This is a genomic window from Luteibacter sp. CQ10, from assembly GCF_040900725.1.
Taxonomy (GTDB): Bacteria; Pseudomonadota; Gammaproteobacteria; order Xanthomonadales; family Rhodanobacteraceae; genus Luteibacter.
Window position 1 is genome coordinate 1643487 of the sequence record NZ_JAEUYM010000001.1, and the last position, 109991, is coordinate 1753477.

Annotated in this window: 116 protein-coding genes and 3 pseudogenes (2 of these 119 cut by a window edge); 49 read left to right on the forward strand and 70 right to left on the reverse strand. The window is 65.8% G+C overall.

What is annotated here, in order from left to right; translation table 11 throughout:
* The 3 genes from JNG39_RS07120 to JNG39_RS07130 all read right to left on the reverse strand — a co-directional run.
* Positions 1 to 98: the start of an ABC transporter ATP-binding protein gene (locus tag JNG39_RS07120; protein WP_368310456.1), read on the reverse strand. Its footprint begins 652 nt before the window's first position; only the first 98 of its 750 coding nucleotides appear in the window; its start codon is at positions 96 to 98; its stop codon lies off the left edge, out of view.
* A 16-nt stretch (positions 99 to 114) separates the two neighbouring features.
* Positions 115 to 1365, reverse strand: coding sequence for an efflux RND transporter periplasmic adaptor subunit (locus JNG39_RS07125; RefSeq protein ID WP_368310457.1), 1251 nt, complete (start codon positions 1363 to 1365; stop codon positions 115 to 117).
* 219 nt (positions 1366 to 1584) lie between these two features.
* Positions 1585 to 3069, reverse strand: a complete 1485-nt coding sequence (locus JNG39_RS07130; protein ID WP_368310458.1) for an MDR family MFS transporter — start codon at positions 3067 to 3069, stop codon at positions 1585 to 1587.
* Between the two features lie 115 nt (positions 3070 to 3184).
* Between JNG39_RS07130 and JNG39_RS07135 the strand changes: the two genes are divergently transcribed.
* Both JNG39_RS07135 and JNG39_RS07140 read left to right on the forward strand, forming a co-directional pair.
* On the forward strand, positions 3185 to 3844 hold the full coding sequence (locus JNG39_RS07135) for a TetR/AcrR family transcriptional regulator (RefSeq protein WP_368310459.1): 660 nt from the start codon (positions 3185 to 3187) through the stop codon (positions 3842 to 3844).
* 30 nt (positions 3845 to 3874) lie between these two features.
* Positions 3875 to 4546, forward strand: coding sequence for an HAD-IA family hydrolase (locus tag JNG39_RS07140; protein ID WP_368310460.1), 672 nt, complete (start codon positions 3875 to 3877; stop codon positions 4544 to 4546).
* Between the two features lie 56 nt (positions 4547 to 4602).
* On the opposite strand, the gene JNG39_RS07145 is transcribed toward JNG39_RS07140, so the two are convergent.
* From JNG39_RS07145 to JNG39_RS07175, 7 genes are all read right to left on the reverse strand, one after another.
* Positions 4603 to 5964 carry a serine hydrolase domain-containing protein gene (locus tag JNG39_RS07145; RefSeq protein ID WP_368310461.1) on the reverse strand — a complete coding sequence of 454 codons (1362 nt, stop codon included), beginning with the start codon at positions 5962 to 5964 and terminating at the stop codon, positions 4603 to 4605.
* Positions 5965 to 6151: 187 nt separating this feature from the next.
* Positions 6152 to 6916: a LytR/AlgR family response regulator transcription factor gene (locus JNG39_RS07150; protein WP_368310462.1), complete on the reverse strand. Its 765-nt coding sequence runs from the start codon at positions 6914 to 6916 to the stop codon at positions 6152 to 6154.
* Entirely contained in the window at positions 6913 to 7992 is a 1080-nt protein-coding gene (locus tag JNG39_RS07155) for a sensor histidine kinase (RefSeq protein WP_368310463.1), read from the reverse strand. The genes JNG39_RS07150 and JNG39_RS07155 overlap by 4 nt, the downstream gene beginning before the upstream one ends.
* Positions 7993 to 8063: 71 nt before the next feature.
* Complete coding sequence (gene msrA, locus JNG39_RS07160) at positions 8064 to 8564, reverse strand: peptide-methionine (S)-S-oxide reductase MsrA (RefSeq protein ID WP_368310464.1); 501 nt, start codon at positions 8562 to 8564, stop codon at positions 8064 to 8066.
* Complete coding sequence (gene msrB / locus JNG39_RS07165; protein WP_368310465.1) at positions 8561 to 9010, reverse strand: peptide-methionine (R)-S-oxide reductase MsrB; 450 nt, start codon at positions 9008 to 9010, stop codon at positions 8561 to 8563. The genes msrA and msrB overlap by 4 nt, the downstream gene beginning before the upstream one ends.
* A gap of 65 nt (positions 9011 to 9075) precedes the next feature.
* Positions 9076 to 10413 (reverse strand): sensor histidine kinase, encoded by a 1338-nt coding sequence (locus JNG39_RS07170; protein ID WP_368310466.1) that lies wholly within the window; start codon positions 10411 to 10413, stop codon positions 9076 to 9078.
* Positions 10400 to 11086 (reverse strand): response regulator transcription factor, encoded by a 687-nt coding sequence (locus JNG39_RS07175; protein WP_368310467.1) that lies wholly within the window; start codon positions 11084 to 11086, stop codon positions 10400 to 10402. Before JNG39_RS07175 ends, JNG39_RS07170 begins: the two co-directional genes overlap by 14 nt.
* A gap of 142 nt (positions 11087 to 11228) precedes the next feature.
* On the opposite strand from JNG39_RS07175, the gene JNG39_RS07180 reads away from it, so the two are divergent.
* Together JNG39_RS07180 and JNG39_RS07185 are read left to right on the forward strand one after the other, a co-directional pair.
* Positions 11229 to 11999, forward strand: coding sequence for a MipA/OmpV family protein (locus tag JNG39_RS07180; RefSeq protein WP_368310468.1), 771 nt, complete (start codon positions 11229 to 11231; stop codon positions 11997 to 11999).
* A gap of 2 nt (positions 12000 to 12001) precedes the next feature.
* The gene (locus JNG39_RS07185) at positions 12002 to 12256 is read left to right on the forward strand and encodes a hypothetical protein (protein WP_368310469.1); all 255 of its coding nucleotides are present in this window, start codon (positions 12002 to 12004) and stop codon (positions 12254 to 12256) included.
* A 6-nt stretch (positions 12257 to 12262) separates the two neighbouring features.
* On the opposite strand, the gene zwf is transcribed toward JNG39_RS07185, so the two are convergent.
* Positions 12263 to 13741 carry a glucose-6-phosphate dehydrogenase gene (gene zwf / locus JNG39_RS07190; protein WP_368310470.1) on the reverse strand — a complete coding sequence of 493 codons (1479 nt, stop codon included), beginning with the start codon at positions 13739 to 13741 and terminating at the stop codon, positions 12263 to 12265.
* Positions 13742 to 13982: 241 nt separating this feature from the next.
* Between zwf and JNG39_RS07195 the strand changes: the two genes are divergently transcribed.
* On the forward strand, positions 13983 to 14741 hold the full coding sequence (locus JNG39_RS07195; protein WP_368310471.1) for a glucose 1-dehydrogenase: 759 nt from the start codon (positions 13983 to 13985) through the stop codon (positions 14739 to 14741).
* A 41-nt stretch (positions 14742 to 14782) separates the two neighbouring features.
* On the opposite strand, the gene yjjX is transcribed toward JNG39_RS07195, so the two are convergent.
* From yjjX to JNG39_RS07210, 3 genes are all read right to left on the reverse strand, one after another.
* On the reverse strand, positions 14783 to 15343 hold the full coding sequence (gene yjjX, locus JNG39_RS07200) for an inosine/xanthosine triphosphatase (protein WP_368310472.1): 561 nt from the start codon (positions 15341 to 15343) through the stop codon (positions 14783 to 14785).
* A gap of 120 nt (positions 15344 to 15463) precedes the next feature.
* The gene (pgm, locus tag JNG39_RS07205; protein ID WP_368310473.1) at positions 15464 to 17104 is read right to left on the reverse strand and encodes a phosphoglucomutase (alpha-D-glucose-1,6-bisphosphate-dependent); all 1641 of its coding nucleotides are present in this window, start codon (positions 17102 to 17104) and stop codon (positions 15464 to 15466) included.
* Between the two features lie 138 nt (positions 17105 to 17242).
* Positions 17243 to 17917 (reverse strand): response regulator, encoded by a 675-nt coding sequence (locus tag JNG39_RS07210; RefSeq protein ID WP_368310474.1) that lies wholly within the window; start codon positions 17915 to 17917, stop codon positions 17243 to 17245.
* Positions 17918 to 18010: 93 nt separating this feature from the next.
* Between JNG39_RS07210 and JNG39_RS07215 the strand changes: the two genes are divergently transcribed.
* Both JNG39_RS07215 and JNG39_RS07220 read left to right on the forward strand, forming a co-directional pair.
* A complete protein-coding gene (locus JNG39_RS07215) occupies positions 18011 to 18847 on the forward strand; it encodes a hypothetical protein (RefSeq protein ID WP_368310475.1) in 837 nt (278 codons plus the stop codon).
* A gap of 9 nt (positions 18848 to 18856) precedes the next feature.
* Positions 18857 to 19687 (forward strand): NAD-dependent protein deacetylase, encoded by an 831-nt coding sequence (locus JNG39_RS07220; protein WP_368310476.1) that lies wholly within the window; start codon positions 18857 to 18859, stop codon positions 19685 to 19687.
* Positions 19688 to 19696: 9 nt separating this feature from the next.
* Here the strand turns inward: JNG39_RS07220 and tadA are convergent, their stop codons facing one another.
* From tadA to JNG39_RS07235, 3 genes are read right to left on the reverse strand one after another with little or no spacing between them, the layout of a single operon-like run.
* Positions 19697 to 20164: a tRNA adenosine(34) deaminase TadA gene (tadA, locus tag JNG39_RS07225; protein ID WP_368310477.1), complete on the reverse strand. Its 468-nt coding sequence runs from the start codon at positions 20162 to 20164 to the stop codon at positions 19697 to 19699.
* A complete protein-coding gene (locus tag JNG39_RS07230) occupies positions 20164 to 20751 on the reverse strand; it encodes a DNA-3-methyladenine glycosylase I (RefSeq protein ID WP_368310478.1) in 588 nt (195 codons plus the stop codon). The genes tadA and JNG39_RS07230 overlap by 1 nt, the downstream gene beginning before the upstream one ends.
* Before the next feature lie 53 nt (positions 20752 to 20804).
* A complete protein-coding gene (locus JNG39_RS07235; RefSeq protein ID WP_368310479.1) occupies positions 20805 to 21962 on the reverse strand; it encodes an NADH:flavin oxidoreductase/NADH oxidase in 1158 nt (385 codons plus the stop codon).
* A gap of 195 nt (positions 21963 to 22157) precedes the next feature.
* Here JNG39_RS07235 and mgrA point away from each other — a divergent pair, with 195 nt between their 5' ends.
* Positions 22158 to 23198 carry an L-glyceraldehyde 3-phosphate reductase gene (mgrA, locus tag JNG39_RS07240; protein ID WP_368310480.1) on the forward strand — a complete coding sequence of 347 codons (1041 nt, stop codon included), beginning with the start codon at positions 22158 to 22160 and terminating at the stop codon, positions 23196 to 23198.
* A gap of 89 nt (positions 23199 to 23287) precedes the next feature.
* Here mgrA and yghU read toward each other — a convergent pair whose 3' ends face one another.
* Together yghU and JNG39_RS07250 are read right to left on the reverse strand one after the other, a co-directional pair.
* Positions 23288 to 24151: a glutathione-dependent disulfide-bond oxidoreductase gene (gene yghU / locus JNG39_RS07245; protein WP_368310481.1), complete on the reverse strand. Its 864-nt coding sequence runs from the start codon at positions 24149 to 24151 to the stop codon at positions 23288 to 23290.
* A 59-nt stretch (positions 24152 to 24210) separates the two neighbouring features.
* Entirely contained in the window at positions 24211 to 24876 is a 666-nt protein-coding gene (locus tag JNG39_RS07250; RefSeq protein WP_368310482.1) for an O-methyltransferase, read from the reverse strand.
* Between the two features lie 93 nt (positions 24877 to 24969).
* Between JNG39_RS07250 and JNG39_RS07255 the strand changes: the two genes are divergently transcribed.
* A complete protein-coding gene (locus JNG39_RS07255; protein ID WP_368310483.1) occupies positions 24970 to 25611 on the forward strand; it encodes a TetR family transcriptional regulator in 642 nt (213 codons plus the stop codon).
* A gap of 34 nt (positions 25612 to 25645) precedes the next feature.
* Here the strand turns inward: JNG39_RS07255 and JNG39_RS07260 are convergent, their stop codons facing one another.
* Positions 25646 to 26257 carry a 2'-5' RNA ligase family protein gene (locus tag JNG39_RS07260; RefSeq protein WP_368310484.1) on the reverse strand — a complete coding sequence of 204 codons (612 nt, stop codon included), beginning with the start codon at positions 26255 to 26257 and terminating at the stop codon, positions 25646 to 25648.
* A 139-nt stretch (positions 26258 to 26396) separates the two neighbouring features.
* Between JNG39_RS07260 and JNG39_RS07265 the strand changes: the two genes are divergently transcribed.
* Positions 26397 to 27056, forward strand: a complete 660-nt coding sequence (locus JNG39_RS07265; RefSeq protein ID WP_368310485.1) for a glutathione S-transferase family protein — start codon at positions 26397 to 26399, stop codon at positions 27054 to 27056.
* 42 nt (positions 27057 to 27098) lie between these two features.
* Here JNG39_RS07265 and JNG39_RS07270 read toward each other — a convergent pair whose 3' ends face one another.
* Positions 27099 to 27509 (reverse strand): YciI family protein, encoded by a 411-nt coding sequence (locus JNG39_RS07270; RefSeq protein WP_368310486.1) that lies wholly within the window; start codon positions 27507 to 27509, stop codon positions 27099 to 27101.
* A gap of 216 nt (positions 27510 to 27725) precedes the next feature.
* Here JNG39_RS07270 and JNG39_RS07275 point away from each other — a divergent pair, with 216 nt between their 5' ends.
* On the forward strand, positions 27726 to 28727 hold the full coding sequence (locus JNG39_RS07275; RefSeq protein ID WP_368310818.1) for an MBL fold metallo-hydrolase: 1002 nt from the start codon (positions 27726 to 27728) through the stop codon (positions 28725 to 28727).
* A gap of 7 nt (positions 28728 to 28734) precedes the next feature.
* Here the strand turns inward: JNG39_RS07275 and JNG39_RS07280 are convergent, their stop codons facing one another.
* Together JNG39_RS07280 and JNG39_RS07285 are read right to left on the reverse strand one after the other, a co-directional pair.
* Positions 28735 to 29475: a DUF72 domain-containing protein gene (locus tag JNG39_RS07280; RefSeq protein ID WP_368310819.1), complete on the reverse strand. Its 741-nt coding sequence runs from the start codon at positions 29473 to 29475 to the stop codon at positions 28735 to 28737.
* 90 nt (positions 29476 to 29565) lie between these two features.
* Positions 29566 to 30603 carry an aldo/keto reductase gene (locus tag JNG39_RS07285; RefSeq protein ID WP_368310487.1) on the reverse strand — a complete coding sequence of 346 codons (1038 nt, stop codon included), beginning with the start codon at positions 30601 to 30603 and terminating at the stop codon, positions 29566 to 29568.
* 165 nt (positions 30604 to 30768) lie between these two features.
* Between JNG39_RS07285 and JNG39_RS07290 the strand changes: the two genes are divergently transcribed.
* The gene (locus tag JNG39_RS07290; protein WP_368310488.1) at positions 30769 to 31698 is read left to right on the forward strand and encodes an AraC family transcriptional regulator N-terminal domain-containing protein; all 930 of its coding nucleotides are present in this window, start codon (positions 30769 to 30771) and stop codon (positions 31696 to 31698) included.
* 92 nt (positions 31699 to 31790) lie between these two features.
* Here JNG39_RS07290 and JNG39_RS07295 read toward each other — a convergent pair whose 3' ends face one another.
* The 3 genes from JNG39_RS07295 to JNG39_RS07305 form a co-directional block, all read right to left on the reverse strand.
* Positions 31791 to 32621, reverse strand: a complete 831-nt coding sequence (locus JNG39_RS07295; RefSeq protein WP_368310489.1) for an oxidoreductase — start codon at positions 32619 to 32621, stop codon at positions 31791 to 31793.
* Between the two features lie 204 nt (positions 32622 to 32825).
* A complete protein-coding gene (locus tag JNG39_RS07300; RefSeq protein ID WP_368310490.1) occupies positions 32826 to 33599 on the reverse strand; it encodes an SDR family oxidoreductase in 774 nt (257 codons plus the stop codon).
* 27 nt (positions 33600 to 33626) lie between these two features.
* Positions 33627 to 34763: an alkene reductase gene (locus JNG39_RS07305; protein ID WP_368310491.1), complete on the reverse strand. Its 1137-nt coding sequence runs from the start codon at positions 34761 to 34763 to the stop codon at positions 33627 to 33629.
* Positions 34764 to 34867: 104 nt separating this feature from the next.
* Here JNG39_RS07305 and JNG39_RS07310 point away from each other — a divergent pair, with 104 nt between their 5' ends.
* On the forward strand, positions 34868 to 35812 hold the full coding sequence (locus JNG39_RS07310) for a LysR substrate-binding domain-containing protein (RefSeq protein WP_368310492.1): 945 nt from the start codon (positions 34868 to 34870) through the stop codon (positions 35810 to 35812).
* A 50-nt stretch (positions 35813 to 35862) separates the two neighbouring features.
* Here JNG39_RS07310 and JNG39_RS07315 read toward each other — a convergent pair whose 3' ends face one another.
* Positions 35863 to 36756 carry an SDR family oxidoreductase gene (locus JNG39_RS07315; protein ID WP_368310493.1) on the reverse strand — a complete coding sequence of 298 codons (894 nt, stop codon included), beginning with the start codon at positions 36754 to 36756 and terminating at the stop codon, positions 35863 to 35865.
* Between the two features lie 100 nt (positions 36757 to 36856).
* On the opposite strand from JNG39_RS07315, the gene JNG39_RS07320 reads away from it, so the two are divergent.
* The 5 genes from JNG39_RS07320 to JNG39_RS07340 all read left to right on the forward strand — a co-directional run bounded on the left by JNG39_RS07320 (position 36857) and on the right by JNG39_RS07340 (position 40414).
* Positions 36857 to 37699, forward strand: a complete 843-nt coding sequence (locus JNG39_RS07320) for a helix-turn-helix transcriptional regulator (protein WP_368310494.1) — start codon at positions 36857 to 36859, stop codon at positions 37697 to 37699.
* A 140-nt stretch (positions 37700 to 37839) separates the two neighbouring features.
* A complete protein-coding gene (locus JNG39_RS07325; protein ID WP_368310495.1) occupies positions 37840 to 38292 on the forward strand; it encodes a MarR family winged helix-turn-helix transcriptional regulator in 453 nt (150 codons plus the stop codon).
* 15 nt (positions 38293 to 38307) lie between these two features.
* The gene (locus tag JNG39_RS07330) at positions 38308 to 38871 is read left to right on the forward strand and encodes an isochorismatase family protein (RefSeq protein ID WP_368310496.1); all 564 of its coding nucleotides are present in this window, start codon (positions 38308 to 38310) and stop codon (positions 38869 to 38871) included.
* A 2-nt stretch (positions 38872 to 38873) separates the two neighbouring features.
* A complete protein-coding gene (locus tag JNG39_RS07335) occupies positions 38874 to 39203 on the forward strand; it encodes a hypothetical protein (RefSeq protein WP_368310497.1) in 330 nt (109 codons plus the stop codon).
* Positions 39200 to 40414, forward strand: a complete 1215-nt coding sequence (locus tag JNG39_RS07340; RefSeq protein ID WP_368310498.1) for an MFS transporter — start codon at positions 39200 to 39202, stop codon at positions 40412 to 40414. Before JNG39_RS07335 ends, JNG39_RS07340 begins: the two co-directional genes overlap by 4 nt.
* A gap of 136 nt (positions 40415 to 40550) precedes the next feature.
* Here the strand turns inward: JNG39_RS07340 and JNG39_RS07345 are convergent, their stop codons facing one another.
* Positions 40551 to 41333 carry an SDR family oxidoreductase gene (locus tag JNG39_RS07345; RefSeq protein WP_368310499.1) on the reverse strand — a complete coding sequence of 261 codons (783 nt, stop codon included), beginning with the start codon at positions 41331 to 41333 and terminating at the stop codon, positions 40551 to 40553.
* Positions 41330 to 41656: a nuclear transport factor 2 family protein gene (locus JNG39_RS07350; RefSeq protein ID WP_368310500.1), complete on the reverse strand. Its 327-nt coding sequence runs from the start codon at positions 41654 to 41656 to the stop codon at positions 41330 to 41332. Before JNG39_RS07350 ends, JNG39_RS07345 begins: the two co-directional genes overlap by 4 nt.
* 102 nt (positions 41657 to 41758) lie before the next feature.
* Between JNG39_RS07350 and JNG39_RS07355 the strand changes: the two genes are divergently transcribed.
* Complete coding sequence (locus JNG39_RS07355; RefSeq protein ID WP_368310501.1) at positions 41759 to 42661, forward strand: LysR family transcriptional regulator; 903 nt, start codon at positions 41759 to 41761, stop codon at positions 42659 to 42661.
* 91 nt (positions 42662 to 42752) lie between these two features.
* On the opposite strand, the gene JNG39_RS07360 is transcribed toward JNG39_RS07355, so the two are convergent.
* Positions 42753 to 43736 (reverse strand): MBL fold metallo-hydrolase, encoded by a 984-nt coding sequence (locus JNG39_RS07360; RefSeq protein ID WP_368310502.1) that lies wholly within the window; start codon positions 43734 to 43736, stop codon positions 42753 to 42755.
* A gap of 117 nt (positions 43737 to 43853) precedes the next feature.
* Between JNG39_RS07360 and JNG39_RS07365 the strand changes: the two genes are divergently transcribed.
* Positions 43854 to 44477 (forward strand): TetR/AcrR family transcriptional regulator, encoded by a 624-nt coding sequence (locus tag JNG39_RS07365; RefSeq protein ID WP_368310503.1) that lies wholly within the window; start codon positions 43854 to 43856, stop codon positions 44475 to 44477.
* Positions 44478 to 44662: 185 nt separating this feature from the next.
* On the opposite strand, the gene JNG39_RS07370 is transcribed toward JNG39_RS07365, so the two are convergent.
* Positions 44663 to 45022 carry a hypothetical protein gene (locus tag JNG39_RS07370; RefSeq protein WP_368310504.1) on the reverse strand — a complete coding sequence of 120 codons (360 nt, stop codon included), beginning with the start codon at positions 45020 to 45022 and terminating at the stop codon, positions 44663 to 44665.
* 109 nt (positions 45023 to 45131) lie between these two features.
* Positions 45132 to 46145 (reverse strand): NADP-dependent oxidoreductase, encoded by a 1014-nt coding sequence (locus JNG39_RS07375; protein ID WP_368310505.1) that lies wholly within the window; start codon positions 46143 to 46145, stop codon positions 45132 to 45134.
* Between the two features lie 97 nt (positions 46146 to 46242).
* Here JNG39_RS07375 and JNG39_RS07380 point away from each other — a divergent pair.
* Positions 46243 to 46437, forward strand: a pseudogene (locus JNG39_RS07380) (LysR family transcriptional regulator); the annotation flags it as partial.
* A 39-nt stretch (positions 46438 to 46476) separates the two neighbouring features.
* A complete protein-coding gene (locus tag JNG39_RS07385) occupies positions 46477 to 47145 on the forward strand; it encodes a substrate binding domain-containing protein (RefSeq protein ID WP_368310821.1) in 669 nt (222 codons plus the stop codon).
* A gap of 212 nt (positions 47146 to 47357) precedes the next feature.
* Here JNG39_RS07385 and JNG39_RS07390 read toward each other — a convergent pair.
* Positions 47358 to 47552 (reverse strand): annotated as a pseudogene (locus JNG39_RS07390) (ATPase); the annotation flags it as partial.
* A gap of 355 nt (positions 47553 to 47907) precedes the next feature.
* Between JNG39_RS07390 and JNG39_RS07395 the strand changes: the two are divergent.
* Complete coding sequence (locus JNG39_RS07395) at positions 47908 to 48864, forward strand: hypothetical protein (protein WP_368310506.1); 957 nt, start codon at positions 47908 to 47910, stop codon at positions 48862 to 48864.
* Positions 48865 to 48920: 56 nt separating this feature from the next.
* Here JNG39_RS07395 and JNG39_RS07400 read toward each other — a convergent pair.
* Positions 48921 to 49267: pseudogene (locus JNG39_RS07400) on the reverse strand (hypothetical protein).
* A gap of 427 nt (positions 49268 to 49694) precedes the next feature.
* Positions 49695 to 50495 carry a hypothetical protein gene (locus JNG39_RS07405; RefSeq protein ID WP_368310507.1) on the reverse strand — a complete coding sequence of 267 codons (801 nt, stop codon included), beginning with the start codon at positions 50493 to 50495 and terminating at the stop codon, positions 49695 to 49697.
* Positions 50496 to 50754: 259 nt separating this feature from the next.
* Between JNG39_RS07405 and JNG39_RS07410 the strand changes: the two genes are divergently transcribed.
* Together JNG39_RS07410 and JNG39_RS07415 are read left to right on the forward strand one after the other, a co-directional pair.
* Entirely contained in the window at positions 50755 to 51045 is a 291-nt protein-coding gene (locus JNG39_RS07410) for a helix-turn-helix transcriptional regulator (RefSeq protein ID WP_368310508.1), read from the forward strand.
* Positions 50993 to 51181: a hypothetical protein gene (locus JNG39_RS07415; protein WP_368310833.1), complete on the forward strand. Its 189-nt coding sequence runs from the start codon at positions 50993 to 50995 to the stop codon at positions 51179 to 51181. The genes JNG39_RS07410 and JNG39_RS07415 overlap by 53 nt, the downstream gene beginning before the upstream one ends.
* 5 nt (positions 51182 to 51186) lie before the next feature.
* On the opposite strand, the gene JNG39_RS07420 is transcribed toward JNG39_RS07415, so the two are convergent.
* The 4 genes from JNG39_RS07420 to folD form a co-directional block, all read right to left on the reverse strand.
* Entirely contained in the window at positions 51187 to 51390 is a 204-nt protein-coding gene (locus JNG39_RS07420; RefSeq protein WP_368310509.1) for a helix-turn-helix transcriptional regulator, read from the reverse strand.
* A gap of 306 nt (positions 51391 to 51696) precedes the next feature.
* Positions 51697 to 53253, reverse strand: coding sequence for a glutamine-hydrolyzing GMP synthase (gene guaA / locus JNG39_RS07425; protein ID WP_368310822.1), 1557 nt, complete (start codon positions 53251 to 53253; stop codon positions 51697 to 51699).
* A 94-nt stretch (positions 53254 to 53347) separates the two neighbouring features.
* Positions 53348 to 54805, reverse strand: coding sequence for an IMP dehydrogenase (gene guaB / locus JNG39_RS07430; protein ID WP_368310510.1), 1458 nt, complete (start codon positions 54803 to 54805; stop codon positions 53348 to 53350).
* A 279-nt stretch (positions 54806 to 55084) separates the two neighbouring features.
* Positions 55085 to 55939: a bifunctional methylenetetrahydrofolate dehydrogenase/methenyltetrahydrofolate cyclohydrolase FolD gene (gene folD / locus JNG39_RS07435; RefSeq protein ID WP_368310511.1), complete on the reverse strand. Its 855-nt coding sequence runs from the start codon at positions 55937 to 55939 to the stop codon at positions 55085 to 55087.
* Between the two features lie 219 nt (positions 55940 to 56158).
* On the opposite strand from folD, the gene JNG39_RS07440 reads away from it, so the two are divergent.
* Positions 56159 to 56758: a GNAT family N-acetyltransferase gene (locus JNG39_RS07440; protein WP_368310512.1), complete on the forward strand. Its 600-nt coding sequence runs from the start codon at positions 56159 to 56161 to the stop codon at positions 56756 to 56758.
* Here the strand turns inward: JNG39_RS07440 and moeB are convergent.
* The 8 genes from moeB to ndk all read right to left on the reverse strand — a co-directional run bounded on the left by moeB (position 56719) and on the right by ndk (position 64722).
* Positions 56719 to 57888, reverse strand: coding sequence for a molybdopterin-synthase adenylyltransferase MoeB (gene moeB / locus JNG39_RS07445; protein WP_368310513.1), 1170 nt, complete (start codon positions 57886 to 57888; stop codon positions 56719 to 56721). The two genes, JNG39_RS07440 and moeB, sit on opposite strands and share 40 nt — an antisense overlap.
* 27 nt (positions 57889 to 57915) lie before the next feature.
* Entirely contained in the window at positions 57916 to 59313 is a 1398-nt protein-coding gene (gene der, locus JNG39_RS07450) for a ribosome biogenesis GTPase Der (protein WP_247366687.1), read from the reverse strand.
* 24 nt (positions 59314 to 59337) lie between these two features.
* The gene (gene bamB / locus JNG39_RS07455; protein WP_368310514.1) at positions 59338 to 60534 is read right to left on the reverse strand and encodes an outer membrane protein assembly factor BamB; all 1197 of its coding nucleotides are present in this window, start codon (positions 60532 to 60534) and stop codon (positions 59338 to 59340) included.
* On the reverse strand, positions 60531 to 61181 hold the full coding sequence (locus JNG39_RS07460) for a YfgM family protein (RefSeq protein WP_368310515.1): 651 nt from the start codon (positions 61179 to 61181) through the stop codon (positions 60531 to 60533). The genes bamB and JNG39_RS07460 overlap by 4 nt, the downstream gene beginning before the upstream one ends.
* 146 nt (positions 61182 to 61327) lie before the next feature.
* On the reverse strand, positions 61328 to 62314 hold the full coding sequence (locus tag JNG39_RS07465; RefSeq protein WP_368310516.1) for a helix-turn-helix domain-containing protein: 987 nt from the start codon (positions 62312 to 62314) through the stop codon (positions 61328 to 61330).
* Between the two features lie 89 nt (positions 62315 to 62403).
* A complete protein-coding gene (gene pilW / locus JNG39_RS07470) occupies positions 62404 to 63174 on the reverse strand; it encodes a type IV pilus biogenesis/stability protein PilW (protein WP_368310517.1) in 771 nt (256 codons plus the stop codon).
* Positions 63164 to 64300, reverse strand: coding sequence for a 23S rRNA (adenine(2503)-C(2))-methyltransferase RlmN (gene rlmN / locus JNG39_RS07475; RefSeq protein ID WP_368310824.1), 1137 nt, complete (start codon positions 64298 to 64300; stop codon positions 63164 to 63166). Before rlmN ends, pilW begins: the two co-directional genes overlap by 11 nt.
* On the reverse strand, positions 64297 to 64722 hold the full coding sequence (gene ndk / locus JNG39_RS07480) for a nucleoside-diphosphate kinase (RefSeq protein WP_144908704.1): 426 nt from the start codon (positions 64720 to 64722) through the stop codon (positions 64297 to 64299). Before ndk ends, rlmN begins: the two co-directional genes overlap by 4 nt.
* 253 nt (positions 64723 to 64975) lie before the next feature.
* Between ndk and JNG39_RS07485 the strand changes: the two genes are divergently transcribed.
* The 4 genes from JNG39_RS07485 to JNG39_RS07500 all read left to right on the forward strand — a co-directional run bounded on the left by JNG39_RS07485 (position 64976) and on the right by JNG39_RS07500 (position 70399).
* Positions 64976 to 65641: a TetR/AcrR family transcriptional regulator gene (locus JNG39_RS07485; protein WP_368310518.1), complete on the forward strand. Its 666-nt coding sequence runs from the start codon at positions 64976 to 64978 to the stop codon at positions 65639 to 65641.
* A 33-nt stretch (positions 65642 to 65674) separates the two neighbouring features.
* Entirely contained in the window at positions 65675 to 68041 is a 2367-nt protein-coding gene (locus JNG39_RS07490; protein WP_368310519.1) for a 3-hydroxyacyl-CoA dehydrogenase/enoyl-CoA hydratase family protein, read from the forward strand.
* Positions 68042 to 68092: 51 nt separating this feature from the next.
* Positions 68093 to 69301 carry an acetyl-CoA C-acyltransferase gene (locus tag JNG39_RS07495; RefSeq protein ID WP_368310520.1) on the forward strand — a complete coding sequence of 403 codons (1209 nt, stop codon included), beginning with the start codon at positions 68093 to 68095 and terminating at the stop codon, positions 69299 to 69301.
* Between the two features lie 168 nt (positions 69302 to 69469).
* Complete coding sequence (locus tag JNG39_RS07500; protein ID WP_368310521.1) at positions 69470 to 70399, forward strand: MBL fold metallo-hydrolase; 930 nt, start codon at positions 69470 to 69472, stop codon at positions 70397 to 70399.
* A gap of 37 nt (positions 70400 to 70436) precedes the next feature.
* Here the strand turns inward: JNG39_RS07500 and JNG39_RS07505 are convergent, their stop codons facing one another.
* Complete coding sequence (locus JNG39_RS07505) at positions 70437 to 71633, reverse strand: NAD(P)/FAD-dependent oxidoreductase (protein ID WP_368310522.1); 1197 nt, start codon at positions 71631 to 71633, stop codon at positions 70437 to 70439.
* A gap of 209 nt (positions 71634 to 71842) precedes the next feature.
* On the opposite strand from JNG39_RS07505, the gene JNG39_RS07510 reads away from it, so the two are divergent.
* Positions 71843 to 72364, forward strand: a complete 522-nt coding sequence (locus JNG39_RS07510) for a 3-hydroxyanthranilate 3,4-dioxygenase (RefSeq protein WP_368310523.1) — start codon at positions 71843 to 71845, stop codon at positions 72362 to 72364.
* 61 nt (positions 72365 to 72425) lie between these two features.
* Here JNG39_RS07510 and JNG39_RS07515 read toward each other — a convergent pair whose 3' ends face one another.
* Positions 72426 to 72971 carry an NUDIX hydrolase gene (locus JNG39_RS07515; RefSeq protein WP_368310524.1) on the reverse strand — a complete coding sequence of 182 codons (546 nt, stop codon included), beginning with the start codon at positions 72969 to 72971 and terminating at the stop codon, positions 72426 to 72428.
* Positions 72972 to 73130: 159 nt separating this feature from the next.
* Between JNG39_RS07515 and JNG39_RS07520 the strand changes: the two genes are divergently transcribed.
* From JNG39_RS07520 to JNG39_RS07530, 3 genes are all read left to right on the forward strand, one after another.
* Positions 73131 to 74087 (forward strand): transporter, encoded by a 957-nt coding sequence (locus JNG39_RS07520; RefSeq protein ID WP_368310525.1) that lies wholly within the window; start codon positions 73131 to 73133, stop codon positions 74085 to 74087.
* A gap of 213 nt (positions 74088 to 74300) precedes the next feature.
* On the forward strand, positions 74301 to 75788 hold the full coding sequence (locus tag JNG39_RS07525; protein WP_368310527.1) for an amino acid permease: 1488 nt from the start codon (positions 74301 to 74303) through the stop codon (positions 75786 to 75788).
* Positions 75789 to 75878: 90 nt separating this feature from the next.
* On the forward strand, positions 75879 to 77318 hold the full coding sequence (locus tag JNG39_RS07530) for an amino acid permease (protein WP_368310528.1): 1440 nt from the start codon (positions 75879 to 75881) through the stop codon (positions 77316 to 77318).
* A 383-nt stretch (positions 77319 to 77701) separates the two neighbouring features.
* On the opposite strand, the gene JNG39_RS07535 is transcribed toward JNG39_RS07530, so the two are convergent.
* Positions 77702 to 78034, reverse strand: coding sequence for a high-potential iron-sulfur protein (locus tag JNG39_RS07535; RefSeq protein ID WP_368310529.1), 333 nt, complete (start codon positions 78032 to 78034; stop codon positions 77702 to 77704).
* Positions 78035 to 78167: 133 nt separating this feature from the next.
* Between JNG39_RS07535 and JNG39_RS07540 the strand changes: the two genes are divergently transcribed.
* From JNG39_RS07540 to JNG39_RS07555, 4 genes are read left to right on the forward strand one after another with little or no spacing between them, the layout of a single operon-like run.
* Positions 78168 to 78812: a methylthioribulose 1-phosphate dehydratase gene (locus JNG39_RS07540; protein WP_368310530.1), complete on the forward strand. Its 645-nt coding sequence runs from the start codon at positions 78168 to 78170 to the stop codon at positions 78810 to 78812.
* Positions 78809 to 79378, forward strand: a complete 570-nt coding sequence (locus JNG39_RS07545) for an acireductone dioxygenase (protein WP_368310531.1) — start codon at positions 78809 to 78811, stop codon at positions 79376 to 79378. The genes JNG39_RS07540 and JNG39_RS07545 overlap by 4 nt, the downstream gene beginning before the upstream one ends.
* A 54-nt stretch (positions 79379 to 79432) precedes the next feature.
* A complete protein-coding gene (gene mtnC / locus JNG39_RS07550) occupies positions 79433 to 80116 on the forward strand; it encodes an acireductone synthase (protein WP_368310532.1) in 684 nt (227 codons plus the stop codon).
* On the forward strand, positions 80100 to 81143 hold the full coding sequence (locus JNG39_RS07555) for a C13 family peptidase (RefSeq protein ID WP_368310533.1): 1044 nt from the start codon (positions 80100 to 80102) through the stop codon (positions 81141 to 81143). The genes mtnC and JNG39_RS07555 overlap by 17 nt, the downstream gene beginning before the upstream one ends.
* 77 nt (positions 81144 to 81220) lie before the next feature.
* Here the strand turns inward: JNG39_RS07555 and JNG39_RS07560 are convergent, their stop codons facing one another.
* Genes JNG39_RS07560 through JNG39_RS07570 form a run of 3 tightly spaced genes read right to left on the reverse strand, consistent with a single transcriptional unit; the run spans position 81221 to position 84195 of the window.
* Positions 81221 to 82024: an amidohydrolase gene (locus JNG39_RS07560; RefSeq protein ID WP_368310534.1), complete on the reverse strand. Its 804-nt coding sequence runs from the start codon at positions 82022 to 82024 to the stop codon at positions 81221 to 81223.
* Positions 82012 to 83157: a pyridoxal phosphate-dependent aminotransferase gene (locus tag JNG39_RS07565; RefSeq protein ID WP_368310535.1), complete on the reverse strand. Its 1146-nt coding sequence runs from the start codon at positions 83155 to 83157 to the stop codon at positions 82012 to 82014. Before JNG39_RS07565 ends, JNG39_RS07560 begins: the two co-directional genes overlap by 13 nt.
* 9 nt (positions 83158 to 83166) lie before the next feature.
* On the reverse strand, positions 83167 to 84195 hold the full coding sequence (locus JNG39_RS07570; protein ID WP_368310536.1) for a LysR substrate-binding domain-containing protein: 1029 nt from the start codon (positions 84193 to 84195) through the stop codon (positions 83167 to 83169).
* A 125-nt stretch (positions 84196 to 84320) separates the two neighbouring features.
* On the opposite strand from JNG39_RS07570, the gene JNG39_RS07575 reads away from it, so the two are divergent.
* Complete coding sequence (locus tag JNG39_RS07575; RefSeq protein WP_368310537.1) at positions 84321 to 84896, forward strand: FMN-dependent NADH-azoreductase; 576 nt, start codon at positions 84321 to 84323, stop codon at positions 84894 to 84896.
* 49 nt (positions 84897 to 84945) lie between these two features.
* On the opposite strand, the gene JNG39_RS07580 is transcribed toward JNG39_RS07575, so the two are convergent.
* From JNG39_RS07580 to JNG39_RS07610, 7 genes are all read right to left on the reverse strand, one after another.
* Positions 84946 to 85092, reverse strand: a complete 147-nt coding sequence (locus tag JNG39_RS07580) for a hypothetical protein (RefSeq protein WP_368310538.1) — start codon at positions 85090 to 85092, stop codon at positions 84946 to 84948.
* Between the two features lie 13 nt (positions 85093 to 85105).
* Positions 85106 to 85264, reverse strand: coding sequence for a hypothetical protein (locus JNG39_RS07585; protein WP_186448123.1), 159 nt, complete (start codon positions 85262 to 85264; stop codon positions 85106 to 85108).
* A gap of 53 nt (positions 85265 to 85317) precedes the next feature.
* Positions 85318 to 86100: a ribonuclease H-like domain-containing protein gene (locus JNG39_RS07590; protein ID WP_368310539.1), complete on the reverse strand. Its 783-nt coding sequence runs from the start codon at positions 86098 to 86100 to the stop codon at positions 85318 to 85320.
* A 167-nt stretch (positions 86101 to 86267) separates the two neighbouring features.
* Entirely contained in the window at positions 86268 to 88685 is a 2418-nt protein-coding gene (locus JNG39_RS07595; protein ID WP_368310540.1) for a DEAD/DEAH box helicase, read from the reverse strand.
* Positions 88686 to 88751: 66 nt separating this feature from the next.
* Positions 88752 to 88976 carry a hypothetical protein gene (locus JNG39_RS07600; RefSeq protein WP_368310541.1) on the reverse strand — a complete coding sequence of 75 codons (225 nt, stop codon included), beginning with the start codon at positions 88974 to 88976 and terminating at the stop codon, positions 88752 to 88754.
* Positions 88977 to 89073: 97 nt separating this feature from the next.
* A complete protein-coding gene (locus tag JNG39_RS07605; RefSeq protein ID WP_368310542.1) occupies positions 89074 to 89313 on the reverse strand; it encodes a hypothetical protein in 240 nt (79 codons plus the stop codon).
* Positions 89314 to 89390: 77 nt separating this feature from the next.
* Positions 89391 to 89795, reverse strand: coding sequence for a hypothetical protein (locus JNG39_RS07610; RefSeq protein ID WP_368310543.1), 405 nt, complete (start codon positions 89793 to 89795; stop codon positions 89391 to 89393).
* A gap of 130 nt (positions 89796 to 89925) precedes the next feature.
* On the opposite strand from JNG39_RS07610, the gene JNG39_RS07615 reads away from it, so the two are divergent.
* Both JNG39_RS07615 and JNG39_RS07620 read left to right on the forward strand, forming a co-directional pair.
* The gene (locus JNG39_RS07615) at positions 89926 to 90330 is read left to right on the forward strand and encodes a hypothetical protein (RefSeq protein WP_368310544.1); all 405 of its coding nucleotides are present in this window, start codon (positions 89926 to 89928) and stop codon (positions 90328 to 90330) included.
* A 36-nt stretch (positions 90331 to 90366) separates the two neighbouring features.
* Entirely contained in the window at positions 90367 to 90753 is a 387-nt protein-coding gene (locus JNG39_RS07620; RefSeq protein ID WP_368310545.1) for a hypothetical protein, read from the forward strand.
* Positions 90754 to 90813: 60 nt separating this feature from the next.
* On the opposite strand, the gene JNG39_RS07625 is transcribed toward JNG39_RS07620, so the two are convergent.
* Positions 90814 to 91152 (reverse strand): hypothetical protein, encoded by a 339-nt coding sequence (locus JNG39_RS07625; RefSeq protein ID WP_368310546.1) that lies wholly within the window; start codon positions 91150 to 91152, stop codon positions 90814 to 90816.
* 55 nt (positions 91153 to 91207) lie between these two features.
* A complete protein-coding gene (locus JNG39_RS07630) occupies positions 91208 to 91930 on the reverse strand; it encodes a murein L,D-transpeptidase catalytic domain family protein (protein ID WP_368310547.1) in 723 nt (240 codons plus the stop codon).
* Between the two features lie 135 nt (positions 91931 to 92065).
* Between JNG39_RS07630 and JNG39_RS07635 the strand changes: the two genes are divergently transcribed.
* The 5 genes from JNG39_RS07635 to JNG39_RS07655 all read left to right on the forward strand — a co-directional run bounded on the left by JNG39_RS07635 (position 92066) and on the right by JNG39_RS07655 (position 96902).
* Entirely contained in the window at positions 92066 to 93799 is a 1734-nt protein-coding gene (locus JNG39_RS07635; protein WP_368310548.1) for a murein L,D-transpeptidase, read from the forward strand.
* Positions 93800 to 93891: 92 nt separating this feature from the next.
* Positions 93892 to 94623 carry a 2OG-Fe dioxygenase family protein gene (locus JNG39_RS07640; protein ID WP_368310549.1) on the forward strand — a complete coding sequence of 244 codons (732 nt, stop codon included), beginning with the start codon at positions 93892 to 93894 and terminating at the stop codon, positions 94621 to 94623.
* Positions 94624 to 94709: 86 nt separating this feature from the next.
* A complete protein-coding gene (locus tag JNG39_RS07645; RefSeq protein ID WP_368310550.1) occupies positions 94710 to 95072 on the forward strand; it encodes a 2-hydroxyacyl-CoA dehydratase in 363 nt (120 codons plus the stop codon).
* A gap of 176 nt (positions 95073 to 95248) precedes the next feature.
* Positions 95249 to 96058, forward strand: a complete 810-nt coding sequence (locus tag JNG39_RS07650; protein ID WP_368310551.1) for a CHAD domain-containing protein — start codon at positions 95249 to 95251, stop codon at positions 96056 to 96058.
* A gap of 109 nt (positions 96059 to 96167) precedes the next feature.
* Complete coding sequence (locus JNG39_RS07655; RefSeq protein ID WP_368310552.1) at positions 96168 to 96902, forward strand: DUF1080 domain-containing protein; 735 nt, start codon at positions 96168 to 96170, stop codon at positions 96900 to 96902.
* A 39-nt stretch (positions 96903 to 96941) separates the two neighbouring features.
* Here the strand turns inward: JNG39_RS07655 and JNG39_RS07660 are convergent, their stop codons facing one another.
* From JNG39_RS07660 to JNG39_RS07670, 3 genes are read right to left on the reverse strand one after another with little or no spacing between them, the layout of a single operon-like run.
* Complete coding sequence (locus tag JNG39_RS07660; RefSeq protein WP_368310553.1) at positions 96942 to 98060, reverse strand: phosphatidylinositol-specific phospholipase C1-like protein; 1119 nt, start codon at positions 98058 to 98060, stop codon at positions 96942 to 96944.
* A gap of 20 nt (positions 98061 to 98080) precedes the next feature.
* Positions 98081 to 100330 carry a GH92 family glycosyl hydrolase gene (locus tag JNG39_RS07665; RefSeq protein ID WP_368310554.1) on the reverse strand — a complete coding sequence of 750 codons (2250 nt, stop codon included), beginning with the start codon at positions 100328 to 100330 and terminating at the stop codon, positions 98081 to 98083.
* A 21-nt stretch (positions 100331 to 100351) separates the two neighbouring features.
* Positions 100352 to 102544 (reverse strand): TonB-dependent receptor, encoded by a 2193-nt coding sequence (locus JNG39_RS07670; protein ID WP_368310555.1) that lies wholly within the window; start codon positions 102542 to 102544, stop codon positions 100352 to 100354.
* A gap of 337 nt (positions 102545 to 102881) precedes the next feature.
* Here JNG39_RS07670 and JNG39_RS07675 point away from each other — a divergent pair, with 337 nt between their 5' ends.
* From JNG39_RS07675 to JNG39_RS07685, 3 genes are read left to right on the forward strand one after another with little or no spacing between them, the layout of a single operon-like run.
* Positions 102882 to 103616, forward strand: a complete 735-nt coding sequence (locus tag JNG39_RS07675; RefSeq protein ID WP_368310556.1) for a TetR/AcrR family transcriptional regulator — start codon at positions 102882 to 102884, stop codon at positions 103614 to 103616.
* Between the two features lie 58 nt (positions 103617 to 103674).
* Positions 103675 to 104001, forward strand: coding sequence for a hypothetical protein (locus JNG39_RS07680; RefSeq protein WP_368310557.1), 327 nt, complete (start codon positions 103675 to 103677; stop codon positions 103999 to 104001).
* Positions 104001 to 104258, forward strand: a complete 258-nt coding sequence (locus JNG39_RS07685; RefSeq protein ID WP_368310558.1) for a hypothetical protein — start codon at positions 104001 to 104003, stop codon at positions 104256 to 104258. Before JNG39_RS07680 ends, JNG39_RS07685 begins: the two co-directional genes overlap by 1 nt.
* Here the strand turns inward: JNG39_RS07685 and JNG39_RS07690 are convergent.
* The 5 genes in view from JNG39_RS07690 to JNG39_RS07710 are tightly spaced (each overlapping or abutting the next) and all read right to left on the reverse strand, a layout consistent with a single transcriptional unit that may run on beyond the window.
* Positions 104227 to 105366: a GNAT family N-acetyltransferase gene (locus JNG39_RS07690; RefSeq protein ID WP_368310559.1), complete on the reverse strand. Its 1140-nt coding sequence runs from the start codon at positions 105364 to 105366 to the stop codon at positions 104227 to 104229. The two genes, JNG39_RS07685 and JNG39_RS07690, sit on opposite strands and share 32 nt — an antisense overlap.
* Positions 105363 to 106910, reverse strand: coding sequence for an oligosaccharide flippase family protein (locus JNG39_RS07695; RefSeq protein WP_368310560.1), 1548 nt, complete (start codon positions 106908 to 106910; stop codon positions 105363 to 105365). Before JNG39_RS07695 ends, JNG39_RS07690 begins: the two co-directional genes overlap by 4 nt.
* Entirely contained in the window at positions 106907 to 108583 is a 1677-nt protein-coding gene (locus tag JNG39_RS07700; RefSeq protein ID WP_368310561.1) for a hypothetical protein, read from the reverse strand. Before JNG39_RS07700 ends, JNG39_RS07695 begins: the two co-directional genes overlap by 4 nt.
* Positions 108580 to 109587: a UDP-glucose 4-epimerase GalE gene (gene galE, locus JNG39_RS07705; protein ID WP_368310563.1), complete on the reverse strand. Its 1008-nt coding sequence runs from the start codon at positions 109585 to 109587 to the stop codon at positions 108580 to 108582. Before galE ends, JNG39_RS07700 begins: the two co-directional genes overlap by 4 nt.
* On the reverse strand, positions 109584 to 109991 hold the 3' end of the coding sequence (locus tag JNG39_RS07710; protein ID WP_368310564.1) for an alpha/beta fold hydrolase. It continues 429 nt past the right edge of the window; 408 of the gene's 837 nt are visible here — the last part of the coding sequence; its start codon lies beyond the right edge, outside the window — the gene reads right to left on this strand; its stop codon occupies positions 109584 to 109586. Before JNG39_RS07710 ends, galE begins: the two co-directional genes overlap by 4 nt.

The following is a 109991-nucleotide window of genomic DNA, read 5'->3' on the forward strand; positions in this document are numbered from 1 at the left end:
ATGTCCAGCGACACGCCGGACAGGGCGTGGGTCTCCACCTCGTCGGTGTGAAACACCTTGCCCAGGCCTTCCAGGCGGATCAGCGGCTCATGGTTCATGCGACGGTTCTCCATATCAGCGTAAACGTAGGGTGTCATAGCCATTCCACTGGCTGGTATCCGAAAGGATGGCCTGGTCGCCCGCGTGCAGGCCTTCCAGCACCACGGCCCGGTCGCTCGACATGGCGCCGAAGCGGACGGGCACGCGATGGGCGGTGTCTTCGCCCGCATGCACCACGAACAGGCTTCCCGTGGTATCCGGTGCCGCGCCGTAGGGGCGGCCGATGTTCACGACGTGAGGCAGCGTACCCAGCACGACCCGGCCGTCCACGGAGAGATCGGGCCTCGCGCCGGCGGGAAGCGGTTTGTCGAAGGCCACGTCGACGGCGACGCCACCGTTGCGCACGGAGGGATCCACGCGGATCAGTCGTCCGCGCGCCATGCCGTTGCGCGTGTCCACGTCCACGGGCAGGTCGAGCGTGAGGCTGCTGGCCAGGGTCTCCGGCACCTGCAGCCGTGCGATGAGTTCGTTCGGCCGGGCGACCCGCGCCAGCTTGGCGCCGGCGGCAATCTGCTGGCCGGGCTCGACGTCCACCTGCTGGAGAATGCCGTCGATGCCGGCGCGCACGCTCATCGATGCCAGCTGTTGCCGAGCGATCTCCAGCGCGCTGGCCGCCTCGTCGCGCTTGGCTTCTTCCGAGCGCATCTGCGCGGCGATGTTGTTGCGGATGGCCGCCACGCGCCGCGCCTGGATATCCAGGCGCTTGCGGTCCTGCTCCACGGTGATCTGGCTCTGCTTGACCTCGATGGCGGCGGAGGCTCCCTTGTCGAAGGCGCGCTCGTTGGCGATACGCTTGATGTCCGCCGTGAGCAGGTCGGATTCCGCCTGGGTGTGGATGGCCTGCGCATCGAGCAACTGGGACTGCAGCAAGGCGCGCTGCGCCGACACGGCGGCCTCGGCACCGGCCAGGGCAGCCTTCTGCTTTTCGAAGTTCGCCTGCAATTCGGGATTGACCAGTTGCAGGATCACGGTATCCGCCGCGACCCGCGCGCCCGGCTCGACGATCACCTGCTGCACCGTGGCCGTGGCACCGGCCGTGATCCAGCGAATCTGCCTCGGTATGAGCGTGCCGTTGGCGCGGATCTCGCGCTTCATCTCGCCGCGTTGGGCGGTGCCGATCCAGACGTCGGAGCGGGTGACCGACGGAGCGGCCTTGCCCAGGGCCAGGGAGGCGGCGAGCACGACGACGAGGGCGGCGGTGCCGCCGGCGAGCCAGAGGGTTCTCGGCCGGCGAAGGATCGGGGTGAAGGGTTTGGCGATGTCCATGCGTGTGTTACAGCATGGGACGTGCCAACGTGGGAAACGGCTTGCTGGCGTCGTTTTCCCTTCAGGCCACGTACGCCGTCGGACAGTGGCTGTCCGCAGGCGTACGCAAGAGCCGCATGACCGCCTCGCGAAACTCCATCGCCACGCGCTGGGCCCCTGCGTGCGCAGGAACCTAGAGCCCTGGTCGCCGGCTTTCGCCTCTTGCCACCGCCGCTTTCGTCAGCCCTTCGCGCCACGCAGCGGCACGTCGCGCATGCCCCAGGCCAGCACGAAGGCGATGGCGATCACGGCGGCGGCCACGTGGTAGACCGTATGCAGCGACGAGCCGAAGGCGTGAACGTAGGCCGTGTGCTCCGCCGGGGGAAGCTTGTTCAACGCATCGGGCCCCATGCCATGCGGCCCTTGCGTGGCCGCCCCGTCCAACCGAGAGGCCAGCCCGTCGCTGAAGATCGCCCCGAACACCGACACCCCCAGCGAGCCGCCGATGGAACGGAACAGCGTCACGCCGGACGTGGCCACGCCGAGCAGGCGCATGTCCACGCTGTTCTGCGTGGCCAGGATCAGCACCTGCATCACCATGCCCAGGCCGAGCCCGAGCAGCGCCGCGTAGGCGTAGATCACGGCCAGCGGCGTGTCGTCGCGCAGCGTGCCGAGCAGCAGCAGCGCGATCGTGGCGATGAACGTGCCCGCGATGGGAAACATGCGATAGCGGCCGATGCGGCTGATCACGCGCCCGCTCACCATGGAACTCACCAGCACGCCGCCCATCAGCGGCAGCAACTGCAAGCCCGCTCCCGTGGGCGACACGCCCTTGACCACCTGCAGGTACAGCGGCAGGAACGTGGTGGAGCCGAACAAGGCCGCGCCGACGAACAGACCGATGAGGCAACTGAGCAGGAAGGTGCGATGGCGGAACAACCCCAACGGAATGATGGGTTCTTCCGCCACGCTCTCCTCGTAGACGAAACCGACCGCCCCCACCACGGCGAAGCCGAGGATGAACCACAACTGCGGCGACGACCAAGGCAACACCGTGCCGCCCTCGGTGGTGAACAGGATGAGGCAGCTCAGCGCGAGCGTGAGCCACCCGGCGCCCCAGTAGTCGATGCGGTGCTTCACGTGGCGCACGTGGGGATGGAAGGCCGTGGCGATCACCAGGAGCGAGATCACGCCGAGCGGCAGGTTCACGTAGAAGATCCAGCGCCACGAGAGGTGATCGACGAGGAATCCGCCGAGCAGCGGTCCGATCACCGTCGCCAGACCGTACGTGCCGACGAACAGGCCCTGGTAACGCCCACGTTCGGCGGGCGGGATGACGTCGCCGATGGCGGCCATGGTCACCACCAGCAGGCCGCCGCCGCCCAATCCCTGCAGCGCGCGCATGAGGATCAGCTGGGTCATGTCCTGCGCTAGGCCGCAGAGCACGGAGCCGGCCAGGAAAATGCCGATGGCGACCTGTAACACCACCTTGCGGCCGTAGAGGTCGCCGAACTTGCCGTACAGCGGCACGACCACCGTGGAGGTCAGCAGGTAGGACGTGACCACCCACGAGAGCTGGTCGAAGCCCCCCAGCTCGCCGACGATGGTCGGCAAGGCGGTGGAGACGATGGTCTGGTCGAGCGCGGCCAGCAGCATGGCCAGCATCAGGGCTGGAAAAAGCAGGCGTAGCGACGGCGTCGCGGTCGCGGGCGTAGGAGTGGACACGGCGGCTCGCTGAAATTAATTAATGGGTGATTTAATATATGGTCCGCAGCAGGGCATCGTCAATGTGCCGCCCGCCATGCTATCCATGTACCGGATAAGTACCGCTGGAGACCTCGTGTCCGCCCCCACTCCCCGACGCGGACGGCGCCCCGGCCGTCCGCCCGCCCAGCCCGACGGCCCCGACCAGCGCCAGCGCCTGATCGACATCGCGCTGCGCCTGTTCGCCTACCAGGGCTATGCCGAAACCACCCTCGCCTCCATCGCCCGCGAGGCCGGCATGACGCCGGCCGCGGTGCACTACTACTTCAAGACCCGCGAGCAACTGTTCGACGTGATCTACGACGAACACATCCAGCCCATGCGGCAACGCATCGACGGCATCTTCGAGACCCACGCCGACGATCCCGTCGAAGCGTTCACCGAATTGGCCCAGCGTTTCATCGAGCTGGCCGCCGAGCACGCCTGGGTCGGCCCGGTGATCTTCGGCGAGATGCTCAGCGACAGCCACGTGTTCAAGGACCACATCCGCCGGCGCATGGGCGACGACGGGCGGCCCGCGCGGCTGATCGAGACCATCCGCCGATGGCAGGCGGACGGCAAGCTCAACCCCGAACTCGACCCGGCCCTGCTCCTGGGTACGGTGCTCAGCCTCACCGTACTGCCCATGACGGCGTCGCGACGCTGGAAGGGCGATCCCATCCGCGGTCACGTCACGCCCGCCGACATCGCGCGGCACGCCGTCGCGCTGCTCAGGCAGGGCCTGCGGCCTCGTTAGAATCATCGACGTTCCTTCCGGAGTTTCCCCATGGCTTTTTCCCTGGTCATCTTCGACCTCGACGGCACCCTCGTGGACAGCGCGGCCGATATCGCCGAGGCGGTGAACCGCACGCTCAGCGACTGGAAGCTGCCCACCTACGACGTGGCGACGATCACCGGCTGGGTGGGCGAAGGCTCGCGCCAGCTGATCACCTACGCGTTCGAGGATGCCGGCAGCGATGCGGACATCGACGACGTGATGCCCGGATTCCTCGAGCATTACGCCGAAACGGCGCTCGACGGCATTGCCTACGAGGGCGTGGTCGATACGTTGAAGGCGCTGCATGCGCGCGGCGTGAAAGTGGCCGTGTGCACGAACAAGAACGAGGAGTTCGTGCGCCCCCTGCTCGATGCACGGGGCATGCTTGCGTACGTCGACGACATCGTGGGCGGCAATACGCTGCCGCAGCGCAAACCCAGCGGCGTGCCGTTGACGTATCTCGCCGAGAAGGCCGGCGCGCCGCTGGACGAGGTGCTGATGGTGGGCGATTCGGAGAGCGACGTGCTGTCGGCCAAGGATGCGGGCGTCGCCTTCGTGATGGTGAGCTACGGGTATCGCAAGTCGCTCGATATCTACGGCGTGGGGGCGTTGGCGGTGATCGATCGCATGGAAGATCTGTTGAACGTGCCTGGATTGAAGATCGAAAGCCCCGTCGCCTGACCTGGCGTCTCGCCGTAGGCACCGGCCTGCGCCGGTGCCTACGGCGATGCCATCGGTTATCGCCGATACGCCTCGATCGCCGCCGCGATCAACCCGACGTCGTCCTCGATCCCGTACGTCGGCGGCGCCGAATACCCGAAGCGCGTCACGACGATGCCTTGCGACGGCACCACGTAGATCCGCTGGCCCATCACGCCGCTGGCGAAGAAGCCGTCTTTCGGAAACCCGCCGTCCACGCGCATCTTCGCCACGTCGCTCGGCCCGTCGTTGGTCCAGAAGCCCGCGCCGTAAGGGGAGCCCAGGGTCGACGTGCGTGACCAGTCGACCCAGCCCTCGGGCAGCAGGCGCGTACCGTCCGGCGCCACGCCATCGTGCAGGTACAACTGTCCCAGGCGGGCGTAATCGCGCGCCGTGGCGTAGACGTAGGTCGAGCCGACGAAGGTGCCCTGCCCGTCGAATTCCATGGTGACGTCGCCCATGCCGAGCTTGTCGAACAACTCTCGCCGGGCGAAGTCGCGCATCCCCGCCGGTCCGCCGCCGACGATATCGCCGATCTTGCGGTCGAGCAGCAGCGTGTCGGCAGAGGTGTATTCCCAGCGCGTGCCAGGAGCCTCCTTCGCCGGCTGCGCGGCGGCGAAACCGGCCATGTCGGCGTGCAGGAATTCCATCTTCGCGACGAAACTGAAGGCCGATTCCGATTCGTCGGCATCCACGCCGCTGCTCATGCGCATGAGGTTCTCCACCGTGATCGCGGATCGCCCGTCGCGCCACTCCGGGGCGCCGAGCGGCGCCTTCACGTCCACCTTGCCCTGGCGAGCCAGCACGCCGATGAACGCATTGGTGAACGATTTCGCCACCGAGAAACTGATCAGCGGCGTGTGTTCGTCCACGCCGGGCGCATAACGTTCGGCCACCACGCGGCCATCCTTCACGACGACCACGGCCTTGACGCGCTTGGGCGAACCCTCGGCATGCTCGGCGAATACGCGGTCGAGGGCAGCCGACAGGCGCGGATCGGCGGACGACACGGGATGCTCCGGCGCGAAGCCATCCGCACGCGGTGCGTGATGCGTGGCGTCGGCCACCAGCGGCCGGTTGCCCGGCAGGTCCAGCCGGCAGCCGTAACCGGGCGTGTCATCGGCCGCGGCCAGCAGGCCACCGAACGGGCCGGTCACTTCCACGCGACCGCGCAGCACGTGGGGTGTGAGCAGCTTGCCGCCGACGTCGCCGATCATCGGCACGACGAGTTCGCGGAACGTCGTCCGCGGATCCTGGCGGCCGACGAAGGTCATCGAACACACGTGGTGGGCGGCGACACCCGCGCCCGTGCGCAGCAGCCGGTCGGGTCGGGCCGTCACCCAGGCACCGACGCCAAGCACCATCATCACGCCGGCCACGATCAGGGTTTTCTTTGCCATTGCGGGTTTCTCCGTTGGATGGAGAAAGTCTGCGGAGGTGGAGGGGCCTGGTGCGCTTCGGGTGGGACGAAGGGGGCCCGGGCAGGGACGTATCTCCGTCCAGGCCATTCGCCGATACGATCGGCTCCCACCCCTTCGGTAGGGAACTCGCTACCGAAGGGGTGGGAGCCGATCGTATCGGCGAATCCTACGGAGACGACAAACCCAGGCTCGACGAAGCCTCGTCCAGATACCGCTTCGTCCACGTCACCCGCGCGCCGTCCGCCAGCAACAATCGCCGCTCGCCCTCAGGCCACGGCTGCACCTCGCGAATGGCATCCAGCCGCACGATGGTCGAACGGTTCACACGCACGAAATGCGACGGATGCAACCGGGCCAGCATCGTGTCCAGCGTGCCACGCAGGCGATGCGCCCTGCCCTCCACGTACACCTGGAGGTAGTTACGATCGGAAACGATCCGGTCGACGCGCTCCACCCTCACCAGTTCGGCCGCGTCCGCCACCGGCAGCAGCAGCCGCTCGAGGTAATGGGTAGGCACGGGCAAACCGCCGAGCAGGCCGTCCACCTTCGCCTCCGTGGCTCGTGCCGGCACGAGTCGATCGCGCAAGCGACGCGCGAGCGCGTCGAAACGCTCCGGCCCCACCGGCTTCAGCAGGTAATCGAACGCGTGCACCTCGAACGCTTTCACGGCGTAGGCATCGTGCGCCGTGACGAACACCACCTCGGCAGGCAGCGGATCGCCCAGCGCCTGCAGCACGGCGAATCCATCCATGCCCGGCATGCTGATGTCGAGGAACATCACGTCGGGCCGCAGGCGATGCACCAGGCCGACCGCGCCAGGACCGTCATGTGCCTCCCCCACCCAGGCCAGCCCGTCGCTGGCGGCGAGATAGCGGCGCAGTTTGGCCCGGGCCGGCGCCTCGTCGTCGATCACCACCGCGCGCAGGCTCATGCCGGCTCCCATGGGCGGGCGGGCAGCCATAGCGTGACGAGGCTGCCGCCGCCTTCCACGGGCTCCAGACGCACGCCGGCCTCATCGCCGTAGAGGTGGCGCAGACGCGCATCCACGTTGCCCAGCCCGATGCCATGGCCGGTCCTCGGCGTGCCGCCGCCGAAGTCGCGCACGCGCACCGTGATCCGCCCCGATTCACGGGACGCGTCCACGTCCACGCGCCGGTCGTCGCCGCAGCCGCCATGCTCGATGGCGTTTTCCACCAGCGGCTGCAACACGAGGAAGGGCACGCGAAGCCCGTCGAGCGACGGGTCGTGTCGCACGCGGGCATCCAGTCCCTCGCCGAAACGGGCGCGCTGGATATCGAGGTAAAGGGACAACAGGCGCCACTCGTCGAGCAGCGGATGCTCCTGCGCCCTGGCCGACAACGTGGCGCGCAGCAGCTCGCCGATGCGCGAGAGCATCTCGTCGGCCACGCGCGGCCTGTCGTACATCAGTTCCGACACGGCGTTGAGCGTGTTGAAGAGGAAGTGCGGATTCAGTTGCAGCCTGAGGGCCTCCAACCTCGCCTCGGAGAGCGCCGACTCCAGTTGCACCGCGCGCAACTCGCGCGCCTGCCCCTCGCGGTAGCGGTCGAACAGCCACAGGCCGAAGGCGATCACCACGTAGAAGAAGAGTTGCGTCGGCACTTCCATGAGATAGCGCCAGACGCTGGGCGGATAGGCATAGTCCGCGAGGTTCGCCAGGCGGAACACCCCCTGGCGGGACGCCATCATCAGGCTGCTCTGCACCACCGAGAGGATGGCGAACAGGCCCAGGTGCGAGACGAACGTCGGCCGCATGCGCCGCAGCGCCATGAACAACAGCGGCAGGCAGGCGCCGAAGCTGAGCGCGCCGGTCAGCTCCTCGATCAGTTTGGGCGTGAACGGCGTGATCTCATGGCTGGCGACGCCGATCAGGTAACGATTGGTGGCACGCAACAAGGCGATCGCGACCAGCAACGTCAGCCAGCCCCAAAACGCGCGATGCCGTAACCACGACGAACGTGGCACGGCATCGTTTTCGGCAGCTTGCATCGATGTCCTCCCCAGGCCGGGTAAGGACACGCCCGACGCCGGCTCTTATACCAGAGCCGGCGCCACGACGTTCAGGCCGATCGCTTCGGCAGCACCCAGTCCTGACGGATGAAATGGCAGGTGTAGCCGTTTGGGTACTTCTCCAGGTAATCCTGGTGCTCGGGCTCCGCCTCCCAGAACGGACCCGCCGCCGCGACCTCGGTGACCACCTTGCCCGGCCACAGGCCCGACGCGTTCACGTCGGCGATGGTGTCTTCGGCCACCGCCTTCTGCGCGTCGTCGACGTAGAAGATGGCCGACCGGTAGCTCAGGCCGAGATCGTTGCCCTGGCGGTTGAGCGTGCTCGGGTCGTGGATCTGGAAGAAGAACTCGAGCATCTTGCGGTAGCTGGTGACCGCCGGATCGAACTCGATCTCGATCGCCTCGGCGTGCGTGCCGTGGTTGCGGTAGGTGGCGTTGGGCACGTCGCCGCCCGTGTAGCCCACGCGGGTGGCGATGACGCCCGGCTGCTTGCGGATGAGGTCCTGCATGCCCCAGAAGCAGCCGCCGGCCAGGATGGCTTTCTCGCTCATGCGGCACCTCCGAACAGCTTCGCGTATTCGCCGTAGCCTTCCTTCTCCAGGTCGGCCACCGGGATGAAGCGCAGCGAGGCGGAGTTGATGCAGTAACGCAAGCCGCCGCGATCGCGCGGACCGTCCGGGAAGACGTGACCCAGGTGGCTGTCGCCATGGGTGGAGCGCACCTCGGTACGGATCATGCCGTGGGTGCCGTCATGGAGCTCCTTCACGTTTTCGCTCTCCAGCGGCTTGGTGAAGCTCGGCCAGCCGCAACCGCTGTCGAACTTGTCCAGCGAGGTGAAAAGCGGCTCGCCCGAGACGATGTCGACGTACAGGCCGGCGTCCTTCTTGTCGTGGAACGCGTTGTGGAACGGCCGTTCCGTGGCGTTTTCCTGGGTCACGCGGAACTGCTCGGGCGTGAGCTTCGCAAGGGCTTCGGGGGTCTTGCCATACGTGGACATGAGGCTCTCCGGAGGGAACGGGAAACTCCCCAGATAATGCGGCCCGCCGCGCCAGATGCAATCCCTCAGTGGGGTGCCAGACGCAGCTGGACCACGAACCGCGCGCCGCCGCCCGGCGCATCCAGCACGCCGATGTGCCCGCCGTGCCGTGCGACGATCTCCTGGACCAGGTGCAGGCCCAGACCGGTGCCCACGCTGCTGGGCTTGAGGCGGTAGAACGGCGTGAACACCTGCTCGCGCTGCTCGGGCGGGATACCGGGGCCCTCGTCGGTGATCTGGAAGGCGCCTTCCTCCGTGACCCGCACGTGGATCAGCCCACGTCCGCCCGCGTGGACGATGGCGTTCTGGAACAGGTTCGTGAAGGCGCGGGACAACGAAAGGCGATCGCCCATCACCCGCACCGGCCGCTCCGGCGCGTCCATGGCCAGCTCATAGCCCGCATCGAGCACCAGCGGCGCGACGTCGGCGCTGACCTCGCGGGCGAGCGACACCAGGTCGATCGGTATCAGTTCGGCGGCCTGCTTGCCCAGGCGCTGGAGGTCGAGCAGCTGTTCGGCGAGGTTGGACAGGCGCGCCAGGTCGGTCAACAGGCGGGTACGCGTGTCACCCGGAGGCAAGCTTTCCAGCCGCGTCTCGAGGATGGCGATGGGTGCGCGCAGTTCGTGCGCGGCGTCGGCCAGGAACCGATCGCGTGCCTCATAGCCTTCACCCAGTCGCTCCAGGGCCTCGTTGAACGCCCGCACCAGCGGCTGCAACTCCCTGGGCACGGCGGCATCCTCCAGCCGCACGCCGCGCTCGCGGATGTCGATGGCTTCGGCCTGCTTGGCCACCTTGGCTACGCCCGCCATCGAGCGGTGGATGATCCACGGCACCGCGATCATCGTCACCAGCACCAGCGGCAGGCCGATCCGCCAACCCAGCCACAAGGTGATCAGGTAGAACGCATTCACGACATTCAGCAGGCGGCCCCCGCCGACCATCAGGTGCAGCCGACCGTCGTCCGTGTCCTGCGTGTGGATGCGCATCGTCAATCGCTCGGGCGAGCCGCTGGCGTGGATCTCCGACGCCTCGAGGTCGCGCAGCGACTGCGACAGCGGCCGATAGACCTCGGGTACGGTCCCGTAGGAAATCCGCCTCCCGTGCTCGTCGACGGCCACGAACCATATCGGTGGGCCGTGTTCGAGAAACCGGCGCAGATCGGCATCGGGGCGAAGCGCGAGTGCGTCACCCTCCGCATGCAGCGAATCGGCGATGGCTTCGGCGATCTTGGCATCGACGAACGAGGTACGCGGCGGGCTGATGCTCCAGACGATGGCGGCGATCACCACCACCAAGATCACCACGTGCAACACGCCCAGCCGCAGGGCGAGCCGCATCCGGAGCGAAGGGCTAGCCTTCGCCACGAGGCATTTCCCGCAGGAGGTAACCGATGCCGCGGATCGCGCGGATCTCGACGCCCGCATCCGCATCCGCGAGCGCGCGGCGAAGCTTGGATACGTGCGCGTCGAACGCGTTGGACTGGATCGCATCGTCGAAACCGTAGACCGCTTCCAGCAACACGTCGCGCTGCACCGTGCGTCCGAGGCGACAGACCAGGGCCTCCAGCAACAGCACCTGCCGCCGCGGCAACGGCAACGATTCGCCGTCGATGTAGGCCTCGCGCGAGGCGAAATCGAATCGCAGGCGACCCGCCTGCACCGTCGGCAACACCACTTTCGCGGGCCGGCGGGAGATCGCCCGGATGCGCGCGAGCAGTTCTTCCAGCGCGAACGGCTTGGCGAGGTAGTCGTCCGCGCCGAGATCCAGGCCCTCGACGCGATCGGCCAACGAACCACGAGCGGTCAACACGATGACGGGAAGATCCGCCGAGCACGCGCGTGCCTTGGCGATGAGGGTCACGCCGTCGCCGTCGGGCAACTGGCGATCGAGCAACAGCAAGTCGTGCACCCGGCATTGCAACGCCTCGCATGCGCGAGCCGCGTCGGGAGCGATGTCCACCAGCATGCCGTGCCTGTGCAGTCCGACCCGCAAGGCTTCCGCCATCTCCGGTTCATCTTCGACCAGCAGTATCCGCATGTGCCCCACCTCGCTACGGCGAGCGATGCTAGCACGCGCATTCGCCCGAACCGCCAGCGCAATGTTGAGGCAATGTGCGCCACGGATGATCCGCTCCGATCCGCTCCGGTGGAGATCCCCCTCACCCGGAGCCTTACCTGACATGACGTGTTCTCTTTCCCGCGCCCTGCTGCCGGTGGCCTTCGCCTGCCTCGGCGCATCCGCCGTCCACGCGCAATCGGATGCGGAGCGGCATCCCGGCTGGTCGCTCGGCGTCGCCGCCGCATGGAGCCCCAGCCCGTACCGCAGCTACGACAACAAGGCCTGGCCGTTGCCGCTGGTCAACTACGAAGGCAAGTCGTTCTACTTCCGCGGCGCCTCGTTCGGCTATCGCCTGTTCACCACGGCGTCGAGCGAACTGTCGCTGGTGGCGTCGCCGATGACCGAGCGTTTTCGACACCAGGACGCGAGCGACGCGCGACTCAAGCGCCTGTCGGATCGCGACATCTCCGGCATGGCCGGCGTGGCCTGGCGTTACCGCGCCGACTGGGGCGTGCTCAAGGCGAGCGCACAGAAGGAATTCACCGGCCATGGCGGTGGTGTGCAGCTCGACGCGGGATACGGCTATCCGATCCGCAGCGGCAACCTCGTGCTCACGCCCACGGTCGGCGTCATGCGCCGCAACGGCGCGCTCGACGATTACTACTACGGCGTCGGCGCGAACGAAGCGGCGCGCAGCGGGCTCGCCGCGTATCGCGCCGGCGGCGGCAACCTGCCCTACCTGGATCTGGCGGCGGCCTACCGGCTTTCGCCGCGCTGGAACGTCGCCGGCGGCATGCGCTACACGCGGCTTCCGGACGCCATCAAGGACAGCCCGATGGTCGACGCCGACCACACGCGCAGTTTCTTCTTCGCCATCAGCCACAGCTTCTGACCATGGCCAAGGGCATCATGCGACGCATCGCCACCCTCGCCCACCGCATCGAGCCTGACCGGCAGGCCGTATGGGAGTGGATCCATGGCACGCCGATCGAGGAACTGAACGGCTATACCGCGCTGGAACTCGCGTTCGCCGGTGAAGGCGAGCGCGTGGTCGAACTGCTCGAATCGATCGTCGCCGAGCGATCGGTACGGAGTGAGGGCGTCAGCGAAGCGCTTTCGCGAACCTCCAGGTCGCCGCTCGGCGAATGACGGCGGTCAGGCGGCGGCATCCTCCACCCAGGCATGCCCTTCCCGCTTCAGTAGCTCCCGCGCCGAGGCCGGTCCCCAGGTACCGGCCTCGTACGCATCCGGCCCCGACGCGTCCTGCCGCCAGCCCTCGAGGATCGGCGTCACCCATTCCCACGCCGCCTCGGTCTCGTCCTTGCGCACGAACAATGCCGGGCTACCCTTGACCGCATCCAGCAGCAGGCCCTCGTAGGAATCGTGGAATCCCGCGCGCGAGCGCTGGCTGAGCTTCGACGACGCATCGGCCTCCTCCAGCGCGAATCCGGTGCCGGCATGCTTGACGAACAGCGGCAGCGACACGCTCTCGTCCGGCTGCACGCGGATCACCAGGCGGCTGCCGGGGTGCGCTTCGCCGAACAGCCCCGGCTCGCTGGCGCGGAACTGCACGACGATCTCGGTGAGCTTGCGCGGCATGCGCTTGCCCGAGCGAAGGTAGAACGGCACGCCACGCCAGCGCGGGGTATCGATCTCGGCCTTGAGTGCCACGAAGGTTTCCGTCTTGCTCGGCGCCTCGCCGGCCAGTTCGTCGCTGTACGACGGCACGGCCTTGCCGCCGCTCGTGCCGCCCACGTACTGGCCGCGCGCCACGTTGGCTTGCAGGTTGTCGCGATCGAGCGGTTTCAACGACTTCAGCACGCGCACCTTCTCGTCGCGCAGCGCATCGGCGTCGAGTGACGCCGGACGCTCCATCGCCACCACCGTCAGCACCTGCAACAGGTGGTTCTGGATCATGTCGCGCAAGGCGCCCGAACCGTCGTAATAACCGCCACGGCCCTCCAGGCCCACGGTTTCCGCCGCGGTCACCTGCACGTATTCGATGGACTCGCGATCCCACATCCGCTCGAGCATCGGATTGGCGAAGCGCAAGGCGATGATGTTCTGCACCGCTTCCTTGCCCAGGTAGTGGTCGATGCGGAAGATGCTGTTCTCGGGGAAGTAGCGACCCACGTCCTCGTTCACGCGACGCGCCGTCTCCAGGTCGGTGCCGATCGGTTTCTCCAGCACGATGCGCGACGCGTCGGTGCGCAGCCCCTTGGCGTCGAGGTTGCGGGCGATGTCGCCGTACAGCGCCGGTGCCGTGGCGAGATAGAACACGCGCACGCGATCGTCGTCGCCGAGCACGTCACGCAGGCCGTCCCAGTCGCCGTTCTCGTCCGCACCGTTGAGGCTGACATAGTGAACCATGGCGAGAAACCGGTTCACCATGTCGTCGTTTCGCTCCTGCTGCCCCACGTGCTCGTCGAGCGCCTTGCGCGCGCGCTCGCGGTAGGTCGCGTCGTCGAGCGGCGAGCGCGCCGTTCCCACGATGCGTGAATCGGCAGGCACCTGGCCATCGGCGAAACGGCGGAAGAGCGCGGGCAGCAGCTTGCGCATCGTGAGGTCGCCGGTGGCGCCGAAAATGACGTAGTCGAAGGTGTCGACCGGTTCGAGGGGGCTCGATGTGGACATGCGGAAGGTTCCAGCGAAGCGATAGGAGAATGACGGCGTTGCCGCCGCGGGGCTCCCCATTGAATAAGGCGGTCCCACCCACTTTCAAGCGACCTCGATCATTTCACTCGTGATCGTGGCTCAAAGATGTTGTGAATGGCGAGGTATGACTCCCGGGCATCACCAGCCCCATGCCTTGGCTCATGCCCTTGAGGGCATCCGTCCGACCGAGGTCGGACCCCACAGCCAACAGGAACGAATCATGAGCAAGCTGCAGAACAAGGTCGCCGTGGTCACCGGCGCGTCCAAGGGCATCGGCGCGGCGATCGCCCGCTCGCTGGCCGCCTCGGGCGCTTCGGTGGTGGTCAACTACGCGTCGAGCAAGGCCGGCGCCGACAAGGTGGTGGCCGATATCGAGGCCGCCGGCGGCAAGGCCATCGCCGTGGGCGGCGACGTCTCCAAGAAAGCCGAGGCCGAAGCGTTGGTGGAGGCGGCCGTCAAGGCGTTTGGACGTCTGGACGTCGTGGTGAACAATTCGGGCGTGTACGAGTTCCGCCCGCTGGACGACATCGACGACACCCACTACGAGCGCATCTTCGACGTCAACGTGCGGGGCGCGATCTACGTGACCCAGGCCGCCTCGAAGCACCTACGCGAAGGCGGCAGCATCGTCAACATCGGCTCGGGCGTCACGCGCCTCACGCCGGCGGCCAGCCTCGTCTACACCGCCACCAAGGGCGCGCTCGACGCCATCACCGGCGTGTTGTCGCAGGAACTCGGCCCGCGCGGCATCCGCGTCAACTCGGTCAATCCCGGCATGGTCCGGACCGAAGGCACCGACACGGCCGGATTCACCGGCACGGAAGCGGCATCGGATTTCGAGAAAACCATGATCGAAAAGACGCCGCTCGGCCGTATCGGCCAGCCGGACGACATCGCTTCGGTGGTGACCTTCCTGGCCTCCGACGACGCGCGTTGGCTCTCCGGCGAACTGCTTCTCGCCGCGGGCGGCATGCGCTGACCGAAGGGATGCGGGAGCGCGCATCACGCTCCCGCGTCACGTCACGGCGCCTCGACGCCGTAGAGTTCCGGATGCAGGAACGGTGCCATCGCGAGCACCAGCGCCTGCGCATAGGCGCTTTCGCGGGTGGCGTGTCCGTTGGTCACCAGGCCGATCGCCCCACCCTGCTGCTTGATGTTCACCGTGCCGAACAGGCGGTCCATGACGTGGCCCAGTTCCTCGCCGTCGAGCAAGGCCTCGTAGACCGCCGGCGGCAACGGAAGCCATGCGCTGCAGCCCACCGACACCTGTTCGCGATGGGCGATCGCGACATAGCCGAAGGTGCCGGGGCCGTCGACGGTCACGTCCACGCCGCCTTCCAGCGCCACGTGGAAATCCGCCTCGCGATGCTGGCGGCAGAAATTCATGCGATTGAGCGCACCTTCGCGCGTCTCGGCCGCGGTCATCGGCTGGTCGGGCACGCCCGAAGGGGCCTGCATGCCTTCGCATTCGACCAGCCGGCCTGGGAAAAGAGGCGCCAGGGCGTTGCGCACGGCACCGATCTTGACGGGATTGCGCGATCCGACGAGGACGCGGATGGGTGGGGTGTCGGGGGAAGACATGGGGACATGACTCGATAGGCAGGCGCCCATGGTACCGGCAGGCAAAGCTCCGCAGGAATCACGGGCAGGGTCCGCCCCCTCCGGCAGGCAGGAGGGGGCGGACCCTGCCCGCGATGGGGATCAGCCCAACGCCGCGTCCACCATGGTTTGCGCCTCGGCGAGCACCCGTTCGAGGTGTTCCTTGCCACGGAAGCTCTCGCCGTAGATCTTGTAGATGTCTTCCGTGCCCGAGGGACGCGCCGCGAACCAGCCGTGTTCGGACATCACCTTGATGCCCCCGATGGGCTGGCCGCCGGCCTGGTTGATCACCTCGACGACCGGGTCGCCCGCCAGGGTCTTCGAGGCGACCTGCTCCGGCGTCAGCTTCGAAAGCTTCTGCTTCTGCGCGTGGTTGGCGGGCGCATCGATGCGGGCGTTGGCGGGGTCGCCGAGCTTCGCCGTGATCTCGCGATAGACCTCGCCCGGGTCGCGTCCCATGCGCGCCGTCATCTCGCCGGCGAGCAGCGCCGCCACGAGGCCGTCCTTATCGGTGGACCAGGGCGAGCCGTCCTTGGCGAGGAACGACGCGCCGGCGCTCTCCTCGCACCCGAAACCGAGGCTCCCGTCGTACAGGCCCGATACGAAGTACTTGAAACCCACCGGCACCTCCCGCAGGGGACGGCCCAGGTGCGCCGCGATGCGATCGAGCAGGCCCGTGCTCACCGCCGTCTTGCCGATGGCGGCGTCCGGCCGCCATCCCGGGCGGTTCTGGAACAGGTACCACGCCGCGGCGGCCAGGTAATGGTTGGCGGGCATCAGGCCCGCGCTGGGCGCCACGACGCCGTGCCGGTCGTGGTCGGTGTCGCAGGCGAAAGCGACGTCGTAGTCGTCCTTCAGGCCGATAAGGCGCTGCATCGCGTACGACGACGAGGGATCCATGCGGACCTTGCCGTCCCAGTCCAGCGACATGAAAGCGAAGGACTTGTCGACCACCTCGCTCACCACGGTGAGATTGAGACCGTACCGCTCGCCGATGGCGCTCCAGTAATGCACGCCCGCGCCACCCAGCGGGTCCACGCCCATGCGCACGCCGTTGGCGCGCACGATCTCCAGGTCGAGCGCGTCGCCGAGGTCGCCCACGTAAAGCTGCAGGAAGTCGAAGGACCGCGTCGTCGACGCCTTCAACGCCTGCGCGAACGGCATCCGCTTCACCTCGCGAAGCCCACCCTCGATCAGGTCGTTGGCGCGCTTCGCGATCCACGAGGTGGCGTCGGTGTCGGCCGGGCCGCCATGGGGCGGGTTGTACTTGATGCCGCCGCTGTCCGGCGGGTTGTGCGAGGGCGTGATGACGATGCCGTCGGCCTTGCCCTGCTCCCGGCCACGGTTGTGGACCAGGATCGCGTGCGACACGGCCGGCGTGGGGGTGTATTCGCCATCGGCGGAGACGAAGGTGTCCACGCCGTTGGCCGCCAGCACCTCCAGCGTGCTTTCGAAGGCCGGCTGGGAGAGGGCGTGCGTGTCGATGCCGACGTATACGGGGCCATCCACGCCGGCCTGCTTACGGTAGTCGCAGATCGCCTGGGCCACGGCCAGCACGTGCCATTCGTTGAACGACCGCTCGAACGACGAGCCGCGATGCCCCGAGGTACCGAAGGCAACGCGCTGCTCGGGCACGGAGGGATCAGGCCGCAGGTCCACGTACGCCGCCACCAGGGCACCAAGGTCCACGAGCTTGCCGTCCGTCGCCGGCTTGCCCGCCAGCGGGCTGATTTTCGTACTCACCGATGCGCTCTCCTCGAGCGTGCCCCATGGCACGCGACCGACGCATTGTAGGTCGCTCGCCTGACTGCAACGTCAACCGTGCGTGCAAGACCCACAAGGATTTGAGATTTCTTCCATGTCCTGGGACGCCATCGACGGCTATCGTGGTGCGCCCCGGTCGGAGGATCTCCCGAGATGGAGATAGTCGACGTATTCGTAGATCTCCGTGTCCGAACCCAACCCCAGTTTGCGCATGGCATTGGTCTTCTGCTGGCTCACGGTCGACAGCCCCCGCCCGGTCGCCCGGGCGATCTCCGACACGTTGCGGCCCGAGGCGAACAACTGCAGCACTTCCAGCTCGCGGGGCGACAGGGCCGTCAGCGTGCCCCAGAGCCCCGCACGGGCGCTGGCGCGCGACGGGCGGCCCATCAGCTCACGTACCGACGAACCGAGGTAAACGCTTTGCGACATCATGCACATGAAGGCCTCCGGGATTTCCCGCGCATCCCCCGCCTTGCCTACCAGCGCCGTCACGCCCGTGGCCAGCATCTCGCGATAGAGGGCCGGATTGATCACCGTGGTGATGACCATCACGGGCAACGACGGGTGTCGTCGCCTCACCTCGGAAAGCAGCTCCAGGCCATCGCCCTCGGCGCCCGGCATGCTGAAGTCGGTCACGAGCGCGTCGCAGGGTACGTCTTCCAGCAGGGCGAGCAGAGCATGGGGCGACTGCGCCTCTCCCACCACCTCGGCGAGGCGATCTTTCGTCAGCGCCAGGGTGAGTCCTTTCAGCACGACGGGATGATCGTCGGCCAGGATGACGCGATAAACCATGAGTAATCCCTTCTCCAAGACAGGTCCATTTCGCACCGTGACAGCGTTCGGCCGACCGCGCGAGGCATCGAGTTGAACATACGTGCATGGATCATGTCACTGCCGCCGCGCCTGTACGCCTTTCACTCCACGTGCATACGCATCCACGGCGAGCGGCGCGCGCGCGTTCATCGCGCATCCTCCCTGCCCGACCTGCTGCACCGGATCGGCCGGCGTTTCTCGCCGCAGGCGCGACGCATGGATACCGTGCTGACCCTCGACGTCGATCCCGCGCTCGCCACCGACCTGCGCGGCCCGTTCGGTCCGCTCGGCATCGTGCTGGCCCGGATCCTCGACCTCGCGCTGCGGCGCGCGAGCGAGAAGAAGGTCAGCATGCACGTCGACGTGGTCGGCGACGACACCAGCAGCCAGCTGGTCCATTTCACCGTCACCGTCTTTGGCGACGACGGTCCGTCCTCCGACGCCGCGATGCTGGCGGAAGCCTCCACCCTGCTCGGCGCCCTCGGCGGCACCTTGCACGACGAAACCGACGAGCGCCGGCGGCGTCACCTCATCGCGGAACTCGAATTCAGCCTGCCGCCGCGAAGCATCGACATCGACGTCGCCGCGCTGCGCAAGACGCTCGGCGGCGACGAACCCCTGCAACACGTGGTCGACGCGCTGGAGGGCGCGCTCAAGCGGGACATCCACTCCCTCGATGCCTTGCTGGCCGAGAGCGGCGTGGCCGAACTCCAGGCGTGGCTCCACCGGGTATCCGGCGTGCTCGGCATGGCCGAGGCCACCGAACTGGCGCGAACCGGCCTCACGCTGGAACACGGACTGGCGCACGGACGCAGCGAATGGCTGGACAACGCCGTGCGCCGCTTCGGCCACGACGCGGGCCGCGTGCTCGACGTTCTCCGGGCGCACGTCGACACGCATCGGATATAGTGCACCGACGTGAACCAGCCCGCTTCCACCCTCGCCATCGACCCGCTGCGCGCCTACCTCGACGCGCACCCGCGCCTGTTCGTGATCACCGGCGCGGGCATCAGCACCGACTCGGGCATACCGGATTACCGGGACGGCAACGGCGAATGGAAGCGCAGCCCGCCGATGACGTTGCAGTCGTTCATGAGCGGGCCGCCGGCACGAGCCCGCTACTGGGCCCGCGGCATGATCGGCTGGCGGCACTTCGCCGGCGTGGACCCCAACATCGCCCACCGGGCGCTCGCGGCACTGGAACGTGCCGGCCGCATCGAACTGCTGCTCACCCAGAACGTCGACGGCCTCCATGAAAAGGCCGGCAGCCTCAACGTGGTGGATCTCCACGGTCGGCTCGATCGCGTGCGCTGCATGCAATGCGGCGACCTCTCCACCCGCGATGCGATGCAGGCCCGCCTCGAGGCATCCAACCCCGACTGGCTCGCCCTGCGGGCCACCATCGCGCCCGATGGCGACGCCGACCTCGACGGCGTGGATTTCTCCACGTTCCATATCCCCGATTGCCTGGTCTGCGGCGGCATCCTCAAGCCCGACGTGGTGTTCTTCGGCGAAAACGTGCCCCGTGCCCGCGTCGACACCGCCTGGGCGCACCTGGAGCGCGCCGACGCCATGCTCGTGGTGGGCTCGTCGCTCATGGTCTATTCCGGCTACCGCTTCGTGCTGGAGGCCTCGCGCCGGGGCTTGCCCATCGCCTCGGTCAATCGGGGCGTCACTCGCGCCGATCCGCTGATCGGCCTCAAGATCGACCGGGGCGTCGCCGAAGCGCTCGCCCCCTACGCCGGCTGATTCGACCGCTCAGCGCCGTTCGCGGAAAAACCGCCGCAGCATGTCGCCCGCCGCCTCGGCCTGCAGACCGCCGACCGTTTCCACGCGATGGTTGTGCTTCGGCGACACCAGCGTGTCGAACACGCTGCCGGCCGCACCGGTCTTGGGATCCGTAGCCCCATACACCACGCGGCCTACGCGCGCATGGATCATCGCCATGGCGCACATCGTGCAAGGCTCGAGCGTCACGTAGAGCGTGGAACCGGGAAAGCGGTAATTCGATACCGCCTGCCCCGCCGCGCGAAGCGCCAGGATTTCGGCATGGGCGGTGGGATCGTTGAGGGTGATGCTGCGATTCCATCCCTCGCCGACGACCCGCCCGTCCATCACCAGCACGGCGCCTACCGGCACCTCGCCCTCGGCATCGCGCGCATGCTCGGCCAGCGCCAGGGCTCGGGCCATGAAGGCGTGATCGGCCTCGGAGAACACCTCGTGCATTACGCCCCCCGACGCCTGAAGCAGCCGTGGAGATGGTCGTCGACGATACCTACCGCCTGCATCCACGCGTAGACGATGGTCGGCCCAACGAATTTGAAGCCACGCTTTTTCATGTCCTTGGAGATCGTGACCGACAACGGCGTCTGCGCCGGCACGTCGCGTCCGTTGCCACGGATGACCTTGCCCCCGGTGAACGACCAGCAATACCCGTCGAAGTCCTCGCCGGCGGCCGCCATCGCCTGGTAGATGCGCGCACCCTGGATGGTGGCCTCGATCTTCGCGCGCGAGCGCACGATGCCCGCGTCGTCCAGCAGGCGAAGCACGTCGTTTTCCCCGAAGCGCGCCACCTTGACCGGATCGAAGCCCTTGAACGCCTTGCGGAAAGCATCGCGCTTGCGCAGGATCGTGATCCACGACAAACCGGCCTGGAAGCCTTCGAGCATCAACTGTTCCCAGAGCATCCGGGAGTCGTGCAAGGGCACGCCCCATTCGGTGTCGTGGTAGTGCCCATAGAGGGGATCGCTGCCCGCCCAGGCGCAACGGGCGGGCTCGCGGGCCGTCGTGGACGGCGATGCCGACGGGGTCATCGGGGCTCTCCGGAAAAGGAACGCCCAGTGTACCCGTCGGCCACGCCGCGCGTTTACACGTAACGGCCGTCTTCGGTGCGCGTCCACTGCGGCGATGCCACGGCACCGTCGTTCCGGAACAGCGATCGCAGGCCCGACGGCTGCGAACGAAGGTACTGCTTGGGCGCGAGCACGGATGCACCGAGCTTGGCGGCCGCATGCCAGGGCCAGCGCGGATCGTAGAGAATGCCGCGGGCGAGCGCGATCATGTCGGCCTCGCCGTCGGCGACGATCTTCTCGGCCTGCTCGGGGTCGGTGATCAGGCCGACGGCCACGACGGGAATGCCCACGGCGGCTTTTATCCGCTTCGCGAACGGCACCTGGTAACCCGGGCCCACCGCGATGTCCTGCTTCTCGTGCAGGCCCGCGGAGGAGACGTGCACGGCATCGCAACCGCGCGCCTCGAGCGCCTTCACGAAGGCGATGCTCTGCTCGGTGTCCCAGCCGCCTTCCACCCAGTCCTCGGCCGACAGGCGCATCGTCACGGCCTTGTCGGCGGGAAATACGGCACGCACCGCATCGAACACTTCCAGCGGGAAGCGCATGCGATTCTCCAGCGAACCGCCGTACTCGTCGGTGCGTTTGTTCGACAGCGGCGAAAGGAACTGGTGCAGGAGATACCCGTGCGCGCCATGCAACTGAACGAAATCGAGGCCGAGTCGCGCGGCCCGCTTCGCCGCTTCGGCGAACGCGTCGCGGATACGGATCATGCCGTCGCGATCCAGGGCCGACGGCGGCACGTCGCCCTCGCTGAAGGGAATGGCCGACGGAGCCACCGTCTGCCAGCCGTTCGGGGCACCGGGCGCGATCTGCTTGCCTCCCACCCACGGCACGTCGGTGGACGCCTTGCGCCCCGCATGGCCGAGCTGGATGCCGACGGGCATGGTCGACCAGCGGCGCACGCTTTCCAGGGTCTCGCGCATCGCCTCTTCGGTCGCGTCGTCCCAGAGGCCGACGTCGGCATAGGTGATGCGCCCTTCCGGCAGCACGGCGGTGGCCTCGATGGTAAGCAGTGCCGCTCCCGAGAGCGCCAGCTGTCCCAGGTGGATCGTGTGCCAGTCGGTCATCCGGCCATCCTGCGCCGAGTACTGGCACATCGGCGCGATCACGATGCGGTTGGCCAATGAAAGGTTACGCACCTTCAGTGGGGTAAAGAGTGCCGGCTGGGGCATGGGGAACTCCGGGAAAAAAAGGAATGCGTGAACTATGGGCACTTCCGCGCCCCATGCAAGCCTTCTTGGACCCGATGGCGTGGCGCGTGCACTAATCCGCGCGCAAGAAACCGCGAACGGGCGTCCATGGTAGGCAACGCCCGCGCGCGCCGGTTAGGCTTGGTGGTCTTCCCCACGGCAATGGACCGGACTCCCATGACCTACATCGCGAATCCCGAGCGCTACGACGGCGGCATGCCCTATCGCCGGGTGGGCCGCAGCGGCCTCGTGCTTCCCGCCGTCTCGCTCGGCCTGTGGCAGAACTTCGGTGGCGTCGACCGCTTCGAGACCGGCCGCGCCATCCTGCGCCGCGCCTTCGATCGCGGCGTGACCCACTTCGACCTGGCCAACAACTACGGCCCCCCGTTCGGCTCGGCCGAGGAGAATTTCGGCCGCTGGATGGCCCAGGACTTCCGTCCCCATCGCGACGAGCTGGTGATTTCGACCAAGGCCGGTTGGGACATGTGGCCCGGCCCCTATGGCGGCCCCACCGGCACGCGCAAGCACATCATCGCCAGCTGCGAGCAGAGCCTGCGCCGCATGGGGCTGGATTTCGTCGACATCTTCTACTCGCACCGCGTCGATCCCGATACGCCGCTGGACGAGACGATGGGCGCGCTCATTCACCTGCACCGCCAGGGCAAGGCGCTGTACGTCGGCATCTCGTCGTATTCGCCGGAACTGACCCGCGAGGCGGCGAAGATCCTGGCCGCCGAGAACGTGCCGCTGTTCATCCACCAGCCCAATTACTCGATGCTCAACCGCGACATCGAGCGCGGCCTGCTCGACGTGCTGGGCGAGCTGGGCACCGGCTGCATCGCCTTCTCGCCGCTCGCCCAGGGCATGCTGACGTCGAAGTACCTCAACGGCGTGCCCGACGATGCGCGCGCCGTGCGCGAAGGCTCGCTGAAGTCGGAGATGCTCACCGAGCAGAACCTCAACCACATCCGCGCACTCAACGAGATCGCCAAGCGCCGCGGGCAGACGCTCGCGCAGATGGCCATTGCGTGGACGTTGCGCGATCCGCGCGTCACGTCGTCGCTGATCGGCGCGCGCACGGTGGAGCAGTTGGACGATTCGCTGGATGCGGTGAAGCGTCTGGATTTCAGCGCTGAAGAACTGGCCGAGATCGACCAGCATGCCCGGGATGGTGGGGTGGATCTGTGGGAAGTCTCGTCAGCGATCGGGCGGAAGTAAGTTAAGAGCCATGCGCCGTCATCGCCTGCCCTGAATGATCGCGCCGGGTTCCCCTGCTTCCTTAGGGGAACCCAGCGCCAGGCATTCGGTCATCGCGAATCGACGATGCGTCCCTGGTCGAAATCCGCCGCATCGTGCCGCTCCAGCAACGCCGGCTCCCCCGACGTGCGGTTCACCATACGCCCCCGCTGCACCGCCGGCCGCGCCCCCACCTCATCCACCCAGCGCTTGAGGTGCACGTACTCGTGCACGGAAAGGAACTGCGCCGAGTCGCCGTAGATCCATCCGTTCACCAGCGCCCCGTACCAGGGCCACACGGCCATGTCCGCGATCGTGTAGTCATCGCCCCCCAGGTACCGGCTCACGGCCAGGCGCTTGTCGAGCACGTCGAGCTGCCGCTTGGTTTCCATGGCGAAACGGTCGATGGCGTATTCGATCTTCGTGGGCGCGTACGCATAGAAATGCCCGAACCCGCCGCCGAGGTAAGGACCCGAACCCACCTGCCAGAACAGCCACGACAGGCATTCGGCCCGCGCCGCCGCCCCTGTCGGCAGGAAGGCGCCGAACTTCTCGGCCAGGTACACGAGGATCGCTCCGGACTCGAACACGCGAATCGGCTCGGCACCGCTGCGGTCCATCAGCGCGGGAATCTTCGAATTGGGATTCACCTCGACGAACCCGCTGCCGAACTGGTCGCCGTCGCCGATGCGGATGAGCCATGCGTCGTATTCCGCACCTTCATGACCGGCGGCGAGCAGTTCCTCGAGCATCACCGTCACCTTCACGCCGTTGGGCGTGCCCTGCGAATACAGCTGCAGCGGATGCCGGCCGACGGGCAATGCCTTTTCGTGGGTAGCGCCGGAGACGGGGCGGTTGATATTCGCGAAGCGGCCGCCGTTGGCCTTGTTCCAGGTCCAGACGTCCGGTGGCACGTAGTTCGATGCATCACTCATGGATAGGATTCCGATCAGGTCATGACCGGATCGTATCAAACGGTCGTGCGCGCCGGCGGTCACCCCACGCGCATGGACAGCTCCACGTCTTCCGCGAAGGGGACGGACAGGTAACCGTTGGCGGGCGAGCGCACGTAGTCGAGGTATTCGGGGCTGTATTCGGCATTGTCCGCGATGACGAAAGCTCCCTTCTTCAGTGTGTGTTCCACGAGGGCGAGCACGTCGGGATACAACGCCTTCGCGCCGTCGAGGAGCAACAGGTCGACGCCATCGGGAAGGCCCGTGCGCAGTGTCTGCAACGCATCGCCCTCGCGGATGTCCACCAGGTCGATCAGGCCGCCGGCCGTGAGATGGTCGCGTGCGCGAGCCACCTTCGACGGCTCAAACTCGCAGGTGATCAACTGGCCACCGCCGTTTTCCCGAAGCGCCGAGGCCAGGTGAAGCGTGGAAATGCCGAACGACGTGCCGAACTCGACGATGGACCTCGCACCGCTTCCACGTGCGAGCATGTAAAGCAGGCGACCGGTTTCACGCGACACGGGAAGCGGCAAATCCTTCAGTTGTCCGTAGAACTGGAGGTATTCGGTCTTGCTACGCATCAGGCGCTCGTGGTCCTGATCGGCCAGGCCGGCGAGCGCCTGGCTGCGCGCCGGAGAGGCCTCCTCGGCGTCCTCGAACAGGCGGTCCAGCAAGGGGGCGACGGGGGCGGAGGTGAGGATGTTCATGGTCTTTTTCCTTCGGTTTAAAAATGCGACGAATCCGTCAGAAAAGGATAGGATGCGTCCGTCGCATTTCCTATTCGCATTCCCGCCACCGCCATGACCGACCGTCGCATTCCACAGATTTCCTCGCGTAAACAGCCCAAACAGGCTCGCTCCAACGACCTCGTCGCGGCAATCCTCGAGGCGGCCACTCAGGTTCTGGTGAAGGAAGGCGCGCCGCGTTTCACGACCGCACGCGTCGCGGAGAAGGCCGGAGTGAGCGTCGGCTCGATCTACCAATACTTTCCGAACAAGGCGGCCATCCTGTTCCGCCTGCAGCGCGACGAATGGCAAAGCACGTCGCGGATGCTTTGCGACATCATCCGGGACGCGAGCACGCCCCCGATGCACCGTCTGCGCACGCTCGTGCACGCCTTCGTTCGCTCGGAGTGCGCGGAAGCGGAAATGCGCACGGCTCTCCAGGACGCCGCGCCGCTTTACCGCGACGCGCCGGAAGCCAAGGACGCGCACGACGAAGGATACGAAGCCTTCGGCGACTTCATGGGCGAGGTGCTGCCACACCTTCCGATCGAGACGCGCACCTTAGCGTGCGATCTCGTCATGACGACGTTGAGCGCCGTGGGCAAGGCGTTTTCGGACAGCCGTCGCACCGATGCGGAAATCACCGCCTACGCCGACGCCATGGCCGACATGGTGTGCGCCTATATCGACGGCCTTCGCCGCACCGCGAAGGGATGACGCATCGTCTCGATGCGCACCACCCGCCTGCCGATCAGCGCTTCGGCGATCCCAGCCGCCAGGTACGCAGCACTTCATGGCGGGAAAGGCCGATGTAGCTCTTGACGAGCGCGAACTCCGTCGCGGCGAAGCGCACCGGTTCGATAGGCGTCCGCGGGAGGCGGTGCCGGGGGTCGTAGCACAGGGTCATGTGAGGCTCGTAAGCCCTCGAAGGAGAGAAGCCCCGGTCCGCCATCGCCATGGCCAAATCCGTGCGCAGCGTTCGAACGTCGTGCAGCCCTTCCCCGCCGAGCAGCACACACGGACCGCTCGGCGCGGAAAACGTCATGATGGCGTCGAACCGGGTGTCGATGGCGGGCATGTGGATCGTATCGGCCGCACGACAGGCCGACTCCAGCGTGGCGTCGTCGACGTCGTGACCGACCAGTTCGAGGGTGACGTGCAGCCGATCAGGGTCGATCCTTTTACCCGACACGCCCTTTTCTCCCAGCAACGCCGTGGCAACGGCATGAATGCGCAAGGCATCTTCGACGGCCGGCCGCAGGGCGAAAAACCAGGTGTGGGTAGGCTGCACGGAGGACTTGTCCGGCCGTTGGGTACTCGGGACACGGGGTGACGGACCGCCGAAGAGGCCTTGCTGATTCATCTGTATCGCTCGAACGGATAGGCCGCTACTTTACCGCGATACCTTTCGAAGGCCGCGCCGTCGTACCGTCGGCTTCATGACGCGGCCCGCGAACGGGTGCATCATGGCCGACGAGTCCGTGACGTCAGGAGCGTTCCGCATGGCCGAGCTGATCCTCACCACCCTCGACTGGGTGCCCGACATGCCTCGCGGCTACGTGCGCGACATACGCGTGCGCTGGGCGCTCGAAGAAGCCGGGTTTGCCTATCGCGTGGAGGGCACGCCGCTGGAAGCGAAGACATCCGAGCACTACATCCACCAGCCCTTCGGCCAGGTGCCATGGCTGGAGGATGGCGACGTGACGCTCTTCGAAAGCGGCGCGATCCTCGATTACCTCGGTGGCAAGAGCGAAGCCCTGCTTCCCTCCGACCCAAAGGAACGCGATCAGGCCAAAGTGTGGATGTACGCCGCCCTCAATTCGGTCGAGGCGGCCAGCCTGCCTTGGGCCTTCTTCAAGTTCATGAAAGACGACGCCCCGGGCCCGGGACGCCAGTGGCTGGACGACTTCGTCGCCATCCGCCTCCACAACCTGGAACGCGTGCTCGCCCGGCGCAAGTGGCTCGTCGACTCCTTTTCGGTAGCCGACATCCTGATGGCCGACGTGCTGCGGTTGATCGACCGGTTCGGTGGTCTCGAGGACTATCCGGCGTGTGCCGGATATCTCGCTCGAGCGACGGCCCGTCCCGCTTTCACGAAGGCGTTCGACGACCAGATCGCGTTCTTCGCCGCCGCCGACGAGAGACGCGGCAAGGCGAGTTAGCCGGCCCGAGACGCCATGCGTCGCGCACCGTCGAGCCCACGATCAGGCTACGCCGAGCTTCCCTCGCTCTCCGTCATGCGGCGTGGATCCCGGCGGCAGGAACTCGGCCAGGTCTTCGTACTCGTAATACGGACGGATCTCGATCTTGCTCGGGCCCGGCATCGGATTGGGGCATCGCTTCACCCACGCCACCGCCTCGTCCATGTCCTTGACGTTCCAGATCCAGAAACCGGCCACCAGCTCGCGGGTCTCGGCGAACGGTCCGTCGATCACCGTGCGGCCGGCGCCGTCGAAGGCCACGCGCTTGCCGTTGACGCTGGGCTTGAGGCCAGCAGCCGCCACCATGACGCCGGCCTCGACCAGTTCGTCGTTGTAGCGGTCCATCGCCTCGAACATCTCGGGGGCGGGGGGCGCGCCGGCTTCGCTTTCCGGGGTGGCCAATACGAACACCATGACTCTCATCGTCTGTCTCCTGTGGGCGGCCGTTTCGGCCTTTCATGAGGACGTCGAACGAGTCTGTCGGAAATCGACATGGACGAGGTAACCATCGAGTCCCAAGCCCAAGCCCCGTGAACAAATACTGTACTTATCGGTTTACTTTTTCGCACACCTGCCCTAGGCTCAAAGGTGTTGTTGTCACCATTGCCGGGAATTTCAAGCGTGAACACCCTGACGGCCCAAGCCCCGAACTACGTCGATTCGCCGCAGTACCGCGACGGTCGCTTCCACAATCCCGTTCCGCGCCCATCCATGGGTTTTTGGAAGGGGTTCAAGCTCACGCTCTCGTTCTTCTTCGCCAAACCGAAGGGTACGGTTCCCGATCGCCCCATCCCCGTGCGCCCGCTCACACGCGCGCACTTGGACGCGGCGCCCGATCGCAGCCTCTACCGGCTTGGGCATTCGACCGTACTGGTGAAGTTGCGTGGGCAATTCTGGCTCACCGATCCGGTGTTCTCGGAGCGGGCGTCGCCGGTGCAATGGGCGGGTCCGGCACGTTTCCACGCGGCGCCGATCACCCTTGACGAGTTGCCCCCGCTGGCCGGCGTCATCCTTTCGCACAACCATTACGATCACCTCGACCGCGACGCGGTCACTCGCCTGGCCACGAAGACGGGCCGTTTCATCGCGCCGCTGGGCGTCGGCGACCAACTCGTCGCATGGGGTATCGATCCGGACAAGGTGGAGCAACGCGACTGGTGGCAATCGATCGACCTCGAGGGCCTTCGGCTCACCGCCACCCCGGCCCAGCACTTCTCCGGTCGCGGGCTGAACGACGGCGATAGCAGTCTCTGGGCCTCGTGGGTCATACAGGACGGCGACTTCCGCCTGTTCTTCAGCGGCGACTCGGGGTACTTCGACGGTTTCAAGGCCATCGGCAAGGCGTTCGGTCCGTTCGATGTCACGCTCATGGAAACCGGGGCATACGACCCGCGCTGGGCGTTCGTGCACATGCAGCCGGAAGAAACCCTGCAGGCCCACCTCGACCTGCGCGGACGCTGGTTGCTGCCGATCCACAACGGCACGTTCGACCTGGCCATGCATGTGTGGCAGGAACCGTTCGAGCGCATTGCCTCGCTGGCGGCCCAGCAAGGTGTTTCCCTTGCGACGCCGGAAATGGGCGAGTGGCTGGATTTGAATGCTCCCCATGCGGGAACCGCCTGGTGGCGCTAGTCCCGCCCTATCCGCTCGCCGCAACCTTCAACGCCTCCGTCAACGACAAGGCATTGGGCACCGCCTCACCGCGAGCGGTGTTGTCGAAGATGCACCAGACGTCGATACCCGCGTCGCGGGCGGCGAGCGCACGCGTTGCCAGGGCTTCGATGAAACCCTCGTCGTAGGCCGAGTAGTAGATCTCCGGCGATCCATGCAGCCGCACGTAAAGCGTTTTCGGATCGCCGGCCGGCTCGGCGCCGGCGATGGGCGGAGGATCCGCCTGGACGGCGGCGATGCGCGCCCTTTCCAGGGTTTCCGTAGCCTCTTCGGTGAACCAGGTCGCGTGCCGAGGCTCGCATGCCACGCGTACGGCCGTCAGGCGTCGCAAGGAGGCGAAGAACGTTTCCGCCGAGGCTTTGTCGAACGTCAGGCTGGGCGGCAACTGCAGCAGCAGGCAACCCAGTTTGTCGCCGAGCGCCCCCGCTTCTTCCATGAAGCGTTGGAGCGCGTCATCCGCGTCGCGCAACCTGAGCTCGTGCGAGATCCTCTTCGGCATCTTCACCGCGAACCGGAACGCGTCGGGCACGCTGGCGGCCCAGCGCGCGTACGTCCTGGGCTGGTGGGGGCGATAGAACGACGTGTTGATTTCCACCGCATCGAACACCCGGGCGTACCGTTCGAGGTGACTGCCCTGCCCTTCGAACCGGGCAGCCACCTTCGACGACAGGCTCCATCCGGCACAGCCGATGCGTATCGCCGGTCCCATCTTCGGTTTCGATCCCACGTGCCTGGCTCCGCCATCGAACGGCGGTCATTTCAGCACGTCGCACGCACGGCGAACACCCGTGGATCGCGCTCAGCGCTTGGAACCGGCCATCTGCCCCGCTCGCAGCGCGCTCCACATCTCTACCATCCAGCCCGGATACTCAGGCGGGAGTTTGCTGACGGCATCGATGGCTTTCAGCTCAGCGTCGCTGAACACGATGTCGGCGGCCTTGAGGTTATCGTCGAGCTGATCCATCCGCTTGGCCCCGACGAGTACCGCGGATACCGCTCTCTGGTGGAGAAGCCAGGCCAATGCGACCTGAGCGACCGAAGCACCATGATCTTGCGCGATCGGGCGTAGGACATCGATCGCGTCGAAGCCACGGTCGTAGTCGATGTGCGGCCGCCCGTTGACGTCGCGACTGCCTTCGGGAACACCTTCGCCGCGCACCTGCTTGCCGCTCAGGAAGCCGCCCGCCAGGGGGCTCCACACCAGCAGCCCGACGCCTTCGCTCTGCAGCAGTGGCGTGATCTCGCGTTCGAGATCGCGGCCCACGACCGAATAGTAGGCCTGCAGTGAACTCAGGCGCGTGATGTTCAGTCGCTCGGACATGCCCAGTGCCTTCGTGAGCTGCCATGCGGCGTAATTGGACACGCCGACGTAGCGGACGTAACCCTGCCGCACCAGGTCGTCCAGCGCGCGCAGGGTCTCTTCCATCGGCGTCGCCGGGTCGAAGCCGTGCATCTGGTAAAGGTCGATGTGGTCGACGCCGAGCCGCTTCAGGCTGGCCTTGGCCGCGTCCATGATGTGGCCACGCGATGCGCCGGCACCGTTCGGGCCCTTGCTCATGGGTCCAAACACCTTCGTGGCGATCAGATAATTCTCTCGCGGCTCGCCCAGGCTGCGCAGCGCTTCGCCGAGGAGGCGCTCCGAATCGCCGAGCGCGTAGAAATCGGCGGTGTCGTAGAGGTTGATGCCGGCCTCGAAGGAGCGCCGCACCATGGCGTTGGCTTCGTCCTGCCCAAGCCCTCCCAGGGTATCGAATCCGGCATTGTGGCCGAACGTCATCGCGCCGAAGGCCAGTTCGGAAATAAAAAGGCCGGTGTTTCCAAGGCGGTTGTATTTCATGTCGACTCCGGTTCAGGGGATGACCGGCAGCGTAGGAGCCCATGCCGGAAAGCCGGTAGCCCGATCCCCTCGATTGACTGCCCGATCCTCTCCCATGCGGCATGATCGTATCCCGGCTGTCGTTTCCGTCTGGCACGCTGGACACCGGACCGCCCAGGAAACGCCATGCCCGTCGCTCCCGCCGACCTCATCGACTACCAGCGTCAAGACATAGAGGCGCTCATCGCACGCTTCGCCGCGGCGAACGAAGGTCACGCGACGCCGGTGCCCGGCCTGAGCGTGGCACGCATCACCGCACCCGTTCCTCCGACGGCACAACTCGACGCGGCCTGCCTGTGCGTTTGCGTGCGCGGCAGCCGGCACGTTTCCTCGGGCGATACGGTGATCCGGCACGAGGAGAACCACTTCGTACTTACCGCCGTCGAACGGCCCAGCATCATCGCCATCCCCGATGCGAGTCCGGAACATCCGTACACGGCATTGCGCATCGACCTGGACCTGGACCTCGCCAGACAGGTCATGGCGGACATCGACATGGAGCGGCTGGACTTTGCACCGGTCGACGCGACCGGCGACGTCATCGAGCTGGACGCCGACATGCTGGATGCGGTGGCACGGCTCGTGCGGTTGCTCGAACGTCCCGGCGATATCGCCTTCCTGTCCCGGCTCATCCACCGGGAAATCCTCTACCGCCTACTGTGCGGCCAGGGAGGCGGCCGCCTGCGCCGCATCGTCCGGATGGGCTCGCAGGGCCATCGCGTTGCGCGTGCCGTCGCCTGGCTGCGAATGCATTTCCGCGAACGGCTGCGCATCGAACAACTCGCCGCGAAGGCCGGGATGGGCGTATCGACACTCCATCGCCATTTCGCCGAACTGACCGGCATGAGCCCGATACAGTTCCAGAAGCAGTTGCGGCTGCACGAAGCGCGGCGTCTCCTGCTGGAGGACGACACGGCGGTCAGCACCGTGGCGTTACGGGTCGGTTACGAAAGCGCCACGCAATTCATCCGCGAATACCGCCGCCTGTTCGGCGAATCGCCGTTGCGCGACGTGACGTTGCTGAAGCGATCCGGATCGGGTCGCGCCCCGCTGTGATCCGACAGAGGATGAAGCGATGTTCCGGGAGGATCGGGCTCCCTCCGCGTTCGTCAATGCCCGCACAACGTGGGCATCGGCGCATTCGTGATTCAGGCGATGTCGGTCGACGTCGAAAGCTCCCGCCACTCCAGTGCGTTGTCACGCAGGTCGTCGGCACGGCCCAGCACGGTCTCGAACGCATTACTGCCCGCCACCCACCGCACGGGCGGATTCGCGGCCGCGACCAGGTCCACGACCGCCTCGCCGAACTTCACCGGGTCCCCGTCTTGGTTGTGGTTGGCCTTGTCCAACGCTTCGCGCCTCGCGCGGCTGAATTCCCGATAATCGTCGATCTCGAGGTCGCCGTAGAAGACCGAGGTCGAGTCCAGGAAATCGGTGCGGAAGGGTCCGGGATGCACGCAGGTAGCCTTGATGCCGAACGGCGCCAGTTCCTGGCTCAAGGATTCGGACCATCCCGACACCGCGAATTTCGTCGCGCAATACATCGATGAACCCTGGAAGCCGATGATGCCCGCGGTCGAGGAGATCGTGAGCACGTGGCCCGATCGTTGCGCGCGCATGATCGGCAGCACCGCCCGCGTGACGTTGAACACGCCGAATACGTTCGTCTCGAACTGCGCACGGATGCGCTCGGTGGATAGCTCCTCGAAGGCACCGAGCTGCCCGAATCCCGCGTTGTTGACCAGCACGTCGATGCGACCGAAACGTTCGAGGGCAGCGGTAACCGCCGCGTCGATGGATGCCTCGGACGTTACGTCCATGGCGACGCGGGCGATGCGATCGCCATGGCCGTCGAGCAAGCGTTCCAGCGGCTCCGGCTTGCGTGCGGTCGCGACCACGTTGTCGCCCGCATCGAGCGCGGAGCGGGCTATTTCCAGACCAAGACCGCGGCTGGCGCCGGTGATGAACCAGGTTTTCATGAAACGTCTCCTTTGCGGGACTACGTGAATACAAGGGTGAAATGATATGCATGCCGTCGACGCGGCCATACACACGATGCGCCGCTATCATTGCCTAATCGTCCCACCGATCCGGCAACGCGGCCGACGTTCGGGCGTTGCACCACGGTGATCCGGGCCTGACGCTCGCCGTCGCGAAAGACGCCTCACGGCGCACCGTCCTCGTCACTGCACCGAGTAACCGCCGTCCACCATGAGGATGTGCCCCACGACGAACGACGAAGCGTCCGACGCCAGCCACAACACCGCCTCGGCCACTTCTTCGGGACGTCCCGTGCGGCCGATGGGATGCGCCGCGCGGATCGGTTCCATCACGGCATCGGAACCCGCCAGTTCGATGAAGCGCGCGATCATCGGCGTGTCGATGGTGCCAGGGCCGACGGCGTTGACCCGGATGCCTTGTTTGGCATAATCCAACGCCGCTCCACGCGTCAATCCCAGCACGGCGTGCTTGGACCCGGAATACGTGCTCAGGCCGGGGATGCCCACCACGGCGGACATCGAGCCCATGTTCACGATCGTCCCTCCGCCCTGCTTGAGCATCTGCTCGATCTCGGCGCGCATGCTCAGCCACACCCCGCGCACGGCCACGTCGAAGATCCGGTCGTAGGTGTCCGAGGGCTGATCGGCGAGCGGCGCGGAATTCTGCGTCAGGCCGGCGTTGTTGAATGCGATGTCGAGTCGACCGAAGGCGTCGACGGCACGGGCGACCAGCGCCCGCACCTGCGTCTCGTCGCTGACGTCCGTCACGACGGCGATCGCATCGCCGCCGCGGTCGCGGATGATGCGGACGGTTTCGTCGGCGGCGTCGGAGGCGATGTCGGAAACGACGACGCGTGCTCCCTGTGCCGCGAAGGCCATGGCGGTGGTGCGACCGATACCGGAACCGGCTCCGGTCACGAGGGCGACCTTTCCCTTGAACTCGTCATATTTGGGCATGTGCGTTCTCCGTGGAGGGATGGAAGATCAGGCGTCTTCAGTGGCGACGTAGGGTCGATAGTCCACGTAACCCTTCGAGCCGCCGGTGTAATAGGTGTCGCGGTCGGCCGCGTTGAGGGGCCAGTCGTTGCGAAGCCGCGCGACGAGATCCGGATTGGCGATGAACGGCTGGCCGAAGCCCGCCAGATCGATCACGCCGTTGGTGATGAGTTCCTCCGCGCGCGCCTTCGTCATGCCGCCGTCGAGCAGGATGGCTACGCGCGGCGCGACCGAACGCCATCGGATGAGCAATTCCTTGATGAGATCGCTGGTGGGCTTCTGTCCGGCCGGCGTGTTGAAGAAGCCCGTCTGGTCCATGACATGGAAATACGCCACGCCGCGCTCGCCCAGGGCCTTGCCCAGCGCGACGTAAGTGGTTTCCGTATCGTCGAACATCGGCACCGCGCCGATCACCCCGTACGGCGTGAGGCGGATGCCGACGCGATGGATGCCGATCGCCGCGCCCACCGCGTCCACCACCTCGAGCGTAAAGCGCAGGCGGCCTTCCATGGTGGCGGCCGAATAACGATCGGTGCGGTCGTTGATGTGCGGGTTGAGGAACTGGTCGAACAGGTAACCGTTTGCGGCGTGAAGTTCCACGCCGTCGAAGCCGGCTGCCATCGCATTGCGCGCGGCCTGCACGAAGTCACCCACCACCCGCGCGATCTCATCGGTCGCCAGCGCGCGCGGCTTCGACGACGGCACGAAACCGACGTTGCCCTCGTCGTCGCGCCCAAAGGCCATCGCACCCTCCGCGACCCGGTTCGTCGAGCTCACCGGCGGCGCATGATCGGGCTGGTTCGACGTATGGGATATGCGGCCGACATGCCACAACTGGATGAACATCCTGCCACCCACCGCGTGCACCGAATCGGTCACCAACCGCCAACCCTCGATCTGCCTTGGCGTGAAGATGCCGGGGTTGTAGAAGTAGCCCTGTCCTTCCCGCGAGATGGGCGAGCCCTCGGACACGATCAGTCCCGCCGAAGCGCGTTGTGTGTAATACAGGGCCACCTGTTCGGTGGGAATGTCTTCCGGCGCACGCGAACGCGTCAACGGCGCCATGAAAATGCGGTTGGCCAGCGTCAGGCCGGAGAGATCGAAAGGGGAAAACAGCTCATTCATCGTAAGTCGCCTCCGTCGTGCATCGAAGAGGCGATCAGGCTAGCGGCTTGTGTTTTGGCGAAAAACAGGCTGCAATTCTTAACAGAGGAGAAAATATTTCCACCATGCCGATTTCGATCGAAAGCCTGAGCGCCATCCAAGCCTTCGTGCACGCCGCCGAAAAACGAAGCTTCAAGGCGGCGGGACAACTGGTGGGCCTGACACCGTCGGCCGTCGGCAAGGCGATCCAGAAGCTGGAAGAGCAGCTCGGCGCGAGCCTGTTCCGCCGATCGACACGCTCCGTCACGTTGACGGACGAGGGTTCCCGCTTTCTCGACCGGTGCCGGACGATACTGGCCGAGCTCGAAGCGGCCCACGCCGACATCGCCCAGGCTGGCGCGGCGCCGGTCGGGCGCCTCAAGATCGGCCTGCCCGTCGAGCCTACGCTGTTGCTACCGGTGATTTCCGACTTCGGGCTCGCTTATCCCGCGCTCGAACTCGACCTGGACATCAATGATCGCTTCGTCGACGTGATCGACGAAGGGTTCGACGCGGTCATACGCTCAGGCGAACCCAAGGACAGTCGGCTACGACACCGGCGCCTGGGTGACTTCCGCTGGCGATTCGTCGCTTCGCCGGCCTATATTGCCGGCCACGGCCGTCCCGGCAGACTGGCCGACCTGGCCGATCACCGCTGCCTGCGGCATCGCCTTCCGGAGACCGGTCGCCTGATACCCTGGCCGGTCGATCCGGCTATGGACGGTTCATCGTTGCCGGTGTCGATCACGGCGACGATGATGGAGCCGTTGCTCGAACTGGCGCGCCGTGGACACGGCATCGCCCGCCTACCGCACTTCGCCGTGGATCGGGACATCGCCACGGGACGCCTCGTGGACGTTCTTCCCGGGCTCCCCGACTACGGCGGCAGCCTGAACCTGCTCTGGCCAGCCAGCCGCTATCCGCTGCCCAAGGTTCGCGTCTTCGTCGATTTCGTCGCTGCGCGGCTGGCTCGCGAGCTCGCGATTGGCCGCGACGACCAGGGCCTCGCCGAGTCCACCACGACGCCGTAGGAACTTTCTCCGTCGATGACACGTTCCGTGCCCGTGATGGCCGCCGCGGATCAGTGCCTCCTGTAGTCCATCCGCTCCAGGTCGGACAACAGCGTCGGCCCTGTGGGAGCCCAGCCGAGGCGTTCGCGCGTCAGCGCGCTCGAAGCCGGCATGTCCACGCCGACGAAGATCCCCATCCAGCCGAAATGGTCCCGAGACTCTTCCTCCGACAGGGAAACCACGGGCAGACCGAGGCCGGCACCCACCACGCGCGCGATGTCACGTATCTCCACGCCCTCTTCCGCCACCGCGTGATATCGCGCGCCCGGCTCCGCCTTTTCCAGCGCCAGGCGATAGAGGCGGGCGACATCGTCGACCGGCGCCGCCGGCCAGCGGTTGCGGCCCTCACCGACGTAGCCGACGCGCCCCTTCTGCGTCGACAGTTCGATGAAGGGCGTGATCAGGCCCTGCCTCACGGTGTCGTGTACCTGCGGCAGGCGGACCACCGACACGTTCACGCCTTCGTCCAGCAACGCCTGTCCGGCGATTTCCGTGAGCTTGCGCGGGTTGGGATGATCGGGATTGAACACGTCTTCGGTGGCTGGCTGACCGTGCGCAGCCTGACCCATGCCGGTGCCCGAGGTGATCAGCAGCGGACGTCGGGAGCCCTTCATGACGGCCCCCAGCGACTCGATGACCCGCCGGTCTTTCTCGCAATTGGCGACGAAGTTCGAGAAATCATGATCGAAGGCCGCATGAAGCACGGCGTCGGCACCCTCGGCACCGGCCTGGATCGACGGCAGGTCTTCGAGCGTCGCCCGATGAGGCTCCGCTCCCGCCGCGCGCAACGACGCGGCCCCATCGTCGGACCGGGTCATGCCGATCACCTCGTGGCCGGCCGCCAACAGCTCCGGAACGATGCGCGAACCGATGAAGCCGGTCGCGCCAGTAACGAAAATACGCATGTGGACACTCTCCCATTGAGCTGATGGACGAGTGTCGTGCGCCATGCCAACCTATTAAAGTAGTGACATTATCCTGGTATCGAAACCAACAGGCTTCGCCATGCCCGTCTCAACCGTCCACTCCCTGGGTACGTTTCTTCGCGATCGCCGCACACGGCTCGATCCGGCGACGTTCGGTTTCGCGGCGGGCCGGCGGCGCACTCCCGGCCTTCGCCGCGAAGAAGTGGCCCAGCGCGCGAACATCAGTCCCACCTGGTACACGTGGCTCGAGCAGGGCCGCGGCGGCGCACCGTCCATCGAGGTGCTGGACCGGCTCGCCGCCGGCCTCATGCTGACCGAACCCGAACGCGAACACATGTTCATGCTGGCGCTGGGGCATCCGCCGGAGCCCCGGTACGTACCGCCGCAGGGCATCACGCCCCGTCTCCAGCGCGTGCTGGACGCATTTCCCGTTAGCCCCGGCATCATCCGTACGGCGACCTGGGACGTGGTGGCATGGAACGCCGCCGCCGCGGCCCTGCTGACCGACTACGGCACGCTTCCGCGCGAGCAAAGGAACATCCTTCGCCTGATGTTCTCCAGCGAACGCGTGCGTTCCGCACAGGAAGACTGGATGAGCGTCGCCCGCTTCGTCGTCGCCACCTTCCGCGCGGACGCCGCGCGCGCGGGGGCGAATGGCGAGATCTCGCAATTGGTCGACGAGCTGTGCCGCACCAGCGAGGTCTTCGCCCGTCTATGGGAAAGCAACGACGTCACCGGCCATGGCGACGGCCTGAAGCGACTGCGGCATCCCGAGTTGGGCCTGATCGAGCTGGAATTTTCCAACTTCGCGGTGGAGGGTCGGCCGGATCTCACGATGATGGTGTACAACCCGACGTCGGAGGCCCTCGCCGCCGAGATCGCCGCGCTGATCGGCCAGACGCGCCGAGCCACGAGGGCCTGATTCCCTCCCCGCCGAGGACCGCGAGAGCACCTCATGGTTTTGATCGTGCGCTGGGTGTCGCACGCGCCACAGACATGCCTCATGCCCATGAATACAGTTTATCTGTACAGTTGAACTGTGTTTATGCCAGGATCGGCGGCATGGTCAAGTCATCACCCTCACCCAACGCGCCATCGGCCGCCGCCCTTGCCGCTGACTTGCGCATTTCCGTCGGAAAACTGGTGCGACGCTTGCGCGAGCAAGCCCATCCGGGCGACTTCACGTCCGCCCAGAAGTCGGTGCTGCTGCGCCTGGACCGTGACGGGCCTGCCACGGTGTCCGCCCTCGCTCGCGCGGAGAGTGTCCGCCCGCAGTCCATGCGTATCACCGTGGCCGGGCTGGAGGCGATGAAGGCCGTCCACGGCAAACCCGATCCGGACGACGGTCGGCAAACCCTCATCGATCTCACGCCGGCCTTCCGCAAGACCCTCAAGGAAACCCGGGCCGCCAAGGAAGACTGGCTGGTCCATGCCCTTCAGGCCCAACTGACGCCTGCGGAACAGGGCGAACTCGCCGCGGCGGTGAAGCTGCTGCAACGCCTCGCCGACTTCTGAGACTCAGGAGACAACATGCCCCTCACCATGCTCGACCCGAACACCGCCCTTATCGTCGTCGACCTGCAAAAAGGCATCGTCGACCGTTCCTTCGTGCATCCCATCGACGGAGTCGTGGCTCGCTCGCGTGCATTGATCGACGCGTTTCGTGAACGCCACCTTCCGGTCGTCCTCGTCAATGTCGCCGGCGTCGCGCCGGGCCGTACCGAGCGGCCGCCTCACAGCGGATCGTTCCCGGCCGGATGGACCGACTTCATCCCCGAACTCGATCGACAGCCCAGCGATATCGTCGTGACGAAGCGAAGCTGGGGCGCATTCGCCAACACCGACCTCGAGGGCCGGCTGAAAGCACTGGGCGTTACCCAGGTCGTCGTCACCGGCGTCGCGACGGGTACGGGTGTCGAGGCGACCGCACGGCAGGCGTATGAGCACGGCTTCCACGTCACCCTGGCTCTCGACGCCATGACGGATGCGCGTGCCGAGGCCCATGAATACAGCATCACGAACGTCTTTCCGAAGCTGGGGGAAACGGGCACGGCTCAGGACGTGATCGATCGGCTGCCGAGAGCGAGCACCTGACCATGGCATGGCTTCATCTCGTCTCCTACGTTTTCGGCGGCGCCTTTCTCGCGAACGCCGTGCCGCACTTTGTCGCTGGTGTCATGGGCGAACCGTTTCAGAGTCCGTTCGCGAAACCGCCGGGGCAAGGACTATCCTCATCGACGGTGAACGTGCTTTGGGGATTTCTCAATCTGGTGATCGGCTACGTGCTCGTCTGTCGCATCGGTGACTTCGACTTGAAGCACACGAGCGATGCGATCTCGCTCGGGGTGGGGATGCTGGCCATAGGGTTGCTTTCCGCGCGCCTGTTCGGCCGCTTCCACGGCGGCGATGCGCCGGAGGGTACGTGAGCGTAGCGACGACGGGGATCTTCCGCTCGCTCAGGAATGCCAACTATCGGACCTGGGCGGCCGGTGCGCTGGTCTCCAATATCGGGACATGGATGCAACGCACGGCCCAGGATTGGCTGGTGCTTACCCAGCTCACCCGTCACGATGCGTCGGCCGTGGGCGTGGTCATGGCGCTCCAGTTCGGGCCACAGCTCCTGCTGCTGCCCTGGACCGGCTTCGCCGCCGACCACTACAACCAGCGCAAGCTCCTCATGGCGACCCAGGCGACGATGGGAATTCTTGCCCTGGCGCTGGGCGTGCTGACCGTCACGGGCGCGGTCCAGCTCTGGCAGGTCGACGTATTCGCTTTTCTATCTGGCTGCGCCTCGGCCTTCGATGCGCCCGTACGCCAGACCTTCGTGACGGAACTGGTCGGCGACGCGGATCTGCCGAATGCGGTCGCGCTCAACTCGACCTCGTTCAACGCGGCACGCATGGTGGGGCCGGCGGTAGCCGGTCTGCTCATCGCTTCCGTCGGCACCGGCTGGGCCTTCGTCCTCGACGGAATCAGCTTCGTCGCGGTGCTGGCCTCCCTCTTCCTGCTGCGTACGTCGAGCCTGCATGCGAACGCGCGGGCGCACCGCACCAGAGGCAGTTTGACCGAGGGATTTCGTTACGTGTGGTCCCGACCGGACCTGAAAGCGATCCTGGTCATGCTGTTCCTGATCGGCACGTTCGGGCTGAATTTTTCGATCTTCATCTCGACCATGGCCGTGAGCGTCTTCCACACGGATGCACGTGGCTACGGCCTCCTTTCGTCGGTCATGGCCGTCGGTACCGTCGCGGGAGCACTGCTCGCCGCCGGTGGCGACCGCCCGCGATTCAGGTCATTGCGGGTCGGAGCGGCCATGTTCGGACTCGGCTGCGCCCTGGCCGCGATGGCCCCTAGCTATGCGCTGTTCGCCGGCGCACTGGTCGTCATCGGCGTCGCCGCCATCACCTTTACGAACGCGACCAACAGCCTGATGCAGCTGACCACCGAGGCCGCCATGCGCGGACGCGTCATGGCGCTGCGCGTTGCCATCGCCCTCGGCGGCACGCCGATCGGCGCACCGATCGTAGGTTGGGTCGCGAACCATCTGGGCCCACGCTGGGCACTCGGCATCGGCGCGGCATCGGGCGTCGCCGCGGCCATCGTGTGTGTCTGCGTGCCCAGGACACGGGAATCCTGACGCCTCGGCCAGCGCACGCGGCCCTCCCGCCCAGCGGTCACGCCCTTCGTTCAGCGCAGCAAGGAGGCCATACCCTTCTTCGGCGCCACTGCGACGCGTGAGTCGGAAGCCACTGCCGCAACGTGTCGGCTGCCAACTAAAGAGTGGGCACGGTGCCGCCGTCGATCCGATACTCAGCTCCTGCGATCGATGCGGATCGCGGGGACGCCAGGAAAGCGATCAGATCGGCCACCTCGCGCGGTGCGGCGGGCCGGCCCACGGGAATGCCTCCCAGCCAGTCCATGATGATTTTCCTGCCGCCTTCGTAGTCCGTGCCGGCCTGGGCAGCCATCCGCTCCGCAAAGGCCACCGACGCCTCCGTCTCGATCCAGCCCGGCGCCACGCTCAGCACGCGGACACCCTTCGGCGTCACCTCTTTTGAAAGCGACTTGCTGTACGTCGTGAGGGCACCCTTGGCGGCGGCGTAGGCGGTCGTGGACTCGGGCAGAGGCAACACCCGCTGGATGGAACTGATGTGGATGATCACCCCCGAGCCTCGAGCCAGCATCGACGGCAGCAACGCACGATCCAGGCGTACGGCGGGCATCAGGTTCAGGTTCAACTCGGCGAACCAGTGTTCGTCGCTGATCGCGGCGAAACCGCCGACGGGCGTCTTCGAGCCGCCGAGCACGTTGATCAGGACGTCGACGCCGCCCCAGTCCCGCAGGACGGTCTGGGCAAGGCGATCCGTCCCTTCGGCCGTCGACAGATCGGCAGCGACGTAGGTGACGCCTTCGACCGTCTGCGCCGGCACGGTACGCGCGGATGTCATGACCCGGGCACCCGCCTCCACGAGGGTTTCCACAACGGCCGCGCCAAGGCCCAGCGTGCCGCCAGTGACCACCGCGCGCAGTCCTTTCAGGCGAAGGTCGAAGCTCATACGGTGACCTCCAGACGTGCGATCAAGCCGTGCTCGAGTCGGAACCCATAGGTCAAGACGACCGGACTGCGCGGAAAATCGCCTGCGACGTCGGCACGGACGACGTGGATCTCGCCTTGCTGCTCGATGGAAAACGGCACGCTCGTCGCGTTGTACTTGGCCGATGCCTCGGCCATGAAGGTCTTGATGGCGTCGATGCCCGCCAATGTGCGACCGACGTCGTTCATGACGGCATCCGCCGTGAAGCAATGCGCCAGGGCATCGGGGTCATGCTCGGCCGCGAAGTACGCGGCAATGGGCTCAGGCAGGGTCAAGGCGTTCACGTCGTCGGCTCCGTGGGGCGAGTGGAGGCCTCAGGATGCGCGCCGCGTTCAGTTTACTGAATACCCTATAATCTTTATGAGTTATGTAGAGAGGAATACATAATGCGTGGATCCGATTTCGCCGAGCTCAGGGCGTTCGTGGCCGTGGTCGAACGCCAGAGCTTCGCGCGGGCGGCGGAGCACCTGGGCCTCTCACCTTCGGCACTCAGCCAGACCATCCGCCAGCTCGAGGGCCGCATCGGCGCACGTCTTCTGAATCGCACGACGCGAAGCGTCGCGCCGTCGGCGAATGGCGAGCGGCTATACAGACGCATCGCGCCGTTGTTTCGGGAGATGGACGTCGCCGTCGCCGAGGCCAGCGAGGCGACGGGACAAATGCGCGGCACGCTCCGCATCAACACGTTGGGGATTGCAGCCAGAACCATCATCGCGCCCCGGCTTTCCCGCTTCCATCAAACACACCCCGACGTGGTTCTCGACATCGTGGTCGACGACACGCTTGCCGATATCGTCGCCGGCCGCTTCGATGCGGGCATCCGCGTCGGCGGCCGGCTCGAGAAAGACATGGTCGCCGTCCGTCTGACGCCAGACCTGGACATGGTGGCCGTCGCCTCCCCTGACTACCTCGCGCGTCGAGGCACACCCACGTCACCTGCCGACCTGCATGACCATACATGCATCAACTGGCGGCTTCAGACGGATGGCAGGCACTATCGATGGGAGTTCGAAAAACGCGGGAAACGGATCGACGTGGCGGTGGAGGGTCCGGTCGTGACCAATCATGCCGATATCGGCATCGCCGCCGCGGTGGGCGGGCTGGGAATCGCCTATCACTTCGAACGGGACGGCGTGGGGGAGCTCTTGGCGGAGGGACGGCTGGTCCAGGTCCTTGCTGACTGGTCGATTTCTCGCCCTGGGCTGTTCCTGTACTACCCGAACAGGCAGTATCGTCCCGCGCTGCTCGGTGCGTTCATCGACTGTCTGCTGGATCGAAAGACCTTTTGATCGGTCTTCACGGTTCGGCTACTGGCCCCACTCCCCTTCAGCCCTCCGAGCCCGGTTCAGCACCGGGCTTTTTTCGTGTCCGGAGCCACGCTCAGCGGGTCGATGCCGGATAGGTAGCGATCGAACTGAACGCACGCGCGTCATGCGCGGGAACCGCCGTGATCTGAGGGTAACGCGCGGTGGCGGCGCGGATGCGCGCGATGGCCGTGCGTATGTCGGAGCGGTCTTCGCCGATCAGGAACCTCATCATCCAAGGCTTCTCCGCCGGCCGCGTCAGCCCTTCCGTTTGCCAGACGAGATCACCGATAAAGGCGTAGCGCTTCCCCGAGGGCAGGTTGACGAAGACGATGACCGAGTCGGGCGTATGGCCCGGTGCCGGCACGATCACGACGGCGCCGTCGCCATATACGTCATGGCTGCGCGGGAAACCGAGGTAGGACCCGCCATCGAAACGATACGGCCGATAGACGACATCGCGGAAGCTGTTGAGCACCTCGGTGCCCTCGCCATGCGACCCGATGAAGCGCTGGCCGGCAGCGTTTATCAGCACGGGTATGCCGCGGAGATCGTCCACGCCGCTGATGTGGTCCCAGTGAGCATGGGTCGGCAAGATCGCCGTCAGCGTGCCGGCGCGCGCCTCCCCTAACTGATCGATGATGGGCGTGCCCAGGTGGTGAGGTGACTGTTGAAGCGAGGGGAGCAGTCGCAATTGCCGTTCGACATGCCGACCGAACCCCGTGTCGATCAGCAGGTCGCCCTTGGGATGCCGGACGAGGACGCCCGTCGCGGCGAAGGCGCGCGTTTCCCTCCACGAACCGCCCCGAAAGGCTAGCGCCGCAGGGGTTTCGTAGGTGCCTGTCGGCATCGCGCTGATCGACATGGCGGCCGGAGGCGAAGCCGGCGGCAGCGCCCCGACGTCGACTCGCGGCACATCGAGCCGGATCGGGGCGAACGTCCAGGCGAACCAAAGCAGCGCCGCCAGGAGCCCTATCGCGAACCCGACCAGCGCGCTCTTGATGGGGCGACGACGCATCCGCTGCAAGAACGGGGTTTCGTTTCCGATAGCACGAGCCATGGATCTGCCTTTTGTGTAACGATAGTAGGGATTATCGCGATAACGATAATGGCGACTATCGTTAGGAGTCAACAAGGCATGAGAGATTGGTCCCCCGATCATCCGAGGGCGAAAGTGATGGCGCGCAAGCGCGCGGCGATCGTGGCCGCGGCGGAGCAGGCGTTCGTTCGGGACGGCTATGCCGGCAGCGGCATGGAGAGCATCGCCCGCGAGGCCGGCGTTTCGATCATGACGCTATACCGTCATGCCCGAACCAAAGACGATCTCTTTGCCGCGGTGATCGAAAGCGCTTGCCATCCGGCAGACATGGAAGAGTCGGCCAAGATCGACGATGCCATGAAGAAGCCGCTCGCGGACATCCTTCTCTTTATCGGCGTGATGTTCCAGGAGCGTGTCCGCGGTCCGAAGACGACCCATCTCCTGCGGGTAGTCATGACCGAAATGCGTCGATTCCCGCATCTGGGCGAGTTGGCTTACAACGGCCTGATCAACGCGCACGTCCAAAGGCTGGACGCGTTTCTCTCGGCTCGGGACGAGACATCCGGCATGCCGGAGGAGCGACGGCGCAAGATCGGCCATGACTTCTTCGAACGCTTGATCGGTCTCGACGATTATCGAGTTCTGCTTGGCCTGTCGCCCCCATCGGCACACGACATCCGCAAGCGGGCAGAACGGGCTGCGCAGGAACTTCTTGCGGAGTTGCAGGGGGATCGCGCCGCTCCCCGCTCGCGGGAGTCGTGAGAGCCCTCCCTCCTCCATCCATCATGATGGCGGACAGAGATCTCGCCATCGTCGATCCAGCCGCGGAGCATCGCTAACGGCCGCGCACCTCGGTGTCACGCAGCACCGGGAGCGATACTGACATCGTATCGGAGGAAGCGAAAAGAAGCCGCCCGCCGGCCTCCTTGGAAAACGCCGGCGCCGCTTTAGACCGTACGCGCCACGATCGGATCATGCACGTACTTCAACCATGTTCCCAGCGTGGAGGGATCTCCATCCACCCGCATGTCGCCGGATCGCATGAAATGATCGGCGGCGGTGGCGTATGCGGGGTCGGCGCTGAGCAACAGGTTCAGCGACTTCGCGGCCGCCGTCGTGATCTCGATGGTGATGTCGCCCCGCTCATCGGGCCGGGCGCCTGCCCGGAACGAGGGAACGCCGTCGACAATCTCGAAACGGAGTCCCTGAACCAAGCCTTCCGACAGCGTCACGCCATCCATGTAGCGCTCGACCAGCGAGACGTTCGTATCAGGGGCGACACCGCCCCGCAGGGCGGCTTCGCACATCAGGTTTCCCACCATCTCGAACCATGCCGTGGTTCCATGGCGGAGCTTCTCGCTCGTTGTCATCGTATGGCTCCCACTGGGTGGCACCGCGCCAGGCGCGGCGGCCGATTCACTCTACGGTGAGGACGATCTTGCCCTGGATATGTCCTTGGCCCGCGCGCGTATGTGCCTTACTCGCATCGGCCAGCGGGTACGTGCTGTCGATCACCACCCTTAGGGTCCCGTCATTCAACAGAGGGGCTAGTTCCAGAAGCTGGGCGCCACTGGAGCGGACCTGCGTTGCCGAGACGGCCACCCCCCGCGATGCGGCCTCCTCGGCGCCTGCAAAACCCAGGGGGTAGATCGGGAACAGCGCTCCCCCGCGTTTCAGGGTCCGAAGGAAGCCGGCCGCGGCCGCGCCGCCGACATTATCGACAACGAGATCGAGATCCCGCACCGTTTCTTCCGGGGCATGCTTCGTATAGTCGATGAATTCATCGACGCCGAGATCGCGGAGAAGTGCCTCGTGCTTTCCGGACGCCACGGCGATGACGCGCGCGCCCTTCGATTTCGCGACCTGAACCGCGAAATGGCCCACGCCTCCCGCGGCCCCGTTGACTAGTACCTTCCTGCCTTCGAGTGGGACCGGGCGATGCCGGTCCGGCTGAAGCGGATTAGGCTCATCGTGGCCCAGCTCGACCAGGAACTGCCAGGCCGTGAGCAGCGACATCGGCGCGCCCGCCGCATGGACGTGATCGATACCGGCCGGCTTCAGCGCGAGTTCCGATGCCGGAACGCTGACATATTCGGCGTAGGCCTTGCTGCCCGTGAGGTCTCCGGGAAAACCGACCATTGAATAGACCTCGTCGCCGACGCGGAAGCGCTCGACGTCGTCCGCGACCGCCTCGACGACTCCGGAGATGTCGGTGCCGAGGATCAGCGGAAACGAGACCTGCGGTCGCCATTCCGGCGGCAGAGTGCTGTAGCCGTCGCGGAGATACCAGTCGGGGGGATTGATGCCGACCGCGTGGACGCGAACAAGCACTTCGCCGGGCTTCGGTCGTGGCTTGGGCGCCTCCTCATAGACCAGGACTTCAGGGCCGCCTAAAGCGTGCTGGCGAATAGCCTTCATGGTGTCGCTCATTCCGATCTCCAAAATTCGTTTCACATCGTGGTTGATCAGAAATGTAGAGGCTTGCTGTCGAGTTGATAATGGAGGTGTAAGTTGATTCACTAATGTCATGAAAGAACAAATAGCCCTCGAACGGCTGACCGGCCTCATCGCGTTCGCGCGCGCTGGCTCGCTGGGAAGCTACACGGCGGCCGCGCGCTCCCTCTCGATCTCACCATCGGCGGTGAGCAGGAGCGTCCAGCGGCTCGAGCAACACCTGGGCGTCTCGCTCTTTACGCGCACGACACGTGCGTTGACGCTTACGCCGGAAGGCCGGGATCTCCACGATCGCGCGCTCAGGCTATTGCGCGATGCCGAGGACATCGAGCAGGCGGCAAAAAGGGCGCGTGCCGAGCCCGCGGGGACCTTGCGGATCGCGGCGTCCTTACCGATCGGCGTGCACCTGATCGCGCCGACGCTGCCCGCCTTTCGCGAGCAGTACCCTGAGGTCACCGTCGACCTGCGGTTGAGCGATCAGATCGTCGATATCGTGGAGCAACGCATCGACGTCGCCATTCGTATCGGTGACCTGCCGGACTCGGGATTGCTGTCGCGCAAGTTGGCGCCCCTTCGATTGGGCGCCTACGCGTCACCCGGCTACTTGGCCAGGCGGGGCGTGCCTTCCCACCCTGACGATCTGCAGAGGCACGACACGGTGACCCTCCGCTATCAGAGCACGGGCCAGTCTTTCCGATGGCCGTTTCGGATCGGGGGGCGCGAAGTCGACATGGTGCCCCCGTCGGGATTGATCGCCGACGTGAGCGACGCCGTGATGGCCATGCTCGTGGCAGGCGGAGGCATCGGGATCGCCGCGAGCTTCGTCGCCGCGCCCCATGTCGCACGAGGCGAACTGGTTCCGATCCTGACCGAGTTCGCCGTCGAACGAAACAACATCACCGTACTCTGGCCCGAAAGCCGTCGCACCAATCCGGCCGTGCGCGCCTTCCTGGCGCGACTGCAGGAGATCTTTTAGGGGCGCATGTCCGCCGTGGGACGGCGTTGATGCAAGCGCTCACTCTCGACGGCGGGACTGGGGAGTGCCCTTCCCGTCACGTCCGGTCAAAGGGCAGGATCAAGCTCGACGGGGACAACGGCTCTGATCTCTGCCAATAGATATCCGCAACGGCACGTTGCGAACACCTCGCGTTTCTGGTGAGCCAAGCGGCCCGTGCGATATGCCTGTTACGGCTTCACGCTTGCACGGCCAGAAAGCCCTCGTCGGACCGCTTCTGATGTTTATGGCACAGCCCCACACGGTCGCCGTGTGGTGCTCCATGCTTGGGCGCAAGTGACGATCCAGCAGGACGGCGCCGGTGTCGAAGCAGGCACCGCAGACGAGAAAACGTGTTGTTCGAAGGAAATGTGCGATTTGTCGTTCATGACGATCTCCGGTTGAAAGGGCGGAGTTGACCGGAACCGTCACCAGAACGGCGCACTCATCAGTCATGGGGCGTAGCCGGCCCCGGCCGCAAGCGTGCAAGCAAGCGTAACCCTTGACGGCGATAACGCCATGATATGGTGAAGGTCACAGCAAGACCCGTTCAACAAAGACACGGACAGACAAATGCAGCACGCAGGCCGGGATAAGGAATCCAGCCCGTAGGCGTCAGCGATGTGGAAGACTTGCGAGCACGAGTCCTGTCAGGAATGAGCAAACAGCGAACCTGAAGCAGAGCAATCCGCAAAGTAAAGACATCAAAAAGAAGCTTCCATTAAAATTTTTAGACGCAGTTGTTTGCCTGAACAGAAAGAGGGGGGGGGCGTGGGAAATCTATACAGGAGTACACTTCGAAGCGGTTCTATAATGCGTGGCCACTATAGGTATTTGGATGTATTCCAAATAGTGGTAAGCACGAAGAAAAGCTCGATCCGCGACGGAAATTATTTAGACATCGAATACAACTCAGCGCATGCCAATGTGACTTACAACGAGGCGGATCGCAATGATGAGGATGCTGTCTTCTATGAAAATAGAATGCGGGAGCGCGCACACCTTGATTTTTTGAAAGAACTCATATCCCTCCTATCCATCGTCACAAATCAATACTATAACCTTGATTTTGACGAAGAGATAAGCATCAGGCCACCCAACCAAGAGAATATTGAGAAATTTTCAGACATATCATCATCTCGGGAGATAAGAAGAGATCCCGACCGGGTGATACGCAGGCAAAATTTCACTAACAGCTTCGTCTCCATCCATCCCTCCGCAGATGACTTTTTTAAGAATTATTTCAGATTGGATGCCGAGGCCAGATCAAGATATAACACTTCAGTATTTTTGTACCAGAGCACGCGCAAGATACTGCTCACGTCGGCCAGCATGGCCATCATTGGTAACATATCGGCCATCGAAAACCTGGTGGACTTCGAGAGCAAAAAGGACAATAAAAATCCAGAGCATTGCAAAGAATGCAATCAGGTCATCTACTCAATATCAAGAAGATTCAAGGATTTCATGAGGAAATTCTCCGAGTTCGACGTAGATGACCCCAATGCCCTGCTCAATAAATTTTACTCACGAAGAAGCTCAATATCTCACTCTGGAGGCATACTTGAAATCGATAGACTTCTTTCTAAGTTTTCCATGAAAGAGCATAGGGAATTCACGGAAATTGAATCCCATGTTCGCATCGCATTATTCAACTATTTGTTGAATTACGATTTCGGCAATGAAACAATACGCAAGTAGCGCAAGCCATGCACTGTTGCTAAAGGCAGTGACAAAAAGGGGCCGAAACCCTTAGATTAGATCAATCCGCACTCGGCGAATGATGCCGTGGCACTGCTGTGATCGAACGCCCGCACATCCATTAGACCCTGCGCCTCCTTGACCACTTCGTGCGGATATAAGAAGCACTGTTGATGGTGCTCGTGGAACATCTCCTGGTATTCGATCAGCCAGTGGCGCGTGTCCATGATTGGTGCACCGGTACTCTTTGACCATTGGCGGCGAAGTGAACTCGGCCTCGCGCTGCATCTTCTGGTCGATCACCTAGCGCGCAGCTTCAAGAGTGTCTTCGGTCGATGCCGGCAGAAAACACCCTGTGCGCGTCGCGCACCAGCAGCAAGGAATCGAGCGAGAGGAAGGACAGTTACGACACTATCGTGCTCCGGTTGCTCGGACGGAATTGCTCGGAACCGTGTTCAGCACGCGCAGCGCAAGCTGTCAGGGGTAAGGACAGCCAGGCCGCAAGCGCGCATAGCGCGCAGCCTTGAGGCGAGAACGCCGCGATGTGGTGGATCAGAAAGACCACCCGCTCTCGCCCAGCAGCCAACAGGCAAGCAAAGCGCACAAGCCCGCGAGCGCTGATAACATCAAAGCGAACTTGCCAAACGCTGTCTGACAAATCTCGACCGTGGCGCCCGCAAGCCGAAGGAGTCAGGGGATGCAGTCGAATGGCGGCGATTCGACACGAGAGGCGGGGCGCAGCCCGCGAACCCGATGGCAGCGCCTACCGAGCCGCGTCATTTCCCTACTATGTAATATGGCCGCCAGTTTTTTGGAAACTCCTTTTCATCCTATACTTGCTTGAATTTAGCCTGCCCCCAAAAATCATTGGTCACATAGAAAACTGCATAGAACAAGTTGTAGTCATGATCTCCCGTGTAGCCTTTAACATCATCAGAGATCTGACCAATAACAGCCTTTAACTTGGCCTCATCACGCGCATATTTATACTCAACAGCAGAAGAAAGCTCAGGAATTAAAATGTCTGGCCTGTATTCCTGCGCCTTCTTGAAAAATTTTGACTGAGGCGTTATGGCCGAAGGAAAAATATTCTCCAAGACATGCCTCACCGCCTTATAAACGTCGGCCTCTGATGCGGGTGTCGCTCCAATCTTGTGAATGATCGAGGCGGTATTTCCAAGTATTACCTCCAAGTATTGAACACCTGATAGCTTTAAGTACCGATCTGCATCACCGAGTACGTCAAGAGGGGCCAGAATTTGGCGCAACGTCGCCAAGAAAGTATTGAATGGCTCACCAGACCAGTAAATATCCACATCGTATTCAGATGCAGCTTTACCGGCGTCGAACTTGCTTCCGAACGTTTGATAAAATTGTCGTAGATATGCGTGTAGTTGAGCCGCATCGAGGAAGCACACAGTTGTCAAATACAACGAGGTAGCAAGATGCTCGAAAGGCTTTACCAGTTCGTCATCCTTGTCGATCAACCAATCCGGCGGCCCTTCCCCATCTCGCCGTTTAGTGGCATCCCAAGTAGCCCACTCAACCTGATGGCGAACCAAATCACTCTCTAATTTTTGTGCTTCCGTGAACAACCTTCTTAGTTCGGCCTTGATTGCATCAGGTTTCATGGGTGTCCTCTGGTTCTTTTGACTTGCCGCTCATAGCGAACGGCGTTCCGATTCTCGTATCAACGATACGACAATCAGCCGAATCTCGGATCGCCAACGTGCCGAGTTCGCCGCACTACGCCGCACCAAGTTGTCCCGATAGGTAGTGAAATACACCATGTCTCCATGCAGCGTACTCATGGAGTCCGAGGTGGAACAGCTACCTCAAGTACCCAGCGCAATACCGGCCAGTCCCTTCCCCTGCCACGGACGGAAGCCTATGAGGCGCTGCCGCAGCTTCCGAAGGGAAGCCCCTTCCCTTCCGACGCGCCATCCGCCACCAGGAACTGCGGCAGATTGTTCCCCTGACAGAAACGACGATCTACGAAATGGAGCGCCGGGCGAATTCCCGCGCCGCTTCAACCTCACACCGCGCTGCGTCGTGTGGGACTTGGCCGAAATCGAAGCGTGGGTCGACCAACGCAAGCAAGCTCCTCGCGGTTGTGCCCCGAAGCCGGATGCTCACCAACGAAAAACCCGCCCTGTTGGGGCGGATTCGAGTGAAGGATGACGCCGGGCAAGGCATTTATCCGACCAAGGCTTCCAACTCCTCCAATGCCGAGCGTGGCAAGCGCCGATCCTCCTTCGCCATATTGACCTGCAAGGCCTCGCGCGCCACGCACAGCATCGTTTACGCCAGCGAGTAGCTGCCCTAGGCCTGCAACCAGGTCAGCACGTCCGCCATATGCCAGATCGACACGCTGCCCTCATGTACCGGCGCCGGGAAGCTGCCCGAATGAGCCAGCATCAGCGTGCGCATGTTCTGTCGCGACACGCCGACAATCTCGGCTACGCCGGCCAGACCGACCAGATCGGGCGCGACTTCGATCAGCCGCGCCGACGGCGCGGCGCACATCGGCCAACGCGCTGCAAATGGCCCGCGCCGGCGTCCGCCGCTTCGCGGGTGAACTCCAGCACCAGGCCACCGGCTTTCCGGTGCCGACCAAGGCATCGTCGCAACCGTCTTCGCCCAGGCGATCGACCAAAGCATCCGGGTCGCGGTCATCATCGGTAAGCTAATTTCAGGGTGATGGAGTATTCCGTCGCACTACTCCTGAGCACCGTCGGATAGCTACCGATGGATGCCGTGACGACGTTCCCTATAAATCAACACATTACGTCAGTTTTCGATAGCTGGCGATAGTCCTCGAAAGGCGGAAATTCACTCCCACTCGATCGTAGCGGGCGGCTTCCCCGAAATGTCATAAACAACACGAGAGATACCACGCAACTCATTGATAATTCGAGTCGAACACTTGTCGAGAAAGTCGTAAGGCAAGTGCGCCCAATGCGCCGTCATGAAGTCGATCGTCTCCACGGCACGTAGCGCGATCACCCACTCGTAGGCGCGCCCGTCGCCGACCACGCCCACCGAGCGCACCGGCAGGAACACGGCGAAGGCCTGGCTCACGCGGTCGTACAGGCCGTGGGCGCGGAGTTCTTCGATGAAGATCGCATCGGCGCGCTGGAGCAGGTCGACGTATTCGGCCTTGACCTCGCCCAGCACGCGCACGCCCAGGCCGGGCCCAGGGAACGGGTGGCGGTAGACCATCTCGCGCGGCAGGCCGAGCTCGACGCCGATGCGGCGGACCTCGTCCTTGAACAGCTCGCGCAGGGGCTCGACGAGCTTGAGCTTCATGTGTTCCGGCAAGCCGCCCACGTTGTGGTGGCTCTTGATGACGTGGGCCTTGCCCGTCTTGCTGCCGGCGGACTCGATGACGTCGGGGTAGATCGTGCCCTGGGCGAGCCACTTCACGCCCTCGAGCTTGGCCGACTCCTCGTCGAACACCTCGACGAACAGGCGGCCGATGACCTTGCGCTTGGCTTCCGGGTCTTCCACGCCGGCCAGGGCGTCGAAGAAGCGCTGCTTCGCGTCCACACGGATGACGTTGACGCCCATGTGCTCGGCCATGGTGGCCATCACCTGGTCGCCTTCCTGATAGCGCAGCAAACCGGTGTCGACGAAGACGCAGGTGAGCTGGTCGCCGATGGCTTTTTCCAGCAGCGCGGCCACCACGGAGGAATCCACGCCGCCGCTCAAGCCCAGCAGCACGCGATCGCTGCCGACCTGCCCGCGGACGCGCTCGACGGCGTCCTCGATGATGTGGGCGGCATCCCACAGCGTGGCAGAGCCGCAGAGGTCGACGACGAAGCGGCGGAGGATCTCCATGCCCTTCTTCGTGTGGGTGACCTCGGGATGGAACTGCAGGCCATAGAAGCGGCGCTCATCGTCGGCCATGGCGGCCAGCGGCAGGCTGGGCGTGGAAGCGGTCGGACGGAAGCCGTCGGGCAGCGCGGTGACACGATCGCCGTGCGACATCCACACGCCGAGCGCTTCGCCGTCGTCCATCACGCTGTCGAACAGACCGCAGCTGGCGAAGGTGACCGTCGCCGGACCGAATTCGCGATGGTGACCGGCCTCGACCTTGCCGCCGAGCTGCTCGGACATGGTCTGCATGCCGTAGCAGATGCCCAGCACCGGCACGCCCAGCTCGAACACGACCTGCGGGGCGCGCGGCGAATCCGCCTCGGTGACCGACTCCGGGCCGCCGGAAAGGATGACGCCGCGCGGCGCGAAGGCCGGGATGTCCTCGGGCGCGTGATCCCAGGCCCAGACTTCGCAATAGACGCCGATCTCGCGGATGCGGCGGGCGATCAGCTGCGTGTACTGCGAGCCGAAGTCGAGGATGAGGATCTTGTCGCTGTGGAGGTCGGTCATCGTGGCGGCCTGCATGGAAAATACGGTGTGCGAAAAGCAGAACGCCCACGTGGCGCGGGCGTCCTGTGTTACCTGGATCGGGTGCCCGGGGGCATCAGTCCAGGACGCGGTAGTTCGGGGCTTCCTTGGTGATCTGGACGTCGTGCGGATGCGCTTCGCGCACGCCCGCGCCCGTCACCTTCACGAACTGGGCCTTCTCGTGGATCTCTTCGATGTTGGCCGTGCCCATGTAGCCCATGGAGGCGCGCAGGCCGCCCATCAGCTGGTGGATGATGTTGCGGATGGAGCCGCGATACGGCACGCGACCCTCGATGCCTTCGGGCACGAGCTTGTCGGCGTCGGCTTCGTCTTGGAAGTAGCGGTCCTTCGAGCCCAGCTGCATGGCGCCGATGGAGCCCATGCCGCGGTAGCTCTTGTAGGAGCGGCCCTGGAACAGCTCGACCTCGCCCGGCGACTCTTCGGTGCCGGCGAACATGGAGCCCAGCATCACCGACGACGCACCCGCGGCCAGGGCCTTGGGAATGTCGCCGGAGTAGCGGATGCCGCCGTCGGCGATGAGCGGGATCTCGCCCTTCAGCGCGGTGGCGACCATGTCGATGGAGGTGATCTGCGGCACGCCGATGCCGGTGACGATGCGGGTGGTGCAGATGGAGCCCGGGCCCACGCCGACCTTGACGGCGTCGACACCGGCGTCGAGCAGCGCGCGCGCGGCGTCGCCGGTGACGATGTTGCCGGCGATGACCTGCACCTGCGGGTAGCGCTTCTTCACCCAGCCGGCGCGATCGATCACGCCCTGCGAATGACCATGGGCCGTGTCGACCACGATGACGTCGACGCCCGCCTCGACCAGCGCTTCGACACGCTGCTCGGTGTCGCCGCCCACGCCCACCGCGGCGCCGACCACGAGACGCTCGTGCGAATCCTTGGCGGCGTTGGGGTTGTCGCGCGCCTTCTGGATGTCCTTCACCGTGATGAGGCCACGGAGCTGGAAACCGTCGTTGACGACCAGGACCTTCTCGATGCGGTTCTTGTGCAGCAGCTGCAGCACTTCGTCGTGCGAGGCGCCCTCCTTCACCGTGATCAACCGCTCTTCGCGGGTCATGATGTTGCGGACGGGGTCGTCGAGCTTGCGCTCGAAGCGCATGTCGCGGCCGGTGACGATGCCGACGAGGCGTTCGCCGTCGACGACCGGCACGCCGGAGATGTTGTGCGCCCGGGTCAGCTGCAGCACTTCGCCGATCGAGGTATCGGGACGCACGGTGATGGGGCTGCGGATGACGCCGGCTTCGAACTTCTTCACCATGCGCACCTCGGCGGCCTGCTGATCGGCCGTGAGGTTCTTATGGATGATGCCGATGCCGCCGTTCTGGGCCATCGTGATGGCGAGACGCGCTTCGGTCACGGTGTCCATGGCGGCGGACACGATGGGGATGTTCAGGCGAAGACCGCGGGTGAACCGCGTCGAAGTATCCACGTCGCGCGGCAGAACCGTGGAGTGGCCGGGAACCAGAAACACGTCGTCGTAAGTGAGTGCCTCGGCAAGGATGCGCATAGCATTAGTCCCGCGAGTAAATCACGCCATTATACCTCGCGTTGCAGCATTGCGACAGTGGGGGTGGCACTGAATGTTGGGGTCGGACCGGTGATGGGGGACCCGATGTTGTGGAAGGCGACGCTCCGCGGGATTCGCGGACACGGTCCGCTCCCACCCCTCCGGTAGCTGGCATGTCATCACCCTTCAGGAACGAGGGCTCGGCACTTGCCTCGAAACGACCCTACCTGGCGAAGCGTGTGGGAGCCGATCGTATCGGCGAACGGCCCTGCCCGGCCCTCAGCGATCGAGGGCCTCGGCCGCTTCCAGGGTGTTCTCCATCAGCGTCGCGACAGTCATCGGGCCGACGCCGCCGGGTACAGGCGTGATCCACGCGGCGCGCTCGGCGGCCGGAGCGAACTCCACGTCGCCCACGAGCCGGCCGTCCTCGAGCCGGTTAATGCCGACGTCGATCACCACCGCGCCAGGCTTTACCCAATCGCCCCTGACCAAGCCCGGCTTGCCGGCGGCGACCACGAGGATATCGGCCTGCCCGACGAAGCTTTCAAGATTCTGCGTGAACTTGTGACAGCAAGTCACTGTTGCACCGGCAATAAGCATCTCAAGGGCGAGAGGGCGGCCGACGTGGTTCGATACGCCGACGATCACCGCATGGCGGCCGCGCACCGGATGATCGGTGTGGCCCAGCAGCGTCATCACCCCCTTGGGCGTGCACGGCCTCAGGCCGAAGCGGCGCAGCGCGAGGCGGCCCACGTTCACGGCCTGAAAGCCGTCGACGTCCTTGCGGGCGTCGATGCGGTCGACCAGGGCGTCTTCGTCGATGTGGTGCGGCAGCGGCGACTGCACGAGGATGCCGTGCACGGCCGGGTCGGCGTTGAGACGATCGATGAGGGCGAACAGTTCGTCCTGCGACGTGCTCGCCGGGAGGTCGTAACCGAACGATTCGAAACCCACCTGCTGGCAGGCGCGGCGCTTGTTCTTCACGTAGACCGCCGAGGCCGGGTCGTCGCCGACCAGGACCACGGCCAGGCCGGGAGCCCGGTGGCCCTGCTCCACCCGCTTGGCGACGCGGCGGCCGATGTGGTCGAGCAGTTCCTGGGCGATGCGCTTGCCGTCGAGGATGCGTGCGGTCATGGGAAGTCGCCCTGGGAAAAGCGGTGGATTATCGGCGATTTGGCTTACCTTGTGGGTAACCGCTTCGCTGGAATCGCGAACCCACCCTTTCGGTAGGCCACCAGTCCACGCCCGCACGGCTACCGAAGGGTGGCAGCGGACCCGTCCGTAATGAGGGTTGCGATAATCTGATCCTCGCCGACGATGTCGGTTCCCAGCCATGCCGACGCGCCAATACAAATGACCATCGATACAGTGCCTTACCCGCAAGACCTCACCGATGGCGTCGTTCGCCTGCGAGCCTATCGCGACAGCGACGCCGATGCGCTGGCCGAGGCCGTGCGCGAGTCGGCCGCGAGCGCGGGCCGATGGCTGGCCTGGGCGCGGCCGGACTACGACACGGCCACGGCGCAGGACTGGATACGCCAGTGCAAGCAGGCGTGGCTGCTCGGCGACGGTTTCGAGATGCTCGTCGTGGACGCCCGGACCGACCGATTCCTTGGCGGCATGGGCGTCAATCAGCGCCATCGGGAGCACCGCTTCGCCAATCTCGGCTACTGGCTGCGCAGCTCGGCGCAGGGCAAGGGCTACGTGACCCGGGCCGGTGCGCTCGCCTTGCGCTTCGCCTTCGAGACGGTCGGCATCACGCGCATCGAGATAGTGGCCGCCCACGACAATCTACCCAGTCGCAGGGCGGCCGAACGCATCGGAGGTACTTTCGAAGGAATACTCCGCAATCGTTTGGTTATCCAGGGAAATCCGGTCGATTCGGCGATGTATTCCGTTGTGCCGGAAGACCTTCAGCCCGCCGCCGCGCACATCCGCTCGAGATCCACGTAACCCTCGAAACGGGCGTTCGCGCCACAGCCTGGGCACTTCGGGTCGCGCCGGAGAGTCAGTTCGCGGAAACGCATCGCCAGCGCATCGTAGGTAAGTAACCGTCCCACCAGCGGCTGGCCGATGCCCAGCACCAGCTTGATCGCCTCGGTGGCCTGCACGAGCCCCAGGATACCCGGCAGCACGCCCAGCACGCCCGCCTCGGCGCAGTTGGGTGCATCGGCTGCCGAAGGCGGCTCGGGGAACAGGCAGCGATAGCAGGGAGACTCGTCGAGGCGCGGATCGAACACGCTCGCCTGCCCCGTGAACCGCTCGATGGCGGCGTAGATCATGGGGATACCCAACCGCCGGGTGGCGGCGGCCAGCAAATAGCGCGTGGCGAAGTTGTCGGCACCGTCGATCACGACGTCGTGGTCGCGGATCAGTGCCTCGACGTTGTCGGCGCGCAACCGCTCCACCACCGGATGCACGGCGATACGCGGGTTGAGCGCGGCGAGCGTCATGCGCGCGGATTCGGCCTTGCTCATGCCCACGCGGGCGTCGGCATGAATCACCTGGCGATGAAGGTTGGAGCGCTCCACCTGGTCGTCGTCGACCAGGGTGACGTGGCCGACGCCTGCCGCGGCGAGGTACAGCAGGGCCGGGGCGCCGAGACCGCCCGCACCGACCACCACCATGCGCGCGTCGCTCAGCCTTGCCTGCCCGGCATCCCCAACCTGCGGCAGCAGCACCTGCCGCGAATAGCGCTCGGCGGCATCGGCATCCAATGCGCCCGCCATGATGGGCAGGCCGGCGGTTTTCCAGGCCCCCATGCCGCCGGCGACCGAAGCCAGTCGGCGATAGCCCATGCGCTGGAGAGCTTCGGCGGCCAGCAAGGAACGCTGCCCGCTGCCGCAGAGCACCACGATGTCCCGATCACGGTCAGGCTCGGCCTGCTCGATGCGCAATTCCAGGAAGCCGCGGGAGAGGCCGAGGGCACCCAAGGGCGTGCCCGAGGCACGCTCGTTGTCTTCGCGAACGTCGATCAGCAAAGCGCCGGCGCGTTGCCGGGCATGGGCCGCGTCGGCGGGGATTTCGGCTATACGCGAGCGCAGGTCGGACAGCCAGCGTTCGCGATCGAGACCTTCGTTCATGGGGACACCTCCACGAAGGCCGGCGCGTTACTTGCCGCGCCGCTTCGCGTTGCGAATCATGCGCTGACGGTGGCGCTGCTGGCTTTCCGTCAAGACGTTGCGGCGACCGGCGAAGGGGTTGTCACCGTCGCGGAAATCGATGCGGATGGGCGTGCCTTCGAGCCGGAAGCGCTTGCGGAAGAAGCCTTCCAGGTAGCGACGATACGCCGGCGCGATGTGCTTGGTACGGCTGCCGTGGATCACGATGGTGGGCGGATTGGAGCCGCCCGGATGCGCGAAGCGCAGCTTCGGCGCATGGCCGCGCACCAGCGGCGGCTGATAGGCCTCGTAGGCGCGCTCCAGCGTGCGGGTGAGTTCCGAGGAGCCCAGCTCCTTGGTGGCCGCGGCATGGGCGCGGATCACCGCCTTCATCAACTCGCGCAGGCCCGAGCCGTGCAGCGCGGAAATGAATACCGTCTTGGCCCAGTCGGCGAACTGCAGGCGGCGCTCGAGCGCCTTCTGGGTCTGCTCGCGCTGGTAGCTGTCCATGCCGTCCCACTTGTTGACGGCAATGACCAGGGCCCGGCCTTCTTCGATCACGTGGCCGATGAGGGTGAGGTCCTGGTCGGCCAGGTTCTCCCTCGCGTCGATCATGATGACCGTGACCTGTGCCGCAGCAATGGACTGCAAGGTCTTGATGACACTGAACTTTTCCACCGCCTCCTCGACGCGGGCCTTACGGCGGACGCCGGCGGTGTCGATCAGGGTGTAGCGTCGGCCGTCGCGCTCGAGCGACACGCGAATGGGGTCGCGCGTGGTACCGGCCATGTCGGAAACGATCAGGCGGTCTTCGCCGAGCAGGCGATTGATCAGCGTGGACTTGCCCGCGTTCGGACGACCGACGATGGCCACGCGGATGCCCTGCTCTTCCTCGGACGGCGCTTCATCCTCGTCTTCGGGCAGGTGCGGCATCGCACGGGCCACGAGCACGTCGACGCCCCGGCTGTGGGCCGCCGAAGCCGCGATGGTTTCGGCCACGCCGAACGACGCGAACTCGGCCATGACGGTCGGCTCGTCGGTGCCGTCGGTCTTGTTGACGACGACGATGATCGGCTTGCCGCTGCGACGCAGCTCGCCGAGGATCGCGGCGTCCAACGGCAACACGCCGTCGCGGGCGTCCACCACGAAGACGAGCACGTTCGCCTCGGCGATGGCCAGGCGCACCTGCTGGGCGGTCAGGCCCTCGATGCCTTCGTCGCTGCCGGACAGACCGCCGGTGTCCACCACCACGAAGGGGCGGGCACCGAGGTGGCAGACGCCGTAATGGCGATCGCGGGTGACTCCGGGCATATCGGCGACAAGTGCGTCCCTGCTACGCGTCAGCACATTGAAGAGGGTCGACTTACCGACGTTGGGGCGGCCGACCAGGGCGATGACGGGTAACATGGGGAAAGCGAGTGTCCTTCAGGTTCAGCGCGAGATGCGGTAAGCGCCGATATGGCCTTCCACGTCCTCGACGTATACGGTGTCGCCGGACACGACCGGCTGGGCGCGAATGGCTTTCTTCGAAAGACGGGCGCGGCCGACGATCTTGCCGTCGCTGCCGTTGAGCCAGTGGATGTGGCCGTCGAGATCGCCCACCACGACGTAGTCGCCCTGCGCCGCCGGACCGGTGAGCCAACGGTATTTCAGGCCGTCCTGCTTCCAGATGTTGGCACCGCTGGACTTGTCGAAGGCATAGACCTGCGACACGTCGTCGACACCGAACACGGCGTTGCCGTGCACGTCGAGCGAGGTGTAGCTGGAGAAGCCGTGGTTCCACAGCGGCCGGCCGCTTGGACCGTCCACCGCGGTGAGCTGGCCATGATAGGCGGCGCCGAAAAGCGTGGTGCCGTCGAGCACGATGGCGCCGTCGGCGTCGCTGAGGCGGTCGATTTCGGTACGGCCTTCGCCGCTGGCGAGGGTCTGCTCCCAGAGCTTTTCGCCGTTGTCGAGGCGTATGGCCACGAGCTTGCCGGCATCGCTGCCCATGAAGACCACGCCGTTGGCGATCAGCAGGCGGCCGTTGCCACGCAGGCTGAGCGCCGGGATCTGCGCCTGGTCGAACACCCAGCGGCGCTCGCCGGTACCGGCGTCGAGGCCGTACACGCGACCGTCGTTGCAACGCACGACCACCAGGCCGCCGACGATGACGGGGGTAGTGATCACTTCGGAAGACACCTCGGCCGCCCAGCGACGCTCGCCGTCCTTCGCGTTCATCGCGTAAACGTGGCCGTCGAGCGTGCCCACGGCGACCAGGTCGTCCGCCGCGCCAGGGCCGCCGGAGAAGCGGGCATCCTCGCGCTTGGAGTCGCCCCAGCCGAACCAGCCGTGCTGGCGGGTGCTCTTGGACCAGATCGTCTTGCCGGTATTGGCATCGAAGGCGGCGATCTTGCCGTCGGTGCTGGCGGCGTAGACCACGCCGTTCACCACGGTCGGACGCATGCGCACGCCGGACTCGGCCGCACCGTCACCGACGCTGGACTTCCACAGGCGCTCGACCTTGATGGTCGGCTCGAACTTCTTGTCGAGCGGGGTCGGCGGTTCGACGTTTTCCTTCTTGAACGAGTGGCAGCCGGCCAGTACGACCAGCGACGAAGTCAACGCGATTGCCCAAAGACGTTTCATGCACCCTGCTTCCCGGCCACGGCCAGATCATCAAGTTTGGTTTGAACCACACCGCGCTGCGGTGCGCTTTCGCCCATGGCGGCGATGGCCGCCTGATAGGCCTTGCGCGCCTCGTCGGCGCGTCCCAGCTTGACCAGCGCGTCACCGCGGAGTTCCGCCGTGAGCGAGGCGAACGCCGTGCCCTTCATGGCGTCGAGTGCGGCGATGGCGTCCTGCGGCTTGCCCTGGGCGTACTTCAGCTGGGCTTCGCGCAGCGCGAAAAGGGTTTTCAGCGTGTCGTCCGAGGCGTGGGTCTTCGCCCATTCGAGATCGCCGGCCGCCTTGTCGAGCTGACCGTCCATCACGTTCCGCTGGGCCCGCTCGCCCACGGCAAAGACCGACCACGCCGTGTCGGCGTAGTCCTTCATGAGCGTTTCGGTGCGCAGGTCGATCTCGTTCGTGCGTTTCTGCGCCACGGCGGCCTGCAAGGCGGAATACTCGGAAGCCGCGGCCTGCTCATGGCCGGCGCGATGGGACTTCCACTGCTGCCAACCGAAGATGAGCACCAGACCGAGGGCGATGCCCACGACGATGCTGCCGCCGTTCTTGCGCAACCATTGCTGGACGCGTTCGCCCTGTTCGTAGTCGTCGTATACGTCGAATGCCATGCAGTCACCCGCTGCGCTCCGCGCAGCAAAACGTGGAAAAGGGCCTACGCCGACCGTCGGGGACGGCGGCGTGGATCAATAGGCAAGGATACCCGAAAAGTGCGCGCGGACGGCGCCACCGCGTGGGTAGCGCCGTTATGGCCCGGTCAGTTGGCGACCGGGGAGGCTTTGCCGTCGCGTACGTCGACGTGGAAGCGGGCCACGTTGGCACGGCGGAAGCTGTCGAGCTGCACCGGCTGGCCGTCGATGGACACCTGGGCGCCGGAGGCATTGCCGATGCGGACGTCGAGGGCGCCGTCACTGTGATAGGACTTCTGGGTACCGGCCGGGAGAATGCCGTACTCCAGGCGCGAACCATCGGCGGAGGTGACCTCCACCCAACTGGCGGACGGCAGGTTGAGGCTCAGGCTATGCGCTCCCTGGGTCTGGACGGCGCCGCTCGCCTCGCCCTCGGGCGCCGCCGCGGCGGTGACCAGCGGGCTGCGCGCGACGGCGTGATCCAGCGACGGGAACATCGCCATCGATGCGAGCACGGGCTGCTGCTCGTCCACGCGGGCCTCGGGCGACGGCGACGGCGGAGCCGACGCCACCGTGTTCGGGGCGGTGGCGGCGACGGCGCTGGAGGTGGCCGGCGCCGGGGCATCCTGCTGCGCCACCGGCGTGGCGTCGAGGGGTGCAAGGCGAGGCATGTCACGATCGAGCGTGCCGCGCACGCCCAACCAGACCATGGGCACCACGATGACCGCCGTCAGCACCACATAGGTGGCGGCCGTCACGTAGCGCTCGAGCAGGTAGCGCGAATGCGATACGCCACCGGTGACCACGAGTTCGGGCTGGCGCGGAGTGAGCCGGGCGACCTCGGCCTGGATGGCCTCTTCGTCGACACCGACATGGCGGCCGTATTTACCCAGGTAACCGGCGAGGTACACCTGGTAATCGATGCCGGAATAATCGCCCGCTTCGAGCTGGCGCAGGAGACGGCTGGGCAGGCGCAGGGCCTGGCCACAGGCCTCCACGGTATAGCCGCGCGCCTCTCGGGCGGCACGAAGACGCGAGCCGAAACCGGCTTCGTGCACGTGATCGATGATGACGCGACCGCTGGCGTCCGCTGGTTCGACCTGCTGCGGGTCCATGGCGTCCTCCTTGGAAATGGGTGCATCGCCGCCCGCGAACAGGTCCTGCTCGCGTCCGTCACGCCCGGGGGTATTCGAGGGAACTGAAGTCATTGACGTGCGGTGGCTTCGATAGCATGCGCCGGTTCCGAATCCGGGAACTGTTGGCGCAACCGTTTGGCGTAGTCCTGGGCACCCTCCCCGTTGCCCAGACGGAGCTCGATATCGTGACCGAGCTTCAACGCGTCCGGGCTGGGATTCCCCAGCGCTTCGAAGCGCTGCAGGAAGGCGCGTGCCCGGAATGCATCGTTCTTAAGGTACAACACGCGAGCCATCTGATACAGGGCATCGGCGTTTTTTGGATTGCGATCGAGCGCCTTGCGAAAATACCCCTCCGCCGCGTCGTAGTCGTTCGACTGCATCTGGCAGGTGCCGGCATTGGCCAGAGCGAGATCGGGCGTCTCGTAGAAGGGATCGGCCAAGGCTCTGTCGAAATAAGGCTTGGCCTCCCCACCGCGGTGCTGCTTGCACAGGAACACGGCGAAGTTGTTGTTCACCGCGCCGCTCTTGGGGTCCAATTCGGCAGCCTTGCGGTAATACAGCTCGGCATTTGCCGGATCGTTGATACGCTCGTAGAGCACGGCGATCACGGTATTGGCGGGTACGTACTTGGGATCGAACTGCAGGGCCTTCTGCAGCTTTTCCATGGCGCCCTTGAGGTCGCCCTGCTCCATGTAGCGCTGGCCGAGCTGGGTATGGACTTCCGCCCCCTTGGCCCGGTTATCCGCCGCCGTCGTAGGGCGCAAGCCGGATCCGCCGCCGGCACAACCGGCGCACGCGAGAATGAGCCCCGACAGCAAGACCCACCGGTCAAGCCGCATTCACTACCCCTTCTTCGAGCTTCTTGCGGAATTCGGCCTGGCGGCGGGTGCGGTCCACCACCTGGCCCTTGAGCTGGCCACAGGCGGCGTCGATGTCGTCGCCTCGGGTACGGCGCAGCATCGTCAGCACGCCGGCATTGAGCAACTGGGTCTGGAAGGCACGGATGTCGTCCGCCCCCGAACGCTCGAACCGCGCACCAGGGAACGGATTGAACGGAATGAGGTTGACCTTGTTGTTGCCCGGCAGGCGGCGCATGAACTTGACCAGCTGGCGCGCGTGTTCGGGGCGGTCGTTCACGCCCTTCATCAGGGTGTATTCGAACGTGATCGACGTGCGCGGCGCACGGCGGATGTAGCGCTCGCACGCGGCCATCAGCTCGGCCAGCGGGTAGCGCTTGTTCAGCGGCACCAGCTCCGTGCGCAGCTCGTCGTTGGCCGCGTGCAGGGATACCGCCAGCGAGACGTCGCTTTCGGCCGAGAGCCGGTCGATCATCGGCACCAGGCCGGCCGTGGACAGCGTGACGCGCTTGCTCGCCAGGCCAAAGCCCAGGTCATCGCGCATCAAGCTCATGGCCTTCACCACGTTGTCGAAATTCAGCAGCGGCTCGCCCATGCCCATCATCACCACGTTGGTGATGCGGCGCTGCTGGTGCGGCACGTTGCCGAGGTATTTGGCCGCGACCCAGACCTGGCCGATGATCTCGGCCGTGGACAGGTTGCGGGAGAAGCCCTGGGTGGCCGTGGAGCAGAACTGGCAGTTCAGGGCGCAACCCACCTGCGAGGACACGCACAACGTGCCACGGGTGGGTTCCGGGATGTAGACGGTTTCGATGGCGTTGCCGCCATCCATGCCGAGCAACCACTTATGGGTGCCGTCGACCGCACCCTTTTCGAACACGGTGGACGGCGGCCCGACGTAACAGCTGGCATCGAGCTTTTCGCGAAGGGCCTTGCCGACGTCGGTCATCTTGCCGAAGTCGCTTTCCAGGCGGTGGTAGATCCACTTCATGACCTGGTCGGCGCGATACGGCTTCTCGCCCAGGCCGGCGAAGAAATCGCGCAGTCCCTGGCGGTCGAAGTCGAGCAGGTTGACCTTGTCGGCAGGCGTATTCACGGCAGCTCTCAGTGCGAAACGACTTCCGTCGAGCGGAAGAAGTAGGCGATCTCGACCGCGGCGGTCTCGGCGGCATCGGAGCCGTGGACGGCGTTGGCGTCGATCGAGTCGGCGAAGTCGGCGCGGATGGTGCCCGGCGCGGCTTCCTTCGGATTGGTGGCACCCATGAGTTCACGGTTCTTGAGGATGGCGCCCTCGCCTTCCAGCACCTGGATGACGACCGGGCCGGAGATCATGAACTCGACGAGCGCCTTGAAGAACGGACGCTCCTTATGAACGGCGTAGAAGCCTTCGGCTTCGGCCTGGCTCAGCTGCTGCATGCGCTGGGCGACGACCTTGAGGCCGGCCTTCTCGAAACGGGCGACGATTTCGCCGATGACGTTCTTCTTGACGGCATCCGGCTTGATGATCGAAAGGGTGCGCTCCAGCGCCATGGGGGTGCTCCGGGAATGTGAAAAAAGAGACGGCAAAATAAAAGGATACCGGGGCGGGAAGACGCGCCCTGTGGGAAGTCTGCGGCCAAAGCCGTCAGGAATGACGGACTTAGCGCACGAAATCTTGACAGATTCTAGCTGATCCGCAAGGCGTTTTGCAGGTCTGTCGCGGCGCACATTGACCCTGGCGAAGCGCCGGGCGTATTCTCAAACAATCGTTTGATTCAAACCCTCAGCCTCGGAGTCTTCCGACATGACGAGCGCACCCTACGCCTCCCGCGAACGCAGCACCAAGGAGCGGATCCTGGGCGCCGCCGAGGCCCTGTTCGCCACCCACGGCTTCGCCGGGGCCTCGCTCCGCCAGGTCACCGCCGCGGCCCGGGTCAATCTGGCGGCCGTCAATTACCACTTCGGCTCGAAGGACAAACTCATCGAGGAAGTGTTCCGCCGGCGCCTGGACGAGCTCAACACGCGCCGTCTGGCGGCCTTGGCGAAGGTGGCCGGCGAGGCCGGAACCACGCTCGAGGACGTCCTCGACGCCTACATCCGTCCGGCCCTCGACCTCTCCCGCAGCGACGGCGGCGGCGCGGCCTTCGTTCGCGTCCTGGCCCGGGCCTATGCCGAGCACAACGAGACGCTCCGCCGGTTCCTCTCGGAAAACTACGGCCACGTGCTTCGCCAGTTCGCCGCCGAATTCGGGCAACTCTTGCCGAAATTGGGCAAAGAGGAAATCTACTGGCGCCTCGACATCGTGACCGGCGCGCTGACTTACGCCATGGCCGACTTCGGCATCATCCAGCGCAAGGGCGACGTCACCGAACGTGACCACCGCGAGGCCGCGGCCGATCACCTCATCCGCTTCGCCGCCGCCGGCATGCGCGCCGCCACCACCTCATCCCACGCCACGGCCAGCCACTGACCGGGACGCTTCTTTGCACCATCGGAGAACACCATGACCGCAACACCGTTACGCATTCGCAAGGCCGCGGTACTCGGCGCCGGCGTCATGGGCGCGCAGATCGCCGCGCACCTGACGAACGCCAACGTGGAAACCGTGCTGTTCGACCTTCCCGCCAAGGAAGGTCCCAAGAGCGGCATCGCGCTCAAGGCCATCGCCAACCTGGCCAGGCTGTCCCCCGCGCCGCTGGCCGAGAAATCGCTGGGCGCCGCCATCATTCCGGCCAACTACGAGGACGACCTGGGCCAGCTGGCCGATGTCGACCTCGTGATCGAGGCTATCGCCGAACGGATGGACTGGAAGCTCGACCTGTACACGAAGATCGCTCCGCACGTGTCGAGCACGGCGGTGCTGGCGAGCAACACCTCCGGCCTTTCGATCAACGGCCTGGCCGAGGCCCTGCCCGAACAGCTGCGCCACCGCTTCACGGGCGTGCACTTCTTCAATCCCCCGCGCTACATGCACCTGGTGGAGCTGATTCCCACGAAGCTCACCGACGCGGCCGTGCTCGAAGGCCTGGAAGCCTTCCTCACCACCGCGCTGGGCAAGGGGGTGGTCTACGCGCGCGACACGCCCAACTTCATCGGCAATCGCATCGGCGTGTTCTCGATGCTGTCGACCATGTACCACACCGAAAAATTCGGGCTGGGCTTCGACACCGTCGACGCGCTCACGGGCCCGGCCATCGGCCGCCCGAAGAGCGCCACCTACCGCACGGCCGACGTGGTGGGCCTGGATACCCTGGCCCACGTGGTCAAGACCATGGGCGACACCCTGCCCGACGATCCCTGGCATAGCTATTTCCAGCCGCCCGTGTGGCTGAAGGGCCTGATCGACAAGGGCGCCCTGGGCCAGAAGACCGGGGCGGGCTTCTATCGCAAGGCGGGCAAGGACATCGTCGTGCTCGACCTGCAGAAGCAGGATTACCGCCCGTCGGAAGGCAAGGCCTCCGACGAGGTCGCCGCCATCCTCGCCATCAAGGATCCAGCCGAGAAGTTCGCGAAACTTCGCGCATCGTCCGACACGCAGGCCCAGTTCCTCTGGGCCGTGTTCCGCGACCTCTTCCACTACACCGCCTACCATCTCGCCGACATCGCCGACACGGCGCGTGACGTCGACTTCGCCATCCGCTGGGGTTACGGCTGGAAGCTCGGCCCGTTCGAGTTGTGGCAGGCCGCGGGCTGGAAGCAGGTCGCCGGCTGGATCGCCGAGGACATCGCCGCCGGCAAGGCCATGAGCAACGCACCGCTGCCCGCCTGGGTCACCGCCCGCGAAGGCGTGCATGGCAAGGCGGGTTCCTACTCGGCCAGCGCCGATGCCGAGAAGCCGCGCTCCACGCATCCGGTCTACCAGCGCCAGGCGTTCCCCGACCCCATTCTCGGCGAACGCTTCGACCAGGGCACCACCGTCTGGGAAAACGACGGCATCCGCCTGTGGACCACGGGCGACGGCATCGGCGTCATCTCGTTCAAGACCAAGATGCACACGGTCAACGACCACGTGCTCGACGGCATCCAGCATGCCATCGGCCTGGCCGAACAGCAGTTCCGCGGCGTGGTGCTGTGGCAGCCGTCGGAGCCGTTCTCCGCCGGTGCCGATCTCAAGGGCGCGCTGGGCCTGCTGCAGGCCGGCAAGCTGGCCGAGTTCGAGGCCATGGTGGCCAACTTCCAGGCCACCAGCATGCGCATCAAGTACTCGCTGGTGCCGGTCGTGGCCGCCGTGCGCGGCCTGGCCCTGGGCGGCGGTTGCGAATTCCAGATGCATTCGGCGCGCACCGTCGCCGCGCTGGAAAGCTACATCGGCCTGGTCGAGGCCGGCGTGGGCCTGCTGCCCGCCGGCGGTGGCCTGAAGGAACTGGCCGTGCGTGCCGCACAGGCCAACCCGGAAGACCCGTTCGAGGCGCTCAAGAAGGTGTTCGAGACGGTCGCCATGGCCAAGGTCTCGGGTAGCGCCCTCGAGGCCAAATCGCTCGGCCTGCTGCGCAAGGACGACGTGGTCGTCTTCAACGCCTACGAACTGCTTCACGTCGCCAAGGCCCAGGCGCTGGCGATGGCCGAAGCCGGCTACCGCCCGCCGCTGCCCGCGCGCGCGATTCCGGTCGCGGGCGACGTGGGCACGGCCTCGTTCAAGGCCTCGCTGGCGAACATGGTCGAAGGCTATTTCGCCTCGCCGCACGACGTCGAGATCGCCGGCCGCATCGCCGACACGCTTAGCGGCGGCCGCATCGAACGCGGCTCGCAGGTGGATGAAGAATGGTTGCTCGCCCTCGAGCGCCGCCACTTCGTCGAACTGGCGCAGACCGAAAAGACCCAGGCCCGCATCGCCCACACGATGACGACGGGCAAGCCGCTGCGTAACTGACGCGCCACGCGCTCTTACGCATCCGACCTGCCCCCTTAAAGGAACCACCCCATGAGCAAGCAAGTGCAAGACGCCTACATCGTCGCCGCCACCCGCACCCCGGTAGGCAAGGCGCCGCGCGGCGTGTTCCGCAACACCCGTCCCGACGACATGCTCGCGCACGTCATCCGCGCGGTCATCGAGCAGGCGCCGGGCATCGACCCGGCCGCCATCGGCGACGCCATCATCGGCTGCGCGATGCCCGAGGCCGAGCAAGGCATGAACGTGGCGCGCATCGGCGTGCTGCTGGCCGGCCTGCCCGAGCAGGTGCCGGGCGTCACCATCAATCGCTTCTGCTCCTCCGGCGTGCAGGCCATCGCCATGGCCGCCGACCGCATCCGCCTGGGCGAAGCCGACCTCATGCTCGCCGGCGGCACGGAGTCGATGAGCATGGTGCCCATGATGGGCCACAAGGTGGCGATGAACCCGGCCATCTTCGAGAACGACGAGAACCGCGCCATCGCCTTCGGCATGGGCATCACCGCCGAGAAGGTGGCCGAGCGTTGGAAGGTGAGCCGCGACGATCAGGACGCTTTCGCGTTGCAGTCGCACCAGCGTGCGCTGGCCGCCATCCAGGCCGGCGAGTTCGCCGACGAGATCACGCCGTTCCAGCTCGACGACCGCTACCCGGATCTCAAGAACCGCACGGTGAAGGAAGACCGCCGCATCATCTCCATCGATGAGGGCCCGCGCGCCGATACGTCGCTCGAGGTACTGGGCAAGCTGCGTCCCGTGTTCCGCAACGGCCAGTTCGGCGGGTCGGTCACGGCGGGCAATTCCTCGCAGATGTCGGACGGCGCCGGCGCGCTGCTGCTCGCCAGCGAAAAGGCCATCAAGGACTACGGCCTCACCCCGCTCGCCCGCTTCGTCGGTTTCTCGGTGGCGGGCGTGGCGCCCGAAATCATGGGTATCGGTCCGAAGGAAGCCATTCCCAAAGCGCTCAAGCAGACCGGCCTCAGCGTGGATCAGCTGGACTGGATCGAACTGAACGAGGCCTTCGCCGCCCAGGCCCTGGCCGTGATCCGCGACCTCGGCCTCGACCCGGCCAAGGTGAATCCGCTGGGCGGCGCCATCGCCCTCGGCCACCCGCTGGGCGCCACCGGCGCCGTCCGTGCCGCCACGCTGATCCACGGCCTGCGCCGCCGCAAGCAGAAGTACGGCATGGTGACGATGTGCATCGGCACGGGCATGGGCGCGGCGGGCGTGTTCGAGGCTCTCTGAAGTATCCGCCTGCCGGATCCGCCAAGGCGGGACAGGCATGGCACGGCATCCAGGGAAGGATGCCGTTACACGGGCAAGAAGCCGGCTGCCGCCGGTTCGCGGACACGGTCCGCTCCCACCCCCTCCGGCAGGATGGTCTTTCGGCAACGGTCAGAGAGGACTCGGCCCATGCACGGCATCCACACCATCGACACCGGTTTCGGCCGGCCTTCGTTCGACGCCGCCTACCTCGTGGTCGAGCGCGGACGTGGCGCGTTCATCGACAGCGGCACCACGCATTCGGTACCGCGCTTCCTCGACGCGATCAAAGCGGCCGATCTTCGTCCGGGGGACGTCGACTGGGTCATCCTCACTCACGTGCACCTCGACCATGCCGGTGGCGCGGGCGAACTGATGAAGCACTTGCCCCATGCCAGGCTGGCCGTGCATCCGCGCGGAGCGCGGCACATGATCGATCCGTCGGTGTTGATCGCCGGGGCCGCGGCGGTCTACGGCGAGCAAGCGGTACGTCGTGATTATGGCGAGATCGTGCCGGTACCGAAGGAGCGCGTGGTCGAAGCCTCCGACGGATTCGTGGTCGACCTGGCCGGTCGTGCCCTGCTCTGCCTTGATACCCCTGGGCATGCCAAGCATCACATCGCCATCCACGACGAACGGGCGAATGCCTTCTTCACGGGCGATATCTTCGGATTGTCATACCGGGAATTCGATACGGCCCACGGGCCATTCGTCATTCCCACGACATCACCCGTACAGTTCGATCCGGATGAGGCGCATGCGTCCATCGATCGCATGATGGGCTACGAGCCCGAGGCGATGTACCTCACGCATTACGACCGCGTGGAAGACGTAGCGCGGTTGGCGAACGACCTGCGCGAGCAGATCGATGCCATGGTCGCGATCGCGGGACGCCATGCGGGCGCGCCGGAACGGGAGCTGCGCATCGCCAACGAGTTCGCCGAGCTTTACGTCGGGCGTGCGCACAGGCACGGCGTGACATTGTCGCGGGAAGAGATCGTCGGGCTGCTGAAAATCGACATCCGGCTGAATGCGCAGGGCATCGTGGTCTGGCTAGATCGAGCAACACGGCAACCATGATCCGCCGATAGGAACGGCTCCCACTCGCCGTGGTCGCTCACCCTTCGAGGCGCGATTTCATCCAATCGGCGAATTCGTATTTCCAGTACGTGCCTTGCGCGGCGAGATAACCGAACGGCCGATGCACCGGATCGAGGCCGAAATCGGCGTAGTCGGGCAAGCTCGCCTCCCCTGCCGCGATCGCTTCGGCCAGCGCCTCACCCGCCGCGCAGGTCGGCGCCAATCCATGTCCGCCGAACGCCTGGGCATACCAGAGGCCGTTACCGTGCGTTCCCACTTGCGGCATCTCATGCCGCGCATAACTCATCAGCCCCGACCAGGCCTGCTCGATGCGCACGCCTTTCAACGAGGGAAACACGCGGATGAGATCCCTCGCCAGGAGATGCTGCACGGCACGGGGCGAACGGTCGCGAATCGAGATCCGACCTCCCCAGAGCAACCGCGTGTCCGATAACGGCCGATAGTAATCGAAGGCGAAACGCGTGTCGTAGATGGCCGCTCGCGTGGGCAGGCATTCCGCCAGCCGCTCGCCAAGCGGCTCGGTGACCATCACATAGGTGGCGATCGGCAGCACCGCCCTGTCGATGCGGCGATCCAGTCCCGCGAGATAACCGCCGCACGCCAGGACGACCTGGGGCGCCTCGATCTCCGCATCGCCCACGCGAAGTACCCAGCGCGGGCCGCGCCGCTCCAGCATGCGAACCCGCGAACCTTCATGGATGGACACGCCGGCCGCTTCGGCGACACGGGCCAGGCCACGGGCGTATGCCAGCGGATCGATGTGCATGGCATTGCGCTCATAGAGCCCGTCATGGTATCGGCGGCTGCGCACGAACTCATGCATCGCGTCGGCGGGAATCCATTGCCAGTCGGCGTCGTAATGCTCCGCGAGCAGACGCTGGCGGTCGCGCAGCAGCCGGCCATCGCGAAACCAGTTGGCCCAGACCACGCCCGCGTCGACGCAATCGCAGTCGATGGCAAGGGTGGCAATGCGTTCGCGGATGAGGTCGACCGCGTCCACGGTACGTCGGTAGAGCGATCTCGCCTTCGCCTCGCCCACCCTATCGAGAAGCGCCCTTTCCCCGAGCGAATAGCCCGCGAAAACGAAACCGCCGTTGCGACCCGACGCGCCGAAGCCGATCGTTCGCGATTCCAGCAACACCACGTCGCGCACGCCGCGCGCCGCCAGGCCCAGCGCGGTATTCAGGCCGGCAAAGCCGCCGCCGACGATCACGACCGACGCTTCGCGCCGGCCTCGTGGAGGCGATCGCGGCGCGGGTTCGGGCGTTCTGCCGTGGTACCACGACGCCATGGGAAGAGAGGCCTGCCGAGAGATGGACAGCCGTTTTACGACACGGCGCGTCCGGCCGGAAGTACCGGATAGACCGACGTTGGGTCGGCGGTCAGGAGTATGATCGGGCGAACCACGAGCGAACGCCTTCCATGAGCCTGCTGCCTCCCATCGACCTCAAGCGCTGGATCGACGACCACCGTGCCCTGCTCAAGCCGCCGGTCGGCAACAAATGCATCGTCGACGGCGACTTCATCGTCATGATCGTGGGTGGCCCCAATGCCCGCACCGACTACCACTACGACGAAGGGCCCGAATTCTTCTACCAGCTCGAAGGCGAGATGGTGCTGAAGGTGCAGGACGGCGGCGAGGCCCGGGACATTCCCATCCGCGCCGGCGAGGTGTTCTACCTGCCTCCACGGGTGCCTCACTCGCCGCAGCGCATGCCGGACTCGGTGGGCCTGGTGATCGAGCGCCGCCGCACGGCGGGCGAACGCGACGGGTTGCTCTGGTTCTGCGGAAAGTGCAATACCAAGCTGTTCGAAGAATATTTCGTGCTCGAAAGCATCGAGAACGATTTTCCGCCGGTGTTCGAGCGTTTCTATCGTTCGACCGACGCCCGCACATGCACCAACTGCGGCACGGTACACCCGGCTCCCGCCAAGTACGCCTGAATACGCATCGGGGCGAACCAAGGTGGGAGCGGACGCTGTCCGCTTCTACCGTTCACCGCGGTCAGCGAGCGCGCTCCAGCCACTTGTTGGCCATGCGGCGCAACGATTCGTCCGTAGCGGGATCGGCCGCGACCTCGGCGACCGGGTGCCAGGCCAGCGCCAACGACTCTTCATTCGCTTCGAACGCTTCCGAACCGCGCGCCACCACCACGTAGCGCACGTCGTAGTGCCAGTGTTCCGGCTCGTGGCCCCGCGCGGGAATCCGGTGGCGGTCGAGATCGAAGATGCCCGGCACGACCTCCAGGCCGCCCAGCCCGGTTTCTTCCCGTGCCTCGCGCAGGGCCACGCCCTCGAGATCCGGATCGCCGTCGGCGTGACCGCCCGGCTGCAGCCAGCGATCCAGTTTGCGGTGGTGCATCAGCAACACGCGCTCACCGTCATCGCTGACGAGCCAGGCCGAACCGGTGAAATGCCCTTCGAGCGTTTCGCGATGAAAGGGCCGTGCCGTATCGCTCAACCAGGCGGCGAAGGAAGCCGCATCGGATTCGGCCGGCCAGCGCTCGGCGTATTGGTGGAAAGCGTCGGAGAGAGGAGAAAGCCGTGCCATGGGGAAATCGCCTGGATCGAATGCCCTATTTTCGCACGACTTTTTCAGACGAGTCTGATGTTGCGGGCCGCATGACGCTGCCTAGGATGGAATCCGACACGCCACGGAGCGGGTCGGCCATGTCCCGCAGCGACCGCTGCGCTACGCAAGGAAACGCGAATGCCTCCTCCCTCTTTCCCCCGAGTCGTACCGGCGATGGCGATCGCCATCGGTCTCGCGCCCGGTGTCGTAGGTGCCTCCCCCACCGTGAACTTCACCGGGCCGCTGGTGACGCCCGCCGTCAACACGCTGCCCGCAGGCATGCTCAACATCGAGCCTTGCCTCATTCATGCCAACACCCGAGGCCGCTATGACAATGCCGGGGGCCGCCACGCATCGCGTCCGATGCTTCGCCAATGGCAACTGGCGGTACCGGTGACCTACGGCATCACCGACAGTTTCGGCGTGCAATTGACGCCGACGGCGTCGCGCACCAGCGGCGGCGGCATCCATACCGACGGCCTGCTGCGCGTCGGCGACACCAACCTGCGCATGCAACAGCGACTCCTGGCGCCCGCGGCCGATGGGACGGGCCTGGTCGTGGCCGTCGCCGCGGCCCATAACCTCACCACGGGCACATATCACCAACTGGATACCAATCCGCTCAACGCCACCGGCAGCGGCGCGGCGCGTACCCATTGGGTCGTCGGCGCCCAACGCCTCTACCTGCTCGACGCCGGGCGCGCGGTGCGCTGGCGCGGACAGGTGGCCTGGAGCCCTTCTCCCCGCGCCATCCGCGTGCGCGGCGCCAGCATCTACGGCACCGACGAGGGCTTTCGTGGCCGCGTGCACGCCTCCCAGGCCTGGAACGCCACCCTCGCCGCCGAATATGCGCTCGACCCCCGCTGGGTGCTGGTGGGCGAAGCGGTGTGGAACCGCCAGGGCTCGCTGCGCGTCACCAGCGACCACGGTACGTTCGCCCGCTACAAGCCCGGCCAGACGTTCAGCCTGGCGCCGGCGGCCGAATACCACTTCAGTTCCACCATGGGGCTCATCGCCGGCGTGCAGTTCACCGTGGCGGGACGCAACCGATCCGACGACGTGACACCCCAGGTCGCCCTGAACATGTTGTTCTGAGCATCCCACTTCACCCATGCACAACCGCCGCAAGTCATGGTCGACATCCCGAACGCCCCGTGCAATGTGTTGGCGCGCCTCGCATTGCAGCTTGTACGGCCGAGCCCCGCTGGGCTATGGTGCCGTGCCAGCGCTTCAGGGCAGCGGCGTGTCCACCGTAACTCACGCGGCGGTCCACATAAGAAAGCACCCATTCGGCAGTAGGGGAGAAACATGTTGAAACACCTGTTTGCGACGCACCCGATCGAGGCGGCGCCGCACGTCGATGCTGGCGAGCACATCGATACCGGCGCGCACGGAGGCGAACTCAAGCGCGTCCTCACCGCGCGTCACCTCATCCTCCTGGGCATCGGCGCCGTCATCGGTGCCGGTATCTTCGTGATCACCGGCCAGGCCGCCGCGCTGCATGCCGGCCCCGCGCTGGTCATCAGCTTCCTCATCGCCGGCTTCGCGTGCGCGCTCGCGGGCCTGTGCTACGCCGAGTTCGCCGCCATGCTGCCGGTGTCGGGTAGCGCCTATTCCTATTCCTACGCCACGCTCGGCGAATACATCGCCTGGTTCGTCGGCTGGAACCTCGTGCTGGAATACCTCTTCGCCGCGGCCACCGTCGCCGCCGGCTGGTCGGGCTACTTCAACGAACTGCTCGGCCTGATCGGGCAGACGATCGGCAGCGACATCACGCTGCCGGCGTCCCTGTCGTCGGCGCCGTTCCAGTTCGTCGCCGGCCACATCCAGTCCACCGGCACGCTGGTCAACCTGCCGGCCGTGGTCATCGTCGCCGCGCTGTCGGGCCTGTGCTACGTGGGCATCACGCAGTCGGCCTTCGTCAACTCGATCATCGTGGCGATCAAGGTCGTGGTGATCCTGCTGTTCCTGGCCTTCGCGATCCGCATGATCAACCCGGACAACTGGCATCCGTTCATCCCGCCGTCGGAAGGCGAAGGCACCTTCGGCTGGGGCGGCATCTTCCGCGCGGCCACCATCGTGTTCTTCTCCTACGTGGGCTTCGACGCCGTGTCGACGGCGGCCGGCGAAGCCAAGAACCCGCAGCGCGACATGCCGATCGGCATCCTCGGCTCGCTGGCCGTCTGCACCGTGCTCTACATCGCCGTGGCGCTCGTGCTCACCGGTATCGCGCCGTTCCGCATGCTGAATACACCCGAGCCGGTGGCTACCGCGCTGGGCCTGTATCCGCAGCTCTCCTGGCTCAAGGCCATCGTCGTGCTCGGTGCCATCACCGGCCTGTCGTCGGTGATCCTGGTGATGCTCATGGGCCTGCCGCGCATCTTCTTCTCGATGGCGCGCGACGGCCTCCTGCCGCCGGCCATGGCGAAGGTGCACGACAAGTTCCGCACGCCCTATGTCGGTACCGTGATCGTCGGCGTGGCGGCGGCGGCGATGGCTGGCCTGTTCCCGGTCAGCGTGCTGGGCGAACTGGTGTCGATGGGCACCCTGCTCGCCTTCGCCACCGTCTGCATGGGCGTGCTGATCCTGCGTTACACCCGGCCGGACCTGAAGCGCAGCTTCCGCGTGCCCATGGTGTGGCCGATCACCATCCTCGGCACCCTCTCCTGCGTCTACCTGTTCTGGCAGGCCTTCGAGGAGCACTGGCGCCTGATGGTGGGCTGGATCGTCATCGGTCAGCTCATCTACTTCGGCTATGGCTACGCGCACAGTAAGCTGCGCAAGTCCTTGAGCTGATTCGAGTCACTTTCGAAAGGCCGGCGGATGTCCGCCGGCTTTTCTTTTTCGTCCTATCCTTTTCCGATCGACGTCATTTCCGGGCCTTCCATGCTCCAGCAGTTACTCGCCAAGAAATCCCCCCAGGCCGAACCCGACGACGCGCACGGTCCCGCGCTGCGACGCACCCTCGGCCCGTGGGGCCTGACGGCACTGGGCATCGGCGCGGTCATCGGCGGCGGCATCTTCGTGATCACCGGCGTGGCCGCGGCCGAGCATGCCGGCCCAGCGATCATCCTCTCGTTCATCCTCGCGGCGATCTGCAGCGTGTTCACCGCGTTGTGCTACGCCGAGTTCGCGTCGCTGATTCCCGTGTCGGGAAGCGCCTATTCCTACGCCTACGCCACCCTCGGCGAAGGCGCGGCGTGGTTCATCGGCTGGAACCTCATTCTCGAATACGGCGTATCCGCCTCCGCGGTGGCGGTGAGCTGGACGGGCTACTTCGTGAGCCTGCTCGACCACGTCGGCATCCACATACCGCCCTCGCTCACTAACGCGCCCCTCGATTTCATCGACGGCCATCTCGTGGCCACCGGCGCGCTGTTCAACCTGCCCGCGGTGGGCATCACGCTCGCCCTCACCTGGCTCTGCTACGTGGGCATCAAGGAATCCACCGGGCTCAACATGGCCATGGTGCTGCTGAAGACGGCACTGATCGTCGTCGTGATCGTGGTCGGCGCAAGCCACATCGACACGGCCAACTGGCACCCTTTCATCCCCGAGAACCAGGGCGGCGACAAGTACGGCTGGTCTGGCATCCTGCGCGGCGCCTCGATGGTGTTCTTCGCCTATATCGGCTTCGAGGCGACGTCGACGGCGGCGCAGGAATCGAAGAATCCCCAGCGCGACATGCCCATCGGCACGCTCGCGTCGCTGGCGATCTGCACGGTGCTCTATATCGCCATGGCCGCCGTGCTGACCGGCCTCGTGCCCTTCTCGGAACTGGGCACGTCCGAACCGGTGGTCACCGCGATCCGCAACCATCCCGAACTGGGCTGGCTGCGCGGCGTGGTGGAAGTCGGCGCGCTCATCGGCCTGTCGTCGGTGGTGCTGGTGATGATCATCGCCCAGCCGCGCATCTTCATGATCATGGGCCGCGACGGACTCATGCCGAAGGTGTTCACCACGATTCACCCCAGATACCGCACGCCGCATATCAACACGGTGATCACCGGCCTGGGCATCGCCTTGCTCGCCGCCGTGTTCCCGCTCAACCTGCTCGGCGACCTCACGTCGATGGGCACGCTCGTCGCATTCAGCGCGGTGTGCATCGGCGTGCTCATCCTGCGCAAGACGCAGCCGGACATCCCGCGTTCGTTCCGCGTGCCGTTCGCGCCGGTCACCTGCACGCTCGGCGTGTTGAGCTGCATCTTCCTGCTGTGGTCGATGGGCGTGCGCAACTGGGCACTGATGGGTGTGTGGACGCTCATCGGCGTCGTCATCTACTTCGCTTACAGCTACCGGCACAGCCGGCTTCATCGGCGCGGTTGAGCGGGCGGGCGGTACGGCGCGTTTTTCGACACGACTTGAAAATAAAACGTTAAGCCTTTGTTTTTACTAAAAAATCAAAGAAAGATGCCATAACGTTCATCCGCCATTGGCCGGTCGCGCCCCCAGGAGAGTATGATCCCGGTTCCGAGGGTAAATCACTTGGCAGTGGGCCCCGGATTGCCGCCCGGCGCGTCAGGCGGGTCAGCTCCTCGGCCTGGCGCGCTTGGGCTGCATTTTGCGGAGACAGCCTCCGCGCTCATTACCTGCCTATCCTGAACGGATAGGCGCAAAAAAGGCCGGCCCCTCGGGGTCGGCCTTTTTCACATGGTCTCCATGGGTCGCGTCGGCACGGGCCAGTGCGATGGAGACCGTGTCGGAAGGGCTCAGGCCACGTGGGTGTGCGAGACGCACCAGCCCTTGGCATTCACGGCCTTGCCCGGGAAGAGCTGGCAAGGGCCCCATGCCCCACCGGCCTTGCCCTGGAAGAAACTGCAGTCGGCGCAGAAATCGTTCGGCGTCTTGCGGCCCTGCGCCTTGGTGCCGTCCTCGACGTACTTCAGGGCCGAAGCCGTGGGGTCCGAAGGCGAAAGATGGGGGAGATCCTGGGCCCGTGCCTGGCGAGGCACCGTGCTCAGGACAGTCGCGGCCGCCATGGCGCCCGTGGCGACCTTGAGGAAGCGGCGACGCCCCTCGTTGTTCGAATCGTGTTGCGACATAAACGAAAACGCCTCCGTCGGTGACAAACCTCGTCCATCCTACGCTTTCGGCAGAAACGGAGTAATTCGCATTATCGCCGGGCCGTCTTGGGCCCCATGATATGCTGATCGCCTTGTTTGGACGTCCAAAGCCATGTCGAAAGCCCTTTCCTCCATCGATCCCGCCCGGCTGGCCGATTGCGCCGACGCGATCGCGGGCGCCGCCCGCGACCTCGCCGCCCTCGGCTGGACGCCGGCCACCAGCAGCAATTTCTCGATGCGCCTGGACGCCGGCCTCGCCGCGATCACGATTTCGGGACGTGACAAGGGCCGTCTCGGGCGCGACGACATCATGGTGGTCGACATGGACGGCAAGGCCGTGGGGAGCGACTCCCGCCCCTCCGCCGAAACCGGCCTGCATACCCAGGTCTATCGTCGCTTTCCCCAGGCGAACGTGGTGCTGCATACGCATTCGCGAACGCAGAGCGTCGCATCGAGGCTTTTCTCCAAGGAAGGCAGGATCCGGCTAGAAGGCTGGGAACTGCAGAAGGCAATCTCCGGGTACACCACGCATGAGAGCGTGCTGGACATCCCCGTATTCCCCAATACGCAGCACATGCCCGAGCTCGAGGCCCGGGTGGATGCATGGATCGACTCCGGAAAGCCGCTGTACGCCTACTTGATCGACGGGCACGGCATCTACACCTGGGGGAGAGACATGCCGGAAACCCGGCGCCATCTCGAAGCCCTCGAATTCCTGCTCGGGTGCGAACTCGATCTCCGGAGACTTTCCCCATGAGCCGCCTGCGCATCTACGACGACCACAAGAACGACGCTCCCCTCGCGATCTTCGCCGATCATGCAGCCATCGCCGCCGAGCTGAACAAGGTCGGCGTGCGTTTCGAACAATGGGAAGCCACCCAGCCCATCGAACCCGGCGCCACCCAGGAGGAGGTCATCGCGGCCTATCGCGGGGACATCGAACGCCTGATGGCCGAAAACGGCTACACCACGGTGGATGTCATCAGCCTCAAGCCCGACCATCCCGATCGAACCGCATTCCGTCAGAAGTTCCTGAACGAGCATTCGCACAGCGAAGACGAGGTGCGTTTCTTCGTGGCCGGCGCGGGGCAGTTCACCCTGCACATCGACGGTAAGGTCTATGAAGTGCTTTGCGAGAAGGGTGACCTGATCGGCGTACCGGACGGCACGACGCACTGGTTCGACATGAGCGAGTCGCCGTACTTCGTGGCGATCCGCCTGTTCACCAACGTCGAGGGCTGGGTGGCCAATTTCACCGGCTCCGACATCGCCGAGCGGTTTCCGCGCATGGACCCCCACCCCTCGGCCGCCAACGCTTCGTAAAGCCGGGCGCCTCGGCTATCCTGCGGGTCTTCCCCGACCCGCAGGTTGTAACGCATGTCCGATATCCGCGCCGTCCTCACGGACATCGAGGGCACCACCAGCTCGATCGATTTCGTCAAGGACGTCCTCTTTCCCTACGCCCGCCAGCATCTGCCGGCCTTCGTCGAGACGCATGCCGACGATCCGGAAGTGCAGCATTGGCTGCATGAGGCGGCGAAAGAGGCCGGGTGGGTCGAGGCCCAGCGCAACGAAGTGCTCGACCTGCTGATCCGCTGGATCGACGAAGACCGCAAGGCCACGCCGCTCAAGGCGTTGCAGGGCATGATCTGGCGCGAGGGGTATGCGTCGAAGGCGTACGTGTCGCACATGTATCCCGAGGTGGCAGGCCGCCTCAAGGCGTGGCACGACAGGGGGTTGAAGCTCTACGTGTATTCGTCCGGCTCGGTGCCCGCGCAGAAGCTGATGTTCGGTCACAGCGAAAGCGGCGATCTCACCCCGTTGTTTTCCGGCTATTTCGATACGCAGACCGGTCACAAGCGCGAGACCGAGTCCTACCGGCGCATCGCCGAAGCCATCGGCCTGCCGCCCTCGCAGATTCTTTTCCTGTCCGACATCAAGGAAGAACTCGACGCCGCCCGGGCCGCTGGCATGCTCACCACCCAGCTCGTCCGTCCGCCGCTGCCGCTGACGGATACCGGTCACCCTGCCGTCGCCGATTTCGATGCCATCGTCCCTTGATCCCCGGCGGCGTACGCCGATCTACGTGCTGGCGGCATTCGCCGCCGGCGCGCTGCTCACCCTGGGCGTATTGCGTCATGGCCCCCAACCGGCCAGCGTCCGTGCCGAGCCGCTACCCGCGGCACCGGCCGTCGCGGCAACCGCACCCGCTCCTTCTTCTTCCGTTGCCGACGCGCCTTCCGATGACTCGGCCGTGGATGTCGATAACGGCGACTGGCCAGCCGATGGTCCCACGCCCGAGCAGGTGTTCACCTCGCAATCCAGCCTCATGCGCAAGGCCATTGCCGGTCTCGCGCCGCGTGAAGCGGGCAAGACCAACGTCTACGCCATCGCTTTCGGCGGTGACGGCGCCGAGGACGTGTTCCGCAACGAGGCCGAATACATGGGCCGGTTGATGGACCGGCGATTCGCCAGCCCCGGCCATACCCTGGTGCTGGAAAACAATCCCGCCACCCTCTCCTCCCACCCCTTGGCGAGCTGGACCAATCTCGAGCAGGCACTCGACGGCGTGACGAAGGTGATGGATCCACGCGAAGATGTCCTGCTGCTCTACGTCGCCACCCACGGCGGCAGCGACCACTCCCTGCTGGTGGACATGGACCCGATCCCGCTCGACCAGCTCGATCCCGACGGTCTTGCCGACATCCTTTCCAAGCGGCCTTTCCGCTGGAAGGTGCTGGTGGTGAACGCCTGTTACTCCGGCGGCTTCGTGCCGAAGCTCCGGGGTGCCGGCACGCTCGTGATGACCTCGGCACGCACGGACCGTACGTCGTTCGGGTGCGGTGCCGATTCGGACATCACCTACTTCGGGCACGCATGGCTGGTCGACGGGCTCAACGCCACGCCGGACTTCGTCGAGGCCTTCGGCAAGGCGCGCGAGGACATCGCCGCTTGGGAAAAACGCGACGCGGTCACACCGTCGGAGCCGCAGATCGACGTGGGCAAGGGCATCGGCGAGAAACTGGCGGATTGGCGCAAGGCGGTCAAGCTCGGGCCGGCGGTGCCGTTCGAGCCGGCACGGCCGTAGGCGACGAGGCTATCGCGAACCCGTTCGCCGCTGCGATCGGGTTCCACCCTTTTGCTGGCGAAGCTGAGTGAAGTAACTCAGGCGTCGATGTCGATCGCGAAGCGATCGGCATCCATCCACGCCGGGAAACGCTCGCGGTGCGCCAGCAGCGGTGCCGGATCGAGGGTGACGGTGACCACCTGCTCCTGCGCACCCAACTCGATCAGGGGTTCGCCCACGGGATCGATCACCGCGCTGTCGCCGGCATAAGGCAACTGGTTGCCGTCGACGCCCACACGATTCACGCCGATCACGTAGGCGAGATTCTCGATGGCACGGGCACGCAGCAGTGTGCGCCAGGGCTGCCGGCGCGGTGTCGGCCAGTTGGCCACGAACAACGACAGGTCGTAATCCATGCCGCCCTCGGCCTCCTCGCGATGGCCGTTGCGCAGCCACACCGGAAAGCGCAGGTCGTAGCAGACCTGCGGAAGGATGCGCCAGCCCTTCAGTTCGACGATGAGCCGCCGGTTGCCGCCGCCGTAGCGCGTATGCTCGCCGGCCATGCGGAACAGGTGCCGCTTGTCGTAATAAGCAAAGCTGCCATCGGGCGATGCCCAGATCAACCGGTTATAGACGGTATCGTCTTCGCGAATCACCAGGCTGCCCGTAAGCGTGGACCCGGTCTCGGTAGCCAGCGCACGCATCCACGCCACGCCCTCGCCGTCCATGGTGTCGGCGTTGACCAGCGTGTCATTGGTAAAGCCGGAAAGGAACGTCTCCGGCAGCACGACCAGATCGCTGCCCGCGACGCCGCGTACGAGCGCGCCGTAATACGCACGATTACCCGCCGCATCATGCCAGCGAGTCGCACCCTGGATGAGGGAAACGGTCAGAGTTTGCACAGGAGCTCCGCGGCGGCTTCCATGGTGGCGTCGTTCTTGGCGAAGCACAGGCGCACCAGGCGGGTATCCGGCGCGCTCTCGTAGAACGGGCTGAGCGGAATCACGGCCACGCCACCCTCGCGGACCAGCCACTCGCTGAAGTTGATGTCGTCAACGTCGCGGATGGCGCTGTAGTCCACCAGCTGGAAATAGCCGCCCGGCACGTCGAGCAGCTTCAGCCGCGAAGGCGCAAGCAACTGACGGAACCGGTCGCGCTTGGCCTGGTAAAACGCCGGCAGCTCAAGATAATGCGCCGGCGTGGATTCGAGGAATTCGCCGAACGCCCACTGGGCCGGGCTGAAGGTGCAGAACGTGAGGTACTGATGCACCTTGCGGAATTCGGCGGTGAGCGCCTTGGGCGCGACGGCGTAACCGACCTTCCATCCGGTGCAGTGGTACGTCTTGCCGAACGAGGACACCACGATGCTGCGCGCGGCCAGTTCCGCATGACGCAGCACGCTCTGGTGGTCGGCACCGTCGAACACGATGTGTTCGTAAACCTCGTCGGAGAGCACGACGATGGGCGTATCGCGCACGATGGCCGCCAGTTCGTCGAGATCGGCCCGCGACAGCACGGCACCCGACGGATTGTGCGGCGAGTTGATCAGGATCATGCGCGTTTTCGGCGTGATCGCGTCGCGCACGCGCTGCCAGTCGATGCCGAACGAGGGCAGGCTCAACGGCAGGTGCACCGCCGTGGCGCCCTGGAGCTCGATGGCCGGTTCGTAACTGTCGTAGCAGGGGTCGAAGACGATCACCTCGTCACCCGCGCGCACCACGGAGGCGATGGCCGAGAACAGGGCCTCCGTGGCGCCCGAGGTGACGGTGACCTCGGTATCCGGGCTAACCCGATGGCCGTAGAGGCGTTCGGTTTTCAAGGCGATCTGCTCGCGCAGCTTCGCGATGCCGATGCCCGGGGCGTACTGGTTCTTGCCTTCGGCCATGGCCCGGGTGATCGATTCGCGCAACGCCTCGGGCGGCTCGAAATCGGGAAAGCCCTGGCCCAGGTTCACCGCCTTGTGTTCGACGGCGAGCTGGCTCATCACGCTGAAAATGGTCGTGCCGACCTTGGGAAGCTTGGTTTCGATCTGCATCGAGCGCTCTTATTCGTTTGGACGGCCAAACGCCGCCGGATGTTCCGATCCTAGCATGCGGCGCAAGGCCACCGCCCCCCTCGCCGAGGGATCGGTGGCCACCGTTTCGCAGTCCTTGTGGTATTCGGCCCTCGCCTTGGGCAGGCGTTCGGCGAGGAAGTCCACGAAACTGCGCACCGCGGGCAGCAGGCCGCGTCGGCTCGGGTAGACGAAATGCAAGGTGCCCTGTGCCGTGGCGTAGTCGGGCAACACCCATTCGAGCGCGCCGTTGGCGATGAGCGGGGCGCAGAATTCCTCGGGAATCAACGCGACGCCGCAGCACTGCACGGCGGCGGCGACCAGCACGGAGAAATCGCCGCTCACTAGGCGCGGCTTGACCTCGACGGCCACCTTCTTGCCGTCGGGATCGACCAGTTCCCACACCTGCGCGCCCTCGTGTTCATACATCGACAGCGCGGGCAATTGCGCCAGCTCGTCAAGGTTCTTCGGCCGGCCGTTGCTGTCGAGGAACTTGGGGCTGGCCACCAGCAGGTTGCGTGCGTAACCGATGCTGCGCAACACCAGGGTCGCGTCGGTATCGAGCTTCTCGCGCACGCGGATCGCCACGTCGTATCCCTCGCCGATCAGGTCGACGCGGCGATTGGTGGCGGTGATGCGGATCTGCACCTTCGGATGCTCCAGCATGAAAGCCGGCAGCATCGGTCCGAGGACGTTCTGCGCGAGCGAGATCGGGCAACTCACTCTCACCACGCCGCGGGGCTCGGTGCGCAGCTCGTCCACGGCGTCCTGCGCGGCCCGGGCTTCCTCGAGCACCGCGCGGCAATGGGCATAGAAGCGCTCGCCGATTTCCGTGACCACGAACCGTCGGGTGGTCCGCTGGAGCAGGCGCACCCCAAGGCGGTCTTCCAGCTGGGCGATGCGCTTGGACAGCCGCGACTTGGGGACGCCCAGGGCACGTCCGGCCGCCGAGAAACCGCCGTGCTCGACGACCGAAGCGAAGAAATACAGATCGTTCAGATCCTGGAGTGCGCCTTCCATCGATGGGTACCTGGCCGTTTCTCTATCGAAACAATCAGTCTACTCCAAGCCGTCTAATCGTCCAGCGTCCACCGGCGTATCGTCTCCCCCATCGCGGCCACCGTGGCCCAGCCGAGGGAAATCCCATGAAAGTCCTGCATATCGATGCCAGCGCCCTGGGCGCGCATTCCGTTTCGCGCAACCTCACGGCGGCCATCGTGGCCGAGTTCGTGCGGACCCATCCCAACGCTGAAGTGACCTATCGTGACGTCCACGCCGCTCCGTTGCCCCATTGGGCCATGCCCGCGGCCGACGCCGGGACCACCGTCGGCGACGAGGTGATGGACGAATTCCTGGCCGCCGACGTCGTGGTCATCGGCGCGCCCATGTACAACTTCTCGATCACCAGCTCGCTGAAAGCCTGGATCGACCGCATCGCCGTCGCCGGCAAGACGTTCCGGTACACCTCGGCGGGCCCCGAGGGCCTGGCGGTGGGCAAGAAGGTGATCATCGCCTCGACCCGTGGCGGCATCTACAGTGCCGGCAGCCCGGCCGCCGGCATGGATTTCCAGGAGCCCTATCTCCGCGCCGTGTTCGGGTTCCTCGGCGTGACCGATCTGGAGTTCGTTCGCGCAGAGGGTCTGGCGCTGGGCGACGAGCATAAGACGAAGTCGATCGACAGCGCCGTGGCGGGGATCGGCGGCCTGGCGAACGCGGCCTGACCCACCGACCGTGGCATGCGTCGCACCGGCCGGGCCGGTGCGACGGGGTTTAGCTTCCTTGCTTGCCCGGTTTGTCCTTCGGCATGTTCTGATGCTCCTTCGGGTGCCCTTCACCGGGCACCTTGGCCGGGCCACTGTGCGGCTTGGGATTGTCTTCCCGATATCCGGGCGTCTGCTGTTTGTCGTCGTTGGTCATCGCCATCTCCTCGCTAGTGGCGTTGCTGGCACTGCGCGTGGCCGCATTCGCAGGCTCCGCCCATGTTCTGGCTTTCCGCCGCCATGCGGCAGCTTTCGCTGCAGTAGTCCCGCGATATCGGCACCTGGCATCCGCAGCCGACGTGATCGCAGGGCTTGGTCGCTTCGTTCATGCCTTCGTCTCCCGACGTGATGGATGCAGCGACGAGCCTGCGCGGATCGCCGTCTATTTTTCGTTACCGACGGGCGAATGCGCCCAACCGTGTGCCTCGACCAGCAAGGCGCTCAGGCTGCGCACGTCCTGGAGGTTATGTTCCGCCACGCGCCCGAGATCGGTGGACGATCCCCCACGCAGGTACGTGAGCCACGCACGCGGGGCTTCCGAGCCCGGCAAGTCGTCTTCGCGAACGATGCGCAGGAGGTTGCGTTCCGCCGTCTGCATGCGGCAGTTGTCCCAGACGTGCCGGTAACGCCGCCGCATGGGATGCAGCAGGTCGACGTGCACCTTGCCCGCCAGGGGATTGGCGAGCCTCGCCAGGCGATAGCGCGTGGCCAGCAAAGGGGCGTCGTACGACTTGCCGTTGTAGCTCACCAGCACCGTGTCGTCGTCGACCCAGCGGGCGAACTCGCGAAGCATCGCGCCCTCCGCCGCCATCGTGGTGATGTAGAGCTGACGTACGCGGAGTCCTTCGGGACGCCAATCGGCCGCGCCGATCATGAAGGCGCGCGTGCCGGTGCCACCGGCCAGGCCGGTGGTTTCCGTATCGAAATGCAGCAGGTGTTCGCTGGGCGCTTCGCTGAGCCGGGCGAACGTGAGATCGACGATGGGCGGTGGCAAGGGCCATGCGTGGACGTGTTCGAGGTAGCGCAGGCCGGGGGCGATTTCGTCGCCGGGAACCTCTCGCGTGACGGGACGCGGCGGGCGTGGCGAGGTGGCGCGTTCGCGTACGCCGGCCATGCGGCGCAGGGCGGCCAGATCGACACCGGCGCGCGTGGAAGGACGAGGCATTCGGGTATCGCCGATGCGATCGGCTCCCTGCCCTTCGGTAGCCGCCACCCCGCCTGCCGTGCCGGTCACTTTTCTACCGGAGGGGTGGGAGCCGATCGTATCGGCGAAAGAGCGTGCGGAAACGCCGGCCTGCCGTCGCAGGGCGGCAAGCTTCGAAGCCAGGTCGCTCACGCGCCCGCCCCCAGCAACTCGAGCACGCGTATCGCCAACGCCTTCGGCGTGATGTCGCGCCCTTCGTCCGCCGCCAGCACTGGTCCGACGCAGGCCGGACATCCTGCCTTGCAGTCGCAGCCCTGCAGCGTCTGCAAGGCGTGTCCCACCAGCTCCGGAGCCCGGCGGAACAACGGCTCGCTCAGACCCACGCCGCCGGGAAAGTTGTCGTACAGATAAACGGTGGGCAGGAAACGTTCAAGCATGTCCGGCCGTGTCAGGTCGCCGCCCTCCCCGCGCAACTGCCCTCGCCCGGAGGCGTCCACCTGCGCGGACCAGCCGCCGTCACCGGCACCCACCGCTTTCTGCAGGTCGCGCGGCTCGGCCATGACGGCGACCACCGCCGAGGTGTGCAGCGCGTACGCCGCACCAAGGAATCCGTCGAGGGCGTGCTGGCGCGAGCGGAACGCCACATCGAGCACCGTCTGCGGCAACTGCCACCACACGGCCGTCGTGTGGAGCTCCTGGTCGGGCAGGTTCACCGGCCCGTAGCCGATGTTCTCGTGCGTGTAGTAGCGGATCTTCTTGTAGCCCGAAACTCGGCGTACCACGTGGACCTCGCCGTGGCGCGCGCTACCGTCGCCCGCTTTCGCCCCATCGAAGCACTCCAGCTCCTTGAGCTTCGTGTAGTCGATGGCGTCGGTGTAGTAATCGACGCGCGTACGCGTGCAATACGCCTTGCGCCCGTCCCAGTCGAGTTTTTCCACCTGGTAAGGCACCGACTGCACCATGTGGATGGCACCTTCGTACAACGTGAGCGCGGCGGCGGAGTAATCCACCTCGGCGATGATGGTCTGCCGGCCCTCGGTGCGGTCCACCACCACGAAGTTGCCATCGGCGACCGAACGAAGGCTGACCGCGTTGGCCGGGTAGCTGTCGGCGATCCATTCCCAGCGCTCGCCCTCGCGATGCAGCACCTCCGATTCGGCAAGCACCTGGAGAAAGGGCTCGGCGTCGTCGGGACCGAAGGTGTCGCCCGCCACGAAAGGCAGTTCGAACGCGGCGCAACGGATGTGGTCGAGCAGGATCAGGGGCTGGTCGGGCTGGATGCGCGCATGCTCGGGACTGGCCTCGGTGAGGAAGGCCGGGTGACGCATCAGGTACTGGTCGAGCGGCGCACTGGTGGCCACCAATACGCCCAGCGACGGTTGCTGTCGACGCCCGGCCCGTCCGAAGCGCTGCCACGTGGCGGCGATGGAGCCCGGATAGCCGTTGAGTACCACGGCATCGAGGCTGCCGATGTCCACGCCCAGTTCGAGCGCCGAGGTGGACACGATGCCGTCGACGTCACCCGCGCGCATGTCCCGCTCCACCGCCCGGCGCTCCGTGGGCAGGTAACCGCCGCGATAGGCCCGGATGCGCGGAGGCTTGCGCGTGTCGTGGTCGAATACGTCTTTCAGGTACTTGGTGAGCACCTCCACCATCAGCCGCGACTGCGCGAAAACGAGCGTCTTCATCTTCGCCTTGATCGCCACGCGGGCAATGAGGCTGGTCTGCGAACGCGCCGATGCGCGCAACCCGAGATCGGGATTGATCACGGGCGGATTCCACAGCAGCACGTGCTTGTCGCCGCTGGGCGCGCCGCTGTCGGTGACGGTGTGCACCTCGTCCTCGATCAACGCCTCCGCATGCTGGGTGGCGTTGCCGATGGTGGCCGAGCACAGCACGAACTGCGGGCGCACGCCGTAGAAGGCGCAGATGCGGCGAAGCCGGCGCAGCACGTTGGCCAGGTGCGAGCCGAACACGCCGCGATAGGTGTGGATCTCGTCGATCACCACGTAACGCAGGTTCTCGAAGAACTGCGCCCACTTCGTGTGGTGCGGCAGGATGGCCTGGTGGAGCATGTCCGGGTTGCTCACCACCACGTCGCCGTGCAGTCGGATGGCCTGCCGTGCGTCGCCCGGCGTGTCGCCGTCGAAGGTGAACGCTTTCACGCCGAGTTCGCCGGCGCGGTTCAATTCCAGCAGCTCCGCCACCTGGTCTTGCGCCAGGGCCTTGGTGGGAAAGAGATAAAGCGCCTTGGCACCGGCCTCGAGCGCCGCGGCGACCACGGGCAAGGTGTAACAGAGCGTCTTGCCCGACGCCGTAGGCGTGGCCACCAGCACGTTCCGGCCCGCCCGCGCCGCCTCCCAGGCCTCTTGCTGGTGACTGTAAAGCCGCTCGATCCCACGCGTGGCCAGCGCCCTGGCCAACGGGGGCGGCAGGTCGTCGGGCAATGGAACGAACGAGCCTTCGCGACCGAACACGGTGAAGGCCGAGCAGACGCGGTCGCCGTATTTGTCGGTGAGGCGGTGCGCCAGGGTACGACCGTCATGGTGGGTCGCGAGGACGGCATCGGCCTCCGAGAGGCGTGTGGCTTGGAGGTAGGCGGCCATGGGCAGGTCGAGACGGCAATCGGGTGCCTCTTATCACTCCCGCCCATCTCATATCCTGCGACCGGACTATCCGTCGATGATGTCGGCGACCCGCCAGACGCCGTTTTCGTCCTCGACCTTGATGTCCACCTTTTGCCCCGACTGGGCACGAATCGACCCGATCAGGTTTCGGGCGTGCCGCATCGCTTCGTCACGCGTGGGGAACGTGCCGACCACGTCGGCATTGCGACGCACCGGCCACGCACCGCGCGGCGAATCCGTATAGGGGAGGTAGAGGGTGAGCTGGGACAAGCGTCGATTCCGGTCGGCGAGCCCATGTGGCCCGTCCTCGACGCTAGGCGGCGCTTTGTCGTGGAGGCGTTACGGCGCGGTGGCGGGCCGTCTCACGTCAGCTCGATTGGACCACTCGTGCGGCATCGAGCCAGTCGGCGTGCTTCACGCCCCGGTCCATCGCGGCATCGACCGCCGAACGCTCGTCACCGAATTCCTCGAGCAGGGAAATCATGACGAAGTCGCGCGGTCCCGCGTGGACGGCGGGCTCGACGATGTACGCGGCCTTCCAGGCACCGGTGGTGGTCCTGAGCGTTCGCACTTCAATGGAGTAACGGCCAACGATACGTCGATGCACGAGGTGGCCCCCTTTCAAGCCGGCGCCGCGGCGACGCCTCGATTCTTGCGCCACCGCGACGGAAAGCACAAGCCCCGTCAGGCCTTTGGCGCGTTCTGTGCCGAAAGCCCTTCACCATTGGCCGGAATCGTGAAGTTGCGCGTCTCGCCCTGGCCCACCGTGGCGTCGACATCCATGCGGTCAGCGCTGCAGGCGCCATGCGGCACCACGCTCAGCTTGCGAGCGCCCGAAGGCACGTGGAGCACCAGCTGCTGGCCGATTTCCATGTCCGCTACCGCTTTGTCGTCCACGTAGACGGCGCTGGAGCAACCGGCCCCCCAAAGGCCCTGGTCGCGCACGAGGTTGAGGGTGGCGTCGCCGTCACCGGGATCCTGGTTGGAGAACGTGGTGCTCGACAAAGTGTCGTGGATGCCGACGTGACGTTCGTTCTGGGTGGCGCAGCCGGCGAGCAGCACGGCGCCGGCGAGGACGAGGTAACGCATGGGATGGAACTCCTTCGGGTGAGGGTGAATCTCGCCTTCGTATAGGCCCTGCGTGCCGGAAACGCAAGCCGCGACGTTCCGTAGACGCGAGGCCGCCAAGAATCCCGCTCCACCCTACGAGGAGCACGCCATGGCCAGCCGCGACTGGATCGAGATCGAATCGTTCGAGGCCGTCGACGACAGCGGGCAGTTCGAGCGCCCGGACATTCCCCGGGTTGAGGCGATCCTCTCCGGCGCGCCGGAACGCGAGTGGCAGCAGTTCTTCCTCGTTCGCGCCCAATCGCTGGAGCAGGCGCATCCGGGCCTGCGGATGGAGATACTGGCCGACCGCCTGGGCTTCCATACCCGCGCGGCCCATGCCGAGGAAACCTGCCGGCTGGTTTACGAGGCCGTGATGGGCACGAACCACGATTTCGCGGCCCAGAAAGCGGCCGAGGAGAAGCGCGTCAACGACCGCAACGAGGAGGTGCGCCAGCTGGTCGACCGTATCAAGGAGGTGAATTCGAACTGGCCGCCGGAGCCCTCGCCGAACTGACGCCACAAACGCCTTTTTGCCAGCTAGACTGCGCCCATGAACCCAACCACCGCCGGTCGTTCCGCCCTCGTTTTCGACCGTGCCCCCATGGTCGCCGAAACCGTCGCCATGGTATTGACCGACGCGGGCTATACCGTCGAGCCCACCATGACGTACCGCGACGCCAAGCGCGCGTTCCATGGCATGTCCGACCTCGACCTCATGGTGATCCACGCCGACACGCCCGGAGAGCATCGCGGCGGCGCCTTGCTGCAGGCGGCCCTTCGCGACCGCCCGCATACGGCGATGGTGGTAGTGTCCAGCCGGCTCCCGCAGGACATCGCGCCCTTTCCCCGTTCGGCCGTCTTCCTGGAGAAGCCCTTCAGCCGCGACCAGTTGCTGGACGCGGTGGAGCGGGCCCGCAACGCACGCTCGACGCGCTGATACGGCCTCCGCGGGCCGGTGTGGGCGCGGACCGCGCCCACCGCTTCAGCCGGGCGCGCTTTACAGGCAGGCGATGGCTTCCTCGCGGAAACGGCCGTCGTAGTCGCCCTTGCCCTTCTGCAGCTCGTACATCACCACCTGGGCGCCCGCGGCGTTGGCGTGCACTTCCAGGCGCTCGTGCTTGCCGTCGTCGTTGGCGGTGACGGTGCCCTTGTCGTCCTTCGCGTCGCCCTTGGCGTCCTTCGACAAGGCCTGCCACTTCGGCACGATGCATTGCACGTACGCACTGACGCTCTTGTCGGTCTTGCTGCTGAGCTTGGGCAGGGTGTCTTTCATGCCGCTGGTGGCGCAACCGGCGAGTACGAGGCAGGCTGCGGACGCAAGGACGACGTATTTCATGCTGTGTTCCACGATGAAGTTCCGCGGATTCTAACGCGAGCGCGGTGCCCTGCGTTTACGTGCCCGGATTCGGGACACCGCGAGCCTCCGCCTTCGCCAGTTGGCTGGCGCTGCACTTGAGGTAGGGCGAAGAGGCCAGCCAGCGCTTGTCGGGGTAGTACGAAAACACCATCTGACCGCCCTTGAGGGCGTCGATGAGCTTGTGCGCGACCGCCAGGCGGACGGCCGGGCATCCCCAGCTGCGGCCGATGCGGCCGGCGACCTTCGCCATCGCCTCGTTCACGTAGGCCGCGCCGTGGATGACGATGGCGCGTGCCAGGGCCTGATCGTTCACGCCCGGCTCCAGGCCGCTCATGCGCAACGAGTAGCCGTTCTTGCCCATGTACGTGTCCGACGTGCGGAACAGGCCGATGCTCGAGGCCAGGCTCTCGGGCGCATTGGAGAACCGCGTGGCGTTGGCGTCGCCGCTGTTCTTGCCGTGGGCCACCAGCTCCTGGAAGAGAAGCTTGCGCTGGGCGATATCGAACACCCACATCCGCGGTTGCGAGGACGGCCGCGAGTAATCGATGACCGCCAGCCGGTCGGCGGGTTTGCCATCCTGCGTCTGGGCGCATTCCGCCGCATCCACCGCCATTTCGATGACTTTCGGGTCGGCCGATGGCGCAAGGCGCGCCAGCGCCTCACCGAGCGTATCGGCGGCATGGGCTTGGGAGGGAAGGAAAAACAGGGCGCCAAGAAGGGGCGCGCACGCGATCAGCGAACGGAACGGACGGATCATCGGGACAGCCGGCAAACAGGTATCGGTCGATGCTAACGCGCTGGTCATTCCTTGACCACAATTCCGTCACATCGCTGCCCTTCATATAGGTGAAGGGTTAAGAAACCCCGCCGTCAAACCACGGATCGATAGACCATGACTATGGAAATTCGGCCACGCGCCATCATTGTGGGCATCGCGCTTGCCGTCATGCCCATGCTCGGCATGGCGCAGGTGCTTCCGGCCCCGAGTTCCACGCCATCCCCTCCCCCCATCGTCGCGCCGGATCCCGCCGATATCGCCACCGCTGTGGCCCCGCCGCCCCCGCCGATGGACGATCCGATGGCGCAGGCCATTTATGCCCGCATCCAGCGGATGACGCCCTTGCAGGGTGGACCGTTGCCCCGCCAGGATGCCGCGATAGGCAAGGCCGTCTCCGATTTCTACGCCCAGCGACATTACGCGGCCGCCTGGGCCGACGAGGACAACGTGCGCCAACTGCTTGTCGGCCTCGCCTCCATGGACGGCGACGGCCTGCTGCCCGAGGACTATCACCTTTCCGCGCTCAAGGCGGCGTTCGGCGACCCCGGCTGGAAGGACGCGCCGCCCGCTCGTCGCGCCGACGTGGAAATCGAAGCCAGCGCCGCCTACATCACCGCGCTGATCCAGCTGGCACGAGGCAAGGTCGATCCGATGCGCCTCGATCCCGCCTGGAATTTCGATCCGGCGGTGATCGATCCGCAACAGGGCATGTCGATGCTGCAAACCTCCATCGAGGAGCGCAGCGTCGAACAGGCCTTCGCCATGGCCCGGCCGCAGCATCCCCTGTACGCGAAACTTCGCGGCGCCCTGGCGGACCTGCGCGAGCAAGCCGCGAACGGCGGATGGCCCGTCGTACCCGACGGGCCCACGCTCAAGCCCGGCATGACCGATCCACGCGTGGCCTCGCTGCGCCGGCGGCTGGTCGCCGGAGGGTATCTCGATCCCACGCTGGCCACCGGCGAGCGTTTCGACAATCCGCTGGCCGATGCGACGAAGCGGTTCCAGGCCGATCAGTACCTGCATGCCGAAGGCCATGTCGGCACCGACACGCTTGCCGCCCTGAACGTGCCGATCGCCGAACGCATCGGCCAGGTGCGGGTGAACATGGAGCGCGCACGATGGCTGCTGCACGCGTTGCAGGGCACCTTCGTCGTGGTCGACGTGGCGGGCTACAAGATACGCTTCTACCGTGACGGCCAACCCGTCTGGACCTCCCGCGTGCAGGTGGGCAAGCCCTATCGCAGCACGCCGATCTTCCGCTCGCAGATCACCTACGTCACCTTCAACCCGACCTGGACGATCCCGCCCACCATCCTGAAGAACGACGTACTGCCGAAGATCCGGCGCAACCCGGGCTACCTCGCGGCCAATCGCATCCGCGTGCTCGACAGCGCGGGCAACCGGCTTTCGCCAGCCAGCGTCGACTGGGCCAATCCGCGTGGCATCACGTTGCGCCAGGACGCCGGCCCAGGGAATTCGTTGGGTCGGGTGGTCATCCGCTTCCCCAACTCGTTCGCGGTGTACCTGCACGACACGCCGCACCAGGAACTCTTCGAGCAGGCCAAACGCGACACCAGCTCCGGCTGCATCCGCGTGGAGCACCCGCTCGAGCTGGTGCAATTGCTGTTCAACGATCCGGAGAAATGGAACCGCGAAGCGATCGATGCGCGCATCGACGCGGGCAAGACGCAGAACGTCACGCTTCCCACGGCCGTGCCCGTATTGCTCGCCTACTGGACAGTGGATGTCGACGACGACGGCAAGCTCGCCTACAAGCCCGACATCTACCAGCGCGATGGCGCGCTGCTCGCCGCCCTGGACCGTCCCCAGCCTTTGCAAGCTCCCTGAGGGACCGGCGGCTTCGCCGCGGGCGAGTGCGCGGGAGGGTGCGGCTTTTCGCCCATATTCCCGCTGGCGATGGCAGGTGCAACAATTCGTCCATGAATCCTTCCCCCGAAGCGGCCGAAACCCTCCTCCACGATCAGGTCCGGGACGAGGGCTTCGCCTTCGTGCACGGTACCGACATGCGCCGGCTGTTCGAGCACACCGCGCCGTTGTCCGATTGGGAAGCCTTCGCCGCGAGCTGGAGCGCGCTCGAGCCGGATACGTACCTCGCCGCCACCGGCCGTTTCCGCCGCCGTCGCCATGCGACCTACGTGGCCTCGCAACACGGTCCGATCGAACGCAAGCCACACCAGGCGCACTTTCAGACGCTGGCGTACAACACGCTGCAGGGCGACATCGAGCGCTGGTTCGAACCGGTGCTGCCCGAGATCGCCGACGGCGCGAGCATGCACGCCATCCTCGATTACTGCCGCGACGTCTTCGGAAGACTGTCGCCCGACGTACCCCACTGGCACGTCGAGGTGCACCAGTTCCGCATCGAGGCCACGGCGGGCGCGTCGGGCGAACCCACGCCGGAAGGCAGCCACCGCGACGGCGTGGACTACGTGCTCGTGCTGCTGGTCGATCGCGAAAACATCGCCAGCGGCACCACCACCATCCACTCGCCGGACGGCCGGGCACTGGGCGAATTCACCCTGACCAAGCCACTCGACGCGGCATGGATCCACGATCCGCGGGTATTCCACGGCGTGACGCCGGTGACGCCCATCGATCCGTCCAGGGCCTCGCATCGCGACGTACTGGTGGTGACGTTCCGCGGTGACTGAATCCACGGCGATTGGGCGAAATTCTCAAAGGTTCGGCGACAAATCCGTGTAATAATGGGATTTTTCACCGCATTGAACCATTCGCGATGAATTCGTCAGGCAAATACGATTTCCGCCAGTTCCAGGAGGAACTCGCCGCCCTCGATCGCCAGATCGCCGGTCGCTCACCCGAGCCCACGCCCCCACCCCCGCCGAAAGCCGAACCCGCTCCCAAGCCGGCGCCAAAGCCGCGTGGGCGGCCGAAGAAGGTCGATCCGCTGGCCGGCGCCCGCGAGGAATTCGACGCCTTGCGCCAACGCTACAGCCTCACGGTGGCCGACGTGGTCGCCTGGTTCCCTCCCGAAGAAGGCATCGCCTACCTGCAGGGCCTGCTGGAGGTCAAACCGCGTCGACGCCGCAAGTCGGCTGATGCGGATGCTCCGGCCGAAAACGACGGCGGCGAGGGCTGAACCTCCGAAGCCGTACTGAATCCGCAGCGACACGCGGGCGGATTCAACGAGGCGAGCGCCGGATGCGTCGGGGTCTCCTGCCCTGACGAACCACCGATGCAGGGCCAGCGGCGCTCTTGTCGGTCAAGATGACGAAGCCGGGTCACTCCCGCCGGTCATCCATGGTATGTAACGGCATGACCCTGCCCATGCCGCCCTCGACGGTCGCCGACGCCCTGGCCTCCCTGGCCGCTCGCGAATCCCGGCGGGCCATCCGCGCGCTGTCGGATACCTCCGACCGTCACAAGGGCGTGCACGAGGCGCGTAAATCGATCCGCCGGCTGAAAAGCCTCCTTGCCTTGGGCGCGGGACGTTTTGGCAAGGCGCTGGAGCCGACCTGGGCCGAGCTGTCGTCGCTCGCCACGGGACTGTCGTCGCTGCGGGACGCGCACGTGGCCGCGACCATCGCACGCGGCGTCGCCGGCGAACGACCCTCCCCGCCGTGGAAACGAGCCATCGGCCTGCTCGAGGCACGCCGCGACGCGAAGCTCGACGACGCCCTGCGAAAAGACCCCGCCTTCCGCCGCCGCCGACAGCGACTGGCGGATGTCGGGGCGCAGATCCAGTCGCTGCCATGGAGCAAGCTCGAACGTCGTGACGTCGAAAAGGCCCTGGCCCGCTCCGAGCGTCGCGTGTCGAACGCGGAAGCGCGCGCGATGGATCGGGGCACCGATATCGACCACCACCGCTGGCGCCGCCGTGCCCGACGGTTGCGCATGCAGTTGGAGTTCTGGCGCAAGGCACTGAAAGCGATGGAGGCGTCGTCGCATCATCGAGGACACCATGACAAGACCGCTCTGAAGAAGATGTCGGAGCTGTCGGACGCGCTGGGCGCGCGACAGGACCTGCGCTCGCTGCGCCGCGTACTGCGCACCCTGGACGGCGTGGGCCCGCTGGCGCCGTTGCTCGACGACATTCGGCAGGCGCTGAAAGCGCAGGCTGCGTAAAGCACACAGCCAGGACATGTCGTCACCGGCAATTTCATACGGACGTCCAAACGATGGCAACGCCGGCTGAACGGGAGTACGCTCGGCGTTCCCTTCCCCGGAGCACGTCATGTCCCGAACAGTTTTCAAGGTCGTCGCCCTCGCCTGCATGGCCGCCCTCCCCGTCCACGCCGCCGACACGGCCAACGCGAAGGATGACCAGGGTTGGGTGTCGCTTTTCGACGGCAAGAGCCTCGCCGGTTGGCACTCCTTCAACCAGAAGGGGACGGGCAAGGCCTGGAGCGTGGACGATGGCGCGATCCGCCTGGAGCGCGGCCACAAGGCCGCCGACGCCGACGTGGCCGATCTCGTCAGCGACAAGGAATACGAAAACTTCGACCTGAAGCTCGAGTGGAAAATGACCGCCTGCGCGGACGCCGGCATCATGTTCAACGTCAACGAGTCGCCCAAATATCATTACACCTGGGAAACCGGCCCCGAAATGCAGATTGCCGACCTGGTCTGCACCAAGCCCGACAGCTATACGCTCTACGAGCGCTCGGGCGACCTGTTCGACATGATCTCGTCCCGCGTCGAAAACGTGCTCGAGCACGGCAACTGGAACCAGATCGAGATCATCGTCGACCACGGCCACGTGCAGTTCTTCCAGAACGGCTACAAGACGGTGGATACTACGATGTGGACGCCGGAATGGAACGCCCTGGTGTCGAAGACCAAGTTCGCGAAGATGCCGGGCTACGGCCTCTTCCACAAGGGCCGCATCTCGCTGCAGGGCGGCGAGGACAAGGGCGTGGAACCGATCCACATCTGGTTCCGGAATATCCGCATCAAGGAACTGGGCTGACGGGCGTTTACCGCCCGCCAGGCCGGGGCACGCTCGGCGTCAGTGATCGAGACTCCCGCTACGGCAGCTCTTCGGCGCGTTGAGCAGGTTGCACCGCACATGCACGGCGTTCGGGAAACCCACGGCATAGCCCGCTGCCGAGGGCTCACCCGCCGGATAGTCCGTGCTGATCAGCTGGGCGCCGCTGGCGAGTACCACGTCGCGACGCGAGCCGTCGTTGCGAAGGCCCTGCCCCTGCGCCGGATCGTCGGTGCGCGCACGCACGAGGTAGCCGTGCGACACGAGGTCGTCGATCTTCGCCTTGTCGCATTCGTTGCACTCGGTGAACGCGGCGTCGGCCTCGCCCGGCGTGGCGTTGGTGAAAGCGACGCGACCGCGCAACGAGGGATGTCCATCGGTATACACCGATTCGACCTTGCGCTGGTCGAGCAGGAACACGACCTTGCCGCGCGCGGCGTCGATCGTGGGCCAACCGCCATCCCGAACCGCGGCGTCGAGCGTGTCGTGGTGACCCCGCACGTCATCGGGCACGATGGTCTCATCGCGCGGAAAGACCGAGCCAATCTCCCTGTCGAGCGCATCGAACACGGCCGGCGTGAAGCGCTCGGGAGTCACCGTCGGCATCTTGACCTTCAGGGGTTCTTCCTTTGTCTCCAGCAACACGAACAGCGGCGAGTGCCGCGGGTGGGCCTTCGACCATGCGCGCAATTCCTCCAGGCACGCCACGAAGGGCTGGCAGGTGCTGCGCTGATCGAAGCCCTGGATATGCATCACCTTGAAGCCCGGCTTTTCCCACACACCCGGCGCCGCCGTCGGCGGATCGGCCGGCAGGCCGTTCACGGCGATCATGTGGTCGATCACCGGGTCGCGGTAGAGACCGCCCTTCGCATCCGAATAGACGTCGATCTCCACCTGCCGCACGCCGTCGTCGAGCTGGCGGGTGAGCGACGGATGGCTGTAGTCGATGGCGGCGAACTGCTGCGCCGCCTCCTTCATCATCACCTTGCGGGCGCTGGGCGCGAAACCGGCGTGATAGCTGTTGTGCGTACCGATCACCTGGATCTGGTTGATCCGCACCGCGTCGGCACCGGCGACCGGCATCGCCGCGAACATCGTGCCGACGGCCATCGCCAGCACATGGAAACGGTTGAACATCATCGTATTTCTCCGTCAACGGTTCAGCGGGACGATCGCGAGCAAAGGGTGAAGCCAGGATCGGACATCGACGGCGGCGGCATGACGGTACCCCACGACGACGGCGTCGGCCCCATCACCAGCGTCAGTTGTCCGCCCCTGGCGATCTGGCCATGGCGGAACCATGCCGTATCCAGCCGCTGGCCGTCGAGCGTGGCCGACTGCACGTAGCGGTTGGTGTGGTCGGGGGTGAAGTGCTCGGCATGCACGCGGAAGATCCGGCCGCCGCCCAGGTCGACGGCCGAATCGGCGAAGGCGGGCGTGCCGATCAGGTACACGTCCTGGCCCGGGTTCGGATAGAAGCCCATCGACTGGAACGCATACCAGCTCGACATCGCGCCCGAATCGTCGTTGCCCGGAATACCGCCCTTCGTGTCGTTGAACGCACGTTCGAGAAAGGTGGTCACCCGATCCGCCGTCCGGTCCGGACGACCCGCCCAGAGGTAGAGATCGGGCACCAGGAAACCCGGTTCGTTGGTGATGTCGAAGTGCAGGTTGTCGAAGGTGGTATCCAGCCGTTTGACGAAGGCCTCCTTGCCGCCGGACATCTCGACCAGCCGACGCACGTCCTGGGGCGCGTAGATGGAGTACGTCCACAGGTCGCCTTCGTAGTAGAAGTCGGGCCACGTGCCGCGGCGCACCAGGTACTGGGGCGCCCAACTGCCGTCGGCGTTGCGCGGACGCAAGAAGCCCTTCACGCCCTCATGCTCGTCGCCGGCATCCCACAGGTTGGTCCAGTTGCCCGCGTGCCTCGTGTACAGCGCTGCCTGCTCGGGCCTGCCCAGGCCGCAGGCGACTTCGGCGATGGTGAAGTCGTCATAGGCGTATTCGACCGTGCGCGATCCCGCGCGCTCCGTCGGCAGGGCCACGTAGCCCAGCGTGTTGTACGTATCGAGGCCGCCGCGACCTTCCTTGCGCGCGTCGGCCGGCGGTACGGTAGCGTCCTTCAGCATCGCCTCGAAGGCCGCCTTGTAGTCGATGCCGGAGAGTCCCTTCACGAACGCGTCCGCCACCAGCACGTCGGCGTTGCTGCCGCCCTGCGTGCGGCCGTTGTCGTTGCCCACGCGCGCGTCGGGCATGTAGCCCGCATGGCGGTAGGTATCCACGAGCGAGCGAACGATGTCCCGCTGGCGGTCCGGCGCAATGAGCGTGAGCAGCGGCCCCTGGCTGCGGAAGGTGTCCCAGATCGCCTGGAAATCGTCGTAGTACGGCTCGGACGACGTCCATTTCGGGTTCTCGCCCGTGTGGTCCGACGGCATCATCATCGTGTGGTACAGCGCCGTGTAGAACGTGCGGCGCTGCGCGACATCGCCCCCAGCCACCTCGATGCGGGCCAGGGCCCTGTTCCATGCCGCCACCGCGGCCTGGCGGACGTCGTTGAAGCGAAAATCGCGCACTTCGCCGCGCGCGTTGCGCCGAGCCTGGTCGAGGCTGACGAAGGAGATGCCTACCTTCGCCTGGATCGCCTGCCCCGCTTCCACCTTGTAATCGAACGACACACCGACCGGCGTGGGGCCCGCGGCGTGCACATCGCGGTCCGTGCCGAGCTTGCCGCCCAGCCAGGTACGGGTGCCGCCGGCGGGCGTGTCCGTCATCATGTCGAAGTAAACGTCGTAGCGACCGCCTTCGTTCCAGCCGCCGGCGTAATGCGCCACGCCGACGACCTCCGTCGGCGACACCACCTTGAGGTCGGCGCCGAGGAATTTCTGCGACTCCTCGCCCTTGCCGGGCACCAGCAGGTCGAGGTCGAGCGTGATGTGCGCGTCGCCGGTCCGGCTGAACGTATAGCGATGCACGCCCGTGCGGCGCGTCGCGGTCAGTTCCGCGTGCACGCCGTAGCCAGGCAGGTCCACCGCGTAATACCCCGGGCTGGCCTGCTCGTTGGCGCGTGGCGAATGGAAATCGCCGGGACGCACCTCGCCGGTGACCGGCATGACCCGGATATTGTCGTACTTGCCCGATCCGCCGCTCAGGTGCAGATGGCTGAATCCACGGATCTCGCCCGTACTCTTGAAGCCCTTGCGATACCCGTAGCCGAATACGTCGGGACCGAGCTTGACCATGCCGAAGGGCGTTGTCGCGCCCACGAACACGTCGCCGAACCAGTCCGAACCGATGAACGGATCGACCTCGCTCACGTGGTCGGCGGCCGACGCCGGCAGCGCCGACATCGTGACGACCAGGGTCAGCGCGACGGCGAGTGCCGGGCGCGCGATGGAAACCTTGCTGTGCATCTTCGATAACCCCTTGCCCGATCAGAACGTATAGGTGACCTGCGCCGTGTAGTTGCGCTCCGCCAGGTAGTAGTACGTCGGGTCGGTGGCCGCGCCGTTGCCCTGGATCGCCGTGCGATGGTCGAACAGGTTATTGGTGGAGAGTTGCACCCTGAGGTCAGGCGTGATGCGGTACCCGATGTTGAAGTTGGTGTAGTTGTACTTCGGCAGCCTGGTATGGGGGTTGTAGGTGTTGCCGGCGGTCTCGCCGGTGCCGGTGAAGCGCGTGCCCACGTACTTGACCAGGAACGAGCCGTACAGCGCGCCCTGGTCGTAGATGAATCCCACGTCGGCCGTCGACAGCGGCGCGTTGGCAATCTGCAGGTGCGTGGTCTTCGAGTAGGCCGAATTGATGCTGCCGTTGGCGGTGAAGCTGAGGCCGGAGTCGCCCAGCATCGTCGTGAACTCGCCTTCCACGCCCTTGTAGATCACGCCACCCTGGTTGGTGAATACGCTGATGAGCGAGCCGCCCGGGCCGATCGGTTCCTCGACGCTGGTGACCAGGTTGTTGAAGTCGATGTAGTACACGTCGAGATCGGCAACCATCGATGGGGTCTTCCAGACCACGCCGGCCTGGTAGTTGGTGGTCTTCTGTGGTTCGACGTTGCCCTGGTCGCCGCCCTGGAGGATGTTCACCTTGGGCGCCTGGAAACCCTTGGCCACCTGCAGGTACACCGAGAGGTTTGGCTGGATGCGGTAGTTGGCACCCATCGAGCCCAGCGTGGTACTGAAGTGGCCCGCGCCGCCAACCGGCAGGAAGTTGGACACGCCCTCGAGCGTGCGGTCGAACACGATCTGCTTCACGCCCGGGGTGATGGTGAGGTTGTCGACCGGGCGCCATTCCCACTCGAGGTAGCTCTGCGTGGTGTTGGTGTGCTGGCGGGTCGTGATGATGTTCGCGCTCTTGGCCGTCGAGAAGATGCGCGGATCCATCGTGGCAAGGTCGACCGTCACCTGGTCCTGGTTTTGCGAGGTGCGCTCGGCCCAGATGCCGGCGCGCAGCGTGCTGTCGAGCCAGCCGTCGCCCAGGTCCTTCTCGGCGGTGAGCATGTCACCCACGGCGCGATAGCGACTATGGTTGATCGCGCCCGGTACGCCGCCGTCCGGCAGAAGCACGTCGTTCGGCGTCTTGCCCAGCAGGTCCACCCCACCAGGGCCGCTGTCGCGCAGGCCGTAAGTGTAGAACTTGTCGTCGAAGCGGATCGAGCCGTAGTCGCCGTGCAGTTGCAGGTATTCGAAGTCGGCGTGGCGGTCGTCGATGTTGTAGTCGTAGAAGCCCTGCGACAGCGGATCGTCGTTGAGGCCGCCGAAATCGAGGCCGAACCTGTCGGTCTGGCGCTTCGGCTGGCCGGTGAAGGTGTTCCACTTCACTTTGTTGTAGTCGGCCACGAGGGTCAGCGTGGTGTTATCGCCCAGCGGCTGGTCCACCTTGAACAGCACGTTGTCCTGGCGGAAGCCGGCATCCTTGAGCAAGCCGTCGGATTCGGTGTGGCTGTAGTTGACCGAACCCTCGGTGCCGATCTTGTTCATCTCGCCGGTGTTGCCTTCGCCGGCTACCTGCCAGGTGGAGCCACTGCCGTACATCGCCGACACCTGGCCCGACGGCTTGTCGGTGGTGGGCGCCGAGTACAGCGCGATGGTGCCGCCGAAGGTCGCGTTGCCGAAGTTGCTCGCCATGCCCGGACCGCGGTCGACCACCACCTTGTCCAGCGACGGACCAGGGAAGAACGCGGTGGTGGCGTGGCCGAAGGCACCGGGATCGCCGAACGGAATGCCATCGAAGGTCACGTCGTATTCACCGTCCTGGAAGCCTCGCACCGTGGCGCTCTTGCTCGACAGACCCGCGCCGTTGGGCGAGGCGTTCACCGCCGAAGGCGTGAGTTCCATCACGGCGAGGTAGTCCGCCTTGGGCGTCGCGATCGTCTCGATGAACCTGCGGCTCAACACCGACTGCGGCTCCATCTCGAACAGGTTGCCCTGCGTGGTGGGAAGCGCGGCGGCGGTGCCGGGGGGAGCGCGATTGGGATCGTCGAGGTCGGCGGAGACGGCCACGCCCTGCAGGTTCGTGGCGTCCTTCTTCTTTTTCGTGGCGGCGTCCAGGTCGTCCGCGATGGCGGCGTTGACGGCAGCGGCGAGGACGGCCAAGCCCAGGCCGATACGTATTGCGTGATGCATAAGCCAAATAACTCCTGCGCAAGAACGACCGCGCGGCTCGCGCCGCGACTGCCGTGCCCGGGGAAAAGGGCGGAAAGAATTCGAATGCGTTCGGGTGACTTCGGGGAGGGGTTGACGTAAAACAGTAGTGAAAACTACTTTTTAAAAATGACAGTGTTTTGACGTTTTCGTGGCCTGATCCCGTGGCACCTCCGTATGGCGCGAATGCATGTCAGCATTGCGCCGCATGCATGGCTCGACGCTGCGGAACGCGTGGTTCGGCGAGCCTTTTCCCATCGCAATTCCGTATCATCTGAAACCAAATCGGCAAGGCATCCATGAAGAAAGAGGAATGGACATGCAAGGAACCACGATGAACCGGGCGAAACCCGGCAAGCGTTCGGCCGCCAAGACGTCCATCCGTCTGGATACCAAGCAGCAGCCCATGCAGCAGCGTGCGCAGGAGACCTTCGAAGCCATCCTCGGCGTCACCGGCCGGCTGCTCGGCGAGGTCGGCGTCGAGCGCCTTTCGACCAACCTCATCTGCGAAAAGGCGGGCATCTCGCCGCCCGCCCTGTATCGCTACTTCCCCAACAAGTACGCGATCCTCAACGAACTGGGCGAGCGCCTGATGAAGCACCAGAACCGCGCGTACAGGGAGTGGCTCGAGCAGGAGAAGGCGACCCCCTACGACGGTTCGCGGGACGACAGCATCCGGAGCCTGCGCGACATGCAGACGGCGATCAACGCCGCCACGCGGCGCTTCCCCGGGGCCATCTGGATCATGCGCGCGCTCCGCGCGGTGCCCACGCTGCGCCATATCCGCCTGGATTCGCACGACGACGTCACCGAAACCACCTACCAGGGGCTGCGGCATCGCTACCCTGGCGCCGACGAGGCCGCACTGCGCGTGGCCATGCGCCTGTCCACCGAGGTGATGTACTCGGCCACGGAAATGGCGGTGGACAACCCCCAGATCGACGAGAATCTCATCAACACGGAAGTCGCCGAGATGGTCGTGCGTTATTTCGACAAATTCGTCGAGGCGGAGGAAATGTACAAAAAGAAGCCGAAGACCGGGCGTCGGCGATGAACTGCTGCTAAAGTCGCCGACTGCGCGCATCCCCAGCGCCCCGCCATCGTTCGTGACCGTGCATCGCTCCTTCTACCGCCGCTTCTTCCCTCATTTCCTGCGACAGGTCGCGGAGGACCGCTTCGTCGTGCTCAACGTCGACGGGTTGCCGGTCGGCCTTTCCCGGTCGGGCGGGCCCTCCAACGAGGAGATCGACGGCACGGTACCTATCCGGCTGCAACTCGACGAAGCCGTGCTTCTCGAACTCGAGGCGCTCGGTGCGCGCATCGCGATGGAAGGTATCTACCTGTTCGACGCGAAAGACGATCCCACGGCCTCGGGCCTGGGTTTCAGCGATTACGCGAACCGTCTCCACGCCATCGCCTCGCTGGCGGTCACCTCCTGATGCGGATGACCTCGCGCGTGGTGTGGTGGCATGCCGACCTGCAATTCGCGGTGCTCGAGCGGCATGGCGGTTTCGCGGTCGCCAGCGTTTACGACGGCCTCATCGAGCTGGGCGACGAACTCCACGGAAAGCTGCCGATGGAGGGCGCCTGCCAGCTCACCGAGAGCGTCAGCGGACGCTCGGTGTGGCTTTCCGTCGAGGCCGTGGGCCTTACCGAGGAGGAAGTCAGCGAGCTGCTGGGGCACCTGCGCGACTGACCGCGCGCATGCGGTGCAGGCCACGGTAGAGCCAGCGCGCCGGTGCATACATGTGGAAGCCCGCGGTGGCGGTGCCCGAGCGCACGATGTAGAGCGAGCCGCAGGGCTCACCGCGGCTGGCGAGCACACGCTTGTACTGGTTGTCGCCGTAGCCGAAGCTGATCCGCTCGCCGGGAAAACGGTCCATCACCCCGCGGATGGCCTGGAACACGGCCACCGACCCGATGCCCGCCTTCGCCACCGCCTCGTCGTAGCCCAGGTCTTCCACGAGGTAGGTGCCGCCGATCCGGTAACCGTGGACATAAGCCAGGGGCCGTCCCTCGCGCAACACCACGTGGCCGATCAACTGCCCCGACGCGGCCAGGCGCTGGAACAGCGCCACCCGCGCGGGCGCCTCCCAGTCGATCGGCAAGTCGTCGTGGTGCCAGGTTCGCGCGTACGCCTCGTTGATCAGCCGGCAGTACGCCGGCATGGCCTCGGGGGTGTCGAACACGTGCAACGCGGCATCGCCGCCGAGCTTGCGGTACGCGCGGCCGACGCGCTGCACCAGGTCGGTACGCTTCTTCTTGTCCAGCGAGGCGAGCCACGCGTCCGACGAGGGCTGGGGATCGATCGTCCAATGCGTCTGCTCGCGAAGGTGGGCCGATACCGCGCGGAATCCCCTGCCCTTCGCCAGTTCGGCGGCGAAGGGGTCGTCGAGCCGGGCTTCCTGGATCCGGATGACCCGCAGGGCCGGCTCGCCGGTAAGCTGCCGTGCGATGGCCGTGCCCACGGCCTTGCGATGGGCGGCTGCCGCGACCACGCCGGAGCCGAGCAGGCGTAGCGCCGTGCCCCGATACACGCGAAGGCGGCGGCCGGCCAGGTCGAGCCGCGCCGTGTGTTCGGCCGCCAGAAGCGGGGCGTATCCGAGCAGGCGGCCCTTCTCGTCGTGCGCCATGACCACGTAGGGCGTGGTGCCGTCGTCGCGTGAGGACACTTCGTAGTCGAGCCAGTCCGGGTGCTGCACGATGCTGCTGGCGGCCTCCGCCTGCTCGGCCACCGCGGCCATGTCGTCGCGCATGGCGCGCAGTTCGTCGAGCGAATGCAAGGTGGAACAGAGCACGTTCATGGCGAGGCCTTCACGGCAGCGGGTTGCACGCTGGCCAACGCGCGCACGAAGAAGCGTCCCGGCGGCCCGAGGCGGCGGCCGATGCCTTCCATGAGCTGCAGGTCGTCGCGGGTCCAATACCGCACCAGGGCGCTGCCCGGCACGTACACCAGCATGAAGACGAGCGCGCCCGGCAGGAATCCCCAGCGCGACGGCAAGGTATCGGTCACGGCCCAGGCCGCCAGGGTGGCGGCCGCGCCCACGGCGAACAGCCGGGCCATCGACGCCAGGGGGAGGCCGCCGTGCGTGGCCTTGCGCAGGTAGTGCACGGCCAGGGCCATCTCCACCACGCGCGCACCGGCATAGGTGAGCACGGCCCCGGCCAGGCCGAAGGGCGGAATCAGCGCGATGCCGAGCATGGCGTTGGCCGCCAGCGCGACCACCGCGATGCGGATGCGGTCGTCCTGCCGGTCCACCACGGTCTGGAAGGCCGCGATGCCGTTGCCGATCAGCAGCAGGCCACCGAGCACGAGCGTGGCTTCGATGGCGGGAATCGCGGCGACGTAACGCTCGCCGTACATCAGCCGCACGATCTCGGGCGTGGTGACCAGCCCCAGGCCGGCGATGGCGACGCCCATCGCCCAGTAGAAGCGCGTAGCCTCGGAAAGGAATCGCGCGGCGCGTGCCGCCCCGCTCTCGCCGAAGGTCTTGGCCATATAGGGCAGCAACGTCGAGGTGAGCCCCACCGAAAACAGTTGCACCGCGCCGCGGGTCAACGTGCCCGCGATGGCGAAATAGCCCACGGCCACCGAACCGGTGAACGTGGTGAGCAGGAAGACCTCGATGGTGCCCACGCGGAACGAGCCCATCAGCACCAGGGCCGCCGTCAGGCGCAGGTGGCGATTCACCCGCGTCATCATCGCTTCCGGCACGTCGCCCGGCGCGAAGGGACGGCAGCAACGGCGGTACATCAGGCGGTTGATGAGGTTGAGCATCAGGCAGGCCACCGCGAACAGCGCCACGAACGCCGTCAGGTCCAGGTGCAACAGCATCGCCGCGAGCACGAACAGCATGCCCACGATGCCGCCCGCCACGGTGGCCACGGCTTCGGGCTCGAAGCGCTCCTGTCCCTTGCCGATGGCGACGAGCATCGCGTAGTTGGCCTTCGCCACGACGGCGATCGCTACGAGCCCCACGATGGCCAACACGTCGCCGTTCCACTCACTCGGCCGCACGATGAGTGCACCGATGAGGAAGAGCGCGAGCACGGCAGCCGAACTCCATGTCTGCAGGCGCGAGAAGCGCGCCGCGAGGTGCGCGGCCAGCGACGGTTGGCCCATGCCGTCGGCCTCCGCGATGAACTTCGTCGACGAGGTGGTGAGCGCGTGGTTGGAGCACACGATGAGCCAGCCGCACAACCATACCGTGAACGCATAACGGCCGAAGTCGCTCGGGCCCAGGGCGCGGGCGATCCACACGCTCATCAGCAGGCCGAGCGCGTATTCGACGTAGGTGGACACCGTGACGATGCCCACGCTGCGCAGGACGGCGATGCGGCGGTTCATGGCGCGCGCCCCGCCCCGGGCGTCTGCCGGATCATCCACTGGGCCACGCCCGCGCCGCGGTTGTTCCAGTTGAAGCGCCGCAGGGTATCCGAGATGGCCGCGCACGCGGGCGCATACGAGTTCTCGATGGCGTCGAAGCGCTTTTTGAACAGGGCCGCCTGCGCCGCATCGTGGGCGAAGTAATACGCGGCGGCGACGGGCAGGCCCAGTTCCACGGTGTGGCCGTCGCTGTACCAGCCTTCGGATTCCTGGATCTTCATCAAGGCCTTTACGTCGGCCTTCGACGAGGACCAGTACCAGGCGATCTGCCCGTCGGGACCCGAGCAGCCGTTGCGCCAGTCGTGCGGCGACACGAGCAGTTTCGGGTCGATCCAGCCGTAGCGTTCCAGATAAAGTCCGAAGCCGAGGATCATGTCCGGGATGCGCCGGTCCGAGGTCACCAGCCAGGCATGCCAGAGACCGTCGATGATGTTCTCGCTCATCCATGGCGAGGCGCCGCGCACGTCGTCCTTCCCGCCACGATCGTTCTCGTGGACGTTCCAGCTGTTGCGCCACGAGCCGTCGTCGCCGAGACCGTCCGGGTTGCTGGCCTGGTGTGCCTGCAGCCAGCCCACGCGCGCGTCGATGCGCTCACGGTAGGTTTCGTCGCCGGTCAGTTCGTAGGCGGCGACGGTTTCCAGCAGGCCGAGCCCGGCCAGACGCTCGGTGAAGTAATCGTCCGGGTGTCGATAGGGGCCCGGCTCACCGTTCCAGCCGCCGTTGTTCCACAGCGTGGCCATCTTCTCCACCAGCACCGCGTCGTGCATGCCGTCGTCACCGGTCAGCGCCACGGCGAGCAGGATCGGCTCGATGTAGACGTATTTGACGTCACACGGCTTTTCGTCGGGCAGCCAGCCGCCAGCGCAGACGGGGCTGGCCGCGATGCCCTCGCGGCGAATGCCTTTCATGTACCAGCGATAGCTTTCCTCGGCGGCTTCCAGGTAATCCGCCCGGCCCGTGCGCACGTAGGCCTTGAACAGCGTCGACGGGCGATCGAACAGCCACGCCGTGCTGTCCTTGACCGGCATGTCCTTTGCCCATTTGAACTGCGCATCGACATAGCCGGCATACGCCTCGCCACGCCTGGCGACGGACTGCGGCCCCGCGATCAGCGAGGCCGTGAGCCATTCGGGAGTAAGCGTGGCGAGCGCGGCGGGACGCTCGCCCACCAGCCCTTTCGCGTACGGCCATGGCTCGAGTGCCGCCGTACGCTTCGTGTCGACCAGGAAATAATAGCGACCCGGCGCACCACGAAACTGGGCGCGGACGGCGCGCAGGGTCCCTTTCTCCTTGCCGACGTGCCAGGTGAGCATCGGCGTGACGGCGGCCGGCACGTCGATGCCCTTCGCATCGACGATCCGCAGCATCGCGGCATCGTGCAAGGCACCGGGAGGCAACGGGATGCCGACCGATACCGGAAGCGCGTCGCCCTGCCCGGCCATACGGACCACCTCGATGCGTTGCGCGTCGGGCAGGCGGTCCGCCGACCGCGCATGCCCGGACCACCCCATGGCCGCGAGGCCCAGCAGAAGGCCGAGTACGACGAGCACGTGGCGCGACAGCGACGGCGGCGCGCGCTCCGGTTCGTGCCAGTGACGCCGGCGGCGCCCCGGCGTGGCGATGGCCTGTCTCATGCGGCCGATACCCTCGGCAGGCTCGCTTCCACCATGTGCCGCTCCCACGCCAGCGCGGTACGCACGATGACGTCGAGGTCGTCGTACCGCGGTTGCCAACCGAGCACGTCGCGCAGGCGGTCGCTGCGCGCGATCAGCATGGCGATGTCGCCGGGCCGGCGCGGCAGTTCCACCACGTTCAAGGCGTGGCCGCCGACGCGCGCGACCGCGTCGATCACCTCGCGCACACTGTAGCCATGGCCATAACCGCAATTGAGCGTGGTGGACGAACCGCCGGCGCGAAGGTAATCGAGCGCGCGAAGGTGCGCGGCGGCCAGGTCATCCACGTGGATGTAATCGCGCACGCCGGTGCCGTCGGGCGTGGCGTAGTCGGTGCCGTAGATCGACACGCAATCGCGCTTGCCCACCGCATGCTCGCAGACCACCTTCACCAGCAGCGTGGCGTGCGGCGCGGAATGCCCGATCCGGCCCAGGAGATCGCAACCGGCGACGTTGAAGTAACGCAGGATCACGTGCCGCATCGCGCCCGTGGCGCACCAGTCGCGCAGCATGGTCTCGGACATCAGTTTCGAGTTGCCGTACGGATTGGCCGGCCGCGTCGGCGTGTCCTCGTCGGCGACGCCGTCGTCCGTGTTGCCGTAGACCGCGGCCGTCGAGGAAAAGATGAACTTGTCCACCCCGGCACCCGCGCAACTGGCCAACAGGTTGCGCGTGTTGCAGGTGTTGTTGTCGTAGTAGCGCAGTGGATCGGCCACCGATTCGGGCACGACGGTATGCGCGGCGAAATGCAGCACGGCATCCACGCCCCAGGTCTCCAGCGTGCGCGAGACCAGCTCACGGTCGCCCACGTTGCCTTCCACGAACACCGCGTCGCGATGCACCGCCTCGCGGAACCCCGTGGAGAGGTTGTCGATCACCACCACCCGATCGCCGCGGGCGATCAGCTGCTGCACCGTGTGGCTGCCGATGTAGCCGGCGCCGCCCGTCACCATCACCGTATTCATGCCGGACTCCCCGCACCGCCCCGTGGAAAATTGCGCGACATCCAGTCGCCGATGCCGTCGAGCAGGCGCGAACGGTCGCCGGTGAGGATGTAGGTGTGATCGGTTTCACCCGCGTAGCGGGTGGTGACCGACGGATGGCCCATGACGCTGCCGAAGCATTCGCGAAACTGCCGCGTATGGTTGAAGACGTTGCTGATGCCGCCGGAGTAGACGAGGTAGAGCTTCATGCCGCGCTCCACCATGCCGGTGAAATCGGCGATCACCTCGTCGCGCGGCGCGGGCGCCACGGCGAAGATCGGATCGGACGAGGTGGCCGAGGACACGCTCGCCGGTTTCCTGCGGCGAAGGCGGCGCAACCACCGTGCCGGGTCGAACAGGCGCGGCAGGTAGTGGCGCAGCCGGTA

Bases quoted from the DNA above. Each gene is read 5' to 3' on its own strand.
- JNG39_RS07125 (WP_368310457.1), bottom strand. From the start codon at position 1,365: ATGGACATCGCCAAACCCTTCACCCCGATCCTTCGCCGGCCGAGAACC.
- JNG39_RS07140 (WP_368310460.1), top strand. From the start codon at position 3,875: ATGGCTTTTTCCCTGGTCATCTTCGACCTCGACGGCACCCTCGTGGAC.
- JNG39_RS07145 (WP_368310461.1), bottom strand. From the start codon at position 5,964: ATGGCAAAGAAAACCCTGATCGTGGCCGGCGTGATGATGGTGCTTGGC.
- JNG39_RS07150 (WP_368310462.1), bottom strand. From the start codon at position 6,916: ATGAGCCTGCGCGCGGTGGTGATCGACGACGAGGCGCCGGCCCGGGCC.
- JNG39_RS07155 (WP_368310463.1), bottom strand. From the start codon at position 7,992: ATGCAAGCTGCCGAAAACGATGCCGTGCCACGTTCGTCGTGGTTACGG.
- msrA (WP_368310464.1), bottom strand. From the start codon at position 8,564: ATGAGCGAGAAAGCCATCCTGGCCGGCGGCTGCTTCTGGGGCATGCAG.
- msrB (WP_368310465.1), bottom strand. From the start codon at position 9,010: ATGTCCACGTATGGCAAGACCCCCGAAGCCCTTGCGAAGCTCACGCCC.
- JNG39_RS07175 (WP_368310467.1), bottom strand. From the start codon at position 11,086: ATGCGGATACTGCTGGTCGAAGATGAACCGGAGATGGCGGAAGCCTTG.
- JNG39_RS07180 (WP_368310468.1), top strand. From the start codon at position 11,229: ATGACGTGTTCTCTTTCCCGCGCCCTGCTGCCGGTGGCCTTCGCCTGC.
- JNG39_RS07185 (WP_368310469.1), top strand. From the start codon at position 12,002: ATGGCCAAGGGCATCATGCGACGCATCGCCACCCTCGCCCACCGCATC.
- zwf (WP_368310470.1), bottom strand. From the start codon at position 13,741: ATGTCCACATCGAGCCCCCTCGAACCGGTCGACACCTTCGACTACGTC.
- JNG39_RS07195 (WP_368310471.1), top strand. From the start codon at position 13,983: ATGAGCAAGCTGCAGAACAAGGTCGCCGTGGTCACCGGCGCGTCCAAG.
- yjjX (WP_368310472.1), bottom strand. From the start codon at position 15,343: ATGTCTTCCCCCGACACCCCACCCATCCGCGTCCTCGTCGGATCGCGC.
- JNG39_RS07210 (WP_368310474.1), bottom strand. From the start codon at position 17,917: ATGGTTTATCGCGTCATCCTGGCCGACGATCATCCCGTCGTGCTGAAA.
- JNG39_RS07215 (WP_368310475.1), top strand. From the start codon at position 18,011: ATGTCACTGCCGCCGCGCCTGTACGCCTTTCACTCCACGTGCATACGC.
- tadA (WP_368310477.1), bottom strand. From the start codon at position 20,164: ATGCACGAGGTGTTCTCCGAGGCCGATCACGCCTTCATGGCCCGAGCC.
- JNG39_RS07230 (WP_368310478.1), bottom strand. From the start codon at position 20,751: ATGACCCCGTCGGCATCGCCGTCCACGACGGCCCGCGAGCCCGCCCGT.
- JNG39_RS07235 (WP_368310479.1), bottom strand. From the start codon at position 21,962: ATGCCCCAGCCGGCACTCTTTACCCCACTGAAGGTGCGTAACCTTTCA.
- mgrA (WP_368310480.1), top strand. From the start codon at position 22,158: ATGACCTACATCGCGAATCCCGAGCGCTACGACGGCGGCATGCCCTAT.
- yghU (WP_368310481.1), bottom strand. From the start codon at position 24,151: ATGAGTGATGCATCGAACTACGTGCCACCGGACGTCTGGACCTGGAAC.
- JNG39_RS07250 (WP_368310482.1), bottom strand. From the start codon at position 24,876: ATGAACATCCTCACCTCCGCCCCCGTCGCCCCCTTGCTGGACCGCCTG.
- JNG39_RS07255 (WP_368310483.1), top strand. From the start codon at position 24,970: ATGACCGACCGTCGCATTCCACAGATTTCCTCGCGTAAACAGCCCAAA.
- JNG39_RS07260 (WP_368310484.1), bottom strand. From the start codon at position 26,257: ATGAATCAGCAAGGCCTCTTCGGCGGTCCGTCACCCCGTGTCCCGAGT.
- JNG39_RS07265 (WP_368310485.1), top strand. From the start codon at position 26,397: ATGGCCGAGCTGATCCTCACCACCCTCGACTGGGTGCCCGACATGCCT.
- JNG39_RS07270 (WP_368310486.1), bottom strand. From the start codon at position 27,509: ATGGTGTTCGTATTGGCCACCCCGGAAAGCGAAGCCGGCGCGCCCCCC.
- JNG39_RS07280 (WP_368310819.1), bottom strand. From the start codon at position 29,475: ATGGGACCGGCGATACGCATCGGCTGTGCCGGATGGAGCCTGTCGTCG.
- JNG39_RS07285 (WP_368310487.1), bottom strand. From the start codon at position 30,603: ATGAAATACAACCGCCTTGGAAACACCGGCCTTTTTATTTCCGAACTG.
- JNG39_RS07290 (WP_368310488.1), top strand. From the start codon at position 30,769: ATGCCCGTCGCTCCCGCCGACCTCATCGACTACCAGCGTCAAGACATA.
- JNG39_RS07295 (WP_368310489.1), bottom strand. From the start codon at position 32,621: ATGAAAACCTGGTTCATCACCGGCGCCAGCCGCGGTCTTGGTCTGGAA.
- JNG39_RS07300 (WP_368310490.1), bottom strand. From the start codon at position 33,599: ATGCCCAAATATGACGAGTTCAAGGGAAAGGTCGCCCTCGTGACCGGA.
- JNG39_RS07305 (WP_368310491.1), bottom strand. From the start codon at position 34,763: ATGAATGAGCTGTTTTCCCCTTTCGATCTCTCCGGCCTGACGCTGGCC.
- JNG39_RS07310 (WP_368310492.1), top strand. From the start codon at position 34,868: ATGCCGATTTCGATCGAAAGCCTGAGCGCCATCCAAGCCTTCGTGCAC.
- JNG39_RS07315 (WP_368310493.1), bottom strand. From the start codon at position 36,756: ATGCGTATTTTCGTTACTGGCGCGACCGGCTTCATCGGTTCGCGCATC.
- JNG39_RS07320 (WP_368310494.1), top strand. From the start codon at position 36,857: ATGCCCGTCTCAACCGTCCACTCCCTGGGTACGTTTCTTCGCGATCGC.
- JNG39_RS07325 (WP_368310495.1), top strand. From the start codon at position 37,840: ATGGTCAAGTCATCACCCTCACCCAACGCGCCATCGGCCGCCGCCCTT.
- JNG39_RS07330 (WP_368310496.1), top strand. From the start codon at position 38,308: ATGCCCCTCACCATGCTCGACCCGAACACCGCCCTTATCGTCGTCGAC.
- JNG39_RS07335 (WP_368310497.1), top strand. From the start codon at position 38,874: ATGGCATGGCTTCATCTCGTCTCCTACGTTTTCGGCGGCGCCTTTCTC.
- JNG39_RS07345 (WP_368310499.1), bottom strand. From the start codon at position 41,333: ATGAGCTTCGACCTTCGCCTGAAAGGACTGCGCGCGGTGGTCACTGGC.
- JNG39_RS07355 (WP_368310501.1), top strand. From the start codon at position 41,759: ATGCGTGGATCCGATTTCGCCGAGCTCAGGGCGTTCGTGGCCGTGGTC.
- JNG39_RS07360 (WP_368310502.1), bottom strand. From the start codon at position 43,736: ATGGCTCGTGCTATCGGAAACGAAACCCCGTTCTTGCAGCGGATGCGT.
- JNG39_RS07365 (WP_368310503.1), top strand. From the start codon at position 43,854: ATGGCGCGCAAGCGCGCGGCGATCGTGGCCGCGGCGGAGCAGGCGTTC.
- JNG39_RS07370 (WP_368310504.1), bottom strand. From the start codon at position 45,022: ATGTGCGAAGCCGCCCTGCGGGGCGGTGTCGCCCCTGATACGAACGTC.
- JNG39_RS07375 (WP_368310505.1), bottom strand. From the start codon at position 46,145: ATGAGCGACACCATGAAGGCTATTCGCCAGCACGCTTTAGGCGGCCCT.
- JNG39_RS07405 (WP_368310507.1), bottom strand. From the start codon at position 50,495: ATGAAACCTGATGCAATCAAGGCCGAACTAAGAAGGTTGTTCACGGAA.
- JNG39_RS07410 (WP_368310508.1), top strand. From the start codon at position 50,755: ATGAGGCGCTGCCGCAGCTTCCGAAGGGAAGCCCCTTCCCTTCCGACG.
- JNG39_RS07415 (WP_368310833.1), top strand. From the start codon at position 50,993: ATGCTCACCAACGAAAAACCCGCCCTGTTGGGGCGGATTCGAGTGAAG.
- JNG39_RS07420 (WP_368310509.1), bottom strand. From the start codon at position 51,390: ATGTGCGCCGCGCCGTCGGCGCGGCTGATCGAAGTCGCGCCCGATCTG.
- guaA (WP_368310822.1), bottom strand. From the start codon at position 53,253: ATGACCGACCTCCACAGCGACAAGATCCTCATCCTCGACTTCGGCTCG.
- guaB (WP_368310510.1), bottom strand. From the start codon at position 54,805: ATGCGCATCCTTGCCGAGGCACTCACTTACGACGACGTGTTTCTGGTT.
- folD (WP_368310511.1), bottom strand. From the start codon at position 55,939: ATGACCGCACGCATCCTCGACGGCAAGCGCATCGCCCAGGAACTGCTC.
- JNG39_RS07440 (WP_368310512.1), top strand. From the start codon at position 56,159: ATGACCATCGATACAGTGCCTTACCCGCAAGACCTCACCGATGGCGTC.
- moeB (WP_368310513.1), bottom strand. From the start codon at position 57,888: ATGAACGAAGGTCTCGATCGCGAACGCTGGCTGTCCGACCTGCGCTCG.
- der (WP_247366687.1), bottom strand. From the start codon at position 59,313: ATGTTACCCGTCATCGCCCTGGTCGGCCGCCCCAACGTCGGTAAGTCG.
- bamB (WP_368310514.1), bottom strand. From the start codon at position 60,534: ATGAAACGTCTTTGGGCAATCGCGTTGACTTCGTCGCTGGTCGTACTG.
- JNG39_RS07460 (WP_368310515.1), bottom strand. From the start codon at position 61,181: ATGGCATTCGACGTATACGACGACTACGAACAGGGCGAACGCGTCCAG.
- JNG39_RS07465 (WP_368310516.1), bottom strand. From the start codon at position 62,314: ATGGACCCGCAGCAGGTCGAACCAGCGGACGCCAGCGGTCGCGTCATC.
- pilW (WP_368310517.1), bottom strand. From the start codon at position 63,174: ATGCGGCTTGACCGGTGGGTCTTGCTGTCGGGGCTCATTCTCGCGTGC.
- ndk (WP_144908704.1), bottom strand. From the start codon at position 64,722: ATGGCGCTGGAGCGCACCCTTTCGATCATCAAGCCGGATGCCGTCAAG.
- JNG39_RS07485 (WP_368310518.1), top strand. From the start codon at position 64,976: ATGACGAGCGCACCCTACGCCTCCCGCGAACGCAGCACCAAGGAGCGG.
- JNG39_RS07490 (WP_368310519.1), top strand. From the start codon at position 65,675: ATGACCGCAACACCGTTACGCATTCGCAAGGCCGCGGTACTCGGCGCC.
- JNG39_RS07495 (WP_368310520.1), top strand. From the start codon at position 68,093: ATGAGCAAGCAAGTGCAAGACGCCTACATCGTCGCCGCCACCCGCACC.
- JNG39_RS07500 (WP_368310521.1), top strand. From the start codon at position 69,470: ATGCACGGCATCCACACCATCGACACCGGTTTCGGCCGGCCTTCGTTC.
- JNG39_RS07510 (WP_368310523.1), top strand. From the start codon at position 71,843: ATGAGCCTGCTGCCTCCCATCGACCTCAAGCGCTGGATCGACGACCAC.
- JNG39_RS07515 (WP_368310524.1), bottom strand. From the start codon at position 72,971: ATGGCACGGCTTTCTCCTCTCTCCGACGCTTTCCACCAATACGCCGAG.
- JNG39_RS07520 (WP_368310525.1), top strand. From the start codon at position 73,131: ATGCCTCCTCCCTCTTTCCCCCGAGTCGTACCGGCGATGGCGATCGCC.
- JNG39_RS07525 (WP_368310527.1), top strand. From the start codon at position 74,301: ATGTTGAAACACCTGTTTGCGACGCACCCGATCGAGGCGGCGCCGCAC.
- JNG39_RS07530 (WP_368310528.1), top strand. From the start codon at position 75,879: ATGCTCCAGCAGTTACTCGCCAAGAAATCCCCCCAGGCCGAACCCGAC.
- JNG39_RS07535 (WP_368310529.1), bottom strand. From the start codon at position 78,034: ATGTCGCAACACGATTCGAACAACGAGGGGCGTCGCCGCTTCCTCAAG.
- JNG39_RS07540 (WP_368310530.1), top strand. From the start codon at position 78,168: ATGTCGAAAGCCCTTTCCTCCATCGATCCCGCCCGGCTGGCCGATTGC.
- JNG39_RS07545 (WP_368310531.1), top strand. From the start codon at position 78,809: ATGAGCCGCCTGCGCATCTACGACGACCACAAGAACGACGCTCCCCTC.
- mtnC (WP_368310532.1), top strand. From the start codon at position 79,433: ATGTCCGATATCCGCGCCGTCCTCACGGACATCGAGGGCACCACCAGC.
- JNG39_RS07555 (WP_368310533.1), top strand. From the start codon at position 80,100: ATGCCATCGTCCCTTGATCCCCGGCGGCGTACGCCGATCTACGTGCTG.
- JNG39_RS07565 (WP_368310535.1), bottom strand. From the start codon at position 83,157: ATGCAGATCGAAACCAAGCTTCCCAAGGTCGGCACGACCATTTTCAGC.
- JNG39_RS07570 (WP_368310536.1), bottom strand. From the start codon at position 84,195: ATGGAAGGCGCACTCCAGGATCTGAACGATCTGTATTTCTTCGCTTCG.
- JNG39_RS07575 (WP_368310537.1), top strand. From the start codon at position 84,321: ATGAAAGTCCTGCATATCGATGCCAGCGCCCTGGGCGCGCATTCCGTT.
- JNG39_RS07580 (WP_368310538.1), bottom strand. From the start codon at position 85,092: ATGACCAACGACGACAAACAGCAGACGCCCGGATATCGGGAAGACAAT.
- JNG39_RS07585 (WP_186448123.1), bottom strand. From the start codon at position 85,264: ATGAACGAAGCGACCAAGCCCTGCGATCACGTCGGCTGCGGATGCCAG.
- JNG39_RS07590 (WP_368310539.1), bottom strand. From the start codon at position 86,100: ATGCCTCGTCCTTCCACGCGCGCCGGTGTCGATCTGGCCGCCCTGCGC.
- JNG39_RS07595 (WP_368310540.1), bottom strand. From the start codon at position 88,685: ATGGCCGCCTACCTCCAAGCCACACGCCTCTCGGAGGCCGATGCCGTC.
- JNG39_RS07610 (WP_368310543.1), bottom strand. From the start codon at position 89,795: ATGCGTTACCTCGTCCTCGCCGGCGCCGTGCTGCTCGCCGGCTGCGCC.
- JNG39_RS07615 (WP_368310544.1), top strand. From the start codon at position 89,926: ATGGCCAGCCGCGACTGGATCGAGATCGAATCGTTCGAGGCCGTCGAC.
- JNG39_RS07620 (WP_368310545.1), top strand. From the start codon at position 90,367: ATGAACCCAACCACCGCCGGTCGTTCCGCCCTCGTTTTCGACCGTGCC.
- JNG39_RS07625 (WP_368310546.1), bottom strand. From the start codon at position 91,152: ATGAAATACGTCGTCCTTGCGTCCGCAGCCTGCCTCGTACTCGCCGGT.
- JNG39_RS07630 (WP_368310547.1), bottom strand. From the start codon at position 91,930: ATGATCCGTCCGTTCCGTTCGCTGATCGCGTGCGCGCCCCTTCTTGGC.
- JNG39_RS07635 (WP_368310548.1), top strand. From the start codon at position 92,066: ATGACTATGGAAATTCGGCCACGCGCCATCATTGTGGGCATCGCGCTT.
- JNG39_RS07640 (WP_368310549.1), top strand. From the start codon at position 93,892: ATGAATCCTTCCCCCGAAGCGGCCGAAACCCTCCTCCACGATCAGGTC.
- JNG39_RS07645 (WP_368310550.1), top strand. From the start codon at position 94,710: ATGAATTCGTCAGGCAAATACGATTTCCGCCAGTTCCAGGAGGAACTC.
- JNG39_RS07650 (WP_368310551.1), top strand. From the start codon at position 95,249: ATGACCCTGCCCATGCCGCCCTCGACGGTCGCCGACGCCCTGGCCTCC.
- JNG39_RS07655 (WP_368310552.1), top strand. From the start codon at position 96,168: ATGTCCCGAACAGTTTTCAAGGTCGTCGCCCTCGCCTGCATGGCCGCC.
- JNG39_RS07660 (WP_368310553.1), bottom strand. From the start codon at position 98,060: ATGATGTTCAACCGTTTCCATGTGCTGGCGATGGCCGTCGGCACGATG.
- JNG39_RS07665 (WP_368310554.1), bottom strand. From the start codon at position 100,330: ATGCACAGCAAGGTTTCCATCGCGCGCCCGGCACTCGCCGTCGCGCTG.
- JNG39_RS07670 (WP_368310555.1), bottom strand. From the start codon at position 102,544: ATGCATCACGCAATACGTATCGGCCTGGGCTTGGCCGTCCTCGCCGCT.
- JNG39_RS07675 (WP_368310556.1), top strand. From the start codon at position 102,882: ATGCAAGGAACCACGATGAACCGGGCGAAACCCGGCAAGCGTTCGGCC.
- JNG39_RS07685 (WP_368310558.1), top strand. From the start codon at position 104,001: ATGCGGATGACCTCGCGCGTGGTGTGGTGGCATGCCGACCTGCAATTC.
- JNG39_RS07690 (WP_368310559.1), bottom strand. From the start codon at position 105,366: ATGAACGTGCTCTGTTCCACCTTGCATTCGCTCGACGAACTGCGCGCC.
- JNG39_RS07695 (WP_368310560.1), bottom strand. From the start codon at position 106,910: ATGAACCGCCGCATCGCCGTCCTGCGCAGCGTGGGCATCGTCACGGTG.
- JNG39_RS07700 (WP_368310561.1), bottom strand. From the start codon at position 108,583: ATGAGACAGGCCATCGCCACGCCGGGGCGCCGCCGGCGTCACTGGCAC.
- galE (WP_368310563.1), bottom strand. From the start codon at position 109,587: ATGAATACGGTGATGGTGACGGGCGGCGCCGGCTACATCGGCAGCCAC.